Raw genomic sequence first — 114787 nt, forward strand, 5'->3', positions numbered from 1 at the left:
GGGTGGCGGGCGCGGTGTGGCCCCGGGGTGGCGGGTGGGGTGCGGACGGGGGGCGGGTGGGGTGGTGGTCACGGCGTGGGTGGGGTGGCGGGTGTCCGGCCCGGACTGCGGCCGGGTGGTGAGGGCGGCGGGTGCGGGGCGGGGCGGGCCGGGGCGGGAGGGGTGGTCGCCGGGGGCGGGGCGGGAGTACCGGGGGCCTCGGCGGGAGGGCGGGTGCGGTCTGAACTGCCTTCTGTGAGCTGGGGGTTCGCCCGGCGAGGGGGCTGCCGGGTTGCGTGGCCGGCACGGTGCGGTGGCCCGGTGACACGGTGCTGCGGTGGGGTGGGGCGGCGCGGTGGCGCAGTGCGGCGGTGGGGTGGAGCGGCGCGGCGGGGCTGCCCGGCGCGACGGTGCGCGGCGGTGGGGTGGCGCGGGGCGGTGGGGTGGCGCGGCAGCAGGGCAGTGGGGCGGGGTGGTGCCGCGGTGGGGCGGGGTGGGTGCGGTCGCGGGGTGTGCGGGTCGCGGTGTTCGGCGCGGGGCTGCTCGCGCACGCCCCGGGAGGGGTGGTCGCGATGGGCGGGCAGGGCTGGGGGTGCGGGCTTGCGGACGGCGGTCGCGGGGTGGGGAGTTCACCGCGTACGCGGGGGCTGTCGGGGTGGTCCGCCGGCGCGCCCCGCAGGGGGGTGCGGCGGGCTTGCAGTGATGGCGCGGCGGGCTTGCGGGGATGGCCGGAACCTGCCGGAACACCCCTGGCCGCACGGCAGGAAGGGGGCACTCCGGCGGCAGTGGGCGGGCGCCCGGGAGCAGAACCGGAGCGGGGCTGAGGCCCGGTCGGGGCGGGGCGGATCCGAGGGCGGGGGCGGGCCTTCCGTACGCCTGCCGCCGGGGGTGTCCGGCGGCAGGCGGGCACACATCCGCCGGGCGGGGAACGGCCGTTGGGCGAACGCGCGCCGAAGCCGTGCAAGAGGGCCGGGGCACGCCGGGGAAGGGCGGGGGCCGCCGGGGTGCGGGGAGGGTCAGCCCGCGGGGACCAGAGGGGTGTCGCCGCCGGGGCGGGGGGCCGGAAGCCGGGTGTCCGGTCCGGTGGTGAGGATGGAGTGCTGCAGGCGCCGCAGCCCCGCCGACGGCTCCAGGCCCAGGTCCTTGACCAGCGTTGACCGCAGGCGCTGGTAGACCTCCAGTGCCTCGCCGCGGCGTCCGGAGCGGTGCAGGGCCAGCATGAACTGCCCGTGCAGACTCTCATGCGTACGGTAACGGCTCACCAACACCGTGAGCTCCGCCAGCAGTTCACGGTGGCGCCCCAGCCTCAGATCCGCCTCGATCCGCTGGTCCAGCGCGCACAGCCGGCTCTCCTCCAGACGCCGGACCTCCATCTCCAGCAGCACCCCCGCCCGCACATCGGCCAGCACCGCCCCCGAGAACAGCCCCAGCGCCTGGCCCAACTGCCGCGCCGCACCGGCGAAGTCACCCGCGTCCATCGCCCGGTAGCCGCTACCCGCCAGACGCTCGAACTCCCGCACATCACTGCGCCCGCCCCCCGCACACAGCCGGTAACCATTCGGCGTCGTCACCAGCACCTCCTTCGCACAGCGCACCGCGGCACCGTGCGGCTGTGCGCCGCGGTGCGCCAACTGGCCGCCCGTTAACCGGTGTTGTGCCGCATCCCGCGCCGCACCGCTCTGCGCCGCGCCGCTCTGCGCCGTACCGCCGGGGGCGGGCGCGTCGGGGGCGGTGCTGTCGTGGGCCAGGGCGCGGGCGATGCGTTCGCGCAGCTGCAGGACGTAGGTCTGCAGGGTGGTGCGGGCGCTGCGCGGGGGGCTGTCGGCCCACAGTTCGCCGATGAGGGAGCCCACGGGCACCACCTGGTCGGCGTGCAGGGCCAGCAGGGCCAGGACCTGGCGGGGCTTGGGGGCCGTGGGCGTGATGGAGATCCCGTGTACGCGCACCTGAAGTGCACCCAGAACATCGATGTCCACGCCGTCTCCCCTGTCCGTGGTGATGCCGCGCGCGGGGCGCCGTCCCCGGGGTCGGTCCCCCGGTCACTCTTGCGATTGAAAAACAGGGCGCTCGGTTTGTCAATTCGCTCTCCGTGTCCGCCTTCACGCCCCCGCACCCGCCCGCGCGCCTGTCCGGCGCACCGCCTCCGGGGTGCCGGGACCGCTGCCTCCCGCGCCTGTCCGGGACGCTCAAATGGGCCTGACCATGGGAGTGTTGTCAGGCGGCGGGGGTGTGGCGGGCCGTGCGGGAGGCCGCCGGGCGGGGCGATGGGAGCCGGCCCGGCGGGATGGCCGCGTACGCCGCCGGGCCCGGCTAAAGGAGACCTCCCGCGCTGTTTTTCCGGGTGTTTCCCGCCCTGTCCCGCCGTGTTCTGCCGTGTCCCGCCGTGTTCTGCCGGGGGCTTTTCCCCGGGTCAGGGGGCGGGCCCGGGTCAGGGCCCGGGTCGGGGGGCGGGTCGGGGGGCGGGCGGGTGGAGGTGGACCGGGAGGCGGTGGTAGCCGTTGACGATGAAGGACTCCACGGGCCGCAGCTCGTCCGCGGGCACGGCCAGTGTCATGCGGGGGAAGCGTGTGAAGAGGGCGTCCAGGGCGATGGTGGTCTCCAGGCGGGCCATCGGTGCGCCCAGGCAGTAGTGGGCGCCGTGCCCGAAGCCGAGGTTGTCCCGGACACCGGTGCCCATCACGTCGAAGACGCCCGCGTCCTTTCCGTACGCCTGCGGGTCCAGGCAGGCGGCCGCGAAGGAGATGATGACGGCCTCGCCCTTTTTGATGACGGTGCCCTCATCCAGGACGATGTCATCGACCGCGTAGCGCAGCGGCATGAACGCGGCCGGGCCGCGGGTGCGCAGGGTCTCGGCGAACACCTCCTGCCAGCCCGCGCGCCCGGACCGCACGTGCTCAAGCTGTGCGGGGTGCAGCAGCAGCGCGGCGATCGCGTTGGTGATGAAGGTGGTCAGTGTCTCCAGGCCGGCGGCGAGCAGCAGCTGCAGGGTGTCCAGGAGTTCGGCCTCGCTCAGCGTCTCGCCCCGGTCGCGGGCGTTCAGCAGCGCGGAGGTCAGGTCGTCGCCCGGGGCGGCCCGTTTGCCGGCCACCAGGGCGGTCAGGACGCCGGTGACCTGCGCCATCGCCTCGTTCATCTGCGCGGCCGTCGCCGCGCTGCTGAAGCCGACATCCATCGCCGCGCACAGCACCTCCTCGGCGTCCTCGCCGACCCCGATCAGCCGGCAGATCGCCCTGATGGGCAGCAGCTGGGCGAAGTGCGCCCGCAGGTCCACCACGTCACCCGCCGGGCGGGCGGCCAGGGCCTCGACGAGACGGGCGCACTCCTGCTCGATCCCCGGGCGCAGGGCCTCGATACGGCGCGCGGTGAACGCGCCCTGCACCAGCCGGCGCAGCCGGGCGCGGCGCTCGCCATAGGTGGTGAGCATGTTCTCCAGCGCCACCCACGGATACAGCGGCCACTGCCGGGTGATCTCCCCGGCCGCGAACGCCGGCCAGTGCCGGCGCGCGTCCTTGGACACCCGCCCGTCCAGCAGCAGCTGCCTGACATATTTCTGCCGCACCACCGCCCAGGCCATCACCTTGCCCGGCAGCTGAACCCGCACCGCCGCCCCGCGCCCGCGCAGCACCGCAGCCTCACCCGCCTGATCCCGCCCCCGCACATCCAGCACATACGGACACACCCCCACACCCGCAGCCGCCGCAGCCTTCGCAGTCCCCGCCCCTGCCGCCGGCGTCGGCGCTGGTACTGGCGTCGGCGCTGCCTTCTCTGCCGCAGCCGGTGCCGGAGCTGATGCCGCCTGCGCTGCTGCTCCCGTCCCTGGCGCTGGCGTAGGTGCTGGGGGCGGCGTCGGTGTACGTGCCGCAGTCGTAGGCACCGGCGCCGGTGCGGGTGTCCCTGCCGCAGCCGCAATCGCTGTCGTTGGTGCTGGTGTTGGTGTCGTTGTCATGCCTGCACTCCCTCCGGTCGGCCGGGCCGCCTCGCGCGCCCGCGCACCTGCGTACACACGACAAAGCAGGGGGAACACACCCCGCCCCTCCCCCAGGGGGGCGGGCCGGTGGTGCGGTGCGGGGGCCGGACTGCCGGGCCCGGTGCGGGGGGGCGGACGGCGGGGCTCCTGGCACGCCCGCAGGCCTGCGGGTCCCGCCCGGTGGCGGGACCGGCAGGCCTGCGGGAGCGGCGGGGCCGGGAAGAAGCGGTGCGGGCGCGCTAGTCGGTGGCCGCGTACTCTCCCCCGCCGCGCAGTTCCATGGCCGCGGCATACACCTGTGCGCCGCGTTCGGGGCGGAAGTCCAGCTGGACCAGGACCCCGGGAACGGCGATGGAGGGCAGCAGGTGCCGGTAGAGGTCGATGACCCGCTCGGGCATGTCGCTGCGGCCGGTCATGATGTTCGACAAAACCTGCACCCCGGTGAAGGCGCCCACCAGCAGCCGCGCGGCCGCGGCCAGATCGACGTGCGGCAGCAGCTCACCGGCCGCCTTCGCCTTCTCCAGCATCGACACATTGCGCTCCACCCAGCCCTGCATCGGCGACAGCCGGTCCAGGCGGTCCGCCGGAGCCCCCTGATCCACCGTCAGGCGCACCGAGCCCCGCACGATCGCATCCCCTCCCTCGCGCTGCAGCAGATACGCCAGCAGCAGCGACTCATCCAGGGACTTCTGCAGCACCAGATCCCGCTCCGGCACCTCCGGCAGAGCACGGACCTGCTCCCCCAGCACATTCTGCGCCAGCTCCTCCTTGGAGGAGAAGTGGAAATACAGCGCCCCCTTGGTCACCCCGGAGCGCTTCAGGATCTCCGAAATCGTCGCCGCCTCGTATCCGACCTCGTCGAACACCTCACCCGCCGCGACCAGGATTGCCTGCCGCGTGCGCGTCGCACGTTCTTGGCGCGCCACCGTTCACCTCCGTACCCCCCGTCACGTCCGGACCATGACGGATGCCCCGCACCGCGGACGGACCAGCACGGGAACACATCACACACCGCCCAAAATAGAACCAGGCAGCCGGTTTTTCAACAGTGCACCCCACCCATCCCCCACCCGCCCCCGGCATCCCCCGCGGCATTCCCGGACACCCCGTCCGGCGCCCCCCGGACATCCCCTCACCCTCCCCCGGACATCCCCCGGGCATTCCCGGGCGCCCCACCCGTCCCCCGCCCCCGGCCTCCCGCACGCCCCCGGCACGGCCTGGACCGGGCGCCGAACCGACCTGGACCGGACAGGGACAGGCGCGGGGACGGGCGCGTCCGCCCGGTCCCCGCACGCCCCCGAACAGCCCTCAAACGCCTGCCGCCGCCCGCGCATCCGGGGCCCGGCACACAGGCCGCGAGGCCGCCCCACCTCCGCGAAAGCCGGGCCTGGTTCTTGCGAGGACCGGGGAAAACGGAGCCCGGGCCGCGCAAGAACCAGGCCCGGCGCCGGGCCGGAACAGGGCCCGGGCCCAGGGGAGAACGCGGGCCCCGGACCCGGGGCGGACGGGGGTGCGGCAGGCCCCCGAGGACGCCGCACGACCCCGCCCCGCACCGGTCGCGCACCGGACGGGGCGCGGGCCTGCGAGGGGTGGGTTGCGGGCCTGTGGAGGGGCGGGGTGCGGGCCCGCGGGGGGGGCGGGTTGCGGACGGGCCGGGTCCGGTGCGGGCGGGGTGCGGCGGGCGGGCAGGGGCCGTCTCACATCCCTTGCAAAAAACCGGTGGGTCCGTATCTTTATGGGCCTGAACTCCCGTCAACCATCAGCCCGATGACTTCGCGGAGAGGTTCCATGACCCTGCTGACGCTCCACAAGGACACCGATCAGCGTCCCGGGAAACCCAGGAACTGCTCGCCCCACCCCCTGCCCGGAAACCCGCCCCCCGGCCACACCGACAAGGCCGGCAAGAGCGGGCAGGCGGGCAGGGCCGGCAAGGCACCACGGCCCGAGACCGCAGGCCAGACCCCACCCGCCGGCACAGCCGCCCAGCCCCGGACGGCCGGAGCAGGCGCCAAGACCCCGCCGCACGCGGACACCGCACAGGCCCCGGCGGACGGGGAAACCGGCACAGCCCTGCCGGCCCCGGCCACCGCGCAAACCCTGCCGGACGGGGAAGCCGCAACGGCCCTGGCACCGACGGCAGTCGGGCAGGCCCCGCGGTCCGGAACGCACAGCAAGACCCCGCCGCCCGGGGAAAACCGGCAGACCTCACTGTCCGGCGACACCGCAACAGGCCCGCCGGCCACCGCGGCCAGAGCCGCCACGGCCCCCACGGCCCCCACGGCCGCCACGGCCGCCGGGGCGGCCGGGGCGGCCGGGACCGCCGCCCCGACCCTGCTGCCGCGGGCGGGCGGGGAAACCCTGCCGGCCGGAAATGCGGGAACGTTCCTGCAGGCCAAAACCGCCCAGCAGACGCAGACTCTGACAGCCGGCCAGACCAGGCAGGCCCCACCGCCCGCAGAAGCCGGGACCCCCGCGCAGGCCCCACCGCCCGGCGCGGACGGCAAGACCCTGCCGACCTCAGCCGAAGAAACCCGCGAGGCCGGGCAGGACGGGCAGGTGCCGCCGGGCGGGGCGGACGCGAGGGCGGACGTGGCCGGGGAACTGTCGGCCCTGCTCTTCACCAGCACCAGCGCCCGCACCGCCGGCACCGCCGCCGCACCCGACAGCGACAGCGACCGTGCGGACGGCGAGGGCGGGGAGGCGGGCAGCGAGGGCGACGGGCACGCCCGGTGGCGGGCCCTGATCTCCCGCCCGGAATTCCGCTACGTGCCCGACCTCTCCCACGCCGAGCGCACCGCGCTGTCCTACCGCAGGCTGCGCCTGGTCAACCAGGTGGCCGACCCCGCCCAACTGGCCCGCGACCCGGGCCGGCTGGCCGCCCTGCACGAATGGACCGGCTTCATCGACGGCGGCCTGTGCACCCTGACCAGCATCCACTACAACCTGTTTTTGGGCAGCCTGATCGACCACCAGGACCCCGACACACCCCGCGACCTGAGCGACTACACCGCCCTGCGCTCCACCGGCACCTTCCTGTGCACCGAACTCGACCACGGCAACGACGCCGCCGCCCTGAAGACCACCGCCCACCACGACCCCGAAACCGGCGGCTTCATCCTGAACACCCCCACCCCCGGCGCCGCGAAATTCATGCCCAACACCAGCACAACCGGCGGCCCCAAAACCGGCGTCGTGGCCGCCCGCCTCATCGCCGGCGGAAAAGACCACGGCATCTTCCTCTTCCTCACTCCCCTCAGCGACAGCCACGGCCACCTCCCCGGCATCACCGTCCGCCCCCTGCCCGCCAGCAACGGCCCCGCCGTCGACCACTGCCTGACCACCTTCGAGAACGTCCCCCTGCCCCGCACCGCCCTCCTCGAAGCCGACCACGGCCGCCTCACCCCCGAAGGCACCCTCACCAGCACCCTCGGCAACCCCCGCAAACGCTTCCTGCACTCCATCAACCGCGTCACCACCGGCAAACTCTGCATGAGCGCCGGCTGCCTGGGCATGGCCCGCGCCGCCCTGGCCATCGCCACCGCCCACGCCCACACCCGCCACACCAGCGGCCCCCGCCGCGGCCAGCGCATCCCCCTCGCACACCACCGCACCCACCACGGCCGCCTCCTGGAAAAAATCGCCACCGCCTACGCCCTCACCTTCCTCCACCGCAACGTCCTTGCCCAATGGAAAAACCACACCCCCCACAACCGCACCGAAACCGAACGCCTCATCGCCATCACCAAAGGCTGGATCACCTGGCAAGCCCGCGACATCACCACCGAATCCCGCGAACGCTGCGGCGCCCAAGGCCTCTTCCCCCACAACGGCATCACCGACCTCACCCACAACATCGAAGGCGGCATCACCGCCGAAGGCGACAACCTCGTCATCTGGACCAAAGCCGCCGCCGAAATGATCCTCAACCACCCCACCCCCACACCCCCACCACGCCCCACACCCCACCCAAACCAACCCCACCACCCCAACCACCCCAACCACCCCAACAACTACGAAACAAACCAACCCGCCAACCCCGGCCCCCCCACCCGCCCCCACCCAGCCGACACAAACCCAGCCGACACAGACCCGGCCCAACACTCCCTCACCGACCTCAACTTCCTCTACACCCTCCTCACCCACACCGAAACCCTCTGGCACACCCGCGCCCGCACCGCCCTCCGCCAAGGACCCACCCACAACCCCCTCGCCCGCTGGAACCACGCCGCCCCCCACGCCCTCAACATGATCACCGCCCACGCCCAACGCCAAACAGCCCACGCCTTCCTCACCACCCTCACCCACACCACCCACCAACCCACCAAAACACTCCTCACCCACCTCGCCCACCTCTACCTCCTCACCCAACTCACCCCCCACACCGGCGACCTCCTCGCCCTAGGCCACCTCACCCCCCACCACATCCACACCCTCCCCACCACCCACAACCACACCATCCAAACCCTCCAACCCCACATGCAAACCCTCACCCACGCCTTCAACCTCCCCCACCCCTACCTCACCCACAACCCCCTCACACACCCATAACCACCCACCCACCAGCCGACAGCAGCAGCCCAGCACGGCACGACGGCGGGCGGCGAACGGGCAACGGCGGCGACAGGCAGCAGCAGGCGAAAGGCAGCAGGCAGCAGGCGACGAACGGCGGACGGGCGACGGCCACAAGCCCCGGACGGCAGCGGATGAATGAGGGAGCCAACAGGACCACCCAACACCCCGGCAAGCTCCGCGCGCGGCCCGAAAGCCCCCGCCACCCCACACCGGGAGCAACCGCCCGACTCTCAAGGTGCGCCGTCCGCCTGGCCCTCGGACGAGGTCTGTGAGTAAGAACTGGGCAAGCACACGCAAAGCACGAAAAGCAGCGACGAGCCGACCATGGTCTTCCGCACCCACGGCCACCACGACGCAACCGGGCTCGGCACCCCGCAGCAAGACCGCGCTGAGGCAAGGACGGCTCCAGCCGCCCAAGGCCAGGACAATGGCCACGACCCGCCCGCAAGCGATGAGTTCGAGCTCATCCTCCAAGCCCTCCAACAGAGGACCCCCGGGAGCACGACTCCCGTCGGGACGACGGTCGATACGCCAGACGGCGTCACGGACAAGCTCGCTCGCCACGGATCAGCCCCCGTGCAACTACCCACCGCCACACGGCACGGCACGCCGGCCTTCGAGCGGAAACCAAGCAGACCTCAACCCGCCCCGGACACACTCAAAAGCACCAACCCCCGCACAACCACAGAGGCACCGCGCCACACCAGGCACACAGCAGCACACACCAAACCGGAACACCCGGCCATACCACCCCCGCTGCCGCCTCACCACGTTTCCCCAGCCCCCACCGCAACCCGGCCAAAGGCCGGGGAAACCACCCCACCCCATACCGGGCACACCAGTGGCAACAACCACATCAACGAGTAGTACGTGATCGCCATGGTCCTCAAGCTCATGCACCGGGCCCTGGGCGACCACAGCTACGTGTCCCCGTCCTGAGGAAGCCGATGGCCTCAGAGGCGTGGCGGGTATGGTGGGCGATTCCGGCGACGCGGACCATGAAGTCGCCGAATGGCGAGCGGCATGCTCCACCTCAAGCACCGGTCCCCCGAAATCCACCTGGCGCGCAAGTCGCCGTGCATGCTGCTCGCCCCTACCGCTGAAGCTCCACGGCGTCGGCGACCACGCAGCTGATGTTGTCGGGGCCGCCGGACGCGTTGGCCAGGGCGATGAGCTCGCGGACCGCCTGCTCGGGCTCCGCGATCTCGGAGAGCACTCGGCGGACTTCGTCGGTCGACACGACGGTCGACAGGCCGTCGGAGCAGAGCAGGTATCGGTCTTCGTATTGGGCGTCGTGGAGGCGCATGTCAGGGGTGGCATCGGCTCCTTGGCCCAGGGCCGTACCAGCAGCGACCGCTGCCGGCATAGGCGATGTCCTGGTTGCTCGCGCGGACCAGACCCGTATCGGACAGAGCGGCATAGCGGATTCCCAGGGGCTTTGCGGTCGCGGACATGGCGGGTTCCTTCCCGGACAGGCGGTCGATGAGGAAGGTGGCCAGGTCCCGCCGTGCAGCGGTGTCGGCTTCGACCTGCGCCCAGAACGCACGGATCTCCTGGGCCGCCGGGCCCGCCTCCAGCGTGCAGACGTGCCGGATACGAACCAGCGGCATCCCCAGGCGCCGGAGCCAGGCGACGAGCCGGGCCTGGTCCAGTTGCTCCGGTGCGTAGAGGCGGTAGCCGGTCACCGGGTCCACGCAAGCGGGGGTCAGCAGGCCGAGTTCGTCGTACAGACGCAGCGCCTTCGGCGACAGCCGGGACGCCTTCGCGAACGTCCCGATCGTCAGCAACCCCATACTCGCTCCCCTCCTCATACCGAGCACATCGCCCGGCCCCACCGATGCTGCGGGCTCCCCCAAGGTGAAGGTCAACCATGAGCCCTACGCAGGCCCACCCGGCAGTCCCCCTTCAGGGCGTACAGGCACGAAATCCGTCATCACGGCCCATGGCCCACGCACCGCCGCGGTCCACTCCTGAGCGCCTGAGTACCGCCTCGAGAAACATGGGTGCGACTACTCATGCCCTGGGTGCGGTCCACGGCCGACGATGAAGATCAACGTTGTCCAGCTCGGGAGACCGACCATGCTCAGCCGCCTCGCTGATGTTCTGGTGCCCACCGTCGGCCGCCTCACCGTCACCACCGACGCGGGCGCCGAACTCGCGCCCGGCAGCATCCTTGCCGCGAACCACACATCGCTCGCCGACCCCGCCATCGTGCTCGCCGCGCTGCATCGTCTGGGAGCCCGTCCCGTCGTCATGGCGGCTGCCGGGCTGTGGCGCGTCCCCATACTCGGCCGTGCACTCGCCCACGAAGGTCATGTCCCCGTCCATCGCCGCGGCCGCCGCGCAGCGGACGCCCTGGACGGTGCCGCCGAGGCGCTGCAGCGGGGGCATCTGGTCCTGATCTACGCCGAGGGCGGTCTTCCGCACCGGACGGACGTCGCAGAATCAGCGCCCGGCAACTTCCGGAGTGGCTTGTCCCGGCTCGCCCACAGAACCGGCGCTCCGATCATCCCCGTGGGCCAGGCAGGCGCCCGCCGGATCACATCGGGGAGCGTGACCAAGCAAATCGCGGGGCTCTTCACCGCACCGCTGCGCCGTCCGGAAGTCCACGTGCACGTGGGCAGACCACTTGAGCTGACAGGCGATGGACCCGCCCGGACGGTGCGGGCCCGCACCGCGGTCACGACCGCCTGGCGAACGGCCGCCGCACGGCTCGGAGAACCCGCCGCACTGGCCGCTTAGATCAACGCCCCCGGGACTGCGGGCGGGCCGCCCATTCCGCTTCAGGTGCGTCAACCACTCCAAGGATTAGCGCACACGACAACTCCTCCCGGTGGCCCGCGCGTCGGAACGTGCGCGAATACGAGGGCGAATATGAGGGCGACAGGAAAGCTGGTCCAGCCGGGGCTCCGCATCAGGCATCAGGTGGCCGCCCCCCTCGCCCGCCGCCGCATCTGACATGAGTCGCACGCTAGATAGCGCGAACCTGCTGGGCTTGCGGCCCCTTCTGCCCCTGGCCGATCTCGAACTCCACTCGCTGGCCCTCGTCCAAAGACTTGTACCCGTCGCCTTGAATCTCCGAGTAATGCACGAAGACGTCCGGTCCACCGCCATCCTGCTCGATGAAACCGAAGCCCTTCTCACCGTTGAACCACTTCACTGATCCCTGCGCCACTTTCGTGTCCTCCCTGACGTACAACAGATTCCGGCTCGCCTGACCAGCCCCGAGAACCATGGAAGGCCCCCTCGCAGCCGAGGTGTGGACCTTCGACCTCACCCTGACCAATGTTCTGCTGGTAAATCACCCATGGCGTGGATGGGTGGCGCCGAGTGGCCAAGTCGATCCCGGCGAAACACCACGCGAGGCCGCTCGCCGGGAATTGTTCGAGGAGACCGGGGTGCAGGCAGAACTCCTCGTGACCCCGGCTGCCGCCACCGTGCGCTCGTATCACCCCACCCGGTCGGCCACCGCAGGCATTTCCTACCTGGCAGTCGTCGACCAACGGGCGCAGCTGAAGCCTGAAAGCGGCCAGCCGGCTGCCTGGCATCGTCTGGATGAGCCCTGGCAAGGGTGGTTCGCCGACGATCGTCTCCGCATGAAACAGTGCGCCCTCTGGCTGGGAGACGGCCTGGAGCACACCGCCCGGGGTTCTGGAGATTAAGAAGGACCCGCAAGCGCTCAAGGTTCTGCTGGACACAGAGAGGGTCACCTACACCGAGGTTCAGCAATGGGTTCTCACCGCTTACGCAACCGCAGCGAAGTCCAACTGGCGTCGGCAGTCCATCCTCCGTCGACAGGCAGCGCAGCCCCGTTGATGAACCCACTGCGGGCAGCGTCCGCCAAGAAAGCGGTGGCCTGAGCGATGTCCCCGGGTGCGGCGAACCGCGCCATCGGCACCCGTTCGACGATGTCGGAGTCGGCGTACCCGCCGGACGCCTGGTCCGCGGCGTCCATCTCGGTCTTCACCCAGCCCGGGCACACCGCGTTGACCCGCACGCCCCGGCCGCCCCACTCCGCGGCAAGGGTCCGGGTCAGGCCGATCAGCCCATGCTTGCTGGCGTTGTACGCAGCCCGGTCGGCGACACCGTGGAGGCCCGCGATCGAGGCGACGTTGACGATCGAGCCGCCGCCCGCCTCCAGCATCAGTCGGCCGAAGGCCCGGCAGAGGAAGAACGGGCCGGTCAGGTTGACCTCCAGGACTCGGCGCCACTGCTCGGCGGTGGTGTCCTCGGCCGCGGAGAGCAACGAGACGCCCGCGTTGTTCACCAGGACGTCGACGCGGCCGAAGCGCTCCTGCGTCTGCTCGACGAGGCGGGCGACATGGCTCTCGGAGGTGATGTCACCGACCGTCGCGACCGCCTCCGCGCCCGCGTCCCGCACCGCGGCCAGGGTCTCGGTCGGCTCCTTGATGTCGGCCAGGACCAGCGCGTAGCCCTCGGCGGCCAGGACTTCGGCCACGTTCCGGCCTATCCCCTGCGCCACGCCCGTCACCACGGCCACGGGCCTGCGTACGTCCTGCTCTGAGTTGATGCCGCTGTTGTCCATGGGCTCAGCCTCACCCGGCTGAGGGCATCATGGAAAGCGATGATTGACGAAGTGAGTTTTCACGAATCATGAATGGTCGAATGTCATGGACGGTCTCGATCCTCGGCTCCTGACGACCCTGCTCGCCGTGGTGCGGCACGGGTCGATGAGTGGTGCGGCGGCCGCGTTGGGGTACGTTCCGTCGGCGGTCTCGCAGCACATCGCCCGGCTGGAGCGGCAGGTCGGGGTGGAGCTGCTGTCGCGTCGCCCGGGCGGTGGCGTCACCCCGACCGCCGCCTGCCGCACCTTGGCCGACCAGGCCACCCACGTCCTCGCCGCGCTGGCCGACTTCCGGCGCACGGCCGACGACATCGCCCAGGCCGGGGCGCCTGAGCTACGGATCGGCGTCTACGCCACGGCCGCCGGCCGACTGCTTCCCACCGCCCTGGCCGCGCTCCGCGAAGCCCATCCCCCACTCGCGCTGCACGTAACGGAGACAGAGCCCCTGCACGGCCTGCGCGCGCTGCGTACCGGCGAGATCGACCTGCTGCTCGCCTACCGCTACCTCCAGGAGGACCCACCCACCGCCGACGACGACCTGCGCGTCCGCAGTCTCGGACATGAACCGCTGTGGCTGATGACCGCCCAGGGCAACGGCCCCGCCGCCTTCGGCGAGTGCCTCGACGCCGACTGGGCCGCCGGACATCCCGGCACCCCCGATCGCCGCCTGCTGCGACGCTGGGCCCACCGCACCGGCGTCAACCCGGCCGTCCGCTACGAGACGGACGACTACCACACAGCGCTCGCGCTGATCGCCCAAGGCCTGGCCGTCGGCTTCGTACCGGCCTCGGTCGCCGGTGGTTGGCACGACCCGGCCCAGCCGCTCACCCGGATCGGGGGCGTCCCCACGGCCGACCACCCGCAACGCGAGGTACTCGCGGTGACCCGACCCCGGTCCCTGCATCCCGTCGCCGACGACCTCACCGGCCTCCTCAGCAACGCGGTCGCGCTGCTACGAGAGCCCTCAAAGGCGGGTGGCCCTCATGGCGTACGCTCCGCCGGCGGTCCGACGTACAGCCCTGCTCGGAATTTCACGATGGGGGTGTGAGTGCGGCCAGCGCAGCGGGCGGTACGGCGTCGGCCCCGGCCGAGCCAACGAGCAGCTCGCTCAGGTCACGGAGTCGCGCCCGTTCGCCGGTCGGAGCCGCCGCCGCGATCCGGTCAACGCGGAAGCCCCGCCCGGCCCGGCGCGTTCGGCACCAGGCGATGAGGTACCAGCGGCCGCCGGCGGTGAGCAGTCCGGCCGGTTCCACGACGCGGTTGCTTTCGTGTCCTGCCGCGTCGGTGTACGACAGCCGCAGCACCAGGTCGTCGGCGAGGGCCTGCTCGACCGCCGTACGGATCGCGGAGTCGCCGTGCGCTGGCAGGCTGACGATCTGTGCGGCGAGTTGTCGGGCCGCCGCCGAGGCAGGACCTGCCATCGAGGCCACGATCTTCTGCGCCGCCGTGCGGGCCGCGTCGGCGTAGGGGGTTGAGGTGTCGGCAGCGGCGAGCGCGGCGGTCAGGGCCGAGGCTTCGTCGGGGGTGAGGTGGATCGGGGGCAGGGTCGCCTCCGGGTCGATCGACCAGCCGCCGCCTCGCCCGGGGAGGGAGCGCACCGGGACGCCGGTCTCCATCAGTGTCTGCAAGTCACGCTGCATCGTGCGCGTGCTGACCTCGAACCGCGTGGCGAGCGCCGCGACCGTCCGCGGTCGCGGCGCCGCCGCGCGCAACTCCTCCACCAGCGCGTACAACCGGGCGGTGCGATTCATGCCGTCGACGCTACCTTCACGCGGAGGCCCGGAAGTGTCATGCCGACGCCAGGAAGTCTCGCTCGCGCTGCTGTTCCCGCTCGGTGATGGTCAGGGGGAACAAGGTGAAGCCGTGCATCGCGCCCGCGACGACGCCGAGTTGCACGGGCGCGCCCGCCGCCTGCCACCGGGCGGCCAGGAACAGAGAGTCGTCGAGGAGCGGATCCTCGGTGCCGACGACGATCCGGGCGGGCGGCAGTCCGGACAGGTCCGCGAACAGGGGCGAGACCTCCGGGTTACGCCGCTGCTCCTCCCCCATCCTCGGCGTGAACATCTCATAACTGCCGCGGATCGTTTCGGTGTTGCTCAGCGGGTGCCGGGGGCCGAACCTCCGCTGGCTCGGTGTCATCGACAGGTCGTAGGGGCCGAAGAGCAGGTGGGCGGCCCGGAACGCGCCGGTGCTGCCGTGCCGGTCGCGCAGGCGCAGCATCGTCACGACGCTGAGGTGGGCACCGGCCGATTCGCCGCCGATCAACAGCCGTTCGGTGCCGAACTCGGCGACAGCGTGTTTCACCAGCCATCGAGCGGCCGCCGCGCAGTCGTCGGGCCCGGCGGGAAACGGGTGTTCCGGCGCGAGGCGGTAGTCCACGCTCACCACGGCCAGTCGTGCCTGTTCGGCGAGCCGCCAGAGCCGCGCGTCCTGTCCGTCGGCGGACCCGAACGCCCAGCCGCCCCCGTGGAAGTGCAGGTACACGCCGTCGACGTGGTCCGGCACGAACACCCGCACCCTCACCCCGTCCTCGACGACGCGGTCCTGGCCGTGCGGCAGCCTCACCGGCGGCGTGTCGCCGCCGAGCCGGTTGCGTCGCAGGAGCGCCAGCCTGGCTGCGCTCGGTGCCTGCCCACGCGCTGGACGGTTCGCGGCGGCAGCCTCGAACTGCTCGTTGAACGCCAGGGTTTCGGGGAGGCAGTCCTCATCGGTGATCGTCATGCCGTCGACGGTCGCACCCGCCCGCGACAACACCCTGTCACCCTTTCCTTGTGAACCGCGTCACTCGGCGGTCGGTCGCCCTGGGGGCACCGAGGAGGGCACGGCGCCGGTCAATGCCGCCCAGCAGCCCTCCTCAACGGCCCCCTTCAACGGCCTCTTTCAATGACCGCCTCGACGATCCTCATCAGTCGATCCCCCACCTGATCAATGCTTCCGTTCTGCGTGCTGACCTGTGCGCCTTCGAGTACGAAGGTGATCTCGGCTGCGGCCTGTTCGGGGTCGGGCAGCCCGGCCTCGGCGCACATGGCGACCAGCCTGCGGGTCTGATGGGCCTTGTGTTCCTCGATCACCTGTCGTGCGGGATGTGAGCGGTCGGGCAGCTCGGCAAGGGAGTTGATGAACGGGCAGCCCCGGTGCGAGATCGCGGGCAGTCCCTCGGCGATGAAGCGGGCCAGGCCCAGGATCTGTTCCCGAGGCCGGCCGGGGTGTTCGGCCTCGACCCGGTCGAAGGCCGCCTGGTAGTCGACGGCGACGATGCGCAGCCACTCCGCGACCAGCGCGTCCTTGGTCTCGAAGTGCCGGTAGATCGCCATCTTGGTGGTCTCGGCTTTGTCTGCGATCGCCTGGACGCCCACCCGCCGGATCCCCTCGCTCTGGAAGAGCTCTTCCGCCGCGTCGAGGATGCGCTCACGAGGCGGCAGCTTCGCCACCCTGCTCGGCCTTCTGGCGGTCGATGCCATGACTGCTCCGTGACGTCCGGTCGGTTGTGAAGCTCTCAGCCCCTGCTACGGTACCAGTCCGTCTCGGACGATACCGTTAGGTATCGTCAGGGACTCGACGGTATCGTTCTTCCTGCTGGGAGTGACAGTGAGAGTTACCGAGTACGTACGCTTCGACGCGGTCGGCCTCGCGGAGCTGGTGGCCAAGGGCGAGGTGACCCCCGCCGAAGTGCAGGCAGCCGCACGGGAGGCCGCGCGGGCGGTCAATCCGCAGATCAACGCGATCGTGGAGACATGGCCCGCCGACGACGAGCCCGAGCCCGGCAGCGCGCCCCTGGCCGGGGTCCCGTTCCTCATCAAGGACCTCGGAGTCTCCATGGCCGGGAGGCGACTGGAGCTGGGCAGCCGTCTCGCGGCCGGCAACGTCGCCGCCGCAGATTCCGCCCTGATGCGACGCTTTCGTCGTGCGGGCCTCGTGACGTTCGGGCGTACATCGACACCGGAGTTGGCGTACAGCATCGCGACGGAGCCGGCGCTGTACGGCGCGACCCGCAACCCGTGGGACCTGGAGCGGAGCGCGGGCGGATCCAGCGGGGGCGCGGGCGCGGCCGTCGCCGCCGGGGTGGTCCCGATCGCACACGCCACCGACGCCGCCGGGTCGCTGCGCATCCCCGCCGCGTACAACGGCCTGTTCGGGTTGAAGCCCTCCCGCGGCCGGGTCTCCATGGGCCCCGACGCCGACGAGATATTCAGCGGCCTGGCCGTGCAGGCGAGCGTCAGCCGCACGGTGCGCGACAGCGCGGCACTGCTCGACGAGATCAGCGGACCGGAAGCGGGTGACCCCTACTTCGCCCCACAGCCGCCCCGGCCCTACGCGGAGGAAGTCACCCGCCACCCCGGCTCACTGCGGATCGGTGTCCTCACCCGCGCGTGGGGCGGCCGCCGCACCACCGCGCCCGTGGCCGACGCCCTCTCTCGTACCGTGCGTCTGCTCGAATCCCTCGGCCACCGGGTCGAGGAAGTCAAAGTTGACCTCGGGGTCGACTGGGAGGAGTTCGTCCTGGCCAACGCCCGTCTGATGACGGTGAATCTCACGGCCACGATCGACGGGCTCGCTGCCGCCTTCGGCCGGCCCATCGACTCCTCGACCCTCGAACCGGTGACCCTTGCCAGCTACCACTACGGGCAGCGGGTCAGTGGCGCCGAGTTCGTCAGCGCGTTCGCGATCCGCAACCGGGTCGCTCGAAGCCTGGCACGGTACTTCGACGCGTACGACATCCTGCTCACCCCGACCCTGCCGGAGCTTCCCATCTCCTTGGGCACCTACGGCGAGGGCGCGGAGGCGCTGGACGGTCTCGGCTGGATCGACCGCCTCAACGACCGCTCGCCGTTCACCATGGCGTTCAATGTGGCGGGCACACCGGCCATGTCCGTGCCCCTGACGGCAGACACCGAGACGGGGCTGCCGATCGGCATGCAGTTCGCCGCCGGTTACGGGCTCGAAGGCCTCCTCTTCCGCCTCGCGGGCCAACTCGAAGAGGCAAGCCCTTGGTCGGACCGGACCCCCACGGTGTGGGCGAGGAACCGTACGAACCACTGAGAAGTGCCTCTGGAGAACCGGGAGTCCACGGACACGGACGCGGATGAAGCACCGAGCGACGGTGATGGCGGAAGACTGCCAGCCCTCCCCGGCCGCCCCTGCCTAGGGTCGCGGCATGCGCAACGACAGCCGCACCATCGTCCAGAACGCCTGGAGGGCGTTCGCCAGTCATGACGCCGATCGGATCGCCGCGGTCTTCACCGAGGACGCCGAGTGGCTCGCGCCCGCGGGGAACGCCACGGCCGTCGCGCTGGAGGGCCCGAGCCACATCGTCGGCAGGGCGGCGATCGTGCGCTTCCTGTCCGTGGACTTCTCCCGCTTGTTCGTACGTGATGTCACGGTCACGTTCCACGGGTTCCACGCCGACGGAGAGCGCGTGATCGTGGAGGAAACGATGACGGCGACTCTGGCCGACGGCCGCCACTACGCCAACGATTACTGCTTTGTCTTCAAGCTCCGGAACGGCCTGATCCATCGGGTCCGCGAGTACGCGGACACAGCCCGCGGACACCGCATGATCTTCGGCGACGCCCTGGGTGCGTAGACGCCCGGGGCTTGCTAAGCGGACCGGCAGTCCATATGATCCCACTCATGCGGACTGTCGGTCCGCTTTTTGATCGGGTGCCCCTCGCGAACGCGGGGACGAGTGGCCGCACCCCGCCCGAGCAGAACGGAAACCTTGATCATGACAGTGCCCATGACAGCCGCTGAGCTGTACCGCCACGGACTGCGATTGCCTTTGGAGAAGGACGTCCCCGGCTGGGTGGACCTGTGGGACGCGGACGGCGTCCTGGAGTTCCCCTTCGCGCCCCAGGGCCACATGACCTCCTACCGCGACTATGGGAACCCGCTCGGCGTGCAGCAGCCCGGCGCCGACTTCGTGGGTGCGAACTGATGAGCACGATGAGCACGATCGATGCGCCGAGTGTCACCTTGGCCATCGGGGCCACCGGCACCACCGGCGGTCGCGTCGCCGCCGGGCTCATCGCCGGGGGCCACCGCGTGAAGGCCGCCAGCCGGCGCGCCTCCCCCGTGGCGGGCGCCGAGGGCGTCCGCTTCGACTGGAACGAACCCGCCTCCTGGGCCGGGGCGTTGGACGGCGTCGACCGCGTCTACCTCGTCCCGCCCATCGGCTCCTCCGACCCGGCCTCGGCCATGCTGCCCTTCCTCCGCCAGGCCCGCGCGGCAGGCGTGCGCCGCGCGGTGCTGCTCAGCTCCTCGGCGATCCCCGCGGGCGGTCCGGCGGTGGGCCAGGTCCACCAGGAACTGCCCGGACTGTTCGAGGAGTGGGCGGTGCTGCGGCCTTCCTGGTTCATGCAGAACTTCACCGGCTCAACCCCGCATGCGCGCAGCATCGTTGAGGAGGGCGCCATCCTGACGGCCTCGGGCGACGGCCGCGTCGGCTTCGTCGACGCGGACGACATCGCCGCCGTCGCCGTACGCGCCCTGACCGACCCACAGGCCCCGAATACCGACCTGATCCTCACCGGACCGCAAGCGCTGAGTTACGGCGACGTCGCCGCGATCATCACCGAGGTCAGCGGCCGTCCCGTGGTGCACCGGCAGCTGACGTTCGAGCAGCTGCGCGACCGCTGGGCGGCCGAGATCCCGCTGCAATTCGCCACCATGCTGGCCGACTTGGACCGCGCGATCGCCGAGGGCGCGGAGGACCGCACATCGGACACCGTCCAGCGCGTCACCGGTCGCCCGCCGGGCACGTTCCGCGCCTTCGCGGAGAGGGAGGTGGCATGAAGCAGCTCATGTTCCATGACGATCCACGGTCTCTGAGGTCCGCAGGCCCGCGAGCGTGGCATGAAATGTGTGCCGCACCGCGCCGTTCCCGCTGCTGTCGAGGATGCGCACAGGCTCGCTCCCGGTGAGAGACAGCGTCGCTGTGGCCGCAGGGAGGGTGAGCCTGGCTGGCTCCCCGTCTTGGCCAGCGACAGCCCGTGTACTTCACCACCCATCGCCGTGGCCAGCCTGGTGCACGACGTTCAACTCGCCTACACGCTCCATCCGTTCCAACGGACAGTCGGCCCCGCCCGGCTGGCTCTTGCGTGAATCGACAAGCCCACTGCGCGAACGGACAACGACACCTCGCGCGTGCTCACCCCATCTTGAACCTGTGCTGCCTGAAGGAAGTGCACTGGCTGCAGGAAGCAGAAGAAGGGGGACGAGGCGTGGAGGCACTGTACGAAGCATTTTGTGCGGCCGATCCGGACTTCTACGACCGCCGTGGCCACGACCTCACGGACGAGGCCCTGTTCCCGCCCGTGCGGGAGGCCGTGGCACCGGACGGCTGGCGGCGGATCGCCGAGCCCGCATGGGTGTACTACCAGCCACCCGGCGTCCACCTCCCGGCCCAAGGATGGAAGGTCCACGTCTCGGCCGCCGTCGACCGGTCCGCCGAAGTCGTCCAGGTGGTGTATGACTACTGCGTCGCCCGCTCGTTGACGTTCAAGGTGGTGCCCGGCGCCCGCGAGTACCAGCGACGCAACGCCAAGTACGCGGAGCGGGCAGGGAGCGGCAAGCTCGCCACGATCTACCCCCTGGACGAACAGCACCTGCACACCACTGTCACCGACCTCGGGGAACTGCTTGCCGGCACCCCGGGCCCATACATCCTCAGCGACCTGCGCTGGGCGGAGGGCCCGGTCTACGTGCGCTACGGCGCCTTCGCACCACGCACCCTCACCGGCCCGGACGGGCGCGAAACCGTGGCGGTCGAGGACGTCGACGGCAACCTGGTGCCCGACGCGCGGGGCCCGGTGTTCAGCGTCCCGGACTGGGTTCAGCTGCCCTCGTTCCTCAAGCCGGACCTCGACCGCCGCAACGCCACCCGTGTCGACCAGCTGCCCTTCGAGATCGTCAGCGCCCTGCACTACTCCAACGGCGGCGGTGTCTACGAGGGGCGAATGAGGACCGACGGCGAAAAGGTGGCCGTGAAAGAGGGGCGACCGTACGCCGGAGTGGACCGCGAAGGCCGAGACGCCGTGACCCGGGTACGGCGAGAGCGGGACATCCTGAGGCACCTCGCCGGACTGCCGGCCGTGGCCGAGCTGAAAGGCTGTCACAGCGCAGCAGGCCACGAGTTCCTGGTCGAGGAGTTCGTCGCGGGCGAGCCCCTTTTCACCGCGGCCGCCCGACGCAACCCTCTGGTGGACGACGTCCCGCCGAGCCCGGAGCGCCTCGCCGCGTTCCGCGACTGGGCGATGTCGGTATGGGAGCGCGTCGCCGAGGCCGTAGCAGACCTGCACCAGCGCGGTGTGGTCTTCGGCGACCTGCACCTCTACAACATCCTGTGCCCGACACAGGACGAGGAGGCGGCCGGGGCGCGGCAGGTCCGGCTCATCGACTTCGAGGCGGGCTGGTTCGTCGAGGAGGGCGGCCGTCAGGTGATGGCCAACCCGGGCTTCGGCGCGCCGCGCGACCGTACCGGCACGGACGTGGACCTGTATGCGCTCGCCGCGCTGAAGCTCGCGATCTTTGCGCCGCTGACCTCGCTGATCCCGCTGAACCCGGCCAAGGCGGCACAGCTCGCCGGGGTCATCGCCGACCGCTACGACGTGCCGCCGGGGTGGTTCGACGATGCCCTGGAGACACTCACCGGGCGCCCGTCCGTCTCCCCCCTGCCGTGCCGGGTCGACTTCGGCCCCGCCGCCTGGGCCGAAGTGAGGTCGTCCATCACGGCGGCCATCGCCGCCAGCCGCAGCCCCGAGCGCGACGACCGGGTGTTCCCCGGTGACATCGCCCAGTTCCTGCACTCCGACGCCGGGCTCGGACTGGCGCACGGTGCGGCCGGGGTGCTGTGGGCGCTGCGGACGGCGGGCGCGTGTGAGGTTCCGGCGGCGGAACGCTGGCTGCTCGACCGCGTCCACCGGGAGGAGCCGGACGGGCGGGCCGGCTTGTACAACGGCCGGCACGGCATCGCGTACGCCCTGTGGGAGCTCGGCCACCGGGACGCCGCTGTGGACCTTCTCGCCCGGCTTCCGCGGGCCGCAACCCCTGACACCGACCTCAGCCTGACCGAGGGGCTGGCCGGCATCGGGCTGAACTGGCTGCACTTCGCCCGCGCCTGCGACGACGACCAGTATCTGAAGCGGGCGCTGGACACCGCAGAGCGCGTGCACGCCCTCCTCGGCGATGTGGCGGACGTCGCCGAAACAAGCGGTGGCGCCCATCCGCACGCCGGCCTGATGCAGGGCTCGGCGGGCCCAGCACTCTTCCTGACCACGCTCTACGAAGAGACCGGCGACACGCGCCATCTCGACGCGGCCGCGACCGCGCTGCGGCAGGACCTGCGGCGCTGCGCCCACTCGGAGGGCGGCACACGTGCGGAGGGCCGCGCGCTCTTCGTCAACGAGGGATTCCGGCTGATGCCCTATCTCGCTGCGGGCAGCGCGGGCATCGGCATCGCCCTCGACCGGTACATGACGCACCGTCAGGATCCCGAGTTCATGGCCGCGCTGGCGGCGATCCGGCGCGCGGTCGTCCCGTCCTTCTGCCCCTTCCCCGGCCTCTTCGGGGGCGCGGCGGGACTGCTGCTCTTCAACGCCCACCACGCGGTCGCCCCAGGCACCGCAGCCCGTCAGGCCCACATCCTCGACTGGCACGTCCTCCACTGGCGGGGCCGCATGGCCTTCCCCGGCACGAACCTGCTGCGCATGTCGATGGACCTCGCGACGGGTGGGGCAGGCGTTCTGCTGGCCCTGGCCGCCGTCAACGAAGGGGAGCGGAAGACGACACTGCGCCCGTCCCTGCCGTTTCTGTTGCCTCCCGAGCCTCAGGTCGAGCCCTCAGGGCCGAGCCTGAGCCCAGCCACCGCGACGCCTGAGAGGAGGTGAAACGCATGGCCATCTACGACCTCCAGGGTCTGGGCGCCGAAACGAGCGCCGAGATGGATGATTTGAGCAACAGCAACGCCTCCAGCGTGTTCTGCTGCGTCCCGTCCCCGAACCTCAGCAGCTTGTCGATCACGTGCCGCGACTGCTGACCTGAACCAGGCACCGCGAAGGGCCGGCTGTTCCGGATCCCGTCCCGAGCAGCCGGTCCACCCTCCTCACCGGAAGGCGGACGTACATGCCGCAGCGGAGACTGCTCGGCGTCCTGCGACCCCATCGAGCCCGTGTCGCGCTCCTGGTCGTACTGATCGTGGCCCTGGCCGCGACCACCGTCGCCCCCGCCGTGGTCGCGCAACGCCTCATCGACGACGGTGTGTTGCGCCGCGACGAAGGCATGGTGTGGGCCATGACGGGCGCTCTGGCCGCCCTCGGTGCCGCCCAGGCCGCCCTGACCTACTTGGAGCGGCGGTTCGCCACTCGCCTCGCCGAAGACGTCGTCCTGCGCATGCGTACCAACGTCTTCGCGCATCTGCAACGGCAGTCGCTCGGATTCTTCTCCGTCGCCAGGACCGGCGCCCTCGTCTCCCGCCTGCACGGCGACGTGGCGGGCGTGCAACAAGTGATCGCGGGCACGCTGCCCGCCGCCGTCTCCGCGCTGTTCCTGCTCCTGACCACGGGCCTGACCGTCATGGCGATGGAGTGGCGGCTCGCCGGGCTCGTGCTGCTCCTGCTCCCGGTGCTCTACCTGCTCACGTCCCACTTCACGATCGCGCTGCGCAAGGTCAATCAACGCATGCTCGCGGCCTTCGCCGACCTCGACTCGCTGGTCGCCGAACGGCTCAGCTCCGGCGGTGCCGAGGTGATCCGCCACTATGGCCATTCCGACCGGGACACACCGCAGTTCCGGCTCCTGGCAGCCCGTGTCCGCGACGCCTCGGTACGCCGCGCCTCGCTCGCGGCCGCGCTCACCGGCTCGCTCATCCTGATGGTCACCCTGGTCACCGCGTTGATCTACCTCGTCGCCAGCCGCCTCGCGATCTCCGGCTCGCTCACGCTGGGCACGGTGATCGCCCTGCTGTCGTTGCTGGCCCGGCTGTTCGGGCCGCTGACCGCTCTGCCCGGGCTCCGCGTGGAACTGATCGCAGGCCGGGTCGCGTTCGACCGGATCCAGGAAGTGCTGGCGTTCGAGCCCCAGATCGTCGACGCCCCGGATGCCCGTCGCTTGCCCGCACGCGCGCACCAGGCGCCCTCTGTGGAGTTCCGGCAGGTCGACTTCGCCTATCCACCGCCCCACGACCTGGCCGTCTCCTCACTCACCGGGGACCAGGACGCCGACCTCGCCGACGAAGTCGCCCTGCGCCTCGACGCGGAACTCCTCGACAGCGGCCCGCTCACCGACGCCCTCCCCGCCAACACCCACGGACCACGACCCGCCCTCGCCGCCCTCAGCTTCGTCGCGGCACCCGGTACCACCGTCGGCATCGTCGGCCTCTCCGGAGCGGGCAAGTCCACCCTGGCTCGCCTGCTCACGCGCTCCTTCGACGTGGACTCGGGCCGCGTACTGATCGACGGCGTGGACGTCCGGCGCCTGCGTCTGGACGACCTGCGCTCGGCGATCGGTATCGTGCCGCAGGAGACATTCCTCTTCAACGACACCATCCGCGCCAATCTGCTCCTTGCCCGCCCGGACGCCACGACCGAGGAACTGGAGACCGCCTGTCACGACTCTCGTGTCTGGCCCGCCATCAAGGGACTCCCGGATGGTCTCGACACCGTCATCGGCGATCGCGGGCTCCGCCTCTCCGGCGGCGAACGCCAACGCCTGGCTCTCGCCCGGCTGCTCCTCAAAGGCCCGCCGATCGTCGTACTCGACGAGGCCACCTCGCACTCCGACACCGTCACCGAGCAGGAAATCCATGAATCCATGGGCGAGTTCCTGCGCTCCCGCACCTGTCTGGTCATAGCCCACCGCCTGAGCACCGTCCGTGACGCCGACCAGATCCTCGTGATGCGAGCGGGCCGCGTCGTCGAATGCGGACGCCACCAGGAACTCCTCGACGCCGGAGGCTGGTATGCACGGCTGCACCGGGCACAGCACGGGGTACCGGTCGCACGCTGAGGTCGTGTCTGATCAGGTCGACTCGTGATGCACGTCGAGGGAGCGCCATCGGTGACGGGGAGCTGTTCCTGCTCCCTCAGAGACGCTTCGGGAGCAGGAACGGCGTGCCAGCCGCCCGAGGTTGGCTTGTCGCGCGTGTTCACGGGAGTGCGTCATACCTCGGGGCACGCGCTAGAGGGTGCCTCTCGCGGTTCTGGGGCGCGCACTCAGCCCGGGCAGGAACCTGCACAGAGAGAGCCGATCGTGTAGGTCCCGGCGAGGTTGCCCCTGTTGCCGGCCGTGGTACTGCCGATGCGGTTCGTGTAGTTGGCGTTGTGGTAGTAGTGGAACCGGCTGTTGGTGCGGTTGTAGACGGAGCGGGTGTTCGTGCCGGCCGACATCCACGAACACTGGGGGCGCGTGTTCGTGTTACTCGTGGACCACTGGCACTTCTGCCCGTTGCCGTCCTTCTCGGAGTAGAAACAGATGTAGTTCGCCGGGCAGTTGCCGTAGCCGGTGGGTGACGCCACGTCCGCCTGCGCCGTGGGCGCGACCGCGAGCGTGGCACCGGCCAAGGCGGTGGTCATGGCCAGCGCGAATCCCGTACGACGATTCACTGATCCTCCTCTGGCGCCTGCCGCACCGTGCGACCCGTGGGCGCCATGGAGGAGTTTGGACGGCAGGGGGATTCGCCGACTACTAGCGATTCGGCCCAAGTTCGGCTCGTATCCGGCCCATTCGAGGCGTTTCCGGATGGACGTCCGGATTCCAATTGGATGTCCGCATTCCGTACGAGGTTCGCGCCCGGGCCCGAGGTGGCCCTCCTCGCACCGGAACCGCCGTCCACAGCCGCGAGGAATCGTGACCACCCCTCACTTACGTTCGATATCGGCCAACTTGCAACATCACCCCATCGGGTGACAACACCCTCGATCGCCCTCTGCGAGCCTGATCACGTGATCCAGCGGTGCCGCATGCGGGGTGACAACAAGGGGGTAGGCCGCCGTGGGGACTACGAGGACGCTGCACCAGATCATTCCCAGGCACGACCCCTCGTTCGAGCCATGGGCGGCGCGGCTGGGTGTCGGCCGGGACGGGAATGTGTATGTGGCGAGTTCGGCCTTCCCGGCCAGTGTCGTGCTGCGGCTTCCCCTGGACGGGGCGACCCAGCGCGTGGGCAAGGTGGGGAACGCCTTGCTGGCGGTGACGGCCAACAGGGCGGGCGTGATCGCGACGGCCGAGCATCACTTCCTGCACCGGGTGTCGTTCTGGGACGCGGAGTTCCGTCCGCTGGGGTCCTTCGACGAGTTCACCGTCAACGACACCGACGGCTACTTCGCGCCGCCCGCCGTGGAGGCGGGGCCCTCCGGTGACTTCTACGCGATGGACCAGCACGCGCTGCGGGTGCTGCGGCTGAACCCGGAGAAGCCGGACAAGGTCGTGGACACCATCGACCTCAGCCGGCTGAGCAGCGACCCCAAGGACCGCAGGCACACGGTCGGTCTGCGGGTGGCGGAGGAGCGGAAGCTGCTCGTCACCGCGTGGCAGTCCGGGGTGATCCGCATGTGCACGTTCGACGGGACGCCCGTGGGCAAGCCCGTGCAGGCCAAGCCCGTGGGCTTCGTTCTCAGCGGGTACGACGTGTCCGACGACGGGTATCTCTACGTCCTGTCCGGCGGGAGCGAGGTGAAGGTCTACGACCTGGAGGGGAACCCGGTCGGCACCCGCACCCTCGCCCTGCCCGACAGCGACCACGAGGTGACGGACCTCAGGGTCCGCGACCAGGAGTTCCTCGTCCGGCGGTCGGACCAGGTGACCCAGTCCGCGCGCAGGGACCACGTGACGCTGTTCGAGCGCTACCGCCGGGACGACGGGGCGCTGATCGGCCGGGTCTTCGCCGACGTCGAGCGGCTGACGGTGACGTACGACTCGGACGTGTGGACGGCCGGGGCGCGCGTGCCGCTGACCATCACCCACGATCCGGGGCGCTGGGCGAGCCGGCCTCGGCTGAGGGTGTGGCTGCGGCCCCTGGGCGTACCGGAGTTCACCGAACTCCCGCTGACGGCCGGTGGCGTCACCCCGCCCGCCGCCGCCCGGGGCCTGTATCAGGTGCGGGTGTCGGCCGACACCGACGGCCGGTACAGCGAGTACGTCGTCGACGGCATCGTCGAGGTACGACAGCCCAATTCGCGCGGCACGGTGTCGATCTGGACCCCGGCGAACCGCTTCCACTACGGCCGGGGCGAATCGCTCGGCGACCCCCAGGGCACACCCGCCGACAAGATCACCGTCCAGGCCCGCACGGCGACGGGGACTCAACTGCCCACGTCCGTGCACGTCCGGCTGCTGCGCGAAGGCAAGGAGGTCGCCGCGCGGGACGTGCCCCTGGGTGCGGACGGCACGGGCACGTCGGCCTTCGGCGCGGACGTCACGCGTGGGCTCGAACCGGGCCGTCATGTTCTGGACGCGGAGGTGCAGGGCTTCACCGTCGCGCCGCAGTACCTGGACATCGGTCCGGGGCTCGCCGAGCGGCCCGGCTACCACATCACGCAGTACGCCGACATCTACGCCAAGGGCTTCCCGGCGGACCCCCGGGCGAAGCAGCAGGCCCGGCAGAGCCTGGATCTGCCGGACTTCAAGGACATGCCGGAGGCGACCAAGGCGTACGTCGCCCGGGCGCGCGCCCTCGGCATCAACCTCTTCGTGGACCGCGCCGAGCCCGGCGCGTACGGCACGGTCGCCGCCGATCAGGGCATCGACCAGGGCCCCGGTCCCGACCTCAAGACACGCCTGACGCAGACACCCGACGGCGTCGCCCCCGGCAAGGGCATGGTCGAGGATCCCCAGCGCCGCGCCATCGCCGCGTATGGCGCGTACGGGATCGAAGCACAGGCCATCCTGCTGACGAACGACGCCTTCCTGCCCTTCCTCCCGCAGGGGACACCGAAGAACTTCGAGCGCCGGGACCTGGCGAAGCTCGACTCCGATCTGAAGGACGTCACCAGCAAGTTCCGGTCCTACGCCGCGTTCCGGGGCTGGACCTGGGGAGCGAACTGGTGGCTGTGGCCGGGCATCGTCGACGAGGCCGCGGCGAAGGACGAGGCCGAGCGGACGGCGTACCGGCAGGCCGTGGCGCAGGCGGAGACGGCGAACGGGGCCTGGCTGGCCGTGCTCGACACCGTCAGCGACCGGACCTTCGCCCACAAGCGCGATGTCGCGGACCACTTCCGCACGGTCCTGAAGTCGGTGCTGCCGAACGGCGTCGGCACGATGACCGCCCCGTACCGCGAGCGGCAGGTGCCGCCGCAGATCGTGTTCACGGGCGCCGACGAGGTCGACCTGCACTTCCAGGCCGAGCAGATCCAGCCGCCGCAGGTCACGCGGCACATGGTCGACTTCTATCGCAGGCCGGGCAAACCGGCCTGGGGCCACCCGGAGTTGGGGAACGACGACGGCACCGGCGGGATGATCATGCCGACGGTCCTTCAGCAGGTGATGCGCGGCACGAGCGGCACGGGCATGGTCACCGACATCGGGGCCGAGCACGTGGAGGGACTCCATGCCCTGGAGGAGCGCGGCGGCTCCAGCGGCGGCGTCCCCGGCCACGCGCGCAGCGGCAGCGCGGGCAAGACCTCGGTCCTGCGCGCCCTGTTCGACCTGTGCGCCCGCCTCGGTCCGGTGACGGCCGGGGCGCAGAGCGCCGACCCCGTCGCCATCGTCGTCTCCACGCGCATGCAGCGCATCGAGTTCAACGAGGGGCAGTACGCCGGCGTCTACACCCAGCGGCTGTACGAGGCGTACAACGCCTGTCTGTACGCGCAGCGCCCGGCGTCGTTCGTGTTCACCGAGGACGTGAGCGCCGAGGTGCTGCGCCGCTATCAGGCGGTGCTGGTGGTGGGCCAGACCGTGGAGTTGGACCCGCCGTTGACCGCGGCCCTTGCGGCGGCCGACGTTCCGGTGTTCGCCGACGCCACCTGCCACGCGGACCGGGTCACGGGCTTCACCAGGCTCGACATCGGCTTCGATCACGTGGAGAAGACCCAGCAGCAGAGCGTCCATGGCTATCAGCAGCCCATCCTGAACAACGATGCCGCGTACGCCTCACTGCGCACTCTTTTCCTGGAGCACGCCGCCAAGCTGCGTACCGCGCTGAGCGCCGTGACGCCCTACGCCGAGTGCGTCGACAACCCGGAGGTGCAGCTCAGCGAGTGGACCGCGGGCGGCGTCCGCTACATCTGGGCGGTCAACAACACGATGCTCGACTGGGAGCCGGGCCTGGCCTGGCGGGTGGGTCTGCTGTGCGGCCACCGGATCCCTGTCATGGCAAGGATCAAGGTCCGGCTTCCGCTGCTGCACCAGGTGGTCGACCTGCTCACCGGCAAACCCGTCACCACACTCCTTGGCAACGAGTTCACCGCCGACCTGCGCACCGTCCCCGGCAGGCTGTACGCCGTCGTACCGGTGGTGCACGGCCCGCTGCCGACGGCCTCCGAGGACGCGTTCGGCCCGCACGTCCGCGATGTCGTCGTCGCGGCGGACGGCAAGAGCGCGGCGCTCACGGCGTTCAACTGGGACCACAACGTCCACGGTCTGGATCTCGCCACCGGCCGCACCACGTGGCGGCAGCGGCTCGGGCATCACTTCGCGTACGCGCCCGTCGCCCACGCGGGCGGGTTCGCCGCGCAGGGCTTCGACGTGCTCAGTGCCGAGGGCTACCACCTGTACCTGCTCGACCCGGCCGGCGCGGCCCTGCGCCGGTTCGCGCTGTTCGGCGTGCCGAAACGGGCCACCGACTGGGCGCGCGGCGGCTTGGGCCACGACCTCGGCCTGAACAACTTCGCGGTGGCGCCCGACGGTTCCTGGGTCGCCACCTGCGGTGATCTCGGCCTTGCCGTCTGGGACAAGTCGGGAGCCGAGCGGTGGGCGCACCAGTGGTGGGCGGAGCACCAGCGGACACCGCTGCGGCTGCTCGCCGCCGACAACGCCACGCTCATCACGTACGCGGCGGGCCGGATCACCGGGCTCTCGGCGGCGAACGGGGCGACGCTGTGGTCGCTGCGCGTGGCCGACATCGGTATTTTCGGCGGTGGCGTGGTCAGCCGGGACAGAAGCACCGTCGTCATCTGGTCGGACACCGAGGGCGGCCGTCTCTTCGTCATCCGTGGCGGCGTGCTCCGCAATACGATCGCGGCCGCGGCCGACGAGGTGTCCGTCTCCGGCGACGGCTCCCTCATCGCGGTCACCAAGCACCGGCAGTTGAAGGTGTTCGGCGCCGACGGCGGGCTGCTGTGGACGTACACCGGCGACGATCTGCTGCGCCGCCCCCGCGTCTCGCCCGACGGGACCCGTATCGCCGTCGGCAGCGAGCTGGGCACCCTGGCCGTCCTGACGCGCGACGGCGCCGTCGTCGGCACGGTGGACCTCAAAGCGCTGCCGGTCCCGGCCTGGCTGCCCGACGGTGACCTGCTGGCCGCGACCTGGATGGGCGCCGTCGCCCGCTTCTCCCCCGAACTGCGGCCCCGCTGGCAGAGCAGGCTCACCCCGACCGAGCAGGACATCCGCACCAAGCTGCGCGCCCCGGACCCGACCCCGCTGGTGCGCCGTACATGGGGCAACGCCGACGCGACGCCGAAGCCCCTCACGGACAATCTGCTCAAGAAGACGGGGGTCGTGTTCCGGACGCGGCTGCTCGACCGGGATCAGGAGATCTATCTGTCGCAGCAGAACGACTACAACCTCCTGATCGACGGCAGCGCGCAGCCGCCCGCGAGGCCGTGGTTGCCCTGGTGGGTGGTCAACAACGTGGACAGCGGCTGGCACGGCAAGTTCGAGATGACCGTCGACACGTACCGCACCCTGGTGCGGTTGCGCGGTGTCACGATCGCCGAGGACCCCGCGCATCCGGAGTCGTGGCTGCGCGATGTCCGGCTCCAGTGGTGGGACACCGAAGCGGGACACTGGGTCGACGGCCCGATGCTGCTGTCCGACAAGGCCGTGCACACGCACATGTTCGCCACCCCGCTGGTCGCCTCCTGGTTCCGGTTCGTCACGACCGGCGGCGGCGCCTGGCCCGTGGGCAACCTCCGCATGGGTGAACTGGTCTTCCACGGCGACGTCCTGGGCAACTCCCACCGGGATGTCGTCAAGAAGCGGGACCGGGCGACCCTCTTCGAGGACCGGGCGAGCGATCTGCGTACGCTCACACACGGTGCGCTCTCCTTCCAGCGCGGCGACGCCCGCCCCGAGGGAGGCACCTGCGTCCGGCTGGACGTCACGGACGGCGTCTCCGCGGCCGACGCGCACCCCGCGTACTTCGCGCCCTTCGGCCACGTGCTCCCCGAGTGGGACTTCGAGATCGCGGAGCATCCCGAGCCGGGCCAGTACCGGTACTTCCAGTTCGCCTGGAAGGCGACCGGGACCGCCACCAACGCCATGGGCCTGCGCATCGGCCCCGCCTGGAACGCCCCCTCGGTGGTGGTCCTCGCCGGTGCCACCACCTGGCCGGGCGCCGCGATCCTGGCTCAGGTCGACATCCCCGCACCGCCGTCCACATGGACGACGGTCCGCCTCGACCTGTGGGAACTCACCCGTGCCCAGGCCGACTTCCGGGTGCGGGGGCTCAGTCTGCGGACCGTCGGCGGTGGGGCGTTGTACGACCAGATCGTGCTGGGCCGCACGGAGGCCGACCTCCCGGATCAGTCCCCTGAGTAGTGCCGGGCGCCGCGGCTAGCGGGGCGTGTTCTCGTCGGCCTTGAAGGCGCCGCCGTGGCCGGGCACGATCAGGTCCGCGGCGGCCAGCACCCGGAGCCGGGAGGCGCTCAGCACCGCGCGGTCCGGGGCCACCGGGTCGTCGTCCGGTCCTTCCGCGTGCCACCACAGGTCACCGGCGAAGGCGACGACGCCCGAGTCGGTACCCGCGAGCAGGGTGATGTCCTCGTGGCTGTGGCCCGGGGTGCGGATCAGGCGGAGCGACGGGGTGAGTTCGTAGCCCTCCGCGTCCCGGTTGCGCCACTTGTTGCCGAGGTACTCCACCTTGTGGTCGTGCACCCGGGCCTTGCCGAACAGGCCCACGTTCATGGTGTTGTCCGGGTGGTGGTGGCTGAGTACGACGTCGGTGATGTCGTCGGGGCCGAGGCCGAGCTCGGCGAGCGGGGCGAGGATGTCGTCGCGGGACGCCACCATGCCCGGGTCGAAGATCACGTGACGGCCGGCGTCGGATATGTAGGAGACGGTGGCGGCCACTCCGGGGCCCGTGGAGCCCACGTAGCCGGTGGTCAGGATCGTGTATGCGGCGCTGCGGCCGACCGGTGCGTCTGTCATGGCCTCAATATTTCCGGGAAGATCGACTGCTCACGAGTGGCACTGCTGCCACTGATCGCAGGTTTCGTGCCAACGTGGCACACTGCTCCGGTGCCGCCCTTCGTGAACGTCGCCGCGTATGTCCCGCCCGGAGTCGGCATGCTCGCCGTCGGTGTCGTCACCGAGGTGTTCGCCCCGCACGGGGCGGGGCTGCCCGTCTTCGACTTCGCCCTGTGCACGGACCGGCCGGGACCGGTCCCCACCGACGTCGGCGTGCCCGTCACCATCGAGCACGGCCTGGACCGCCTCGCCTCCGCCGATCTGCTGATCGCCCTCCCCTGGACGGAATTTCGTACGCCGCCCGCTCCCGCCGTGCTCGACGCGCTGAAGGCCGGGCACGAGCGCGGGGCGCTGGTCGCGGCCCACTGCGTCGGCGCGTTCGCGCTCGCCGCGGCCGGGCTGCTCGACGACCGGAGGGCGGCCACCCACTGGCGGTTCGCCGAACTCCTGGCCGGCCGCCACCCGGAGGTCACCGTCGAACCCGACGCCCTCTACGTCGACGAAGGGCCCATCATCACAGGCGCGGGCGCCGCCGCGGGCTTCGACATGTGCCTGCACCTGCTGCGGCGGGAGTACGGCGCCGCGGTCGCCAACGCCGTCGCCCGCGACATGGTGCTGCCCTCCCACCGCGAGGGCGGGCAGGCGCAGTTCCTGACGGCCCCCGTCCCCGAGGACTCCCGCGACGAGCGGCTCGCCGAGGTGCTCGCGTGGGCCCGCGAGAACCTCCACGAGCCGCTTCCCGTCGCGGAACTGGCCCGGCGCGCCCTGATGAGCAAACGCTCCTTCGCCCGCCGCTTCACCGCCGCGACCGGCACCACCCCGCACGCCTGGCTGCGGAGCCTGCGCCTGAGCAGCGCCGAGGAGCTCCTGGAGACCACGGACCTGCCGGTCGAGGAGATCGCCCGCCGCGTCGGGTACGGAAGCGCGGCCGTCCTGCGCGAACAGTTCACGCGCCGACGCGGGGTGCCACCGCGCTCCTATCGCCGGGCCTTCACCAACACTCCGTAGCTGAACTGGCCCGGTTTTCGCAGACGTTGGAACGCGCAGCCCTCGGCTCCGGGTACCCACGGCAGGGGCAGGCGCGGGCCGTCCGCCCGATGCCAGGGTGGCGGTGTCACGCCTGATCTGTGGGAAAGCCGCATGGATCCGGGAGAAGGCCGTATGGATCTGGGAGTGGATCGTATGGACAACGCTTTGACCGGCAAAACGGCTCTGGTCACGGGTGGTTCCCGCGGGGTCGGCGCAGCCATCGCCCGTAGGCTCGCGGAGGCCGGCGCGGACGTCGCCCTCACCTATGTGCACTCCGCCGCCAAGGCGACAGCGCTCGTCGACGACCTCAAACAGCGCGGGATACGCGCCGCCGCGTTCCAGGCCGATCAGGCGCGGCAGGACGAGGTGGCACGGCTGGTCGACGAGGTCGCCGCGCGCTTCGGGAGACTCGACGTCCTGGTCCACAACGCGGCTTCCTTCGTCACGGGCCCGCTCGAGGATCCCGACCGCGACGAGGCGGCGATGGCCCGCCAGTTCGCGGTGAACGTGACCTCCGTGGCGACGGCGACCCGGGCGGCCGCCAAGTACCTCGGGGACGGCGGCCGGATCATCCTCATCAGTTCGGCCGCCGCGGAGCGTACCAACTGGCCCGTGGGCGACTACGCCGCCGGCAAAGCCGCGCTGGAGGCCTACGGCCGGGTCTGGGCTCATGAGTTCGGGCCGCGGGGAATCACCGTCAACACCGTCCAACTCGGCGCCATCGACACCGACATGCTCAACAGGGACGCCGCCGAGGCAATACTGCCGTCGCTTCCGATGCGACGTCTGGGCAGGCCGGAGGAGGTAGCCGACGCCGTCGCCTACCTCGCGGGGCCCACGGCCGGCTACGTGACCGGAACGCGTCTGAGGATCGACGGCGGCTACAACGCCTGAGCGGAGCCGCCTGGTTCCTGGTTCCCCAGTGCGGGAACATCGTGGGATGTCCACTCTCGATGAGACGTCGGGGCAGCAGGGGGACGTGGCGGGGCCGGTGCTGAGGGTGAGTACCGACAGCATCCCGGCACTCGACCGGTTCGACTGGTGGGTCGAGATGGTCGGCAACGAAGTCATGCCCGTGACGGTGCGCAGCGCGCACGCGGCCGTGTTCCAGGGCCGGGCGGACGCCGTCGAACTGCCCGACAGCCAGGTGGCCTTCTTCAGCTTCTCCCCGATGACAGCCCACCGCTCCCCCGTGCAGATCCGCCGGTCCGACCCCGAGGCGTACTACCTCGTCCTGGTGCACGGCAGTCCGATCCGCCTCGAGCAGGAGCGTGGCGTCGCCTGCCTCGGACCGGGCGACATGGCCCTGTTCTCGACCTCGCACCCGCTGGCGTGCGACTTCCTCGACCACGGCCGGCAGGTCCGGCTCACCCTGATGAGGCTGGCTCGGTCCCTGCTGCCGCTGGCGAGCGGCAAGGCGGACCGCCTGCTGGCCGAGCCCCTGTCCACCCGGGCCGGTTCGGCGCGGCTCCTTGGCCCCTACCTCGCGGGGCTTCCCGAGGCCGCCCACGCCAGCGGCCCACGCGAGCGGGCCCGGCTCGGCCACATCGGCGTGGATCTGGCGGCCGCCGTGCTTGCGGGGCGGCTGGGCGCCCAGGACAGCCTCCCCGCCGAGAGCCGCAAGTCGGTGCTGCTGTCCCGCATCAACGCGTTCATCGACCAGCACCTCGGCGACCCCGAGTTACGCCCCGCCGCCATCGCCGCCCACCACCACATCTCCGTACGGACCCTCCACCTCCTCTTCCGCGACGAACCGGACACCGTGGCCACCACGATCCGACGCCGCCGCCTGGAGCGCTGCCACGCCGACTTGACCGACCCCCATCAGCGCCACCGCACGATCACCGAGATCGCCGCCCGCTGGGGCTTCCACCGCCCCGCCGACTTCAGCCGGCTGTTCCGCGGCGCCTATGGAGTTCCGCCGAACGAGGTTCGGGCGCTCGCGCTGGATGCGAACGCCGTGCGGGGCCTGCTCAACCCCTCTGCCCCTCTTCGCGGTCTTGCTGGGCAACCGACTGTGAGGAGTATGGGATGACGTTACGGAAGAGCGCACGAGTCAGCGTGGTGGGGATCGCGGCGGCAGCCGTCGCGGCCGCCGCCTTCGTGTCCCCCGCCCAGGCGGCGCCCGACACCGATTCCGCCGCGGGCGGCCATCGCGCGACGCAACGCGCGATGGACGCGGCCGTCAAGGCGGGCACCCCCGGCGTCACGGCTCAGGCGCGTGACGCCAACGGTGTCTGGAAGGCGGCTTCGGGTGTCGGCAACCTCAAGACGGGTGAGCCGCGCGGCAAGAACGACAGGTTCCGCGTCGGCAGCATCACCAAGACGTTCGTGTCGACCGTTCTCCTCCAGATGGAGGCCGAGGGGAGACTCAGCCTCGACGACACCGTGGAGCGTCATCTGCCGGGGCTGGTACGGGGCAACGGCAACGACGGCAGCAAAATCACCGTACGACGGCTCCTCAACCACACCAGCGGCCTCTTCGACTACCTGGCCGACGAGAAGTACCGCACGACGTACATGGAAGGCGACGGCTACCTCAAGCACCGCTACGACACCCTGCCGCCGCGCAAGCACGTGAAGGTGGCGCTCTCCCACGCGCCGCTGTTCGAGCCCGGCGCCAAGCAGTCGTACTCCAACACCAATTACGTTCTGGCCGGGTTGATCGTCGAGAAGGTCGGCGGGAGGGCGTACGAGGCCGAGGTCCGCGACCGCATCATCAAGCCGCTGGGGCTGAAGGCCACGGCCAATCCCGGCAACAGCATCCATCTGCCGCAGCCCAGCAGCCGCGGCTACTCGAAGCTGTTCCGGTCGGCGCCCGACCGGATCGACGACATCACCGAGATGAACGGGTCGCAGGGCTGGGCCGACGGCGACATCATCTCCGACGCGGGCGACCTCAACCGGTTCTACGGCGCCCTGCTGCGCGGGAAGCTGCTGCCGCCCAAGCAGCTCAAGGCGATGAAGACCACCGTCACCATTCCCGGCGCCGAGGACATGTCCTACGGGCTCGGCCTGCGGCGGTTCGACACGAGCTGCGGCAAGACTGTCTGGGGCCACGGGGGCGGGATGGTGGGCTGGCTGTCCCTGGCCACCAGCACCGCGGACGGCCGCCACCAGCTCTCCCTCAACTACAACGGGGACTGGGACGCGGCGTCCCTGCGCACCGTCATGGAAGCGGAGTACTGCCCCAAGTGATGCGGGTGGGCGGCGGGGTGGCGGCTCGCCCCGTCGGCCACGCTTCGTCGGCCGCGACAGGCTCGCTGCGACCGTCGGCCATGACTGCGCCGAAGCGGGCCGCCACCCGGTCCGGGGCTACGTCCGGTTCTGCTGGAACGCCCAGAACGCGTTGTCGGATCCGCGGTGCGCGACGAGGATCCGGTTGTCGTGGTGCTTGGCCGGGATGGGCAGGCCGGGCAAGTTGCCGCCGATGCGGTCGACTTGGGTGAAGGCGTCCTCGTTGGCCTTCTGCTGCTCGGTGGCGTAGAGGGCGCGGTCGTCGGCGACGACGAAGACCTCCAGGCGGCCGTCCATGGCGAGGATGGCCGTGGGCGTCTCCATGATCTTCCCGGTCAGCGCCTGGGGAGTCTTGAACCCGGTGTAGCCGGGCTGGTGGACGGCGTGGAAGCCGGTGTTGCCGGCCCGCCAGAAGACGCGGATGCGCTGGTCGGCGTCGGTGACCGCGAACGGGCTGCCGATCACGCCCGCGTCCTGGTCCGAGACCCGGAAGTAGCCGACCCAGCTGGTGGTGGCGTCGGCGACCTTCTGGGCGTTGCCCCAGACCTCGTCGGAGAGTCCGTGGACGAAGACTTCCAGGCGCCCCTCGCCGTTGCGCGCCACGGTGGGCGCCAGCTTGTGGTTGGCGCCGGTGTCACCGGCGAGGCTGTCGGGCCGGCCGAAGCCCGCGTAGTCGAGCTGGGTCTGGTCGACGTGCCACAGGGCGCGGTCGGTGCCGTTGTAGAACACCGAGATCCGCCCGTCCGCGTTCAGCGCGGCCGCCGGGTTGCTCGCCGCGCCCGAGGCGATCCGCTCGGGGCTGCCCCACCCGCCGTTGATGACCTGCTGGCACAGGTGCCAGATGCTGTTGTCGGGGCCGCGCCAGAAGACGTGTACGCGCCCACTGGGGTTGCGCAGGGCGATGGGGCTGCCGTCGACGGTGCCCGCGGTGTTGGGGAACTGGTGCCAGTCCTTGTACCAACTCCAGTCCGGGTTCTGCCACTTGGTGTAGAGGTCACTGCCGCCGCCCCGGACGAAGACCTGAAGGCGGTCGTCGGCGTTGGGCGCCACTGCCGGGTCGTCGACGATGCCTCCGCCGAGACCGAAGCCGTCCTTCCAGGCGTAGCCCGGTGTTGTCGCTGGTGCCACGGAAACCCCCCTGATCGATTCGAGCTGGAATGAAGGGATGGAGCGGGTTCGTGGAGCGGGTTCGTGCGCCCTGGACAGTAGTCACGACATCTGGTCCAGGGACCCCCACTCGTCCATGAATGTCTTGGAAGCACCATCAGTCCATAAAGGCCCCCTTGCGACCAAGCGCGGCTTGACATCGACGGCGGCGGCTGCCTTACCCGGTAAGGTCATCGCGGTCGAGGTCCGCCAGGGAAACGGTGGTGCGTCCGACAGATATTCGGCGCGGTGGACACCTTTACCGGAAATCGGCCTGCCGCCGTTGACGCAAAGCGCCCGTGGGGGTGCACGTGGGGCAGCCGGACCTCCTACGCGAGCGTCAAGGAGGTCGACCGGGAGTACTACCGCGCCGTCACGTGACGCGGACTACCCGAGGTACAGACAGGGCGACATCGGTACGAACTTGCTCAGGCGCCTCGTCCCGGCCATGGAGGGCTCACTGAGCTGACGCGACGCCCCGGGCCGGCCCAGGCAGCCCTATTGGTGCGCCGCGAGCCTCTCCACCAGCCCGATCCCCCGCGCCAGCAACTCCCGCTCCTCCCCCGTCAGTTCCGCCTCGATCGCCCGCGCCAGCCAATCCGCCCGGCGCTCCCGCTCCTCCTCAAGGAGCTCCCGCCCCGCCGAGGAGAGGTCGACCAGGCTCTTGCGGCCGTCGGTCGGATGCGCCCGGCGTGTGATCAGCCCCTGCTCCATGAGCAGTCCGACGGCTCGGGCCATGGACTGCGGGCGCACCCGCTGGTCGGCCGCCAGCTCGCTGGTCGTCATCGCACCGCTGCGGTCCAGCGCGCCGAGGACGGCCACCTGGCCGAACGGCATCTGGTCCTCGAGCTTCACGCGTCGCGTGAGCTTTCCCAGCGCGGTGCGCAGTTCGGCCGCGACGGCGGCGGATTCCGGAAGGGGCATACCGAATTTTAACGCAGCACACCTGCACAGCGGATCTGCGCAGCAGGACTGAGCAGCACAACTGAACAGCAGAACTGCACAGCACTGCTGTAGAGTTTCTCGCGCCGGGTCCCGCGCCACCGTCGCCGCAGCCGAACCCCGGCACTCATGCGACAACGGGAAGGACTCCCATGACCGCCATCACCTCCGTCACCGGCCGCCGCGTCCTCGACAGCAGGGGCAACCCCACCGTCGAGGTGGACGTGGAACTGGCCGACGGATCCCTGGGCCGGGCCGCAGTCCCCTCCGGCGCTTCGACCGGCGCCCGCGAGGCCGTCGAACTCCGCGACGGCGAGCAGGGCCGCTGGCACGGCAAGGGCGTCGACCAGGCGGTACGCCACGTCAACACGGAGCTCGCGGCCGCCGTCACCGGTCGCGAGGCCGAGGACCAGGCCGGGATCGACGCCACCCTGGTCGCCACGGACGGCACGCCCAGCAAGTCCAGGCTCGGCGCCAACGCGATCCTCGGGGTCTCCCTGGCCACCGCCAAGGCCGCGGCCGCCGCCCACCGCCTGCCGCTCTACCGCTACCTCGGCGGCTCCGACGCCCGCCTCCTTCCCGTACCGATGATGAACATCGTCAACGGGGGTGCGCACGCCGACAATCCCCTGGACTTCCAGGAGTTCATGATCGCCCCGATCGGCGCGGAGACCTTCGCCGAGGCCGTGCGGATGGGGTCCGAGATCTTCCACACGCTGCGCCGCGATCTGCTCGCCGCCGGGCACTCCACGGGCGTGGGCGACGAGGGCGGCTTCGCGCCTGCCCTGCGTACCGCCGAAGAAGCCCTCGACTTCGTCGTCGCCGCCGTCGAGCGCACGGGCTACCGGCCGGGCACGGACATCGGCCTGGTCATGGACCCGGCGTCGTCCGAGTTCTTCCGCGAAGGCGTCTACGACTACACCGGCGAAGGCGTACGGCGCACACCGGCCGAACACGCCGACTACCTGGTCAAGTTGATCGACGCCTACCCCGTCGTGTCGATCGAGGACCCGATGGCCGAGGACGACCTGGCGGGGTGGCAGGACCTGACCGCACGGGTCGGTGCGCGCTGCCAGCTCACCGGTGACGACGTGTTCTGCACGAACGAGACCATCCTGCGCGAGGGCATAGCGTCCGGCGTCGCCAACTCGGTCCTGGTGAAGGTCAATCAGATCGGCACCCTGACGGAGTCCCTGGCCACCGTCGACGCCGCCCACCGGGCCGGCTACACCATCGTCATGTCGCACCGCTCGGGAGAGACGGAGGACACGACGATCGCGGACCTGGCGGTGGCCACGGGCTGCGGCCAGATCAAGACCGGCTCACTGTCCCGCTCCGACCGCACCGCCAAGTACAACCAACTCATCCGCATCGAGGAGCAGTTGGGCGACAGTGCGCGGTACGCGGGCGCGGACGCCCTGCGCCGCTAGGGCCTGTCGGCGGACGATGCCCGAGGGCCCGCCGAACGTCCAGCTGCTGCCCCGGTGCACTCGGGGCAGCGGCTGTTCACGAGTTCTAGCACTGCTTCCAGGCGAGGTGGTAGACGCTGCTCGCCCTGGCGTCCGTCGAGTCCATGGCCATGAAGCTGGTCTTACTGCGGTCCGTGGACCCGAGCAGGACCCGCAACTCGGTGTTGACGTTGAGGTTCCGCTTGGCACCGCACGGCGCCCAGTCCAGGTCCTCCCACGGTTTGGAGTCGGTCGCCTGCCAGTTGTCGGCGTACGGGCCGCGCCAGCGGTGGCTCTCCGACGTGGTCTCGGGCGAGCCTTGGAAGTAGTACGAGGCCTTCTCCACGCCGTTGACGCCGGGCTGCAGCGAGGCGTATCCGCGGTAGTCGACGCTCGCGATCGCGTAGGTGTAGCCCTCCGGGGCATGCACGAGCAGGTTGAGCTGGCAGTTCTTGCGGAAGTCGACGGGATCGGACTGCTCTCCCGCGCTGGCGAGGTAGTGGCTGTAGGTGACGGTGAACGCCGAGTCGTCCGGGGCGGGGGCCACGGCGACCGTCCCTTCGGGGCAGCCCGATCCATTGACCGTGACGACCTCGACGCGGATCTTGTCGGTGGGCGGTTGGGGAGTCGTGGGGACGTCTTGGGACGTGCTGGGTGGAGCCAGAGCCATGGCGAACAACGCTGTCAGCGCGCCGCTCGCGAGAAGTCCACCGGCCATGGTTTTCCTATCGCGTTGATGGGGCCTGAATCCTGAAAGTCGGACTTGAGCGGTTTCAGGAGAGGGGGCGCACACCCACAAGAACCTGGTGGGTGCATGCCAAGCGGGCGGGTATGGGGACGAGCGGACCGCCCGCTGACTGAGGCCTCAGGCGTCACGAATGGTACGTACCAGCAACGCGGCCGCCTAGGGCAACTTCGGCCATGTATGGCACCGGGGCCCACTGCGGCCGAGCGATCCAGGCGAGGTAAGCGGAGCGCGGGGGTTCAGTTCAGGCGGCGCAGGAAGACATCGGCGGCGCTGTTGGTGTCGTCGGGGACCAGGTTTGCGGCCGGGGAGTCGAAGACCACCGCGTCGGCGTTGTCGCTGACGCCGGTGCGCGGGCCCGGCCGGGTGTCCTCGGACACCGGCTCGCTGTCGCGGCTGACGAGGCGTACCTCCCCGGTCAGCATGTCCCGTACGAAGACGTCCGCACTGCTGTCGCCGTCGTCGCCGGGGGCGAGGTTGGAAGCGGCGGACGTGAACGCGGCGTAGCGGCCGTCGCGGCTCAGGGAGACGCCTTCGCTGTCGCCGTTGGCCGGGGTGCCGTCCGCGGCGGCGCTGACCAGCCGCATGCGCTTGGTCTCGCGGTCGTAGACGAAGACGTTGCGCCGGCTGGTCGGGGCCGGTCCCTCGGGGCGCAGCACTCCGGAGGTGGAGGTGAAGGCCACGTAGCGGGCGTCGCCGCTGAGGGCGGCGCCCCCGGAGGGGGTCTTGCGGTTGTAGCCGTGGGGGACGGTGATGAGTTCCGTGGTGTTCTTCTCGCGGTCGCGCAGGAAGACGTCGGTGGCGGAGGAGTGGTCCTCCACGTCGGTCAGACCAGGGGCGTTGGAGGTGAAGGCGAGGTACCGGCCGCCGGCGTCGGCGGCGAAGGCGGGGGCGAACGCGTCGCCCTCGCCGTGCTGTCCGGTGCTGGTGAGCTGTGCCAACTCGGTGGTCTTCTTCTTGCGGTCGTGGAGGAGGACGTCGTCGCGCTGATTGGCGTCGTCGGGGACGAGGTCCGCGGCGCCCGACGCGTAGGCGATGTAGCGGCCGTCGCCGCTGACCGCCGGGTTGTAGGTCAGGGGGCCGCGCAGCCCGTCGTAGGAGGCGCCCGTGGGGCTGACGCGTTCCGTTCTGCCGGTGCGGCGGTCGTGCAGGAAGACGTCGTCGAGGTCGTTCGGGTCGCCGCCCACGAGGTCGTCGGCGGTGGAGGTGAAGGCCACGTAGCGGCCGTCGGCGCTGAGGGAGACCTCCCGTACGACGCCGTGGCTCGCCTTGCCGTTGCTCTTGACGCTGACGCGTTCCGTCGTCCCGGTGCGCAGGTCGCGTACGAAGGCGTCGGGGGTGCCGTTGGTGTCGTTCGCGACCAGGTTCCGGGACGCCGAGACGAACGCGACGTAGCGGCCGTCGGCGCTGATGGCGGGGCTCGTGGAGGCGGCGTTGCCCTGGGCTCCCTGCGGGCCGACGCTCACCCGCTCGGTACCGGGCGCGGAGGTACGGGCGGCGGAGGCGCCCGCGGGGGACAGGACGGTCACGGCGCAGAGGGCGGCGAGCAAAGTGCAGGCCGCCGCCGTCCGCTGATGGGCAGTCAGACGAACAGTCATCGGTTCCTCCTGTGTCGGCAACAGTCCGAGGGTGCCGTCGGGCATGGTCACGGGCAGGCGCACCGTGGGCGAGCGAACACCGCGGAGCCCTCGGGGGTCAATGCGTCGCGTGGCCTTCGCGGTGTGGATGCGCTTGTTGCATCAGTGGGTCGGGGCCCACCCGGGCTTGTGATTCCGCGCAAGAGGAGGAAGCGCATCTCCTTGACAGCGCTTTCTGCTGTGGCGACGGTGATTGGGGCTGGTCTGACCAGTGTGGCTCCGCGAACAGAGGTGGCGTTCATGACTCTCATGCGTCTCACGCTCAACACCGTCCACCTCTTCGAGGACGAGGAGGCGGGATCGACCCGCATGGGGCTGTACGTCAGGGTCCTGGACAACGCCGGGGGCCAAGTGGCGGAATTCCGCTGGAACAGGCGCAACGGCGAGGTCGAGGACAACTTCCAGTATCCGCTGGACGGCGACCAGGAATTCCCGAGCGTCCTGGTGTTCGACATCGGCGGTGAGCCGGGCGGCACCGGCCGGATCAACGTCAAGGCCTATACGGACAACGACGAGCGCTGGCCCGACGAAGGGCACCACGAGAACTTCCTCGGGGAGGCGCAGATCGTCTTCGACACCCGCGAGCCGAGCCAGCTCGGCCAGCTGCTGCTCGGCCCCACCACCACCGACAACGGCCACACCGGCTACGCCGTCACCGGCGTCCTCGAACCCGTGCCGCCGCGCGGGTTCCGCCATGTCCGGCTGGTGTTCCGGGACGTCGTGGTCTTCGACGACGAGAACAGCGACTTCCCCCACATGGGGCTCTACGTCCGGGCCTTCGCCCCGGCCCAGGGCGACGCCGCGGAGATCAACCAGGAACTCCTGCGCTGGAACAACGGCGGTGACCGCGTCTTCAAGGAGGCGCTCTTCCCGTTGGCGAGCGGCACCCCCTCCCCCGTCACCACACTGGCCGTGGGCGGGCCGACCCGGATCTGGGTCGAGGCGTACACCCACGACGACGAGTCCTGGCCGAGCCACCTCGCCTACGAGAACTACCTCGGCCGCGCGATGATCACCATCGATCCCGGCGAACCCGACACCCTGGGCCGCCACGTCCTCGGCCCCACCCAGACCGACCAGACCCACAACGGCTTCCTGGTCACCATGAGCAGCGAGCTGCTGCCGCCCGACGCCACCCCGAACCTGGAGATCACCGGCGTCGAAGTCACCCAGGCCACCCAGCACTTCACCCCGCCGACGGGCGGCACCCCGCACGCCCTTGCGGCTGCCAAGGCCACGCTGGTCCGCGTCTACCTGGACTCAGGCATCGATCCGCGCGAGGGCGGCGGGACCGTCGCCGGGGTGACCGGGACGCTGACCCTGACCCTGAACGGGGGCTCGTTCACCGTCCGTTCCCTCAACCCGATCACGGCCCGGCCCATCGCCCAAGTGGACCGGGCACAGATCCAGCACACCCTGAACTTCCTCGTCCCCGCCAATCAGGTCACCCCCGGCACCGCCAAGATCCTGGTCCAGGCCGAAGTCGCGGGCACCACCAGCAACCCCATGGAAGTCACCGCCGACTTCAGGGCGACGCGACCGGTGACCATCTGGATGGTGCGGGTCTCGACCCCGACCGTCCCCGCGATCAGCGCGGCCCGCTACCGTGCCGTCGCCGACGCCCTCCCCCTGCGCTACCCCGTCGCCGACACCGGCGGGATCGTCTACTACACCGTCCCTGGCCTGACGGAGATCCACACCACCCGCGACCTGACCAGCGAGGACGGCCAGGAAGACTTCATCGACGACCTGGAGGACATCCAGGAGGACCACGGCAACGACGACCAACTGCTGTACGCGATGGTCGACCCGGCGGTGCCCATGGGCGTCCGCGGCATGGCGCGGTACGACGACCACGTGGCATTCGGTTACGACTTCGAGACCACCTTCGCCCACGAGGTGGGCCACCTGCTCGGCCTGCGCCACGCTCCTTGCGGCGGCCCGGAGAACGTCGACGAGGACTTCACCCCGCCCGACGGCCGCACCGGTGAGGTCGGCGTGGAACCGCTGACCCGCACGATCCACCCGGCCGACTCCGGTGACCTGATGAGCTACTGCGGTCTCAACACCCGCTGGATGAGCGGCTACCACTGGCTGCGGCTGCTCAACACCCTGTCCGTGCGCGGCGAACAAGCCGACGCGGTGCCGCCCGAGCGCCCCGTGCACGGCACCGTCCCCGCCGTGCTCACCACCACCAGCCGACCGTTCCCGGGTGAGTACGTCCGGGTGCGCGGCAGGCTCACCCGCTCCGGCACCGTGCGCTGGCAGCCCTGCCTGCGCACCCACCGCAAGCCGTCCCCGGCCAGGACCTTCCCGGGACCCGCCTACACCCTCTCCGTGGAGGACGCGGGCGGCCGGGTGCTCGCCGGCACGCCGATCGCGGTGGCGTTCGACCGCCAGGAGCAGCAGGCGGCCCTTTTCGGCGCCCGCCTGCCTTATGCTCCCCGGGCCCACCGCGTCGTCCTGCGCCGCGACGGAACCGAGCTGGGCGCCATGGTGGTGCCGTCCGCCCCGCCCCAGTTCGTACTGAACGCGCCCCTGTCCACGCCGGAGATCGACACCGACGGCGTACTCCACCTGCGCTGGCAGCGCCTGGACATCGGCGAACCCGGACCACGCCCCGCCTTCACCTACTACGTGCGGTTCACCAACGCCGACGGAACGTTCGCGCCCCGCCCCGGAGTCAACCTCACCGGCACCTCCTTCGACCTCGACCTGCGCACCATGCCGGGGCACGAGCGCTGCGTGGCCCAGGTCATCGCGACCAACGGCTACCACACGTCGTACGTACAGACTCCGCCCTTCGCCCTGCCGCCCCGCCCACCGCTCCTGCTGCCCGGCGCCACCGAGGGCCCGCTGCTGCACGCACAGGGCAGTTCGCCGCAGCACGGCCCGCTCACCGCCGCCGCCGTGGAGTGGCTCGTCGACGGCCGTGCGGCGGCGACGGGCGGCTCGTTCGACGTCCGCTCCACCGGCTCCGGAACCTTCGCGATCGCGGTACGGGCCACCGACCCCGACGGCCTGACCACCACGACGCCTCTGGGGACGTACGACGGCACGAGCGGGCGGCGGCTGCCCGTCCCGTCGGAGCAGTAACCGCCGCGCCCCGGCGGCACACCCGTCGACACCACCACCCGCACGCCCGCCCTCGCCGGGGCGCTCAGCCCTCGGAGTTCTTCGACGACTTGGACGCCCCGGACGGCCCATGCGGCCTCGGCACCCGGGCGCCGCCGACGGTGTACGGAAGGATCGTCACCGCCACTGACGGCAGCTTGTCCAGTGCGCGGACGACGCGTTCGGCGGTGCCGCGGTGCAGGAGGCGACCGAGCACCGTGTAGTAGGTGCGGCGCGGGATCAGGAGGGTCAGCGCGGTCCGGCCGTCGGCGACGGCGGCGACGGCGAGTTCGGTGAGCGCCCGCTCCAGCCTGCGGTCGGGGCAGTCGACGACCTCGAGGGGCACGTCGGTGGCCCGGGACGCCTGCCAGTGCTCGGCCAGTCGGCGGGCGCGGACCGTGTCGACCGCGGCGTGCACGGCCCGTACCTCGTCGGGCCGCAGCTCGTGCGCGTACCGCAGGGCCTGGAAGACCGCCGGGTCGTAGGAGTCGATGAGGACGTACACCACGTGCCGCTGCCAGCGTGGCCGGTCGCTCTCGTCCGCGGGCGGCAGCATCGCAAGGGCGGCGGCCTCGGCGCGGTATTCACGGTTGATGCGGATCAGCACCCACACGCCGAGCGGGAAGACCACGACGACCAGCCAGGCGCCCTCGGTGAACTTGGTGACCGCGAAGATCAGCACCACGGCCGCCGAGACCACCGCGGCCGTCCCGTTGACGGCGAGCTTCCAGGCGCGGCCCGGCTCCCGGCGCCGGAAGTGGTACGCGGTGAGGCCCGCTCCGGCCATGGTGAACGCGGTGAACACCCCGATCGCGTACAGCGCCACCAGCTTGTCCACGTTCGCGTTGGTCACAAGGAGCAGCGCCAGCGCGACCACGGACAGGGTGATGATCCCGTTGGAGAACGCGAGGCGGTGTCCGCGCCGGGTGAGCCGCCGGGGCAGGAAGCGGTCCTCGGCGACGAAGCTGGCCAGGTAAGGGAAGCCGACGAAGGGGGTGTTGGCGCCGGTGTACAGGATCAGCGCGGTGGCGAGCTGCACGAAGACCAGGCCGGCCGTGCCCGCCCACGAGTCGCCGAACACGAGGTGGGCCTCCTGCGCGATGACGGTCGGGGTGCCGTCGGTGTACGGGATGGCGTGGGTGAGGTGCGCGAGGCCGGAGATGCCGAGCACCAAGGTGCCAAGGACGCAGCTCATGGTGATGAGGGTGCGGCGGGCGTTGCGGCCCTGCGGCTCGCGGAACACGGAGATGCCGTTGGAGATCGCCTCCAGGCCGGTGAGGGAGGAGCCGCCGTTGGCGAACGCGCGCAGCACCATGAACAGCGTCGCCCCGTACAGCCAGCCGCTCCCCTCCTCCCCCAGCGGCACCGCTCCGGCAGCGCGCACGTCCGCGTGCGGCAGGTCCCCGAACACCCACCGGGCCAGCCCGACGGCCAGCATCAGCCCGACCGCGCCCATGAACAGGAACGCGGGCACCGCGAACACCCGGCCCGCTTCCCGGAGGCCGCGCAGGTTGCCGTACGCCAGGAGCACCACCACCCCGACGCTCACCGGCACTTGGAGGTGGTCCAGGCCCGTCCAGTCGCCGCCGACCAGGTGGGCGAGCGAGATGAGCGCGTTCGTGCCGGCCGATACCTGCACGGCGACCGTGACGACGTAGTCGACGAGCAGCGCCACCGCGGCGATCTGCGCCACGTCGGGCCCGAAGTTCTCCCGGGCCACGACGTAACTGCCGCCCGCCCGTGTGTAGATCATGACGACGTCGCTGTAGCAGAGCGTCAACAGCACCAGGACGAACAGGATCGCCCCGGTCACGGGCATCAGGAGCGTGAACGCGGCGACTCCGACGACGGGCACCAGGACCCTGAGCATCTCCTCGCTGCCGTACGCCGACGAACTGACGCAGTCCGACGCAAGGACCCCCAGCGCCGTGCGATTGCCCAGCTTCTGCTGCTTGCTCTTCGCGGTGACCAGCGGAGGGCCGAGGAGTTGTCGCTTGAGGCGGTAGGAGAGCGGCTCGGGCAGGTCGGCGTCGTGATCGGTGGTGAGCATGGGCCCATCACAGCGGTGTTCACGTCCCGGGCCGAGCGGCCACTCCGGTCGGCGGCCGACCGGGGGACCTGGCCCTTGCCGAAGAATCCTTGTCGGAGAGCCCTTGTCGGAGATCGCGCCGTGTGGTCAGTCCCGCTGGCCCAGGTCCAGGCGGTCGAGGAGCCCGGCGGCGGTGAAGGCGGCGACCAGTTCGTCACGGCCCTCGGTGAAGTGCGCCCAGCTGTCGTAGTGGACGGGAACCACCCGGCGGGCGCCGAGGATCCGGGCGGCGTCGGCGGCCTGCGTGCTGTCGAGGACTATCAGCGCGCCGTCGAAGAGGTCGGGGAAGCGGGGAGCCCCGGCGAACAGGAGGGCGGTGTCGACAGGGCCGAACCGGTCGGCGATCTCCTGGACCAGGTCGAGCGAGGCGTTGTCGCCGCTGACGTAGACGGTGGGCAAGTCCTCCCCGGTCAGCACGAATCCGATGACCTGGCCCGTGACCGGTTCGACCTCCTCGCGCGCGCCGGGTCCGTGGAGGGCGGGCACGCCCGTGACGGTGACCGTGCCGCCGCCGGGACGGTCCAGCGTGATCGATTCCCAGTCCGCCAGCCCCCTGGCCCGCTCCCCCAGGCGCTGCCCGCCGCCGGGTGTGGTCAGGGTCAGCGGTACGTCGGCGAGCACCGCCCGGCCGGATTCGTCGAGGTTGTCGGGGTGCTCGTCGTGGGAGAGCAGGACGACGTCGACACGGCCGAGGCCGGCGGGCGAGGCGGAGGCGGGCGCGGTCTTGGTCAGTTGGCCACCCGGCACCTGGTAGTCACGGGGCGTGTCGAAGGTCGGGTCGGTCAGGAATCGCAGGCCGCCGTATGCGAAGAGGGCGGTCGGGCCGCCGAATACACGGATGGGGGTGGGGTTCTGGTCAGTGGTCGTGCCGGTGCCAGACATCAAGTCCTCACGGATCCTCACGGATTGAAGGTTAGTTATCCGTGAGACACGCTAGCGGCGCCTCATGGATGAAGGCAAGCCGTACCATGACAAGCGTGAGTGAGACCCCCACCGCCGAATCCGCGCCACCGCCCGCCCCGGGGGCGGAGGACTATGTCGCCCTCGACTTCGCCAACAGCGCCCTCGCCCTGCCGGGAGGCCACTTCATCGATCTCCTCGGCACCCCCGGGGCCGCGAACCGGTGGCTCACCGAACACGGCCTCGCGCCCGCCGACGCCGGGGTGCAGGAGATGTGCGCGGCACAACTGCGCTCCCTGCGCGAACACCTCAGGTCCTTGTTCGCCGCCCGCGTCGCCGGTCTGCCCGCCCTGCCAGGGGCGCTCTCCGCCGTCAACGACGCGCTGAGCAAAGCCCCCACGGCCGCCCTGCTGTACTGGGACGAGAAGAACGGCCCCTACCGCGCGGCGCCGTGCCCCACCAACGAGATCCTCGACCGCGCGCTCGCGACCCTCGCGGCCGACGCGGCCGACCTCCTCACGGGACCCGACGCCGACCGCCTCACCACCTGCGGTTCCACGCCCTGCAACCGCTACCTGCTGCGCCACGGCCGCCGCCACTGGTGCTCCACCCGCTGCGGCGACCGCGCCCGCGCGGCCCGCGCCTACGCCCGGCGCACCCAGGTGACGTGACGACGTCGGCAGTCCCGGCTCCGGCCTCCGCACAGGGGAGGGTGTGACGTCCGGGAATCCTGGTGGCTTCCCGGCGCGTTCGGCCAACAGCCACTCGTACGCCTCCGCTCAGTCCAGGAGACCTCGCTCATGTCACTGCCAGAGATCGATGCCGTCGTGTTCGACGTACTCGGCACGCTCGTCGACGAACCCGCCGGTATCCGCGCGGGCATTCGCGCACTCGACCCGTCGCCCGACGACGGCGAGGTCGAGCAACTGCTGTCGCTGTGGCAGCAGCACATCGAGCGCGAGCAGCGCCTCGTCCTCGACGGCGTGCGGCCCTACGTCGCCAGCGACCTCCTCGACCGGGAAGCCGCCCGGCTCGTCGCCGACGCCGCCGGAGCCGACGACCCGACCGCCGTGGCGGCGCTGGCCCTGTCGGGCCGCAGGCTCCCGCCGTGGCCCGACACCGTCGCAGGGCTCGCCCGGCTCGCCGAACGCTTCCCGCTGATCGGGCTCTCCAACGCGAGCCGGACCGCACTGCTCGGACTCAACGCCCACGCGGGACTGCGCTGGCACCAGGCCCTGTCCGCCGAGGACGCCCGTACCTACAAGCCGGACCCGGCGGTCTACCAACTGGCCGTCACCGTCTCCGGCCGACCTCCGGAGCGCCTGCTGATGGTCGCCGCCCACGCCTGGGACCTGCGCGGAGCACAGCGACTCGGCCTGCGCACCGCCTACGTCGCCCGCCCCGTCGGCGACCCGCCCACCGCATCGGACCGCTTCGACCTGCATGTCGAAGACCTGGCCGACCTGGCCGACCAACTCGGCGACGCCTAGGGGCACCTCCGGCGGACCATGTGGCCGACACCTGTACGGCCGTCCTTGACAGCCCACTCCCGGACTGCCCACACCCGGCGGCCCACACCCGCGAAAGAGCCGACGTGAACAACGATCAACTCCCCTCCGTGCTCCCGGAGACGGACCGCACCCGCCATCGCCGCCTGCGCGAGCAGGGAAGCCTCGACCGCGCACAGCTCGACGCCGTTCTGGAGGCGGGATTCGTCTGCCACCTGGGAGTCGTCGTCGACGGAGTCCCCATGGTCGTACCGACCGTCTATGGCAGCGACGGCAGGCACCTCTACTTCCACGGCTCCGTCGCCAGCCGCAGCCTGGTCGCCTCGCCCGGGGCGGCGGTGTGTGTGACGGTCACGCACGTGGACGGCCTGGTGCTCGCCCGCTCGGTGTTCGAGCACGGCGTCAACTACCGCAGCGCGATGGTCTACGGCGTCCCGCGCCTCGTCACGGACCCGGAGGAGAAACTGGCGGGCCTGCGCCGCCTGACCGAGCAGGCGACACCCGGCCAGTGGGACTACGCGCGGCAGCCGAACCGCAAGGAGCTGGCGGCTACCGCGCTGCTCGCGCTCTCCCTGGAGGAGGCGTCGGTCAAGATACGCACCGGCGCGCCCGACGACGGAGACGGGCCCGACGCCGCACTCGGCATCTGGGCGGGCGTCCTGCCGCTCAAGCCCACCTGGGGCGCGCCCGAAGCCGACCCTCTCCTGCCCGCCGGCATCGCACCGCCCCCGCACATCACCGCTCGCGGCGGCGCCTGAGCGCGTGGCGCACCACCTTGGCGACCACCGACGGACGCAGCAGCAGCGAGGGCGGCGCCATCATGTTCAGCACCCGCACGAACCGGGCCCACACACCCGGGTCGTGCACGGCGAGGGCGAACACGTGCTGGTTGTACCAGTGGGCGAAGCGCGCGGAGCGTGGCTGGCCCTCCGGTGACCACATGAGGTCGGAGCTGGTGGCAAGGGTCCACGGGACCTGGATGACGCGGGCAGCCTCGCGGTGGTAGACGCGGCTGAGGCCGTCGAGTGCGGACGCGTCGTCGGCTCGGCGGTCCGCTCCTCGACGGTCTGCTGCTCGGCGGCGCAGCAGATGGCCGAGCAGTTCCGCTTCGAGTGCCGCAACCGTGAGCCCCTGGCCGTACACCGGGTTGAACACGCAGAGCGAGTCGCCGACGGCGATCAGGCGTTCCGGCCAGCGGGCGTTCTTGTGGTGCAGGCGCCACTCGTTGCCGGGGTTGGTGTACCGGTGGATCTCCCCCTGCCGGGTGCCGCGCTTGATCTGTTCGGCGATGCGCGGGTTGCCCAGGGTGTGCGCGAAGTCGAGATAGCCCTCGTCGTCGGTGGGCGGCACCTGCTGGTCGAAGCCGAACAGCGAGCACATCCAGCGGTGGTGCTCCACGGCGAGCACCACTCCGCCGCGCGCGACGTCGGGTGCGAACGTCATCTGGTACGCGACGTCGAAGTCCTGCTCGTCCTCCGGCGGGCGTTCGTAGCACGCCGAGGTGTAGGTGATCTTCGCCTTGATGACGGTCTTGCCGGACTCCGGCAGCTTCGCGTCGGCGAGCCAGTTGTCGATGGGCGTGGAGCGGCCGGAGGCGTCGACGACCAGGTCGGCGGTGACCTCGGCGGACTCGTCGGCGCCGTCGGTGCGGTAGCGGACCCGGTCCAGGCGGCCGGGGGCGCTCGCCGTCACCGTCTCGCAGCGGGTGGCCGCGAGCAGTCGTACCGAGGGCAGGGCCAACACCCTTTGCCGCAGCCGCCGTTCGAGCTCGTCGCGGGTGAACGTCTGGATGTGCACGCCGACCGGGTCGCGTGGCGCGTAGCCGGACGGGAGCAGGAAGCTGATCCGCTCGCCGTAGTCGAAGACCGGCGCGCCCAGCTCCGCGAGCTCCGCCCGCAGCCCCGGGAAGAGCGCCTCCAGCGCGTCGCCGCCCCGGGCGAGCAGCGCGTGCGCGTGGTAGCCCTGCGGGACATGGGGGTGCACGCCGGTGTCCGTGCGCACCGGATCGCGCTCCAGGACGAGCACTTCGGCGAAGTGGTCGGCCAGGACCCGCGCGGTCACGAGCCCGGCGTACCCGCCGCCGACGACGACGGCCCGCTCCCAGCGTGAGCCGGGCGGAAAGCTGTGCTGGTTCTCGGCCATGGCCAACCCCGTTCCTCCGCGCAACTGCCCGCCGTTTCGACCCTCTCAGCGCAACTGCCCGCCGTTTCGACGCCGTCCGCCACTTCACCCTGTACGGCCGCGGTTCTCAAGACCGCCTGGGGAGCGCACCGAAGCACGCGCCGTGTTCCCACCCGGACTGAGCCGTTGCCCCGTACGCCTCAGTCCCCGCCGCCTCCACCGCCACCGTCGCCGCCGCCTCCTCCGTCCCCGCCACCGCCGCCGTCGCCCCCGTCGCCGCCGTCCGAGCCCCAGCCGTCCCCGCCGCCGGACTCGTTGTCGTCGCTGCCCCAGCCGAGGTTGCTGAACCAGGCGCTGTCCCATTGGATGTCGATCGCCACCGGATCCCCGTCGTGCGCGGGCCGTCGCGTGGGCTGGGTCCGGAAGCGGTGGGCGCCGGTGGTGTCGCCGATGCCGAAGGTGACGGCGAAGGCGTGTGCCATGACGGCGTCCAGCGGGTCGGGGCTGTCGTGGCGGATGTCGGAGAGGGGCAGCAGCACGGTGCCCGGTACGGGACGGCGACGGCGCGGCGGGCGGGTGAGGAGGGCGACCTGCTGATCGTCGCGCAGCAGCCGCGAGGAGGTGCTGTTCTCGCGCTGCAGCTCCCAGTGGTGCCGCGGCGTCCGCGCGGTGATGAAGCTGCGGGACTTGCGCCAGTTCTTGGTCAGGGTCAGCGACGCGGCATCCGTGCCGACGGTCAGGGCCAGGCCGCGGTTCGGTGTCCTGTCGGAGCTGTGCAGTCCGTGAGGCGCGCGGACGCGTACGACGGGTGCCATCGGGCCCCATACGTCCACGCGGACGAGGCGGCGGTCGACCGCCACCGATATCGCTCCGGTGGGCCCGGGGGCGTACCGCCGTGCGAGCCACAGCGGTACGCCCTCGGTCTGCGCCTGCGCGGCCAGGGCCGCCACTTGCCCGGGTCCTCCGCACTGGCGGACGGCCAGTTCCCCGAGGCGGTGGGCGAACTCGGCGGCCCTGCGCACCTTCACGGGTTTCGTGGTGCCGGTGACGCGGGTGACGGGCACGAGGGCCGGTCCGTCGGGCAGCTCGTGCAGGCTGCGTTCGGTGCCGCCGCCCCCGAGCCAGTGGCCGCGCTGGTACGCGTCCGCCATCGCCGCCCAGTGCAGCACGTTCAAGGGCATCGTGCGCCCCCTGACCCGCAGCCCCTGCCCGGTCAACTCCACTGTCTGAGCCAGCGGATTCCAGGAATTCTCGGCATACAACACCTCAACCATGTGTCCCCCCGTGATCTGGCCGTGCCGCTGTTCCGCCGACGCTACGAATCACTCATTTTCCCACGCCAGTGATGGTGTCCGGCGTCGTATTACGAGGCCGTCGCCGTATCCGGACACTTGTCTCCCGGACCGCGGCTCCGGGGATTGTCAGTACGTCAGCAGTGCCTGAGCGGCGCGTGCTGCCTGGGCTGCCACGCCGGGGATGCTCGAGGTGATGAACGAGCCGTCGGCGGACAGGTCTCCGACCACCTGGACGCGCGGGTCGGCGGAGGTCAGCCCGCCTTGCCGGTGGAGCGTGGCGAGGCCGGTGTCCGCCAGGGAGTGGACCAGGCGGCGGGCCGCGGCGGGGACTGTGTGCGGGGGTGGGTTGACGGCGTTGACGATGAATTCCGCGGTGTGTGCGCCGCCGTCATGACGTATGCGGAACCGCCCGTTCGCGGGTGCGATCGCCTGTAGGCCAGGCGTGATGGTGAGCCGGCCGGAGTCCAGCAGGCGCATCAGGACGGACGCGTTCACCGGGACCATGGGCGAGGCGACGCTGGTGGCCGTGCGCAGGTGGCGCCGCAGCCGTACGCGGTCGGCTTCGGGCAGCAGCCGCCAGGCGTACGGGCCGACGGTGTGCGCCGTCTCCTGTAGCACGCGGCGGCCGATCCGGGGGCTGTCGATCGCGGCGAGCTGCCGCGCGAGCCACTGGACCGGATCCTGGGCCGGGGTGGCCAGCAGTTCGGTGGCGAATTCGTCGAAGTCCTCCGCGGCTTCCGCCAGTTCCGTACGTAGCAGCTCGCCGAGATCGTCGAGCGTGATCCTCCCCCGAGCTGTGTGCAGGGCAGCCACCCGTTCGACGGTGAGGTGTTGCGGGCGTCGTCCGTCGGGGCGCTGCCAGACGTGCGGCAGCACTCCGCTGCGTGAGAAGAGGGTGATGTGTCCTCGGTGTCCGTGGGCGGCGAGCGAGGTGACTATGTCGACTGCGGTCAGGCCGCTGCCGATGATCGCCACTTCTCCCTCGGCCGGGATGTCGGTGAGGGTGTTGGCCAGCGGGTAGGGGTCCGGCGTGAAGCGGGGGGTTCCGGAGAGGCTGTACAGGTCTGGGGGTGTTCCCTGGCCCACGCACAGCGCTACGTGAGTTGCCTCGTACTCCTGTGTGTCCTGCGTTGCCTGTTCTTCTTCTGCGTCTTGTGTCGCTTGTGCTTCTTGTGCGTCCTGCGTACGTAGTACGAGGTGACGCGCGCCGGAGCGTACGACTTCGCGTACGGCGGCAGCCACGACGCGCACAACCCAGCCCTGTTCGCTCAGCGCGGCCATGGCTTTCTCGGCGGACTCCGCGAGGTAGTCGCCGTAGACGGAGCGCGGGACCAGTGGCTCGCCCAGGAGCTCGTCGGTGTGGTCACCGCCCCGTTCTCCCAGCCAGGCTTTGTAGTGGCCGAAGTCGCCGTGCCGGGCCGACATGATGGCGGGCGGCGCGTTCACGAGGACCGAGTCCAGGTCCGGGCCGTAGGGCCGCCCCCGCCACAGATGGGGCGACGGCTCGAAGACGGTGATCGTGCCGGGTGCGCCCTGCGTGGCGGGGCTGTCCTGCGTGGCTGCCAGAGCGTCTAGCAGGCACACAGCCGCAGCACCCCCTCCGACGATCGCGATATCCATGGTCTTCCCCTCTGTAGGTCGCGTCAGCGACCCGTTGCCCGTGTCAGCGACCGACTGGTCGCGTCACCGACCCTCGCCCGCGCAGTCGGCGGGCCCCATCCCCTCGGTGCGGGGAACGGGCAGGCGGGACCCCCTCACTTGAGGGGTGGTCCCGGGCGCTGGCGACGTGCACGCTGGTCACGGCAACGGGGAGGCACACGTATGACAGATCCACGCCGGTCGGTACTGCCGACGGCTGAACGGGCCGCGGACGCACTGGAGTTGTTCAGCCGGGCATCGGCCGGGCTTCGGCGACTCGTGCCCTTCGACTCGGCGGTGTGGACCGCCGCCGACCCGGAAACGGGGCTGATCACAGCGCCGATGCTGGTGGAGAACGCCGGTCTGGGCGAGGGCTGCGCCGCCTATTGGGAGAGCGAGCTCCTTGAGGAGAACGTGCTGCCGTTCAGCGAGCTGGCCCGCGCGGTGGTTCCGGCGGCCGGGCTGCGGGCGGCCACCGGCGATCTGCCCGCGCGCAGCGCCCGCTTCCGGCGCCTGCTCCTTGGCGAGGGCGTGCACGACGAGCTGCGCGCCGTCCTGCGGGTCGACGGGCGGCCGTGGGGGCTGGTCAGCCTGTTCCGCACCGTCGACTCCGGCACCGGGGCCTTCCGCCCGGACGAGGTCGCCCTGCTCGCCGACCAGTCCCGCCCCCTGGCGAGTCGGCTCCGCGCCTTCGCCCGCCCGTCCAGGACCACACCTGACACCGGCTCACCCGCACCCGGACTGATCCTCTTCGACGCCTCCGGCCAGGCCACCTCGATCAACGACCAGGCGCGGCAGCACCTGTCGCTGCTGCCCGAAGGGCCGTCCTTCCCCTCGGCGTTGGGGCTGGCGCTGCCCATCTGGCTGATCGGTACGGCATTGCAGGCACGGGCCATCGCCGACGGCCGCGACCACGGCGACGCCCGCATGCGCATCCAGACCACCCAGGGCCGCTGGCTGATCTGCCACGCCTCCTGCCTGACCGGTCCCGGCGGCCGGCCCGGCCCGGTTGCCCTGGTCATCGAGCCCGCGACCGCCGCCGACCTGGCCGTCCTCATCGCCCAGGCCTACGGCCTCACCTCGCGGGAACTCCAGATCACCCAACTCATCGCACGCGGCGTCAGCACCGCCGAGACGGCCGCCACCCTGTTCATCTCCCCGCACACGGTCCGCGACCACCTGAAGACCATCTTCACCAAGACGCAGGTCTCCAGCCGAGGCGAACTCGTGGCCCGCCTGTTCACCGAGCACTACTGGCCCGCCCTGCCCGAGCCCACACGGATCCAGCACCTCTGCGGGCCGAGTCGGTGATTTCCCTGAGGCATCTCCGGGTCGTCCCCGATACTGCACGGCCGACCATCCTGGTGAGCTTGTGTCATGCCTCACTTTCACCTTCACTCACCTCTCCGGCTCCTGGCCGCCCTGAGCACGATCGGCGCGCTCTCCCTCGCAGCGCTTGTCCCCACTGCGGGCACCACTCCCGCCCTTGCTGACACGCCCCAACCCTCCTCGACCGAACCCGCCCGACTCCAGCCGGCGTTGGACCGCGTCGTCGAGCAAGGCACGCCGGGCGTCATCGTCCAGGTCAGAGAGGGGCACAGAACGTGGAACGGCCGTTCCGGCGTCAGCGACCTCGCCGTCGGACAACAGCGCAGCACCCATGAGAAGTTCCGTATCGCCAGCGTCACCAAGTCCTTCACCGCCGTTGTGCTCCTCAAGCTCGAGGCCCTGGGGCGGCTTTCGCTGGACGACAGCGTCGAGAAGTGGCTCCCCGGCGTGGTGCACGGCAAGGGTTACAGGCCGGACCGCATCACGGTGCGCCACCTGCTCAACCACACCAGCGGGATCTTCGACTACAACATGGACGAGGGCTTCCGCGCCAAGTACGCGGGCGACGAGTTCGACAAGCATCGCCTCAAGCAATGGGCGCCAGCCCAATTGGTGGACATCGCCCTCGCGCACCGTCCCAACTTCCAGCCGGAACAAGGCAGTAGGCCCGGCGAGCCCGGTGAATGGGATTACTCGGACACCAACTACATCCTCGCCGGCATGGTCATAGAGAAGGCCGGCGGCAGCACATACAAGGAGGCGGTGGAGCAGCTCATCATCAATCCGCTCGGACTGCGGGGCACCAGTGCGCCCGGCGCTTCCCCCGAACTGCCCGCTCCGCATGCCACGCATTACTCGACCCTCTTCGAGGAGGGACCCGAGGCAAGAGTGCGTGACGTCACGGAGTTCAGCCCTACGGTGGCGTTCTCGGCCGGACAGTTGATATCGACCGTCGGCGACGTCAACACCTTCATGTCGAAGCTGCTCGGCGGCGAGCTACTGCCGGCCACCCAGCAAAGGCAGTTGCTCGACGCGGTCCCCGTCGACGGGGACAAGGGGCACGGCGGCCCGGAGGACGTCTACGGCCTCGGCATACGTCACTTCAAGCTGGCGAAGGGCTGCTGGGCCTGGGGCCACGGCGGAATGATCCCGGGTTCGGCCACCCGGACGGTCGCGTCGGCGGACGGACAGCATGTGATGACGATGAACCGGAACGGGGACTGGGGCGAGCAGGCCCTCGAGGACGCGGTGGTGAACACGGAATTCTGCGAGCGCTGACGTCCGTCTCCGTGCACGTTGCCCTTGCTTTGCTCACCCTCCGCCGAGTCGCTCGTTCAGGAACGCGAGGATCTCGTCGCGAGCCTGCACAGTCGGGTGACCGTCCTGGTCGACGAGGTGGGCGGTGACGACGCTGTGGGCGCATCCGACGATGTCACGGAAGAAGGGAGGAGGGTTGGTGTTCGCTGCGTCGTCGGGCAGGACGCGACCGTCGAACGCGTCGCCGAGCAGCGCCCGGTAGGCCGCGAACCGCTGGCCGGTGCACCACTTGTCGTTCTCGAAGCGGTAGCCGAGGACCTTCAATCCGTCGCGCTGTACGCGTTCGGCCAGGGCAGTCGCGTCGTCGGCGCCGATTTCCAGGCCGCCGGGGTCGTCGAGCGGCAGTGAGGGATGGTTGACCACCGGTGCGACGACCGCTGGTTCGAGCGCCATGGTCAGGGCGAAGTTGCCGGTGAAGCACAGCCCGACGGTGCCGACGCCGGGTCCGCCGCACTCGGCGTGCGCGATGCGGGCGAGGCCTCGCAGCCAGGCGACGACGGGACTGGTGCCGCCGCCGGCGAACGCCCGGAACTCGGCGCTGACGCAGGCACGTCGGACAACGGTCTCGTACGCCTCGGCCAGCGGATAGGCGCCGTCGACTCCGAAGAGGGAAGGCAGGTAGACGGTGAACCCGGCATCGCGCACCCACCGTGCGAAGCGTGCGACGTCGGGGCTGATGCCCGGCATCTCTGGCATGAGGATGACCGCCGGTCCGGACCCGGTCACGTACACGGTCTTGTCGACGTCATCGACGCGGACGGTTCTGTGTGTGAAGTCCGTCAGTGGGTCGCGCTGCCCTCGCGTGGTTGTCATGAGCGAAAGGATGGCGAGAGGCTGACGTCACTGAGAAGCGGCGACATCGCCATATGGTGTGGCGATGTCGCCACCTGTCGCCACCTGTCGGCGCCAAAGGAACGGAAGGAATCAGATGAGTCCGCTACGCGTGAGTGTGCTGGCCTATCCCGGCTGCTTCGCGTCGGAGGTGTTCGGGATCCTCGACCTGCTCACCATGGCCACGCATGTCGCCGCGGCGCAGGGGGCGGTCGGGCCGTCGTACGAAGTGTCAGTCGTCTCGCCCAGGCGGCGGGTGACCGCGTCGGGTGGGGCGGGCATCGACGTCTCGGCGATGCGGCCGGCGGACGTGCTCGTCGTGCCCGGGTTCGAGATCTCGCCCGCGCTCGACCCCGAGGCGGCACTCGCGGACCTGGGGCCGGAAGTGGCCGCCGTTCGGTCGCAGGCGGCTGCGGGGGCCGCGGTCGTGTCGATCTGCGTCGGGGCATTCCTCGTCGCCGAAGCCGGTCTGCTCGGCGGGCGGGAGGCGACGACGTCGTGGTTGTACGCGGATCGGTTCGCGAAGCGGTACGCCGACGTGTGCGTGCGCGCGGAGGAGTTGGTCGTGACCGACCGGGGGGTGACGACCACCGCGGCCTTCAGCGCGATGTACGACTTCGCGCTGCGGTTCATCCGCGAGCACGACGGGGCTCGCGTCGCCCGCAGCACCGCGCGCATCGCGCTGCTCGACGACGCGCGGTCCACGCAGGCCGTGTACGTCGACGTCGCGCTCCTGCCCACGGTGGGCAAAGGCTTCTCCCGCGGCGTGAAGCGGTGGCTCGACCAGAACCTCGGGGCGCGGTACGACCTGCCCGCCCTCGCCAAGGAGTTCGGTGTCAGCACTAGGACCATGCTGCGCCGCTTCGGCGACGAAGCCGGTGAGACGCCGCTCGCCTACCTGCACGCCGCCCGGGTGCGCCGGGCCCGACACCTCCTGGAGACCACCGACAGGACCGTCGCGAGCATCGCCGCCGACGTGGGGTATCGCGATCCGGGGTCGTTCGGCGGAGTCTTCGCCAGACATACGGGTCAGCAGCCGAGCGTGTACCGGGCGACGTTCCGGCGGCGCGACGGCCCTCGCGGGCGGGCGCCGGAGGCCGCGCGCGTGCTCACTTCAGGAAGTCCGAGCAGACGTTGGACTTCGACCGGCCGCTCTGCGGACGCAGGGTGACGCGGATGTCGTCGGCCCGTGTCGTGCCCTTGTCGTCGGCGACGGCGCGGGCCCGCGCGATGCTGCACACGAGCTGGCCCATCAGGTTCCGGTCGTCCACGGCCGAGTGGGAGAGATCAGCCATCGGTACGTGGACGGTGACCGCGTTCCCGGCGACCGTGGCCCTGTACTGGGCGCCGGTCCCCAGCATGGTGGTGAGCCCGGAAGCGCGTTCCGCGTCCGTCGGGCCGGAGCCGAGGAGTTTGATGACGCCGTTGGGGTCGGTGACCTTGTACGCCGGGATCTCGGGGCGCGAGACCCCTTCCAGGCGTCCCGTCTGGGACACGAAGTACAGGCGCAGCCCCTTGGTGAGCCCTCCGGCGGCCTCGCCTCCGTCCAGGACACCGGTGGGGCGCACCCCGCAGCCGGCGAGCAGCACGACGGCCACACCGGAGAGCGCGGCGGTGATGGCCATGCGGGCGGCCTTCATCTGTCCTCCTCCTCACGGACGCGTCGCCACGGCAGACGCAGCGTGAACACCGCTCCGCCGTCAGGCCTGTTGGCCGCGTCGATGGCGCCGCCGTGCAGGCGGGCGTTCTCCAGCGCGATGGCGGTGCCGAGGCCGCTTCCCTCGGAGCGGGTGCGCGCGGTGTCGGCCTTGTAGAAGCGGTCGAAGACGTGGGTGAGGGTCTCGGGCGGCAGTCCGGGGCCGCGGTCGGCGACCTCGACGGTGAGCCAGTCGCCCGCCGGATCGGTGGCCAGGGTGACCGTCACGGGTTCGGCTCCGTGGCGCAGCGCGTTGCCTACGAGATTGGCGACGATCACGTCGACGCGCCGCCGGTCGACCAACGCCCTTATGCCCTGCGGCAGTTCGGCCTGGACCCGGTCGGTCAGGGCACGCAGGGACAGCGTCGCGCGGACGGCTTCGGCGAGGTCGGTGCCGGTCAGGTTGAGGCGGGCCGCTCCCGAGTCGAAGCGCGACATCTCCATCAGGTCGTCCACGAGACGGGTGAGTCTTGCGGTCTCCTCGCTGACCGTGCGGGCGGCGTGGGCGGCGTCCGGCGGCAGCGTCTCCGCGTCCTCGTCGAGGACGGTGGCGACCATCGTCATCGCGGCGAGCGGGGTGCGCAGTTCGTGCGAGACGTCGGCGACGAAGCGCTTGGCCCGCAGGTCCTGTTCGCGCAGCTCGGCGACGGAGGACTCCAGGGCGCCGGCCGTCTTGTTGAAGTCCCGTGCGAGGTCGGCGAGTTCGTCGCGTCCCCGTACCCGCACCCGGGACGTGAGGTCACCGGCGGCGTGCCGTCGGGTGGCCCGCCCCAGTTCGCGTACGGGACGCAGCACCGTACCGGCGGCGAGGAGCGCGAGGACGGCGGCGAGCAGCACCACCGGCACGATGCCGTCGCGCACGGCGTCGAGGACGCCCGCCGTGTCGTCGCGCTCCGCCCGCAGTGAGGTGATGGCGAAGACGTCGAGGCCGGACAGCGTCGTGGAGTCGAAGGTGACGGGGGTGCCCACGACCAGGTAGGGGCTGCCGTGCCAGTCGACGCGCTGGAAGCTCATGCGGTTGCGGGTGCGGACCGCCTCGCGCAGGGAGGGTGTGATGCGCGTGCGGTCGGCGGAGGCGTCGGACGACGCCTTGAGGGAGCGGTACTGGGTGACGACGACGGCGTCGTCGCCGAGCCCGTCGGCGATGCCGGCCGCGAAGCGGGTGAGGGACACCTCGTCGGCCGGGACGTCGAAGTCGGCGGCGGCCTGTTCGACGCGGTTGCGTACGTCGGTGAGGACCGCGTCCTGTTTGCGTTCCAGGACGGCGGTGCGCGATTCGCGGTAGGCGAGCGCGGTCGCGGTGACCGCGCTGACCAGGGCGACGAGCACGAAGGCGACGACGAGCCGGGTGCGCAGGCCGCCGAGCCGTCGCAGGGCGCGCATGCGGGGGCGGCGCTCGTGCGGACGATCCGGACGCCCCGGACGGGCCCGGCGCAGCCGGGGACGGCGCACGCTCACACCGGCCCGAAGCGGTAGCCGAAGCCCCGCACCGTCTGTATGTAGCGCGGCCGCGCGGGTATGTCCTCGATCTTGGCGCGGAGCCTGCCGACCGCCGCGTCCACCAGGCGCGAGTCCCCGAGGAAGCCGTGTTCCCACACGGACTGCAGCAGTTGCTCGCGGCTGAAGACGTGCGCGGGCGAGGCCGAGAGTTCGAGCAGGAGGCGCAGTTCGGTGGGCGGCAGCGCGATCTGCGTGCCGCGTTTGGCGACGGTGAGTCCGGCGCGGTCGATGACCAGGCCCGCGTGGTCCTCGCCCCGGGCCGACTGGGCGGGTTCGGCCCGCCGCAGCGCCGCCCGGATCCTGGCTTCCAGGACGGGGGCGGTCACCGGCTTGACCACGTAGTCGTCGGCGCCCGCCTCCAGGCCCCGCACGATGTCGCTGTCGTCGCCGCGCGCGGTGAGCATGATGACGGGCACGGTGGAGCCGGTGGCGCGCAGGCGGCGGCAGACGTCGAAGCCGTCGATGCCGGGCAGCATCAGGTCGAGCACGGCGATTTCGACGGCCGAGTCCGGGTCGGACAGGAGAGCGAGGGCGTGCTCACCGGTGCCGGCCGTGTCGACGTCGTAGCCGTGCCTGCGCAGCACCAGCTCCATGCCGTCGCGCACGGACACGTCGTCCTCGATCAGCAGTACATGGGCCATGGGGCCGATTATGCGCGACGGTTTGCCCTGCTCAGGCCGGGTGAAGGCGGCCGCTACCACGTTCTCGCGCATTGTTACGTGCTCATCATGCGGCCATGCAGCGGTCACCATGTACGGGCCCCACGGTGATCGCATGAACATCCACACCACTTCCCGCGGCACCGCCCGGCTCCGCCTCACCGCGGCCGTCGCCGCTCCCCTGCTCCTCCTCTGCGTCGCCTGCGGCGGCGGGGACGACAACGCCTCGGACGGCAAGGGCGAGGTCGCCTCCGCGCCCGACGAGCCGACCACGGGCGAGGGGTCCGGCAAGGACAAGGGCGAGGACAAGGACTCCTCGAAGCCCGCCGCCGAGGGCAAGAGCGCGTTCTACGACGCGCAGGTGAAGTACGTCCGCTGCATGCGGACCAAGGCCGGAGTGAAGGACTTCCCCGACCCCAAGCTGAGCGGCTATCTGAACTGGCCGGAGATCGACAAGGTCGTCGACCCGAAGAACGGCGGCGTCGAGTACAAGGGCGGCAAGGACGGCGTCTGCGTCCCGGAGCTGCAGCGGGCGATGAACCTGGAGCCGAAGCGCGACGCACAGAAGGACTACGAGTCGATGCTCGCGCACGCCAAGTGCATGCGCGACAAAGGCGTTTCCAAATTCACCAACCCCACCATGTCCGGCGGCAAAGTCCTGCCCGGCGGCGACCCCAGCCCCGGGAACCCGGCGCTCGACCCGAACTCACCCGCGTACAAGCAGGCCCGCGAGGCCTGCAAGGGCAAGCTGCTCGAGGGCCTGGACGGGATGCAGTAGATGAGGCGGCGTACATGTTTCCTCGTCGGCGGTGCCGCGGCGGCCGTCACCGCGCTGGGCGCGGGGGCGCTGACGTACGGCGGTGGCGGCGAGGACGAGGGCGGCCGCGGTGACCTGCCGCCCGCGACCGTCGCGATCACCCGGGCCGATCTCGCGCAGTCCAAGACGGTCGACGGGAAGCTCGATTTCGCGCAGCGCCGCGCGGTGAAGTCGGCGGTCGCGGGCACGGTGACGGTCGCGGCCCGCAAGGGCGCCACCGTCACGCGCGGTCAGGCGCTGTACGAGCTGGACGACAAGCCGGTCACGCTGCTGTACGGGCCGGTGCCCGCGTTCCGCGAGATGAAGGTGGGCGCCCGCGGCAGCGACGTACTGGAGCTGGAGCGCAATCTCGTCGCGCTCGGCTACGGCAGAGCGCTGTACGTCGACCCGCGCTTCGACAAGGCGACGGAGGCCGCCGTCAAGCAGTGGCAGAGGTCCCTGAACCGCACGCCGACCGGCAGGGTCGGCCAGGGGCACGTCGTCTTCCAGCCCGAGCAGATCACCGTCGTACGCGCGGACGCCACGCTCGCCGATCAAGTGGGCCCGGACACGGCCGTCCTCACCATCGCCTCGACCAGGCCCGTCGTACGCGCGGAGCTCGACCAGAGCGATGTGTCGCTCGTCGCGAAGGGCACCAGGGTCGAGGTGACCCTGGCGGGCGGCACGACCAGGCGGGGCCGGGTCACGGGAACGGTCCAGCCGGAGGGCTCGGACGGCAAGGACGCGGCGTCGGACGGCATCACGGTCGAAGTGACCCTGGACGGCGGCGCCTCGGCGGTGTCCGGCAAGGACGCCACGGCCACGGCGAGCGTGAAGTTCGTCAGCGAGAGCCGCAAGGACGTCCTCACGGTCCCGGTGGAGGCGGTCGTCGCGCTGCGCGGCGCGGACGGCGGCTACGGCCTCCAGGTCGTCGAGGGCACCGGGTCCCGGATGGTGCGGGTGGAGACGGGGATGACGGCCGACGGCCGCATCGAGGTCAGCGGCTCGCAGATCAAGGAGGGGCTGAAGGTCGGGGTGGCGACGGAATGACGCTCTCCACATCCGCGCCGCCGGTGCCCGCCGTCGTCCGCCCCGCGCCCGTCGTCGAGCTTCGGGACGTCACGAAGTCGTACGCGGGTGGCGTGCACGCCCTGCGCGGTGTGAGCCTCACCGTGGAGGCGGGCGAACTCCTCGCGATCGTCGGCCCGTCGGGGTCCGGCAAGTCGACGATGCTGCATGTCATCGGCACGCTCGACGCACCCACGGCGGGCACGGTCCGGGTGGCCGGGTACGACGTCGGCCGGCTCTCGGACGCGCAGTTGTCCGCGCTGCGGTCCCGCCACATCGGCTTCGTGTTCCAGCACTTCCAGTTGGCGGCGGGCCGCGACGCCGTCGACAACGTCGCGGACGGGCTTCTGTACGCGGGCGTCGCCCGCAAGGAGCGCCGGGACCGCGCCCGCGCGGCTCTGGAGCGCGTCCGTCTCGGCCACCGTCTCGACCATCGGCCCGCGGAGCTGTCCGGTGGTGAGAAGCAGCGCGTCGCGATCGCCCGCGCGCTGGCGGGCGAGCCGGACCTGCTGCTCGCCGACGAGCCGACGGGAGCCCTGGACACGGCGTCCGGCGAGGTCGTCATGGAGCTGCTGCACGAGCTGAACGCGGCGGGCACCACGGTGTGTGTCATCACCCACGACAACGAGATCGCGGACTCGCTGCCGCGCCGGGTCCGCTTCCGGGACGGCGAGATCGTGTCCGACTTCCCCGCCCAGCAAGCGAGTCCACGATGAACCTCCCAGACCCTCAGAGCCAGTTGGCTCCCCCGGACCCGCAGCCCCACATGGCTCCCCCGGACCGGCGGCCGACGCCCACCGGCCGCCTTCCCCGCCTCAAGCCCGCCCGACTCTCCCCCGGCGACATCCTCCGCCTTGGCGCGGTCGGCCTGCGCGCCCGCCGCGCCCGCGTCGTCCTGTCCGCGCTCGGCATCGCCATCGGGATCGCCACGATGGTCGCGGTGGTGGGCCTGTCCCAGTCCAGCAAGTCGGATCTGATGGCGCAGCTCGACCGCCTCGGCACCAACCTCCTCACGGTCGAGGCGGGCACGGACGCGATGGGCAACGAGATCAAGCTGCCGAAGTCGGCGGAGGCGATGGTCGAACGCATCGGCCCGGTCAAGGACGCGACGGCGACCGCGAACGTGGACGCCAGGATCCGCCGCAGCGACGTGGTCCCCGAGGAACGGTCGGCGGGCGTCACCACCCAGGCGGCCCGCACGGACCTCCTCGCGACCCTCAACGCCCGCGTGGCAAGAGGGACCTGGCTGAACAGGGCCAGCCAGCACCTGCCGGTGACGGTCCTCGGCTCGGTCGCCGCGCAGCGCCTGGGTGTCACCGAGCCGGGCCAGAAGATCATGATGGACGACGAGTACGTCGTCGTGGTCGGCATCCTCAAGCCCGTGGAACTGGTCCCGACCCTGGACCGCGTGGCGATGATCGGATTCCCCGCGGCCGAGAAGTACTTCCGCTTCGACGGCCACCCCTCGATGATCTTCGAGCGTTCGCCGGACGCGACGGTCGAGGACGTACGCGCCGTCCTGGCCCGCACGGTCAGCCCGGGCAACGAGGGCAGTCCCAAGGTCTCCCGCCCCTCGGACGCGCTCGCGGCGAAGGCGGCGACCGACAAGGGCCTGACCACGCTGATGCTCGGCCTGGGCGCGGTAGCGCTCCTGGTCGGCGGGGTCGGCGTGGCCAACACCATGGTCATCTCGGTCCTCGAACGCCGCCAGGAGATCGGCCTGCGCCGGGCGATCGGCGCCACCAGGAACGCGATCCGCCTCCAATTCCTCACGGAATCCCTGCTGTTGTCGGCGCTCGGCGGCGCGACGGGCGCCGTTCTCGGTACGGCGGCGACGTTCGGCTTCGCTTTCGCGCAGGGCTGGACCGCCGTGGTCCCGCCGTGGTCGGTGGCGGGCGGCTTGGCGGCGACGCTGCTCATCGGGGTGCTTGCGGGCCTCTATCCGGCGGTGCGGGCGTCGCGCCTGCACCCGACGGTCGCCTTGAACGCCACATGACGTACCAACGCCGATGCGTCCTCAGTCCAGGAACGCCGCGGTGGACGCCACGAACCGGTCGGCGTCGTCGAGCCACGGGTAGTGACCTGCTCCCGGCTGGATGACGAGTGCGGCATCGGGGAACAGCTCCGCGAACTCCGCCGTCGACCGAGGCGGGCTGTTCAGGTCGAACTCTCCGCCGAGCAGCAGGACAGGCACCTCGCAGGCGGCGAGCGCCTCCCGGGTGACCTCCGGCGAGAAGGCGCCCTCGGCCCCGAAGAGGCGGGCGGCCTCCTCGTTGTCGGGCCGGCTGTCGGCGTGGTGCTGCCGCGCGGCGGCGTCCCATCGGCCGTAGAAGAAGGGGGCGATGGCGTCCCAGTCGCCGCCCGTGCCCGCAGCGATCGCCTCGAAGGCGCCGAACGCCTCCGGGAACCAGGGTTCGTTCGTACGAAGCCGAGCCAGCTCGAGTCGTGTCGCGCCGGTGATCTCGATGCCGACGGCTCGGGTGCCCGGGCCGATCAGGGCGAGCTTGCTGACCCGCTTCGGGTACTGGGCGACGTACTGAGTCACGAGGTTCGCGCCGCCCGAGTGACCGAGCAGATCGATCCGCGGAAGTCCGAGGTGTTCGCGCAGCGCCTCGATGTCGTCGACCTGGCGGTCGCAGCGGTAGGAGGAGGTGTCCGCGGGGACGGCCGACCGGCCGGTGCCACGGAGGTCCAGGACGATCAGCTTGCGGTGCGCGGACAGGCCGCCGAGGTCGCCGAGGTAGGTGGAGTCCGCGGGCCCTCCGGGGACGCAGACGACCGGGGGGCCGTCTCCGATCACGCGGTAGGCGAGCTGTGTTCCGTCAGGTGCGGTGAAGGTGGGCATGGTCGGATCCTGCCAGCCATAACCAGGTTATACAACTGGGTTATGGCGACGAGCGGACTTCGGCTCACGGAATGTATAACCGGGTTGTGACACGCGATGAGAGCGAGCAGCCCAGCCGAGCACCGGCACCGGCACCGGCACCGGCACCGGCACCGGCACCACTGACCGAGCAGCAGGCCGAGCGGATGCTCGCCCACATGAACGAGGTCATCCGCGCGGGCGAGGAGATGCGGAAGCTGCGCGCCGAAATGATCAAAGCGCTCGTTCATCTCGGCTGGACCCAGGACAGAATCGCCCGGCTCACCGACATGACGCAGCCCGCCGTGTCCAAGCAGATGGCGAAGTACAAGAAGGGCGACCCGCCGCCCCCGATGGACCTCTCCCTGGACCAGCCCGACATCCCGTGGCTCGAAGGGCGCCTGTGGGGTCTCGCCGAGGAGATCGCAGAGGCCTTCGACGAGCCCGCCCACTGCGCCGGATACGTCAACGCCCTCACCCGGGGCAAGAAGCGCTTCACGCCCCAGAACGTCGACGAGCTGCGACGCCTCGTCGAGGAGGACCTGCGTCAGCGCCAGTCGGAGCTGCCCGGCAGCTACCGGGCCGCGTACGACAAGATCAGCCGAGGCCTCGACGTGCCCACGGGAGCGACCATCGCCACTTCGGCTTCCGCACGCCGCGCCCTAGCTCGCCAGCTCCAGCGCGCCCACCTCCAGGACGGCCACTGACATCGCCGCGACCTCCGGGGAAATGGGGCGCCACGTCCAACAGGGGCTACGACCGCTGCGCCGCGGGCGCGCGCTCGACCGAGGCAGCGCGGGCGACGACTGGGACGGCGGGATGGACAGCCAGGACAACGGGGTCGGCGCCGACCGGGGCGGCGGCCCGGCCTCGTCCCGCCAAGCGACAGCCGAGGCAGTGCGGATGACCCCGCCGCGCCGCCACGTCCCGCACCCGCCACGGCTGCCGCTCGACCGGCCGCGGCCCACTGGCCTTGCCCCACCCGGCGAGGTGGAGAACCCAGGTGACGAGCGCGGCGAGGACTACGATGCCGCCGCCCGCCACCAGCCCCCCGGTCGAGTCGGCGGCGAGCGCGACGCCCATCACCGTGCTGCCGAGGACGGCCGTTCCGGTCCCCGTCCAGCCTGCGACCGTGTGGCCCAGGTCGTGGTCTCCGTGCATGCTCATGGCCGCCTCCTCGGAAAATGGGATGCTGGAGCAGCCGGCCGGGGCTGACCCGCTCAGCAATGTCTTATCTCGCGAGATAATTCACTTAGATGCTAAGGGGATCTGTGGTGCAGGGCAAGGAGCGTCCGGCGGCGACGGCCGAGCAGGCGCTGTACGCGATGGACCGGATGATCGCGACGGCGCACTTCGGGCAACAGGACATCGCCCGGCGACTCGGCCTCAATGTCACGGACCTGACCTGCCTCGGCTTCCTCATGGAGGCCGCCATGGCGGGCGAGTCCCTGGTGGCGGGCGACCTCGCCGAGCGGGCCCGGCTGACCACCGGCGCGGTGACCGGCGTCCTCAACCGCCTGGAGAAGGCCCGCTATGTACGCCGCCAGGCCGACCCGCGGGACCGCCGGCGGGTCCACGTGGTCGTGGAGGAGTCCGCACAGAGCCGCATCCTTGAGGTCTACGGCCCCTTCTACGAACGGCTGGGCGTTCTCTTCGCCGACTACGGCCCGGACGAGATCGCCGTCCTGGCGGACTGGTTCACGCGGGCCAGAGGCTTGCTCGACGACTCGCTCGACGAGATCCGATCACCTGACGCCAACCACTCGCCTACCGAGCAGCACTGAGCCAGTCCTCGTAGCGAGTGGGAGCCAGACGCGCGCCCGGTCGCGCGACAAGAACGTCACCCTCGACCGCGGCGAACATCCCGGCCTGCTCGTCGATGACGACCGCGCGTTCGTCCTTTCGGGCCGCCAGCGTGCGGCGGCCGAGTTCGTCCAGGGAGAAGACGTCGGGGCCCGCGACGTTGAGCGTGCCGTTGAGGGGCGGGGCGGTGGCGACGCCGGCGAGGGCCGCGACCACGTCGGCGGTCGCGATGGGCTGGACGGGGGTGGACGGCAGCCGGACGGCGTTCTCGTCTGCGGTCCAGGACAGGACCGCGTCCATGAACTCGAAGAACTGGGTGGCGCGCACGATCGAGTACGGCGTGGGGCCGCTGCGCACCAGTTCCTCCTGGAGCGTCTTCGCACGGTAGTAGTCGAGCTGCGGCACCTGGTCGACGCCGACGATGGAGAGGGCGACCTGGTGGCGTACGCCCGCGCGCTCCCCCGCGGCCAGGAGGTTCCCCACGGTGGTGCGGAAGAAGTCCGGGGAGGCCGCGTCGAACGTCGGCGAGTTCGAGACGTTGACGACCGTCTCCGCGCCGTCGAGCGCCTGGTCGAGCCCCTCGCCGGTGAGCAGGTCGACGCCGGTCGACAGGGATGAGGCGACCACCTCGTGCCCGGCCTTGCCGAGCCGGGAGACCAGCTGAGAACCGATCAGTCCGGTGCCGCCGATGACCGTGATCTTCATGATCGTGCCTTTCTGTGTCCCTGCGTGGGCCGAGTGCCACTGTCGCGCGGCGCGGTGCGGCGGGGTTGGCATCCCGCATTCCGATCCCACATCCGCCGCAAACTCGGATATTCGATGTCCGAGATAATACTCGGATACCCTGTGTCCGAGTCAAACGGGGAGAGCGAGAGCACATGAAACTGTCCGGCGGCGTCGAATGGGCGCTGCACTGCTGTGTGGTGCTGACCGCGGCAACCGATCCGGTCCCGGCCGCCCGCCTTGCGCAGCTGCACGACGTCTCGCCCAGCTATCTGGCCAAGCAGATGCAGGCCCTGTCGCGGGCGGGCCTCGTGAAGTCGATCCAGGGCAAGACGGGCGGGTACGTACTGACCCGGGCGGCGGCCGACATCACGGTCCTGGACGTGGTCCAGGCGGTCGACGGGGCGAGCCCGGCGTTCGTGTGCACCGAGATCCGCCAGCGGGGCCCCTTCGGGACGCCGCCCCAGGACTGCACGAAGCAGTGCCCCATCGCCCGCACGATGGGCGCGGCGGATGCTGCCTGGCGGGCGTCGCTTCAGGGCGTCTCGATCGCCGATCTCGTCGGCGACGTGGACCGGGACAGCGGACCCGAGGCCCTCCCGAGCATCGGCGCGTGGCTCAACGCGGCGAGCAGCCCCACCTAGGGGTGCGTCGGGTGGGTCATGGGCCGGCAAGCCCTGCACGATCTGGCGACTACCGTGACCCCATGAACGCCACGGTCACCGCGATGATCATTGCTGTCGTCGGCGTGCTCGGCACGCTGTTCGCCCCGATGGTCAGCCATCGTTTGACGACGAGGGAACGGGCCCAGGAGGCTCAAGCGGCCCAGGACCAGCAGAAGTTCGAAGAACTGCGGGCCCACTACACCGCGATGAACCGAGCCGCCCGGCAGTTCCACACGCTGCTCAAGGACGCGTTGCACCGGATTCGCGACGGGGTGTTCGGCGAGCACGAGCGCAGTCAGCTGGAGGCCGCCCGTCTCGACTACCGCGACCGCTACGCCGAGGCCCAGATGATCGTCCCTCAGCGGATCATGCAGGCGTCCCGGGATGTGAACTCGGTGCTCGCCCATGGCGACGCCACGACCAAGCGGCTCGACCGTGGCGTGGCCCGGCCCGACGAGAACGTCGAAGCGGCTCTCCATGCCCTCAAGGCGGCCGAACCGCTCCTCGCTCACATGCGTGCCCTCATGCGCGCCGACCTCGGCCTCAACGACTGAATTCCAAGGGCGGCCCGGTCAGTTGCCGATGCCGCTGTCGTTGCCGATGCCGTTGCCGATGCCGATGCCGATGCCGTTGCCGTTGCCGTTGCCGGGAGAGGCAGTCAGCGCGTCGACCAGTTGCCTGGCGCGCGTCTCCTCTCCCAGGAGGGCCTCGACGAGAGGGCCCGTGCCCGGATCGGCTGCCGCTTCCCCGCCGGAACGGGAGTTGGGGCCGGAATCTGGCGTTCTCGTCGGGTCCGGGCCCTTGGTCTCGTCGATGTACTGCTCGACAGGCCGGGCGTCGGACGTCAGGCGAAGACCCTCACCAGCGGTCAGGGCGCCGTGAACCGAGGCGTAGTCGAGGCCCAGACTCACCAGTCGCTCACCGCCCGCGTACCGGGAGCCGAGACCCGGGGTGCTCTCCTCCGCCAGGTGCGGGTACCGCAGCGCGACCTCGTGGGTGGCCAGGACCGCGAGCAGCACGTGCTCGGTGCCCACCGCGTCGCTGCCGAGACGGCGTGCCTGCTCGTAGGTCTCCATTCTGACCCACCAGGCGGGCCGCGCCGCCCAGTTGACGCCACTGGCCTTGAGCAGCCACCGCATCCAGAAGGGCGCCCGGCGGTAGTGGCTGTGGCCGAGGAGAACGTCACGGGTGGGGTGCAGCAGGGGGTCGAGGCTGTCGTCCCCCTGGCTTCCGTTGCCGCCGTCGAGGCGGGCGAGCACGGCCTGCGGCGAGACGCCGCACGCGCCGAGCACCTCCACAGCGCGGTTGTCCCCCTCCAGCAGTCCCCGCAGCAGATGCTCGCCACCGAACTTCTTGGCGTCTTCTCGCCGGGCCTGTTCCATCGCGGCGGTCAGTGCCCTGGCGGCGGCGCCCGTGTAGCGGGTGCGCTCCTCGCCCTCCTCCCCCAGGACGTCCTTCTCGCTTACGACCCCCTCCGCGTCGTCATCGGCGCTCCACACGCCGTCCCGATCCATCCGGTCCCGCAGCGCCGCGAGCAGCGCGACCTTGGTCGCCCCTTCAGCCGCGAGTGCTTCGCGCGCCGCCCCCTTGGCCGTGGTGATGCCGGCCAGCAGGTGCTCGCTGCCGATGGGTCCCCCGGCGCCCGACCGCGCACCGCGCGCGGCCCCCAGCGCGGTACCTATTAGGTACCATCAAAGACATGCCCTCACTGAACATCACCTTCACCGACGAGGAGCTGGAGGAGGTCCGCGCCGCGGCGGCCGCCGAAGGCAAGTCGCTCAAGCAGTACGTCCACGACCTGTCGCTGCGGGAGCGTCAGCGCAAGCAGTTCGTGCACACCGCCGTGACCTGGGGCGAGCAGCATGCCGGGGAGTTCGACGAGGCGTTCCCCGACGAGGCCCCGCCCGCGGGCCGCCGCCAGGGAGCCGCGGCCGCCTGATGGTCCTCCACATCGATGTGTCCTGGCTGCTCGACGCCCAGGAACAGGCCGTCCCCGAGGACGTCAGCGTCGCGGACTACTCCGCGCTGGTCGCCGCCGTCGCCCGGCACAAGACCCGCATCCCCCGCCCCGGCATCGCCCCGCCCGACGCCGCCTGGCGTGCCGCTTCCCTGCTGCACACGGTGGTCCGGCTCGAACCCCTGCCGTACCGGAATTCGCTGTACGCCTGCCAGGTCGCCGTCGCGTACATGCACGCCTCCGGCGAGGGCATCGACCCTCCGTACGGAGCGCTGGTGGAGCTGGTCCGGGACGTGCAGGGCCGCAAGGCCACGGTGTATCAGGTGGCGGACCGCATCCGCGCCTGGCGGATCTGATCGGTGCCCGGGGCGCAGCTCTCCCTCAGTTCGTCGAGTTGAGCGGCGGTCAGGCTCCGGGCGGAGCCGCGTCGACTGTCGTCCAGGAGTGCGCTCGCGGTGTCCAGCCACTGCGGCAGGGGCTCGACGCCGATGAATGCGGCAAGTCGGGCCAGCTCCTCGCGGGGGCTGTCGAGGAGGTCCTCGTACGCGAGCGTGGCGCCCTGGCCCGTGGGCAGTTCATCGATGAACTGCGTTCCTTGGATGACGAGTTCGGACCACAGAGCGCCGAACCGACGTAGCGGGAGCTCCCTGTCTCGTACGAGCGCCGGATCGAAGCGCTCGCCGAGCAGCGGCGCCAGGTCCGGCGGCAGGGACCGCACATGCTCCTCCGTCAGCTCGCTGAGGTTCTCGACGCCGGCTCGTTCCCTGATCTCACGCATCAGGGTGATGACGCGGTATCCGGTGTGGCGGCTCATCGACAGGGCGCAGTCCGGGCCGTCCCTGAGCAGGTGCACGAACTTGGCGTGCGGGAAGGCGGTCCGCAGGCCTGGCGCCCAGCCGGCCGAGTAGCCGGAGCGCTCGACGACGGCGGTGCGCCCGAAGCGCGTACACAGCAGGTCGAAGAGCGCGAGGTGCTGTTCGGGGGCGGTGCGTTCGGGCCAGCGGACGACCGCCGCGCGGAGTTCGTCGAGGAGGGCGTCCGGGTCGTCGGTGAGGTGGGGCAGCACCATGAGGGAGAGCGCGGGGATGCCGTCGGGCGCCGGCGTGTACCGCCCGGGGCGGCGCGTGTAGAGGAATTCCGGCATCAGCAGCCCGCTGCGGATCATTCCCTCGAAGTGCGGTGTGGGCCGGAAGAGCGGCTCCCAGAACTCGCCGCCGGTCAGCTTGCCCTCGGGGAACGCGGTGTCGCCGACGGAGGCCATGTACTCGTTGAGGCTGAGGACGTCCGGGTGCGTGTTGAGGATGCGGGACAGCGCGGTGGAGCCACTGCGGCCCGTACCGATGACGAAGATCAAGGGGTGCACGGTCAACTCCGGGAACTGAGGGTGCGTACAGAGAGTGCGCACGGATGGGTCCGGCCCGCGGTGTCCCGCGGGCCGGTAGGAGACTTCCCCGGAGATCGGGACCGGGCACATGGGCTTCGCCCGCTTCGCTCGCTTCGCGCGCGCTGTGGCGCTTGTCACCCGGAATGCGCCGTCATTGACGGAAAATGTTCGAAATGAAGATCACCGCCTTCATATACTTCGCTTTGTTCGAAGGGGTGGGGGCTCTGCCTTCGTGACATCTGTGCGCCTGGCGTCCCTCGCCCCTGCCGTTTTTCTTGCTGAAGAGGAACCCACATGTCGCGCAAGAGTCTGGCCACCGCCGGTCTGCTCGCCACCGCTCTCACCGCCACTCTGGCCCCGTCCGCGCAGGCGGCCACGGCCACCCTCTCGCGTGCCGAGTACGACAAGGTCAAGATCGGCGCGAGCATCGCCAAGCTGCACTCGGTCGCCGGCAACGGCGCCTGCAAGAAGACGGCGAGCCAGAGCGGGCCCGGCTACTCCAGCAAGGTCTACACCTGCAAGGGCAACAAGCGGTACAGCACCGCCATGTTCACGTTCGGCAACGGCAAGCTCAGCATCAAGTCGCAGGCCGGCCTGGACGGCAAGAAGTCCAACGGCAAGATGACGAAGGCGAAGTACAAGAAGATCACCAAGGGCAAGACCATCGCCCAGATGCACTCCGCCGCGGGCAAGGGCGTCTGCGTGCGCTCCGCCGACTCCCAGGGCCAGGGCGGCATCAAGACGGCGATCTACCTGTGCGAGCAGTCCCGCACCTACGGCTCGGCTTCGTTCGGCTTCACCAACGGCAAGCTGGACGTCCGCAGCCAGTACGGCCTGCGCTAGTTCGTACGCTGATCCACAGTCCGTACGCTGATCCGTGCCGACCCGCTGAAGAGCGCGTCGGCGCGGCTTCACTTGCTTGTCCTCGACCCGGTAGCGCCACATCGCAGGCGTACGGGGATCGTCCGGGCCGAGGCCCAGCGTCCTGAAGTCGCTATAAGACGTTCTCCTGTCAGCGGCGTCGCAGTGACGCGTCGAGCAGCGCGGGCGGGGTGTCGGACTTCTCGTGTGCGGCGAGGTCGGTGCCGGGGGCGACGATCGTGTCGATCGCGTCGAGCACGTCGGCGGAGAGCACGGTGTCCGCGGCGGCGAGCTGGGCGCGCAGGTGGTCCACCGTGCGGGGACCGATGAGCGCGCTGGTCACGCCGGGGTGCGCGGTCACGAAGCCGAGCGCGAGCTGGATCATCGTCAGGCCCGCCTCGTCGGCGACCTTGGCCAGCCGCTCGACCGCGTCGAGCCTGGCCCGGTTGAACGGGATGGTGGTGTCGAAGCGCTGGGGCATGAACGTCGAGCGGTTGGTGGTGATGTCCCGCCCCTCGCGGACGGCGCCGGAGAGCCAGCCCGAGGCCAGCGGGCTCCACACCAGCACGCCGAGTCCGTACTCCTCGGTGACGGGCAGGACGTGGCTCTCGATGCCGCGCTGCAGGATCGAATAGCTGGGCTGTTCGGTGACGTAGCGGCTCAGGTGATGCTCGCGGGCGGCCCACTGCGCCTGCACGATCCGGTACGCCGGGAAGGTCGAGGAGCCGAAGTAGCGGATCTTGCCCGCGCGTTGGAGGTCGGTCAGGGCCGACAGCGTCTCCTCGTCGCTGGTGTTCGGGTCCCAGCGGTGGATCTGGTAGAGATCGACGTGGTCGACGCCCAGGCGGCGCAGGCTGTTGTCCAGCTCGGTGACCAGCCAGCGGCGCGAGCTGCCCTGATGGTTGCGCTCGTCGCCCATCGGCATGCTGACCTTCGTGGCAAGGACGATGTCGTCGCGGCGGCCCGCGATGGCCTTGCCGACCATCTCCTCGGACTCGCCGTCGCTGTATCTGTCGGCGGTGTCGATGAGGTTGACGCCGCCCTCGAGAGCGGCGTCGACGATGGCGGTGGCCTCGTCCTGCGTGGTGCGGCCGATCTTGCCGAAGTTCATCGCGCCGAGCGCGAGCGAGCTGACTTGAACACCGGTGCGGCCCAAGGTGCGGTACTGCATGGCTGGTTCCTCCAGTGCGGGTGTACGTGTACGGGGGCGACGCCGGGCGACGCGTCAAGGCATGACGGATCGCCTCACGGCATGACGGGGTGACGTGGCGATGCGGTGGCAAGGCGGGACTGGCCGCCCGCCTCCTGCTCTGCCATCATGAGCAAGCGGAACGTTGTTCCGGTAATGACGATACGGAACCGTGTTCCGTTTAGCAAGGCGCGAGGTGCTACGGCAGCGGCCGTACAGCAGAGGGAGCGGCGCGGTGAAGGACAGCGACGAGAGCGCGGGGACCGCGGCCCGGTCCAAGCGGGCGGACGCCCGGCGCAACAAGGAGACCCTGCTCGAAGCGGCCGCCTCGGTGTTCGTCACCTCGGGCGTGGAAGCGCCGGTACGCGACATCGCGGCCAAGGCCGGGGTCGGGACGGGCACGATCTACCGGCACTTCCCGACCCGGGCGGACCTGATCGTCGCCGTCTACCGACACCAGGTCGAGGCCTGCGCCGAAGCCGGTCCTGCCCTGCTGGCGAGCAGCGAGACCCCGCACGCCGCGCTCGGGCGGTGGATCGATCTCTTCGTCGACTTCCTGGTCACCAAGCACGGACTCGCCGCCGTGCTGCAGTCCGACAACGCCGGTTTCGACACGCTGCACACGTACTTCATCGACCGGCTCGTGCCCGTGTGCGCCCAGTTGCTCGAAGCCGCGGCCGACGCGGGCGAGATCCGCTCGGACATGGAGGCCCTCGTCCTCATGCGCGGCGTCGGGAACCTCTGCATCGGCGCGGACAGCGATCCCCGCTACGACGCGCGGCGACTGGTCGAACTCCTCATCACGGGGCTGCGCCTGCCGCAGTAGCCGGCAGGTGCGGCAGGGCAAAGCCCCGTACGAGGTGTAAGAGGTGTAAGAGGTGTAAGAGGTGCAAGAGGTTCTTACTCAGGCGACCTGCTTGGCCTTGCGCATCAGCAGACGGCCGTGGCCGAACCGCTCCCCCTCGCGGGGCGCACGCATCATCCGGCCGACCTCGGTGAATCCGGCGTCGGCGGCCAGCTCCGCGAGGTCGTCCATCGGCCATCGGTAGGCCGTCACCACTTTGTGGTCGAACGGCGTGACGGGATCGCCCTCCGACTCGAAGAAGCCGAGCAGGAGGTGGCCGTCGGGCGCGAGTATCCGGTTGAACTCGGCGAAGTACGAAGGCAGTTCCTGGGGTGGCGTGTGAATGACCGAGTACCAGGACACGACACCGTGCAAGCTGCCGTCGGCCAGGTCCAGGGCGTCCATGGAGCCGACCTCGAACCGCAGATCCGGGTACGACTCGCGGGCCAGATCGATCATCACCGGCGACAGGTCGACGCCGAAGACGTCGAGCCCCAGGTCCCGCAGGTGCGCGGTCAGATACCCGGGTCCGCACCCCAGCTCGGCGACAGATCCGTGGTCGCCGGTCCGCGCGAGCTCGGCGAACGCGGCGAGCATCGCGCGGTCCAGCGGCGCGTCATCGAGGGCGGTGCGGGCGAGTTCGGCGTAGCGGACGGCGATGGCGCCGTAGGCGTCCGCCGTCGCATCGAGGTACGAGGAAGGTTCGGTCACAAGCGAGGACACTAGAGCCTGCTCCCGGCCGCGCGGCCGGGGGGTCAGCGCTCCGCGCAGGCGTCCCCGATCGCCTCGTCCAGAATCGTCAGGCCGAGCGACAGCTCCTCCTCCGTGGCGGTCAGGGGCGGCGCGATCCGGAAGACTCCGCCCATGCCGGGAAGCTGCACGATGTTCATGTGCAGGCCGAGTTCGAGGCAGCGGCGGGTGACGCGGGCGCCCAGTTCGTCGGAGCTGTGCTTCGTCTCGCGGTCGGTGACGAGTTCGAGTCCGGCGAGGAGGCCCCGGCCGCGGATGTCGCCGACGACCGCGTGCCGCCCGGCGATGTCCTCCAGTCCGGCGCGCAGGAACGTGCCGAGCGACCGCGCTCGTTCGTCGAGCTTGTCGGCGGTCAGGACGTCGAGGACGGTGTTGCCGACGGCGGCCACCAGCGGGTCGGCGACGTGCGTGGTGAAGAACAGGAACCCGCGGTCGTACGCTTCCTGCTCGATCTCGGCGCTGGTGAGCACGGCGGCGAGAGGCAGCCCGGCGCCGAGTGTCTTGGACAGCGTGAGGATGTCGGGGACGACGCCGTCGCGCTCGAAGGCGTACCAGGTCCCGGTACGGCACAGGCCGGTCTGCGCCTCGTCGAGGATCAACAGCATGCCGCGCTCACGGCACTTGGCCTGCAGGGCCGCGAAATATCCCACCGGCGGCTCGATGATTCCGCCCGAGCTGAGAATCGGCTCGACCAGGCATGCGGCCAGGCTGCCGGTCGACTGGGCGTCGATCAGGTCGAAGGCGAAGTCGAGCTGGCGGCGCCAGTCCAGCGCGCCGTCGGCCGTGGTGAAGTCGGGCCGGTAGGTGTTCGGCACGGGGATGGCGAAGTTGCCGGGCGCGCCGGGGCCGTAGCCCTTGCGGCCCGCGCTGTACGTGGCGGACGCGGCGGCCTGCGTCATGCCGTGCCAGGACCGCGCGAACGAGACGATCTCGTGCTTGCCGGTGACGAGCTTGGCCATCCGGATGGCGGCCTCGTTGGACTCGGCGCCGGTCGTGAGCAGCAGGGCCTTCTCCAGCGGCGCGGGCAGCGTCTCGGCGAGGCGCCTGGCCAGGTCGACCACAGGGCGGCTGAGCATGCCGCTGTAGAGGTGGTCGAGGGTGGCGACCTGCCGCTGGACGGTCGCGACGATCTCCGGGTGCGAGTGGCCGAGGATCGCGCTCATCTGGCCGGAGGTGAAGTCGAGGATCTTCCGGCCGTCCGCGGTGAACAGGAAACTCCCGGCGGCGCGGTCGATGATCTCGCGGGTGAAGTCGCCGCCGTAGCGGACGAGGTGCCGGTCGGCGTCGGCCCAGAAGGCGGCGGCCGAGCGCGAGGCGGTGGACGCCGCGGCGGGGTACGACGGGGTGGCGGACGGCAGGTCGGCGGACACGGGGGCGGGGGTCGAAGCAGCCATGCCCCCGACGGTAGGGCGCGCCCGAGCGACACGTCCATCAAACAATTCCGGCTTTCCTGTTCGGCGGAACCGCACAAGAATGAGCGCGTGATGAATCCCTGGAGACTGCGGCTGCTGAGCCAGCTCGACACGCTGGGTACGGTCCGGGCGGTCGCCCAGGCCGCCAATCTGAGCCCGTCGAGCGTGTCGCAGCAGCTCGCCGTGCTCGAATCCGAGACGCGCACCCAGCTCATCGAACGGACGGGACGCCGCGTGCGGCTGACCTCGGCCGGGCTGATCCTGGCCCGGAGGGCGCGGGCGATCCTCGATCACATGGACAGCGTCGAGGCGGAGCTGCGCGGATTCGGCGAGGAACCGGCGGGACTCGTGCGGCTCGGCGCGTTCCAGAGCGCGATCCACACCATGGCAGTGCCGGCGGTGACCCGGCTCGCGCGCGAGCATCCGCACCTCGACGTCGAGCTCCTGGAGCTGGAGCCGCACGCGAGCCTGCCCGCGCTGCGGGGCGGTGACGCGGACGTCATCATCACGACCACGGACTTCGACGAGCTGCCGCTGGGCCCGGACCTGGATCTCGTACCGCTGGCCACGGACCCGGTCGTCCTTGTGGTGCCGCCCGACCATCCCGCGGCCGGGCGTGGTGCCGTGGACCTCGCGGCGTACGCGGACGAGCCGTGGGCGTTCGACATTCCGCAGTCGTACATGGCGAATCTCGCGCTGCGACTGTGCCGTCAGTCGGGGTTCGAGCCGCGGGTGGTGTGCCGGTTCAGCAACTACATGATGACGCTGCAGCACGTCGAGGCCGGTCTTTCGATCGCGCTGCTGCCGGACCTGGCGGTCGACCGCCGCTATCGCGTCGCCACCAGGGAGCTGGCGACTCCGGTCACGCGCACCATCACGGCGGCGATCCGCCGTGGCGCGCCGCCTCGCGCGGCGGTGCGCGTCGTCCTGGACGCGCTGCGCCACCAGCCGGACCTGCCGCCGCCGGGTCCGGAGTGAGCCGTCGAGTCCGTGCGAACGCGGCTTGTCCCACCCCTTGATCTCTTCGTTTCGCAGGTGCACGCTCGGTGACCGCGTCGACGGCTTAGAGTTCTTGTTGATCTTCCCCGCGCGAGCCGCGCAACCCGCCGAGATTGGACGATGGATGAACGTACGCCGGAATGGAACGTTCGGCGCGACGACGGGAGTTGACCGTTCGCCCGGGTCCGAACCGGGTGCGAAGTCGGATGTGAAGTCGGATGCTAAGTCGGATGCGCCCGGTCTCGGGCGGCGTCGGTTCCTCGGTTACGTCCTCGCCGCTCCGACCCTGGTGACCGCCGCCGAAATCGGACCGGCGGCGCCGACGGCGGACGCGGCGGAGATTCCGTCGGTGGAGATCACCGAACTGGTCGACCTCAACGACGTGATGACCCTCGCGGCGCTGCCCACCTCGAACCTGATCACGATCGAGGTCCACAAGGACGGCACCGTCTCGTTCGCCCTGCCACGGGCCGAGGTGGGGCAAGGCATCACGACGTCGACGGCCATGCTGATCGCCGAGGAGCTGGACGTACCGCTCGACCGGGTGCGGGTCACGTTGGCCGACGCGCGGCCGGAGTTGCTGTTCAACCAGCTCACCGGCGCGTCCAACACCACGATCTCGACGTATACGCCGATCCGGGTCGCCGCCGCCGTCGCCCGGGGCCGGCTCCTGCGGGCCGCGGCGATCGCGCTCGACGCCGCCATCACCGATCTCACGCTCAAGGCCGGGGTCATCACCGACCTCGTGGGCGGCAGCATCGGCATCGGTGAACTCGCCGAGAAGGCCGCGAGCGGCAAGGCGCAGCGGGTGTCCGTGGACCTCAAGGAACGCGAGCAGTTCAAGGTCATCGGTCGGCCGCAGAACCGTATCGACGCGCTCGCGGCCGTCACCGGGCGCAAGAAGTTCGCGATGGACCTCGATGTCCCGGACGCCAGGCCGACCATGGTGTGCCGTCCGCCGACCATCAACGGCAAGGTGGGCTCCGTGGCCAACCTCGACGAGGTCCGCGCCATGCCGGGCGTCAGCGATGTCGGGGTGATCTCCACCGGAGTCGCGGTGCGTGCGCGGACGTTCGGCCAGTGCATCGACGCCGTACGCGCCCTGCGGGTGTCGTGGAAGCCCGGGGCCGCGGCGGGCAAGTCCGACGAGTCCGTGCTCAAGAAGCTGCGGGCCGCCGAGCTGCCGATCGGCCTGCTGCCGCCGCTGACCCCGTCGGTGGAGGAGACGTTCACCTTCCACTTCCGCAGCAACAGCGCGCTCGAGCCCAACTGCGCGATAGCCGACGTGCGTTCGGACCGGGCGGAGATCTGGTCGGGCCTCAAGGCGCCGATCGTCGCCAAGCAGGCCATCGCCGCGCGGCTCGGGCTTCCGCAGAGCGCGGTCACGGTGCATGTCACCGAGGGCGGCGGCTCGTTCGGGCGCAAGCTGTTCTTCGACGCCGCACTGGAGGCCGCCGAGATCTCCAAGGAGTTCGGCAAGCCCGTCAAGCTCATGTGGCACCGGGCCGACGACTCCCGCCAGGGCCGCGCCCACCCCATGGCCACCTCGCGCGTACGCGCCGCGTATCTCGGCAACACCGTGCTCGGCTTCAGGCAGCGGCACACCAGCGTCTCCACCGACCTCAGCCATGGGCTCGGCGAGGTCTTCACCGCCCTGGCCGCGAAGCTCCCGGTGGGCGACATCGGCTTCTCCCAGACCTTCTTCCACCTGTCCCAGTCGATGCCCTACAACTTCGGCACCCACAGCCGCCTGCTCAGCGAGACCGACAAGAGCTTCAACACCGGCAGCATGCGCGGCGTCTACTCCCCCGATGTCGTGTGCGCCCGGGAGCTGATCGTCGACCGGCTCGCCGCGAAGATGGGCAAGGATCCCTTCCGGTTCCGGCGGGACTTCCTCCGCGGGGAGCGGGCGCGGGCGGTGCTTGAGAAGGTCGCCGAGGTCGGGGACTGGGGCCGTACGATGCCTGCCGGCACCGCGCAGGCAGTCGCCTTCCACTCCGAGTACCACTCGGTCAGCGCCGTCCTCGTGGAGATCGACTGCCGCCCGGAGACCGTCGACCGCCCGATCCGTGACGGCGTGACCGGACCACGCGTCACCAAGGTCGTCTTCGCCGTGGACGTCGGCCTCACCGTCAACCCGCGCGGTCTGGAGGCGCAGATGATGGGCGGCGTCATGGACGGGATCGCCCAGACCCTGACCTCCAGCCTGCACCTGCGCGACGGGCACTTCCTGGAGGCGAGCTGGGACAACTACTTCTACACCCGGCAGTGGAACACACCGCCCGAGCTGAAGATCATCGTCATGCCGTCCACCACGGACGAGCCCGGCGGTGCCGGAGAGCTCGCCGTCGCCGCGTCGATGGCCGCGGTCGCGTGCGCCTACGGACGCGCGACGGGCACCATGCCGACCAGCTTCCCGATCAACCACGGCACGCTCTCCTTCGTACCGAAGCCGACCGTCCCGCCCGTCCCCGCGTCCCCCACCGACGGCCTGGACCACGTCCGTTGAGCCACCCGCCGAAACAAGCCGAACACACCGAACAAGCCGAAACCAGGAGTTCCCGTGCCTGAGCACACGTTCCGCCTCAACGGCGAGCAGGTCACCGTCGAGGCCGCCGACGACGAGCGGCTGCTGTGGGTGCTGCGCGACATCCTCGGCGTGACCGGGCCGAAGTACGGCTGCGGCATCAACGTCTGCAAGGCCTGCACCAGCCATGTCAACGGCAAGGCGGCCAACCCGTGCGCCATACCCGTCAAGGACCTGCGGCCCACCGACGAGGTCACCACCATCGAGGGGCTCCCCGCCACCGTGGGCGCGGATCTGCACCCGATGCAGCAGGCCTGGCTCGACCAGGACGTGGTGCAGTGCGGCTACTGCCAGCCCGGCCAGATCATGGCCGCCGTCGCACTGGTCCGCCGCGTCGCGGAGGAGGGCCGCCCGATCACCGACGCCGACCTGGACGGCCTGCGCAACATCTGCCGCTGCGGCACGTACTTCCGCATCCGTGAGGCGGTCAGGGCGGGCGCCGAGAAGATGTGAGAGGGCATCGCCGGGTGAGGGCTCATGGCCGGGTGAGGACCGCGGCCGCCACGTGGTCGCGGAACCAACGGTGGCCGGGGTCCGCCGAGTTGCGCGGGTGCCAGGCCATCCCGATGTCGAGCGGTGCCAGGTCGAGGGGGATCGGGAAGGTGCGAAGACCCATGGCCTCGGTGGTGTCGGGGAGCCAGTCGGCCAGGGTGAGCGAGACGAGGTCGGTGTTGCGGGCGAGCATCATCGCGCTCGTGTGACTCGGTACGACGACGGCGACCCGGCGCCGCAGCCCGAGTTCCGCGAGCTCGTCGTCGATGAGCCCGAGCCGCTTGCCGTGCCGGGAGATGCCGATGTGGTCGGCCGCGGCGAAGCGGCGGGCGTCGATCCGCTTCCCGAAGAGCGGGTGACCCCTGCGGGCGACGCCGACCAGCGTCATGCGGGTGAGCCGGCGGGTGTGGATCTCGGGGTCCAGGTGCCCCAGGACGCCCAGTTCGACGTCGACGCGGCCCTGCCGCAGGGCGGGCCCGCCCTCCACCGACTCCGGCAGGAAGACCACGTCCACGTGCGGGGCTTCCTTGTGGATCCGCTCGGTGAGGGGCCCGGCAAGGCCCGCGAGGACCAGGTCGGCGGCCTGCACGGTGAAGGTGCGCTGGAGATGCACGGCGTCGAATCCGGCTCCGGGCCGCAGGACGTTGTCGCAGCCGCGCAGCAACGCGGCGACCTCTTCCCGGAGTTCCAGGGCGCGCGGGGTCGGGACCATCTCCTGGCCCGCGCGCACCAGCAGCGGGTCACCGACGGCTCGGCGGAGCCGGGCCAGCGTGCGGCTGGCCGCCGCGGGGGACGTGCCGAGCCGCTCCGCGGCACGGGTCACGCTGTTCTCCCGGAGCAACGCGTCAAGGGCACGCAGCAAGTTGAGATCCATCAACGCTCCTGACCTGCGTTATTACGTATGCGGCAAGGATTGTGTGCTCATCTTTGCATTGTGGCGGAATCCTTCGGCGCGGAGGGTGGAGGTGTCCGCGAAGAACGCCTCGTCCACCGTCGATGTCGTCGACCTCCCGACGCTGGGGAGCCTGACCCGGCTGCACAGCTCCGAGTTCGGCGAGTCCGGCGCCCACGGCCTGGCGTACGTCCCGCGCCCCGCCTGACCTCCACGCCCCACTTCACACAGGAGAAGAGCACAACCATGATCGTCATCACCGCACCGACCAGCGCCATCGGCCGCCTCCTCGTGGACGACCTGCTCGACCGCGGGGAGCCGCTGCGTCTCGTCGCCCGCGACCCCGCGCGGCTCGAGCCGAGGGTTCGCGAGCGGGCCGAGATCGTCGAGGGCTCGCACGGCGACGCCGCCGTCATCGACCGTGCGTGTGCCGGTGCCGATGCCGTCTTCTGGCTCGCCCCGGCCGACCCCGCCGCACCCAGCGGCGAAGCGGCCTTCGTGGACTTCACTCGCCCCGCGTGCGAGGCGTTCACCCGTCACGGCGTCAAGCGCGTCGTGGGCATCTCGGCGCTCGGCCGCGGCACGCCGATGGCCGAGCGTGCGGGCCTGGTGACGGCGTCGCTGGCGATGGACGACCTGATCGGCGCCTCGGGCGTCCCCTACCGGGCCGTGGTCTGCCCGTCGTTCATGCACAACCTGCTCCACCAGGTCGACGCCATCAAGGGCCAGGGCCTGTTCTTCACGATGGCCGACCCGGACCTGAAGAGCCCCACCGTCGCCACCCGTGACATCGCCGCCACCGCCGCACGGCTGCTGCTCGACGCAGGGTGGGGCGGGTCCGGCGAGGTCGCCTGTCTCGGGCCCGAGGACCTGTCCCCCACCGCGATAGCGCAGATCATCTCCGAGGTCCTCGGCATCGAGGTCGGCTTCCGTCAGATAACGGGAGCGGCGCTCAAGCAGCGCATGACCGGTTTCGGGATGACCGGAACGATGGCGCAGGGCATGGTCGACATGTTCGACGCCAAGAACCAGGGCCTCGACAACGCCGCTCCGCGCACCGCGGAGTCGACGACTCCGACGACGTTCCGGCAGTGGTGCGAGGAAGTCCTCAAGCCGGCCGTGACGGGCTGAGTCATTTCCGCGCCGATGTCATTCGTCGGCGCGGAATTGTGTGCGGCACGCGAAAGCACCGGAATTCGAGGAAATCCACTTCATGGAGTGCGACCGAATTCACCGCCGACCGTCCGTCAGGCGGCGAACCCCACATTGGTGACGTACTCGTACTGCCCCCACTGGGAACCCAGATCCACGATCTGCTCCACCCACGCCTCGTCGAGGGCCTGGTCGTCGTCGGCCGCCCAGGCCTCGACCAGTCGGTCCCAGTGGCGCACGTTCAGGCTCCGGTACTCCACGACCCGCTGGCGCGGCCTGGACACCTGGGACTGGTTGAGCGGGTGGATCTCGACCCGCGTGCCGCGGCCCTGGGCGTTCAGGCGGCCGAGGAGGTAGCGGGCCACGTTCTGGCGGCGCACCGCGCGGTAGGCGACCTCGACGCGCTCGAGGTTCTTCCTGGACGGCTTGCGCCCGCCGTCGAGCCACGCCTTGAGGGTGCGGGGGGTGACGGTGAGGCCCGCGGCGCGGGCGGCGGCGCGGGCGTGGTCCGTGCGGGTCAGGTAGTGCAGCCGGGCGAGCAGGCCTCGGGGGGCGGTGACCGGGGTGGTGAAGTAACCGGCGAGGGAGTCCAGCCGACGGGCGACGGCCTCATGGCCTTTGACGCCACGGGCGCCGTACTTCCCGAAGTCGCGATTCCGCTCCGACACCTGTACCCACCCTCCGCGGTTGACGGGACTTCATGGACCTGTGCTGCAGCGCGGCTCAAGGCTACCGGATTGCCGGGTGGAGAGAATCAGCGATTCATTTCGGTTCTGCCAAAGTGAGCGCCTGGAGCCTTTTCCGGAACCGCGACGGCCACCGCGACCGCGACGGCCATGACTGCGAGCGCGACCAAGGAGACCAGGACAGCCATGAGCGACCCCCGCCGCATCGACATCCACCACCACCTCATCCCGCCCGACCGCGGCCGCGCCATCGCCGAGCGCGCCGTGGCCCTCGGCTGGCCCGCGCCCGCCTGGGACAAGGACAGCGCCTTGGCGATGATGGACCATCAGGCCATCGCCGTCGCCGTGCTGTCGTACGCCGCTCCCCTCACCGCCCCCGACGACACCTCCGCGGCGCCCGCCTCGGCCCGGAGCGTCAACGAGTACACCGCCGAGCTCGTGAAGGACCGGCCGGAGCGTTTCGGCCACTTCGCCGCCCTGCCGCTGCCGGATGTCGACGCCGCCGTCGCCGAGGCCGCGTACGCCTTGGACGAACTGGGCGCCGACGGCGTCATCCTCATGTCCAACATCGGCGGCCACTACCTCGGCGAGGACGTCTTCGAGCCGCTGTGGGCCGAGTTGGACGCCCGCGGTGCCGTCGTCCTCGTCCACCCCACCGCGCCGCCGGGACCGATGGTCCCCGGCCTGCCGTCCCCGCTGGTCGACTTCCCCCACGACACGACCCGCACCGCCCTGCACATGGCCGTCAACGGCGTACTCGCCCGGCACCGCGAGGTGAAGGTGATCCTGCCGCACGCGGGTGGCTTCCTGCCGTACGCCGCCCAGCGCTTCGCCGCGGCCGCGCGGCTGAGCCCCGACACCACGCCGGAGAACCTCCTGGAGGACCTGCGCCGCTTCTACTTCGACACCGCGTTCAGCGCCGCACCGGCCACCCTGCCCTCGCTGCTCGCCTTCGCCGCCCCCGGGCACATCCTCTACGGCAGCGACTTCCCGATGATCCCCACGGAGTGGGCCGCCGTGCACGACACCGCTCTGGAGGAGTTCCCCCACTGGGATCCCGGGCAGCTCCACGCCATCCACCGCGCCAACGCCGAGGCCCTCATCCCGCGGCTTGCGTCCGTCGGCTCCTGAGGTCGTTCGTCTCCCGAGGTCGTTCCTCGTTCTGTCCGGTGGGCGACGTGCCGTCGAACGTGTCGTGTACGGCACATGCATGCTCTGTCGCGCCTACAACCCCGGGTGCCGTACCGCGTGTCGAATCCTGCGTCGACGTCCTCGCCGCCGTCGGCAGGACCGATCACGACCTCAACGGATCACGACACCAACGGAGTTCACGTGCAGATGCGTCTACGTATTCCGGCTGCCCGGCTGACCGCGACCGCGGCACTCGCCCTGGCCACCATCGCCGTCGGCACGGCACCCGCCCACGGGGCGGACACCCCGGGCACGCCGAGCGACCCGCCGCCCGGCGACTTCACGGTGACCCTCTCCACCACGCCCACGGCCACCGACTACGCCCACCGCACGGTCGACCTCACCGGCACCGTGACCCGCGCCGACGGCACGCCCGTGGCGGAAGCGCCGGTCAAGCTCGGCAAGGACGTCCTCTACAACACCTGGAACCCCTGGGGCGACCCCATCGACCCGACCGAGCGGGAGCACCTCGACCTGGGCACCGTACGCACGGACGACAAGGGGCAGTTCACGCTGCCGAGCGTCCGGGCGGACCGGTGGCAGGACAAGGGCAGCCTCTTCCTGGCCCCCCGCCATCAGGTGGAGTTCCAGGCTTCGTACGACCCGGGCGACCCCGACGACAACTACTTCTTCTACGCCTCCACCAGGGTCCGTGTGCAGCCCGTCGCAAGCGCCCTCACCTACAAGGTCAACAAGACCAAGGTGCGCGCCGGCGACACCCTCGTCGTGAAGGGCAAGGTCACCTGGCCCACCGGGCACGGCCCGGTCGCCGGAACCCGCGTCCTGCTGCGTACGTACTTCGAGTCCGAGTACAACGCGCAGACCACCACCGACGCCCGCGGCAACTTCACCGTGCGCGCCAAGATCCGCGGCTACGACAAGGAGTTCGTGCTCTTCTCCGCGCCCAAGGACTATTACGTCGCGGGCGCGAGCAAAGATCTTCCGGTCAAGAACGTCACCACTCCCTGACGGGCCCGGCTCCCCGGCCGGCCACGCCCACTGGCCGGCCGGGGCGGGCTCTCACACCTTCCGCCAGCGCGCACTGGCCCAGGAGAAGACGCCGAACGCCACGAGCGCCAGCGCCACCGCGACGAGCAGCCACGGTCCCGCCGGGGTGTCGCGGAAGGAGCGCAGGACGTCGTCCATGCCCTTGGCCTCGCCGGGTTCGTGGCGTACGGCGGCCACGAGGACGAAGGCACCGGCCGCCGCGAAGACACAGCCGCGGCCGAGGCCGCCCACCATCCCGAGCACGTCCACGGTGTGGCGCAGCGGGGCGGGCATCTCGCTCATCCGCAGGTGCTTGCGGTACTTGCGCAGCATCGCCCGCCCGGCGATCCACAATCCGGCCGCGATGATGCCCGCGCCCGCCGCGCCGACGATCCACTGTCCCGAGGGCCAGTCGAGCGCGGTCGCCGTGACGTCGTCGCTCTGCCGGTCCGACGAGCCGCTGCCGCTTCCCTTGTCCCCCGCCACGTACGCCAGGACGGTGTAGCTGACCACGCCGTAGAAGACGAACCGGCCCGCCGACGCCAGGCGCTTGCGAGCCTTGCGGCCGTCCTGGCCCGCCTGGCCGAACAGCGCCTCGGAGAGCCGCCACAGGGCCATCCCCGCGAGGGCGAGACCGAGGAGCCACAGCAGGGCGTTCCCGAACGGCTTGTCCGCGATCTCCGTCAACGCGCCGCCACGGTCCGCCTGTTGTCCGCTGCCGTCCTGTTGTCCACTGCCATCACGCTGCCCGCTGTCGTCGGTCAACGCGATGCGCATCGCGAGGAGCCCGACGAGCGCGTACAGAACGCCTCGGGCGACGAAGCCCGCCCGTGCCGCCGTCTCGACGACCCGCCCCTTGGCCAGCCGCCGCACCTGGTTCGTCCCGTTCTGCACCGCACCATCTAAGCCCATGGGTCGGCGAGTGCCCCTATGGCCCTCGGCGATGCGCGTGGCGGTCGCCTTGAAGGGGCCGGGACGGGGTACCCGGAGGGGACGGCAGGTTTCGCCATCCAACGGCAGATCACGCAAACCATGTGAGGGTGCGTCATGTCGGATGCTTCCGTACGAGCTGTCGGGTGGGCCCAGTCCTTTCCCGTCTCCCGAGGCGTCAGAGCGGGGCGGGAGTGGGCCCGTGCCCACATGGAGAACCTCGGGTGGACGAAGGCCGACCCGGATGCCGTCGACTCCGTCGTCCTCGCGGTCTCCGAGCTGGTCACCAACGCCCATCACCACGCGCACACCAGCGCCCAGGTCGTGCTGACCTGGGACGGGCAGGGGCTGCACCTGAGCGTGCACGACTCGGGGCCGGGGGCACCGACGCCGCGGGACGCGGACGACAGCAGCGTCGGCGGCCGCGGCCTCGCCATCGTGGAGGCCCTCGCGGACACCTGGAGCGTCCACCCGACGGCGGACGGCAAGACCATCACGGCCTGCTTCAAGGCGCCCGGTGCGGGGCGGTGTTCGCAGAGCACGCGGTGAGTCGGGCGCGTTTCAGCCTTCAGCCGACGGCCAGGGCGTACGTGGTCTCAGTTGACGACGTTGACGACGTTGACGACCAGGGCGTACGTCCCGATCCCGATGAGGCGCTCCCCCGCGAGCTGCTCGCCCCGGCTGGACGTCAGCCTCTCGACGCGGCCCGTCCCGGTGTCGAACGTCAGGTCGTCCAGAGTGCCTATGTCGTGGCCGAGGTCGGTCAGCAGTCGCTTGCCCAGCAGGCTCTGGCTCTCCGACGCGGCGGGCGAGTCGGCCGTGCCCAGCGATACCGGCCGGTCCGCCGTCACGATCACGGCGTCCGGCCCCACCGCGTGGATGTCGGCCCACGCGATCACCTCGTCCTCGGTCTTGGCGTCCCGCAGGCACAGGGCGGCGATCCGGCTGTGGGAACGGCCGGGGTCGTGGGACGCGTCCAGCACGAGCCCGTCGACCGTCCCGAGGCGGGCGGCGCCGGCGGCGTCGACGACCGAGCGCCCGAGGAGCTGGGTGAGCACCATCATCACGCCCTGTTCTCCGTCGCCTGCCCCTTCCGCTTCCTCGCCCTTCCGCATGTCGTGCTGTGACTCGATTCCGCGCCGCGCCGACCCCTCGGCTCCGCGCTCCGCCGCCCCCTCAGCTCCACGCCCCGCCGTCTCCACTGCCCGCAGCCGTGCGACGACATGGTCGAGTTGGACCCGGTCGGCGGCCAGGTTCTCGGTGTCCTCGGCGGGCACCAGAACCGTGTCGCCCGTCATCGCCACCGGGCCGGGCAGCGCGAGGTAGACATCGCGCTCGTGGTGGCCCAAGGCCTCGTTCGACGCGATCTTGACGCCGACGACCTCACCGCTGCGGCCGGAGACGACCACGACGTCCAGCACGGTGCCGACGGCCACACCGCGGTCGGTCAGCACCTTGGTGCCGTGCACGAGGCCCGCGGCGGCCTCGGCGCCGGAGGCGACCGCCGCCCTGTCGGCCAGTACGTCCGCGTCCGGGATCATCAGCGCGTCCGGGCCGAGCGCGTGCACTCCCGTCCACGGCAGACCGCGGTGCAGCGGACCGGAGAAGATGCCGCGCCCGGCCAGCGTGAATCCGGCGACGCGCGCGCTGCCGCCGTCGAACACCGTGTCCTTGATCTGGGCGACGGCCTCGCCGCCCAGCGTCACGACCGGCCGCTTGGCCAACTCCGAGACGAGATACAGCTCCCTCATGACATCCTCCTGCGCCCGCGGCCACCGCGCCGCACCACGATCACACGCCCCCTGCGGCGACGCGCCTGCACCCCCGCGATCAGCCCCGTCACCACGACCACGCCGACCACGCCGAGCACCGCCCACATCCACAACTCCATGACCCACCTCCCGGATCCGTCCCACCGACCGGCGCCCCGTCCCATCGACCGGGCCCGGTCGAGCAGCAGGACCCCCGAGTACCCCGCTTCGCGCGCCTTAGTGAAAGTCGCGGACGACGGGGGCGGGCGGCGCCGCAGGTCTGGACTTGACCGCACGCCCTCTCTACGCTCTGCCGCACCACGATTGAGAGCGCTCTCATCCACTCAACTCCGCTCCACCACCCCCCTGTTGGAACGACGAGAGGTCCCCCTGTGAGACGCAAAACCACCGCACGTCTCGGCCTTTCCGCCATGCTCCTGATGGCCACCGGCGCCGGAACCGGCCTCGCCTCCACCGCTGCCGCTGCTCCCGTCCCCGCCCCCAAGTCCCAAGCCCCCGCTTCCGCAGGCCTGTTGGACGCCATGCGGCGCGACCTCGGCCTGAGTCCCGCCGCGGCGCGCGAGCGGCTCGCCGACGAGCGGCGGGCCGTCAAGACCGAGCGCGCGGCCAAGAAGGCGGCGGGTTCCTCGTACGGAGGCGCCTGGTTCGACGCCGAGCGCGGGCGGCTCACCGTCGCCGTCACCGGTCGGCAGGCCGCCGAAGACGTACGCGAGACCGGCGCCGACGTCCGGCTCGTCCGGCACAGCGCCGCCGAGCTCAACGCCGCGAAGACACGCGTCGACAAGCTCAAGGCGCCTGCGGATGTGGCCAGTTGGCGTGTGGACGCCAAGGCCAATCGTGTCGTCGTCGACGTCGTCGCCGGACATCGCGCCGACAACGATGTCAAGGCCTTCCTGCGGAGCGCGCGGGCCACGGCGCCGGTCGAGGTGGGAACGGTTCCCGAGGGGCCGCGGACGTTCGCCGCCGGGACCGTGGGCGGCGACCCGTACTACACCGGCAACGTCCGCTGTTCCATCGGCTTCTCGGTGCACGGCGGCTTCGTCACGGCCGGGCACTGCGGGCGCGCGGGCGCGGGCGTGCGCGGCTGGGACGGCTCCGACATCGGCACGTTCCAGGGCTCCTCGTTCCCCGACAACGACTACGCGTGGGTGTCCGTCGGCAACGGCTGGTGGACCGTTCCGGTCGTGCTGGGCTGGGGCGCCATCCCCGACCGGCTGGTGCGCGGCTCGGCCGAGGCGCCGGTCGGCTCGTCGATCTGCCGCTCCGGCTCCACCACGAAGTGGCACTGCGGGCAGCTCCTGGCCAAGAACGAGACCGTCAACTACTCCGACGGCACTGTCGTGCACCAGCTGACCAAGACCAGCGTGTGCGCCGAAGGCGGTGACTCGGGCGGCTCGTTCATCAGCGGCGACCAGGCCCAGGGCGTCACCTCCGGCGGCTGGGGCAACTGCGGCAGCGGCGGGGAGACGTGGTACCAGCCGGTGAACGAGATCCTCAACCGCTACGGGCTGACCCTGCACACCGCCTGACCCCGCACACTGCCTGATCCGCGCCGCGTCGGTGACTCCGAAGTCCTGAGGCCGGAGTCACCGACACGGTCCCGTTCAGCTCATCAGCCCGTTCAGTCCTTCACGGCGTCCATGACGTCGTCGAGGCGTACGAACTTGAAGCCCGTGGCCTCCCGGCCAGACTCCTGCGGGGTCTCGTCGCCGTCCTGGACGACGAGCAGGCCGTGCGGATACTCCGCGCCGAGCGGGGCGTTGAGCGCGGCGGCGCCGTCACACTCCTGCGCGCCGTCGAGCGTCCCGGAGGCCGCGGTGACGCGGAAGCCGCCCTCGTACTCGTTGTCGTCACCGCGTTCGCGGTCGTACGCGGCGAACGTGTCGTCGCCCTGGCTGGAGGCCAGCACATACCCGTCGCCGTCGGGCTCGGTGACCAGCGTGAGCCCTTCGACGTCGGCGGCGAGCCGCTTGCCGCCGAAGCCGGGGTCGGCGCCCGGGGCGCACTCCTCCGTCTCCTCGTCGTACGTCCCCGGCACGCCGTACTCACGCACCTTGTCGATCAGAGCGGGCGTTCCGGTGAGGTCGGCGTCGAGCCGCCAGAGGCCGACGTCCTCCTGGCCCGCGTACAGCGTGCCGTTGGCCGGGTCCACCACCATGCCCTCGACCTGGGGCAGTTGGCCCGGTTCGCCGCACGGCGTCCACGAGGAGCCGTCGGGCAGCCGGAAGGACGACGGCAGGTCGAGGGTGCGGAGCTTGCGGTAGCCGACGGTGCCGGAGCGGCCGGGGAGCAGTTCGAGGAGGGCTATCCGGGTGCGCTCGCGCTGACTGACCACGGCGTACGAACGCCCGGTCTTGCGGTCGGTCCAGGTGGCCAGACCGTAGGCGGTGCGCTGGTCGTTGATCTCGTCCTGGCCCGCGGAGAAGACGGGCGCCGCGGCCGGGTCGGTGACGTCGGTGAGCGGGCCGCCGGGACGGTCGCGGTCGACGCGGTAGAAGCGAAGGCGGTCGTTCCCGCGGTCGCTGGTCACGGCGAGGTCGGCGCGGCCGGTGGACAGCTTGAGTCCGTGCACCAGGTCGACGTTGTTGAAGCGGCCCGGGGCGTCGCCGGGCGCCGGTCCCGCGGGCGCGGGCACGGACTGGACCTGGCGTGCGTCGAGGTCGTACGCCCGCAGGCCGCCCTCCTTGGCGGTGGCGACGACCAGGCTGCGGCCCGGCTCCGCGGTGTCGCGCCAGATCGCCGGGTCGTCGGCGTCCGCGTTGCCGCCCGCCTCGTCGTCGTACAGCGGCGGCGTCTCGGCCCTGGGCGTGAGCGCGGGGAGTGCGCTTGGCGTGTGCGCCTGTGCGGGCGCCGTCGCGGCGAGCGCGGCAAGCGCGGCCGCGACGGTGAGGACGCTCGGTCGCCGGATACGGGACTGGGGCACGGATGGGCTCCTTCGGTTCATGGCAGCGCAGCTCTTTGCGGGCACGCAGGGTCTTACGTGCTCATGGAGAGTTACGCGCGGGCGTACGCGCCCGGAAGGAGTGATGGCATGCGCATTACATACGCGTGTGGGACGCCTCGACCTGCGCCAGCGACCACAGCTCCAGATACGCCCGCTGGATGAACGTGCCGGTCACGGCGGGCGTCGTGTTGGCCAGGGCGGTGAGGGCCACGCCCGTCTGCGAACTGAAGCCCGCGAAGGTGGTGAAGCCCCGGGTGCCGCCGGAGTGGTGGTAGAGGTCGCGGCCGGGGCGGGGCCTGATGTTCCAGATCAGGGCGATGCGTCGGCCGGTGCGGGGCAGGGCGACGCGGGGTGTGGTGACGTCGGCGAGCGCGGTGCGCAGGGTGCCGGGGACGGTGGGGGGCGCGGCGGCGGGGTCGATGAGGGCGTCGAGGGTCGTGAGGAGGTCGCGGGCGCTGGACCGGCCGGCGCCCGCGCCCGGCATGGCGGGCATCTGCCAGAGCGGGCGCGCCCGGCCGTGCCAGTAGCCGGTGGCCTGCGGCTGGTCGGCGGCGCAGCTGGTGCGGGTCAGGCCGAGCGGGTCCAGTACGCGGGCGGCGAGCAGCGGGGCGAAGGTGCCGCCGGGGCCGTGGGCGGCGCGGGTGAGCAGGTTGCCGAGCAGGCCGACGCCGAAGTTGGAGTAGCGCACGCGGCTGCCGGGGGCGGCGCGCGGCCGAACGCGGGCGAGCGCCCGGTGTAAATCGGCGGCGGAGAAGTCGGCGTACGGATTGCTGAACCAGGCGGGCGCGCCCCTGCGCAGGAGGCCGGGCGGCAGCGAGGGCAGGCCGGAGGTGTGCGTGGCCAGGTGGATCAGGGCGATGGGGGCGTCGCGGAGGTGCGGGGCGGCGGTGCGCGGCAGGAAGCGCGTGATCGGGTCGTCGTACGCGACCTCGCCGCGCGCGACCATCTCGGCCAGGAGCAGCGCGGTGAACGTCTTGGTGAGGGAGCCGATCTCGAAGCGTGTGTCGGGGTCGGCCGGGATGTCGCCGCGCAGGGTGGTGGCGCCGGTGGCGAGGAGGGCGTGTTCGGGGCCGCGCCGGACCGCGAGGGCGACCGCGCTGGCCCCGGGGGCGGTGCTGCGCAGGGCGGCGAGCAGGTCCGCGGCCCAGGCGGGCGCCCCCGCGCTCACCGCGGGTCCGCCGCTCCGCCCAGCGTGCGGGAGACCGCGAGGGTGCCGGCGATCGCGGCGACGACGGCGGTGTGCTGGTGGTCGTTGAACCGCTGTGCGGGGTCGTCGGGGACGGGGTCGCCGTCGCGGGGCACGAGGCCGTCCGGGTGCTGGGCGCGGGCGAGGCGCTCCCAGTCGGCGGGCGCGCAGTACGGCTCCTTCAGGCAGCAGCCGACGATCATGAGTTCGGCGACCAGATCCCACTGCTCGATCTCGGCCCAGATGTCGATCCACACGGGCAGCCAGGTGGTGACGTACTCGGTGAGGTCGTCGGGCAGGCCGGTGGGGTTGGCGCCCCAGTCGGTGAGGTGGAAGACCGTGTGGGTGACGCAGTAGCCGGTCATCCAGTCGACGAGCCAGGGCTCGGGGGTGGCGCCGAGCCAGGTGGCGCGCGCCAAGGTCGGCCAGTCGTAGGCATGTCCGCCCTGGTCGAGGCCCACGACGCGGGCGGCGTTGGCGACGGCGAGCCTGCGGTTGGGGACGACCTCGACGGCCCGCACCGAGCGCAGGGCGCTGGTGTGGGCGAGCAGCCGCTCCAGGGGTTCGTGGCGGAATCCGCAGCGGGCAAAGGGGGCGTACGTCTCCAGCGGGTCGGTCATCATCGAGTACCGCAGCAGCCGTTCGTAGAGCATGTCGCCCTCGCCGAACTGCCGCCAGCAGAACTCCATCAGTTCGTGAGCCTGGCTCAGCTCGACGCTGCCGGCCGCGGATTCGCGCAGGACGAGGGAGGCGGCGAGCGCGGTCTCGCCGAGGGGTTTGTAGACGCTGTCCGGGTCGCCGAGGTCGGCGGTGGTGTCGGCGGGCAGCACGCCGCACTCCCGCTGGGCGTGCAGCCAGGCCAGGGCCTGTGCGCTCACCTGGTGGGCGGTCTGCGTCACGGACGCCGTCATGGGGCCTCCAGTCCGAGCAGCCGCCGGGCGATGGCGGCGTCGAGCGCGAGCCGTGGGCCGCCGCCGTGCAGACGGAGGTGCTCGACGAGCGGTACGGGGTCGAGCGGCAGGCGTACGCCCTCGGCGTGCAGCAGCGCGAGCCAGCGAACGATGCGGGTGGCGGTGGGGAAGTCGCGGCGCAGCACGGCGCGGGTGGCTCCGCGTGCGAGGGCTAGCGGGGCGGCGCGGGCCGCGGCGTGCACCGGGCCGTCGAGTGCGGGGAGGGCGAGCGGGGAGAGCTGGCTCATGCGGACGGACCAGCGCTGCCAGTCGGTGTGGTCCGTGGGCGCGCCTTCCGGGCGCGGCGCCAGGGTTCCGTCCCCTTGCGTCCCGGTGAGGCGGGCGAGGAGTGCGGCGGTGGCCCAGTCCCGCCAGGCGACGATCCAGGGCTCGGCGGGCCCTGACGGCGGCGGGTCGGGTGTGCTCACCGCGGGCGGGAACACGGCGAAGGACTGGCTCACCGCGGCCGCGTCATCGGGATGGAAGACTGCTTCCGCCAGCAGGTACGGGGCGAAGGCGTCGGCTCCGACGACCCGGATCGCGGCCAGCGCCGCCTTGGGGTCGTCCGCACGCTCGACGTGCTCGGCCAGCAAGGCCGTGCCCTCGACACCGCGCAAGGCATCAAGGGCACGAAGAGCCAGGTCAGCCGCCGAAGCGGCGTACACCGTCTGCGACCGATCAGGACTCACTTGCCCTTCGGCTCCTTCGGCTCCTTCGGCGAGATGAGCAGCCCCAGGAGGAGCGCTCCCGTGGCCTCCGGCGCGTACGTCGGCGCGTCGCTCAGGACCGCCTCAGGCTCCACCATGGCCGTGCCGAGCGCCGTGGCGTCCGTCGGAGTGACGAGAAGCGGTGTGTGCTGAGCAAGCATCAGTGCCTCCTCATGTAGACGTCGCCACCATGACCAGTGACGCCCGCCCTCGCACCATTTTAGGGTAATTCCTCATTATTGTCTGTTTAGTTCGCGTGGCGGCGAGGTGGGGCGGCGGAACGCCGGCACCTCACCCTGCCAACTGCGTCAGCGCCCCCGTGAAGCCGTCCCACGCCGACTGCGTGTCGGACGTCCGCCCGTGCGGACCGCGGAACCACCGCACGAACTCGGCCACGTCCAACAGGCTCCACCGCAGCCGGTAGAGCTCGAGGGCCTCGGCGTCGAGGGCGCGGCCGGTCAGCTCGGTGTAGTGGGTCAGGGCCGCCGGGTCGTCCGCGAGCAGGGACAAGTCCCGCTCGGGGACGGCGAGTCCCACCGTGTCCCAGTCCACGAGCAGGTAACCGTCGTCGGCCTGGACGAGGTTGCCGGGGTGCGGTTCGCCGTGGGTGACGACGAGGGGCGCGGCGCGGCGGCGTACGTGTGCGGCGAGCGCGTCGAAGTCGGCCAGGCGGGTGCGGAGTGCCGTGGCGTGGTCGGCGAGGAGGTGGCGGGCGGGTTCGGCGAAGGGGCCGCCCGACCAGGGGGTGGCGAGGTCGCGCAGTGCAGTGTGCACGGCGGTCAGTCCGGCGGGTTCCAGCGGGGTCGTCGGTGTGCTGTCCGGGGGCGTGCGGCTGTGGAGTTGGGCGAGCAGGGCGAGGACGCGGTCGCGGTCTGCGTCGTCGAGCTTCTGGCCGAACTCGCCTGTGTGGCCGTCGATGTGAGGGAAGACGGTGAGTGCGTACCGTGCGCCCAGGGGGACGACTGGGCTGTCGTGGGTCACGTCGATGACGTCGGCGACGTCTGCGGTGGCAATGGGAGTGACGGGTGTGATGAGGGCGGTGGGCGCGATGGGCGCGACCACGAACCGCAGGCCGTCGCGCTCCCGCAGTGCCACCGCCGTGTCCATGGCCTGCCGCAGCCCCTTGAGCGCGGCCTCCGCACCCGCCCCGCAGTGTTCCTTGTGCTCCAGGTCGGAGACGGTGACGAACCAGTGTCGGTCGTCGTCGCCGGTGACCTTCCAGTGGTAATCACCGAAGCCGACGGGGGCGTACGTCACGTCGGTTGGCGTGATGCCGTATGCCGCCAGGCCTCGAAGCAGGGTCGCGTCGTGCAGATCGTCGGGAAGTGCCTTCATGCGCGCACGCTAACAACTGCCTTGGGACGGCGGGCAGTTGTTTTCCTGGGGGGCATCCAGGGCGCCGGTCAGGCGTCCACCGTCCGCCGGAGCACCGCGTCCACCGGGCCCACGGCGTCCTCGGTGGCGAGCCGGGCCGCGAGCGTACCGGCGCGTTCCCGGTACGACGGGTCGCGCGTGGCGCGCACGAGCGCGTCGGCGAGGCGGGCGGCGGTGAGCTTGGGCAGGGGCAGCGCGCACGGTGCCGTACCCAGTGCGGTGAGGCGCGCCGCCCAGAAGATCTCGTCGAACTGGACCGGGACCGGCACGGCGGGCACTCCGGCGCGCAGGCCCGCGGCAGCGGTGCCCGCTCCGGCGTGGTGGACCACCGCGGCCATGCGGGGGAACAGCCGGCTGTGCGGCACCTCGCCGATGGTGAGGATGTCGTCGCCGGTGGCCGTCAGACCGGCCCAGCCCTGCTGGATCACTCCGCGCAGGCCCGCGGTGCGCAGGGCGCGGACGATCTGGTCGGTGAACCGCACGGGATCCGGGACGGTGGCGCTGCCCAGGCCGATGTAGACCGGCGGAGGCCCGGCGTCGAGGAAGTCCTCGAGCTCCGCGGGCAGTTGACCCATGTCGTACGGCCACCAGTATCCGACGACGTCGAGTCCGGGCCGCCAGTCGGCGGGCCGGGGCACGATGTGCGGGCTGAAGCCGTGCAGGACCGGCCACCCTTGGCGTTCGCGGGCGCGACGGGTTGCCGCGACACTGCCGGGCGGAAGGCCGAGCTGCGCTCGTACCCCACGCGCGGCGTCGGTGAAGATCCGCTCGATGACCGCGTTGACGGCGTGCCCGGCCAGCCGGTTGCCGGTGGGCCCGAGGGAACGCAGTCCGGCCATGGGAGGTGCGAACTCCCGTGTCGGGTGCATGGGTTGAAGGTTGACGCCGACACTCGGCAGCCCGAGGCCCTCGGCGATGGAGCATCCCAGCGGGGCGACCGCGCCCGACAGCACGAGCACGTCGCTGCCCTTCGCCGCCTCGACGAGGCCGGGGGTCAGCTCCCCCGCCACCGACTTGGCCATTGCCATGACACGCAGCAGCTTGCCCGTGCCGGTGCCGCTGCGGTGCAGCCCGCGGCCCCGGTCCGAGTGCAGCTCCGCCCTCGGGTCGATCGGCAGGGCGTGGAAGCGGACGCCGGAGCCCTCGGTCAGGTCCGCGAACAGCCCGTGGGTCACCAGCGTCACGTCGTGCCCCGCACCCACGAGCGCGGCACCGAGCCCGGTGAAGGGAGCCACGTCGCCCCGTGAACCTGCCGTCATGATCGCAACACGCACAGACAGCAGTATGGCCAGCTCATGGTGCCGCACGGGCGGCAAACGCGCGGGTCGGCCGGTATCCGCTCCTGTGCCTGGACGTCCCCCGGGCGAGGGTGCGCTCAGTGGCTGCCCAGCGGCTTGCCGTACTTCTGAGCCGTGGAGAGGTAAGGGAGGCCGAGCGTGCGGGGTGAGAAGGCCGTCGAGCTGTCGGCCGAGCCGCCGGGGAGGAGCCATGCGGCGCCCAGGGAGGCGTTCTCGCCAGGGGATCCGGCCGTGACATCCGGTACGCGGTCGGCGTTGTAGTCGCCCGTGGCGACCGCCGCGCCGAAGGCGTCGCCCGCTTCGGCGACGCCCGAGACGCGGGGTGTGTCCTGGTTCCAGGAAACGGACCTGGCAGCGCCTGCCGCGTCGAGCAGGCCCTTCGCGCCGCCGCGGAGCAGCCAGGCGGCGCCCGCCCGCGCTTTGCTTCCGATGGCCTCGCCGGGGGCGCCCGCGATCAGGTCGTCGCGGCCGTCGCGGTTGACGTCGGCGACGGCGAGGGCGGCGCCGAAGCGGTCGCCGTCCTCGGCCACGCCGGGGACGCCCACGGTGTCCTGGTTGAGGGTCTGGGCGCGGGTGCCGAACGAGCCGCTCGCGGGGCTTCCGTAGTGGACGTGGACGCCGCCGCCCTTGGCGAGTTCCTCCGGGCCGCACGGGTCGTCGATGTTCTCGTCCGCGATCTCACGGCACTCGCCGAGCGCCAGGTCGTCGTGGCCGTCGCCGTCGAAGTCGCCGGCGGCCAGGGCGGTCACGCCCGCGTTGTCCGTGTTCCAGAAGTTGGCCATCTCGGACCGGTCGGCGTCCCACCTCCACAGGCGCACGTGGGACTGCGTGTGGGGGACGCCCGCGGTCCAGTACGCCACGGCCAGGTCCGCCGTGCCGTCGCTGTCGAAGTCGCCGGTGGCGAGGACGGGGGCGCGGCCGCCCATCGGAGCGGCGACGACGGTGGTGACCATGCTGTCCTCGCCCACGATGACCCGAGCGACGACCTTGTCCGTGCCGCCGACCACGATCGCCTTGTTGCCGCCACCTGTCAGGTCGGCCGCCACGACCGATTTGCCGTACGCAGCCGACGGCGACGGCCCGGTCAGGACCGTCGACCCCGGCCCCGGCCCGCCCGTCGAGCCGCCCACGACGATGACCATGCCCGCGTCCGTACCGCGGTCGGTGACGTCCTCGCCGGGAACACCGGCGAGCAGTTCCGCGATGCCGTCACCGTTGAGGTCCGTCAAAGCCACTGACGCACCGAAGCGGTCGCCCGCCTCCGGGGTCCCGGGAACCTCGGGAGTGGCCTGGGTGACACGGATGCTTCCGTGGGCACCGACGCCCTTCGGACCACCCCGGACGACGTTCACGTACCCGGCCTTGGCCTTGCCGCCGACGGTTCCCTCCGGGACGCCGACGGCGAGGTCCGCGTAGCCGTCGCCGTTGAAGTCGCTCGTGGTGACACGGGGTGCGGCAGCGGTGGCACCCACCGGGATCACGAACCCGGCGGTGACCGCGGCGGCGACTGCGATGGCGTACGTCAGGGTGCGGCAGCTGTGCGACACGGAGGCTCCCACTCGGTCGACGGTGTACGGCTTATCGGGTGTGACCGTCGAAGGGCGGAGCTGGTTGTACGGAGTTCACCGGCGCGGCCGCCGGAACGGCACTCGCCCTACTCCGCCGGGAACAGCCGCAGCTTCGCGGTGTCCCCCGCGATGGCGAGGACGGCGATCGACAGCTCGTTGACGGTGGAGGGGCCGCCCTGGTCGGGGCGTTGCCCGAGCAGGCTGGAGGTGAAGCCGGTCGCGTCTACCGAGGTCAGGTCCACGCCCTTGGCGCCGACGGCGCTCACCGTGAACAGTCCCGCCCGAAGGCCGGTGGCGGGTGGGATCTGGGTGCCCTTCTTCACGACGACCGTGCAGGTTCCGTCCGCGCACGCCCGCAGTTCGGCCGGTGTTGACGGCTTCATCGGCTTCAGCTCGGTCGGTGACGGCGATGAGGAGGGCTTCGTGGGCGTTGGCGAGGCGGGCGACTGTTCGGGCGAACGCGAGGGTGTGGTCGGCGCCGGCGCCCCCTCATCGTCGCCCGAGTCGGAGCCGCAGCCGGTCAGCGCGGCGGCGAGAGCCAGGAGGGCGCAGACGGTCCCCGCCGCGCCGCGCGCCGCGGACAGCCCGGCCGTACGGCGGCGGGCCGATGTTTCCGATGTGGTCATGGGGTCGTCGCTCGTGGTCATGGGGCCGTTCTATGCGTGGGTTGCCGGGAGGGGTCCCGCGCGCCCTCACCTGCCTGTCACCCCTGTGTCGGCCGAGCCTTCTTCCGCCCGAACGAACCTCACCCCGGCCCCGTCGGCGTATGCCGCAAGTACGCGAGTACCGCGCTCACCCGCCGGTGCAATTGCGGTATTTCGGCGAGGCCCAGCTTGGCGAACGTCGAGTTGACGTGCTTTTCGATCGTCGACTCGGACAGTCGGAGGGCTTCGGCGATGGCCCGGTTGGTCTTGCCCTCTGCCATGTGGCGCAGGACGTCGAGTTCCCTGCGGGTGAGGCGGGACAGGGGTGCGTCGGCCGTGCGGGCGTGGCTGCCCATGAGGACCTCGACGATGCGGGGGTCGACCACGGAGCGCCCGGCGACCACCTCGTGCAGGGCGCGCAGGAGTTCGTCGACCTCGCCGATGCGTTCCTTGAGGAGGTAGGCGAGGCCGTCGGTGCCGCGCCGGAAGAGGTCGAAGGCGTAGTTCTCGTTGGCGTGCTGGGAGAGGACGACGACGCCGATGCCGGGGTGGGCCGCGCGGATGGCGTGGGCCGCGGTGATGCCCTCGGTGTGGTGGCCGGGCGGCATGCGGATGTCGGCGACGACGACGTCGGGGCGGAAGCGTTCGACGGCGTCGAGGAGTTCGTCGGCCGTGCCGACGGCCGCGAGGACCACAGCCTCGCCGGTGTCCTCCAGGAGCCGTCGGGTGCCCTCGCGCACCAGGTAGTGGTCCTCGGCGATGACGACGCGCAGTGGGGCGGCGATGCTCGGTGGATCAGGCATGGGTCTCCTCGGGTCGGACACAGCACTCCTCGGGTCGGGCGGCGCAACGCTTCTCGGGTCGGGTGCAGCACTTCTCGGTCGGGCGCGGGATTCCTCAGGGCCGCCGTCACGGAGTTCCTCGGTTCAGGCCCGGGACTCCTCCCTCACTTGTTCCGGGAGCCGGGCGCGGATCACTGTGCCGGTGGTGGTCCGGAGGCCGTTCCCGGCGCCGTTCACAGTGCCGGTGCCACTCCCGTTTCCGGTGTCGCTCCCGGTGCGGCTCGTGATCGTGAGCTCCCCGCCCACCGCCTCGGTGCGGTCCCTCATCCCGGTGAGGCCCGAGCCGTGGGTGGTCGCCGTGGGGAAGCCCACGCCGTCGTCGGCCACCTCGACCTGGAGCCGGCCGCCGTCACGGGTGATGCGTACGGCGACGTGCTTGGCGTCGGCGTGCTTGAGGACGTTGGTCAGCGCCTCGGAGACCAGGTAGAAGGCGGATTCCTCGATGTCGAGGGCGAAGCGCACGCCGCTCAGCGACGACTGGCTCTGGACGGTGACGGGAATGGGCATCCGGCGGGCGCAGGACGTCACCGCGGCGACGAGGCCCTGGTCGGTGAGGACGGGCGGGTGGATGCCGTGGGCGAGTTCGCGGAGCTCGTCGATGACGCGGTAGGCGTCGTCCTGCATGTCGGTCAGCGCGGTGTCGATGTCGCCGCCGCGGTTCAGCCGGTTGCGCGCGAGGGCCAACTTGGCGACGAGGGCGACCAGTTCCTGCTGGATGCCGTCGTGCAGGCGGCGTTCGATGCGGCGGCGCTCGGTGTCCTGGGCGTGCACGATCCGGGCCCGTGAGGCGGTCAGTTCGGCGGCCTGCCGCTGCACCTCCTCCACGCGCGCGCTCAGCTCGGCGGCAAGGCGGACGTTGTGCACGGCGAGGGCGGCGGACCGGGCGAGGGTGCCGCCGATGTCGTGGTCCTCCTCGATGCGACGGCCGTCGGCCTTGGGACCGTACTCGATGAGGCCGAGGGCGTCCTGGCCGTAGAGCAGCGGGAACTCTTCGCAGGGCCGCGCTCCCGGGGGCGGTTCGCCCGCCTCGGCGACGTACAGAGGAAGACCGTCACCGCCGAGCCGGACCCGCACCCAGCTCAGCCGGAGGCCCTCGCGCAGGGCGGTGGCGAGCTGCGGGGCGAGCCGGTCGAGGTCGTAGGCGTGCTCCAGGGTGGTGCCGAACTGCACGAGGAGCTCGAACCTGCTCAGGCGCTTGCCGAAGACACGCTGCTCGACCAGGGCGTTGAGCCGGTCGCGCAGCGGCCGGAACAGCGCGGTGGCGACGACGGCGATCAGCAGGGACAGGCCGACGGGGAGGTACAGGCCCGCGGTGAGCCCGAGGGTCAGGGCCATGCCGAGGTACCAGCTGTTGATGATGAGCCACAGGGAGCCGTAGACCGCGGAGCGGCGCAGCTCGATGTCGACGCCGAGCAGGCGGTGCCGGAAGGCGGCGTAGACGAGGGTGACGGCGATCGACACGTAGGGCAGGGCGCCGAGAAGAGCCCCGATGAAGTAGAGGATGCCGTCGTCGCCCTGCCAAGAGCGGAACAGCCGGGAGGATGCGCGGGCCAGCAGGACGGCGGCGGCGAGGGAGGCGAAGGGCAGCAGCGCCGCGATGTCGGGCCGGCCGACGGATCTGGCGCGCAGGCAGCGCAGTACCAGAAGGGCGGCCCCGAGACCGGGCAGCCAGGCCTCGGGGTAGTAGAAGACGACGAGGTTGACCGTGACCATCTGCATGCCGGCCACGGGAAGCAGCAGCGGCAGGGCGACCAGACCCCACAGGGCTCCCAGGACAAGGCGTTCGTGGCGGAAGACGTAGCGGCCGTCGGGCAGCAGCGCGAGCAGCCGGACGACGAGGATGCTCACCGTCAGATCGCACAGCCTGCTCAGTATCTGCAGGCCGAAGTCGAGCGCCAACGGCACGCCCGCGACCTCGACGCGCAGGTCCCATCCCCAGCCGCGGATCATCAGCGCGGAGGTGTGCCGGACGGCGACGGCGATCGACAGCCAGGTGCCGGTCAGGAGAAGGCGGCGGGCGACGGGGCTCGACGGGGCGTGCCACCAGGTGAACAACCCGGCGAAATAGCACGGGAGTACGGAACCGAGGATCCACGGAAGAATGTACCGGTTCCGCAGCTGCGTTGTTCCGATAAGCGTTGCCCAAAGCATGCACACTCCGCCGCACACGGCGACGAGGCGCATCCCCCTGCTTCTGGCTGCCACGGGCGACATTATCGGCGGCCACCACGACCAGCGTCCACAGAGATAATCCACCGTCGTGCATGGAGGAAAACCTCTATGCGGTTTGGGGGGTGCCCGGGTGCCCCCGGAATGTCGCGGCGGACAAGACTCTGAACGCAATCGCAAGGGCGGATTCTTCGAGAACGGGTGGCCGTCATGAGTCGTTGCTCCGGTCCGGAAGTGGTCGTGTGGGACACCACGTACGCCTGTCCCCTGCGCTGTTCGCACTGCTACTCGGAATCGGGCAGGCGGCCGTCGCGGCAACTCGCCCCGGAGGACATGCTGCGGGTCGCGGACGCGCTGATCTCGCTGGGGCCGCGGGTCGTCGCGCTGTCGGGGGGCGAACCGCTCGTCGTCCGGGGCGTGTTCGAGGTGGCGGAGCGGCTGCGCGCGGCCGGCGTCAAGCTGTCGATCAACACCAGCGGCTGGGTGATGAACCGGGCCCTCGCCGAGCGGCTCGGGGACCACTTCGACGAGGTCATCGTCAGCCTCGACGGGACGACGCCCGAGGTGCACGACCGGATCCGCGGCCGCAAGGGCTCCTTCGACCGGGTCCTCGCGGCCCTCGCACTCCTGGACCGGATGGCGGGTGACCGAGGCGCGGCCGGGCGGGGGCGGCCGCGCCTCGGCATCGACTGCGTCGTCATCCGCAGCAACTTCCCGCAGTTGGAGGACTTCGCGGCCGACATCGTCCACCGCTTCCCGCACCTCAACACCCTGGGGTTCAACGCGGCCGTGCCGGAAGGGCTCGCCAGCCGCCCGGAGTTCGGCGTGCACGAGCTCATCGACGACGATCAGGTCGCCCGGCTGACCAGTGCGGAGCTGCGCTCCCGGCTGCGCGAGCTCGCGCCGCCGTCGGTGTCCGTCCACGCCACGGACAACCTCAACCTGGTGATGCACCCCGAGCGGGTGGCCAGCGGCGTCGACACCCCGGTGATGCAGGTGGAGCCCGACGGCCGGGTCCGGGGGATCCCGGTGTACGAGGGGACGGTCGGCAGCCTCCTGGAGGTGCCCGCCGCCGAGTTGTGGGAGCGCACGCTCGACCGCCTTGAGGACCCCTTCGTCGTCGAGACGCTGTCGTCCGTGAACTCCATGCAGACCTGGGCGGAGGCCGTGCGGCGCATGGACCGCCGCTTCGGCTCACCTGAGGACATCGCGCGCATCGACCGGCGGTCGGTCCGCACGAATCCTCCAGAATTCGTGATTCCGGTGGGGGCGGCCTCGGCGGACGCTCCCCGGCCGCCGGAGCAGCGCTCCGCGTGACGGCTCGGGCATTCCACGGCTTTGCCACCAAGGCCCGCTCGTAAGTCTGTTCGCCTTCCCGCGACTTCCCTCCACTTCCTTCGAGCTGCTCCCCTCCACTTTCCGGCCGATCACCGCCTCAAGCGTGGCTGGATCCCGCCCGACGCCCGTCCGTATTCCGCCCGGGTTCTCCCCTGATTTCCCGTCATCTCTTTCCGGCCGAAGGGACCGTACCGTGATGAAACTTCAGGACTACGACCGCTTCTACCGCGCGGATCCGATCTTCTTCGAATTCCCGGAGCGGCTCGCCGACACCCCGGAAAGGCTGACGGCCGTCGTACGTGAACTCCCTCGGGGATGGGAGCGCGTGGACGCCGGATGGTGGGTGCGGCTGCGGCCGCCCGGGGCGCGTACGCCCGGCCAGGGCTGGCGGATCCACGTCTCCGTGACGCCGGCGCGTCTGGAGCGGGCGGCGGAGATCGTGCGCGAGTACTGCGTGCGCCGGAGCATCCCCTGCGAACTGGTCCGCAGCACGGCCGCGGCCCGCGCCCTGGCCGACGTCCGCGCGGACCGCCTCACCAGCGCCGACCTGATGGTCCTTCACCCGGCGGACGAGGACCTGCTCGCCACCGCCCTCGGTGATCTGTCCGCGCTCCTCGAACCCCTGCCGGGTCCGTATGTGCCCGGCGCCCTGCGCCACCGCTCGGGACCTCTGTACGTACGTTATGCGGCGGCCGAGGGCCGTCGATGTCCCGCCCCCGGCCACGAGGCCGCTCCGGGCGACGAGTACGACATGGTGCCCGCCCTTGAGCGGCCCGACGGCTCCCTCGTGCCCGAGGACCGGCGTCCCGTCTTCCGCTGTCCGGACTGGGTCGCCCTGCCCGGCGTCCTGCGGGCCGACCTCGACGCCCTGCACGCCCCGCCGGACACCCCCTTCCCGTACCGGGGCGTGCGCGCCCTGCGCCTGACCACCGGCGGCGGCACCTACCTCGCCGCGGACGCCGCATCCGGGCAGCCGGTCGTCCTGCACGAGGCACGGCCGCACGCCGGGCTCGACGCGCGCGGCGAGGACGCCGTCACCCGCCTCGCGAAGGAACACGCCGTCCTCGAACGCCTCGCGGGCCTGGACTGCGTACCGCACGTCGTCGGCCAACACGTCCGCGCGGGGCACCACTTCCTCGCCGTCGCCCACGCCGAGGGCCGGAGCCTGGCCGAGGCCGCGGCCGCCGCGTTCCCCCTGACCTCGGACGACCGCGCGGAGCAGGAGGCCGAGGGCTACGCGAAGTGGGCGCTCGACGTCGCCGCCCGCGTCGCCGACGCGCTGGATCTGCTGCGCGAACACGGCGTACGCCTCGGCGAACTCAACCCCGACCACATCGTCCTGCGCGCCGACGGCGATGTCGTCCTCACCCGCCTGGGCACGGCCACCGACCTCGACGACGACCGGGCTCCCGCCGTGGGCGAGGAAGGCTTCACCGCCCCGGCCGGGCTGCGCGGCGCGGCCGCGCACGCCCATCTGCTCGACGCGCTGCTGCTGTGGCTGCTGCTTCCGGTGCCCCATCGCGACACGGCGACTCTGCGGGTGCTCGCCGGGGCCGTGGAGGAGATGTATCCGGTGCCTTCGGGGTTCGGTGACGGGCTGCTGAAGCGGCTGGGGCGGCGGGCGGGCCAGGAAGCGGCGGCCCGCGTGGGGCACCGAGGTCACGCGGATCACCCAGTCACCCCAGAAGACCTCCCCGCCACCCGAAGCAATGACGACCACGCCGAAGCCCTCGCCGCAGGCCGCCCCGACTGGCCCGCCCTCCGCGGCTCCCTCGTCGCCGGCCTGCACGCCATGGCCACCCCCGAGCGCGCGGACCGCCTGTTCCCCGGCACCCCCTTCGGCCCGACCTCACTCGGCGGGGCGTCGTTCGGCTACGGCGCCGCGGGCGTCCTCTACGCGCTGCACCAAGTGGGCGCGCCCGTCCCGGCGGAGTACGCGGCGTGGCTGGCGGACACGGCCGAGCGCGACCCCGACCCGCGACCCGGCCTGTACGACGGGCTGCACGGCGTCGCCCTCACCCTGGACCTGCTCGGCCACCGGGACCGGGCGCTTGCCGTCCTCGACCGCTCCCGGCCGCTCGACGCCCGCGTGGTCCGCCCGGACCTGGCGGGCGGCCGGGCCGGGATCGCGCTGAACCTGCTGCGGTTCGCGCGGGCCACGGGCGACACCGCGCTGCACGACGCCGCCCTGCGCACGGCCGACCAACTCGCGGCGCTCGTCGAGGACGGCCCGCCCGTCCTGCGGCCCGGCACTCCGCCGCCGTACGGACTCCTCCACGGCGCGGCCGGCATCGCCCTGCTCTTCCTCCATCTGTACGAGGACACCGGCGCGCCCCGCTTCCTGGATCTCGCCGACCACGCCCTCGGCCACGACCTGGCCCGTTGCCACACGGGTGCGGACGGCGCCCTCACGCTCTTCGACGGCACGCATCACCTGCCGTACCTGCACGGCGGCAGCGGTGGACTCGCGTTCCCCCTGCGGGCGTTGCTGCGGCACCGGCCCGACGAGGGCAGGGCCGCCGTGCTCGACGCCGTCCGGCACACCTGCCGCGCGCTGTACGTCCGCAACGCCGGGCTGCTGCGCGGCCGGGCCGGCGGGATCGCGGTGCTCACCGCCCTGGACGGCCCCGGCGACCGCGAGGCGGTGCGCAAGCAGGTGCGCCGCATGGCCTGGTACGCGCACTCCTACCGCGGGCACCTCGCGTTCCCCGGGTTCCGGATGCTGCGCCTGTCCGCGGACCTCGCCACCGGCGCGGCGGGCGTGCTGCTCGCCCTGGACTCCGCGTTCGGGGGAGGCGGGCAGGTCCTGCCCTTCCTCGACCCGCGGGCAACTCCGCCACCAGCGGAGGAGAGGAGGTGATCGAGATGTCGGAGATCTTGGACCTGCAGGAGCTTGAGGAGGAGACCACCTCCCTGTGGCCCTGCGCCAACAGCTACCACAGCACCGTCGGCATGTCCTGACGTGCCCGACGCCCGAACCGCCCCGAGGGAGGTGATCCAGATGGCGGAGATCCTGGAACTGCAGGAGCTCGAGGAGGAGACCACCTCCCTGTGGCCCTGCGCCAACAGCTTCGAAAGCGCACGCGGCGTCGCCTGACGCGCCGCACACCGCCCTGACGTCTGCCGGCCGTGGTGCTCCACGGCCGGCAGGCCGGCGCCACCACCACTACCGGCCCTCCACGGCAACGTACGACCGGCATGTCGCCACCACGTACGACAGACATGTCGCAACGACCCACGACCCGCACGGCACTCCGGGAGGAGAACTCACCATGCTCGCTCAGGGCCATCTCGTCGCGGACCCGTTCTTCGTGGACGCCCTCGACCGCGTCGACGACTCCGGACAGCGCTTCTCCCGCGCGGGCAGCCCACCGCCTCCCGGATGGCGGCGCACGGAGCGCGGCGGCTGGGTCAACCTGCACCGCGCCGGCGCCCAACTGCCCCGCCAGGGCTGGAAGATCCACGCCTCCGCCACGGCCGACAGCGCCGAGCACGTCGTCGACACCGTCTGGGAGCACTGCGTCCGGCACGGCATCTGCTTCAAGTTCCTGCGCAGCTCCCTCCTCTTCCACCAGGTCAACAGCAAGCAGGCGCCGCGCCCGGCCGGGGGCAAGCTGGTCACCGTCTACCCCGCCGACGACGCCGAGCTGGAACGCACCCTGACCGACCTCACCGAACTGCTGCGCGGAGTCGAGGGCCCGTACGTCCTCAGCGACCTGCGCTGGGAGGACGGCGGCCCGCTGTACGTGCGCTACGGAGGGTTCGACCTGGCCTACTGCCATGCGCCGGACGGCAGTTACGTCCCGGCCGTGGAGGGCCCCGGCGGTGCCCTCGTGCCCGATGTGCGGGGCACGTCCTTCCGGGTGCCCCCGTGGGTGGAGCCGCCCGCCTTTCTCGCCGCGCGCATCGAGGCGTCACGGGCGGCCGCTCCGGGCGGCTTCCCCTACCGGGTGGAGAAGGCGCTGCACTTCTCCAACGGCGGCGGGGTCTACCGCGCCGTGGAGAAGGACACCGGCCGCCGCGTGGTGCTCCGCGAGGCGCGCCCGCACGCGGGCCTCGACGACCGGGGCGCGGACGCCGTGACCCGCCTGGACCACGAGCAGACGATGCTGGAGCGCCTCGCCGGGCTCGCCTGCGTGCCCCGGCTGCACGCCCGCACCCGCCACTGGGAACACCACTTCCTCGTGGAGGAGTTGATCGAGGGGGGGACCCTGGCCGAGGCGATCGGCCGCCGCCACCCGCTGTTCCGGGACGCCACGGACGAGCGCGAGGTCGCCGCGTACACGGAATGGGCCCTCGACGTACTCGGCCGGATCGAGCGGGCGATCGCCGAACTGCACGCGCAGGGCGTCGTGTTCGGGGACCTGCAACCGGGCAACGTCATGGTGCGCCCGGACGGCAGCGTGTGCCTGGTCGACTTCGAGACCGCCTTCGAGGCGGCCCCCTCGGAGGGCGGCGAGGACCGTGGGCCCGCGCTCGGCACGCCCGGGTTCACCGCCCGGTGGGCCCGGTCGGGCCGTGCCGTGGACACGTACGGCCTCGCGGCCCTGACCCTGGCGCTGTTCTGCCCGCTGACTCCGCTGCTGCGCTTCGACGCAGGAAAGCTCGCCCAGTTGACGGCCTGGACGGAGCGGCGCTTCCCGGTGCCGGCGGGGTTCGCCGTACGGCTGCGGGAGCGCCTCGCGCCGCCGCCCGACTGGCCCCGGACCGGCGGCGACACCCCGGCGGACGACTCCCCCTGGCCGGAGGAGGCCGGGGCCGACGCCGACACGGCCCTCGACTCACTGGCCGAGGCGATCCGGCTCAGCGCGACACCGGAGCGCGAGGACCGGCTCTTCCCGGGCGACGTGCGGCAGTTCGACAACCAGGGCGCGTCGCTGGCGTTCGGCGCGGCGGGCGTCCTGCACGCCCTGCACGTCACCGGCCGCTCCGGCCACCCCGCGTTCGCGGAGCACTTCGAGGAGTACGTCGACTGGCTGGTGCGGGCCGCCGAACGCACGCGCTGGCCGCGGCCGGGCCTGTACGACGGACTCGCGGGCGTCGCGTACGTCCTGGACGAACTGGGGCGCACCGAGGCCGCGCAGGAGACGCTCGCACGCCTCGGCGGGCTCGCTCTCGACGGCTGCGGCGGCGGCCTGTTCGACGGGCTCGCGGGCGTCGGCCTGACCCGGCTGCACTTCGGTGCGACGGACGCGGCGGAAGCGCTGGGCGAGCGGCTCACGCGCGTGCTCACCGGCGGCGGGCGGCTGCCGGGCCCGCCGGACGCCGTGGGGCTCACCCACGGCTGGTCAGGACCGGCCCTGCTCTTCACGCGGCTGCACGCGGCGACGGCCGACGAGCGGTGGCTTCCCCTCGCCCAGACCGCGCTCGCCCGCGACCTCGGCCGCTGCGGAGCGCCACGGAAGGGCCGCATCCTCGTCCGGGACGGCAAACGCTGGCTCTCGACGCTGGACCGCGGCAGCGCCGGCATCGCCCTCGCCCTCGACGCCTACCTCCGGTGCGCCGACGACCCGCACTACGCGGCGGTACGCGACCGCATCCGCGACGGCCTGGGGACGGAACTGCTCCTCTCCCCCGGCCTCCTCGACGGTCAGGCCGGGCTTCTCCACGCCAGCGCCCACCTGACCGGCCCAGGCTCCGCACTGGCTGCCCACCTGCGGAGCCTGGGCCTCCACTGCGTACGTTTCCGGGGCCGCCGTGCGTTCGCGATGGACGGGCTGCTCCGGCTCTCGATGGACCTGGCCACCGGCACGTCCGGCGTGCTCCTCGCCGTGCACACGGCGCTCGCGGGCCCTCAGGGCAGCGGCACACCCCTGCCCTTCCTGGAGGCAGGCGTACCGGCACGGCCGCCCCTGCCGCACAGCGCGGGAGCGCCGGCGTGAGGCGCACTCCCCCGCCGCCCGACAGCCTCCGCCGCAACCGGGACTTCCAACTCCTGTGCACCGGGCAGGGGTTGTCCCTGCTCGGCTCGGGCGCCTCCGCCATCGCCCTGCCGCTGCTTGTCCTTCAGGCCACCGGTTCGGCCCTGCACGTCGGCCTGGTCGAGGCGGTGTGGACGGGTTCGCTGGCGCTCGCGTGCCTGCCCGCGGGCCCGCTCGCCGACCGCTTCGACCGCCGCACGGTGCTGCTGGTGTGCGAGGCGGGCCGGGCCGTCGCGAGCACGGCGCTCGCGGCGGCCGTCCTGGCCGGACTCACGTCCCTGCCGGTGCTGCTCGCGGCGGGGGCGGTCCTGGGGTTCCTCACGGCGCCGTTCAACGCCGCGCTCCTGCCCCTGGTGCGGGAGGTGGTGCCGGAGAGCAAGCTGGCCACGGCGCTGGCCGTCAACCAGGTGCGCGGACAGGCGGCCTATCTGCTGGGGCCGGTCGTCGGGGGCGCCCTGTTCAGCGCGGGGGCGAGCTGGCCGTTCTGGCTCGACAGCGCGTCGTACACGACGTCGACGTGCTGCCTGCTCGCCCTGCGGGTGCGGCCGGGCGCTCCGGGCGGAGCGCGTGAGGGCTGGTGGTCGTCGTTCACCAGCGGGCTCCGATTCCTGTGGCGGCAGCGGTTGCTGCGCAGGCTGACGCTGGTCGCGTCGGCGCAGAACTTCGCCTTCGACGGGGTGTATCTGGCAATCGTGGTGACCAGCGCGCGCCAAGGCGCGTCGGCGCTGTCGGTCGGCATGATCACGGCGGCGTCGGCGGCCGGGGCGATGACGGGGGTCGTGCTGGCGCCGCTCGCGGGCCGCCGCCTGAGCCCGTCCCGGCTCCTGCTCCTCACCGGCGTCGCGTGCGCGGCCCTGGTCGGCGCGATGGCCCTGGCTCCGGAGGCGGCGACGCTCGCCGTGCTGCTTTCGGGGTGCGCCCTTGCGGTCGCCGTCTCGGGTTCGGTCATGACGCTGGCCCGACTCCTCCACACCCCGGCAGGGCTGCAGGGCCGCGTGAACAGCGCGATCGGGCTGATGTTCATGGCCACGCCCCCGCTGGGCGCGGCCCTCGCCGGGGTGCTCCTGGAGGAACTGCCGGGCCCGGCGGTGTTCCTGCTCTTCGCGGGGCTGCTGGCGGGGCTCGCGGTGGTGTCGCCGGGTGAGGGGACGTTTCGGGGGACCGAGAGCGAGGAGGCCGGTCCGTCCGACGGGGTGGAAGCGGGTTCGTACGACGCAGTGGGAGCGGCTTCGTACGAGGGAGTGGAAGCGGGTCGGCGGGACGCTCAGGAGACCTCGGATCCCCCGGCCGCACGGGGTCGGTGAGGTGACGGCCGAGGCTGTCGGCCGGGTCGGGTGTGCGCCGTCGCAGCGGCGGTCGTACGGTCGTCATGAGCGTGGTCGTGGTCGTCCATGGCCCCGACGCCCGTGCCCGGCCCCCGCACGCGGCCCCAACTCGCCCCCGCGGAAGGGATTTCGACGACGTGACCGCCCACGCAGCACCCGGCCCTGCCGAAGGCCCGGGGGCCGCGGCCGCCCGCCTGACCGGACACGCGGCCGCCGAGGAGCGCCCCCTGTCCGCCGCCCTCACCGAAGTGGCCCTCGACACCGGGCAGTTGGTCATGGTCAAGCGTGCCGACGCCCCGGACGCGGCGCGGGCCGAGGCGGCCGGGCTGCGCTGGCTGGCCGACTCCGGCGCGGTGCGCGTACCGGCCGTACGTGGGCAGGACGGGTGCTGGCTGGTGAGCGACCGCGTCCCTCAGGGGTCGCCGAGCGCCGGGGCCGCCGTGCGGTTCGGCCGCGAGCTGGCCGCCCTGCACGCGTCCGGCGCCCCCGCGTTCGGCGCTCCGCCGCCCGGCGGCACCGAGGACGCGTACATCGGGCTCGCCCCCATGCGCAACGTCCCCGGCGAGGACTGGCCCCGCTGGTACGCCGAGCACCGCGTGCTCCCTTATCTGCGGCGGGCCGTCGACGGCCGGACGGTGCGTGCCGACGAGGCGACCGTGATCGAGCGCGTCTGCGAGGGGCTGCCCGAGCTCTCCGGGCCCGCGGAGCCGCCCGCCCGGCTGCACGGCGACCTGTGGAACGGCAATGTGCTGTGGGGCGCCGACGGGTACGTCTGGCTCATCGACCCGGCCGCGCACGGCGGCCACCGGGAGACCGACCTGGCCATGCTGCGGCTGTTCGGCTGCCCGCACCTCGACGACGTACTGGACGGATACCGGCAGGCGGCCCCGCTCGCCGACGGCTGGCGGGACCGCGTCGGCGTGCACCAGTTGTTCCCACTGCTGGTGCACGCCGTGCTGTTCGGCCGGGGTTACGGCGAGCAGGCCGTCGCGGCGGCGCGGGCGGCGCTCACGCGGTGACCTCGCTCGCCGGGTGCCCCCACCCGCCCTATCGGGCGCCCGCCTCGACGGGGATGCGCCCAGGGACGGCGACACGCTCAACAGCCGTGGCCCGCTCGGCAGCAGCACGCTCGGTGGCAGAGGTGATCGGCACGACCGCCCGCACCGCGCCGAACGCCGCCGCGGTCGCCCTCCGTGCGATCTCCTGGGTGCTGCCGTCCGCCTCGGTCCACTGACAGGTGAGTTCGCGGTAGTCGTCGACCGCGGCCTCGACGGCCTTGGTCATGCGCCGGTGGAGCGCGATCTCGCGGTCGGCTGCGGGGCGGGCGTACAACGCGCGTATCGCGGCGCGGAGTTCGGCGGCTTCCTCGGGACGTATCGCGGCGTGCTCGCTGCGGTCGACGAGGTGCAGAAGCTGGTGGAGAGCGTAGTGCTCGTTCATGGGTCGCCTCCTGGTTGGTGGGGCCGCCGAGACAAGTGCCCGCCGCCGTGGTGCGCGGGGAGCATGATCCCCGCCTACCCGCTGATCGCGCTCTCGCACCCCGATCAGGGAAAACTTCTGACCGTTTCGGCGAGCGGTGCCACGCGTTGGTGGGGTGACACCGTCCACGCGCCCAGTACGCACCCACCTCCGCGTGTCCCCGTACGCGGACGAGATCGGAGCACGATGCTTCCTCATCGCCGTATGCGCCGCACGCGCCGTAGCCATCGCCTGGTAAGGCGGGCCCTGGTCCTCCTCACCGCCCTGGCCCTGCCCCTGACCCTCGATCAGGCCCCGGCGCCGGCGTCCGCCCCGGCGCCCCCGATCGCCCCCGTCCTCGACCAGGACTTCCCCGACCCGGACCTCGTCAAGGTGGGCCGCACCTACCACGCGTACGCCACCCACGGCGCAACCCAG

Annotated in this window: 100 protein-coding genes and 1 pseudogene (1 of these 101 cut by a window edge); 52 read left to right on the forward strand and 49 right to left on the reverse strand. The window is 71.4% G+C overall.

Annotation, left to right across the window (positions count from 1 at the left end):
• Positions 1–995: 995 nt before the first annotated feature.
• From IEY91_RS21860 to IEY91_RS21870, 3 genes are all read right to left on the reverse strand, one after another.
• Positions 996–1955 (reverse strand): AfsR/SARP family transcriptional regulator, encoded by a 960-nt coding sequence (locus tag IEY91_RS21860; protein ID WP_189175342.1) that lies wholly within the window; start codon positions 1953–1955, stop codon positions 996–998.
• A 452-nt stretch (positions 1956–2407) separates the two neighbouring features.
• Positions 2408–3646: a cytochrome P450 family protein gene (locus IEY91_RS21865; protein ID WP_189175343.1), complete on the reverse strand. Its 1239-nt coding sequence runs from the start codon at positions 3644–3646 to the stop codon at positions 2408–2410.
• 539 nt (positions 3647–4185) lie between these two features.
• Positions 4186–4872, reverse strand: coding sequence for a ScbR family autoregulator-binding transcription factor (locus tag IEY91_RS21870; RefSeq protein ID WP_164316836.1), 687 nt, complete (start codon positions 4870–4872; stop codon positions 4186–4188).
• Between the two features lie 862 nt (positions 4873–5734).
• Between IEY91_RS21870 and IEY91_RS21875 the strand changes: the two genes are divergently transcribed.
• Complete coding sequence (locus IEY91_RS21875) at positions 5735–8494, forward strand: acyl-CoA dehydrogenase family protein (protein WP_189175344.1); 2760 nt, start codon at positions 5735–5737, stop codon at positions 8492–8494.
• 1117 nt (positions 8495–9611) lie between these two features.
• Here the strand turns inward: IEY91_RS21875 and IEY91_RS21880 are convergent.
• Positions 9612–10311: pseudogene (locus tag IEY91_RS21880) on the reverse strand (MerR family transcriptional regulator).
• Between the two features lie 286 nt (positions 10312–10597).
• Here IEY91_RS21880 and IEY91_RS21885 point away from each other — a divergent pair.
• Positions 10598–11260, forward strand: coding sequence for a lysophospholipid acyltransferase family protein (locus tag IEY91_RS21885; protein WP_189175345.1), 663 nt, complete (start codon positions 10598–10600; stop codon positions 11258–11260).
• Between the two features lie 229 nt (positions 11261–11489).
• Here the strand turns inward: IEY91_RS21885 and IEY91_RS21890 are convergent, their stop codons facing one another.
• Entirely contained in the window at positions 11490–11693 is a 204-nt protein-coding gene (locus IEY91_RS21890) for a cold-shock protein (RefSeq protein WP_164327899.1), read from the reverse strand.
• A gap of 58 nt (positions 11694–11751) precedes the next feature.
• On the opposite strand from IEY91_RS21890, the gene IEY91_RS21895 reads away from it, so the two are divergent.
• Complete coding sequence (locus IEY91_RS21895) at positions 11752–12180, forward strand: NUDIX domain-containing protein (protein ID WP_189175346.1); 429 nt, start codon at positions 11752–11754, stop codon at positions 12178–12180.
• Positions 12181–12254: 74 nt separating this feature from the next.
• On the opposite strand, the gene IEY91_RS21900 is transcribed toward IEY91_RS21895, so the two are convergent.
• A complete protein-coding gene (locus tag IEY91_RS21900; RefSeq protein WP_189175347.1) occupies positions 12255–13064 on the reverse strand; it encodes an SDR family NAD(P)-dependent oxidoreductase in 810 nt (269 codons plus the stop codon).
• Between the two features lie 85 nt (positions 13065–13149).
• Between IEY91_RS21900 and IEY91_RS21905 the strand changes: the two genes are divergently transcribed.
• Positions 13150–14151 (forward strand): LysR family transcriptional regulator, encoded by a 1002-nt coding sequence (locus IEY91_RS21905; RefSeq protein ID WP_189175348.1) that lies wholly within the window; start codon positions 13150–13152, stop codon positions 14149–14151.
• Here the strand turns inward: IEY91_RS21905 and IEY91_RS21910 are convergent.
• The 3 genes from IEY91_RS21910 to IEY91_RS21920 form a co-directional block, all read right to left on the reverse strand.
• The gene (locus IEY91_RS21910) at positions 14135–14854 is read right to left on the reverse strand and encodes a helix-turn-helix transcriptional regulator (RefSeq protein WP_189175349.1); all 720 of its coding nucleotides are present in this window, start codon (positions 14852–14854) and stop codon (positions 14135–14137) included. The two genes, IEY91_RS21905 and IEY91_RS21910, sit on opposite strands and share 17 nt — an antisense overlap.
• Before the next feature lie 37 nt (positions 14855–14891).
• Complete coding sequence (locus tag IEY91_RS21915) at positions 14892–15824, reverse strand: alpha/beta hydrolase (protein WP_189175350.1); 933 nt, start codon at positions 15822–15824, stop codon at positions 14892–14894.
• A 146-nt stretch (positions 15825–15970) separates the two neighbouring features.
• Positions 15971–16564 (reverse strand): TetR/AcrR family transcriptional regulator, encoded by a 594-nt coding sequence (locus IEY91_RS21920; protein ID WP_189175351.1) that lies wholly within the window; start codon positions 16562–16564, stop codon positions 15971–15973.
• A 127-nt stretch (positions 16565–16691) separates the two neighbouring features.
• Here IEY91_RS21920 and IEY91_RS21925 point away from each other — a divergent pair, with 127 nt between their 5' ends.
• From IEY91_RS21925 to IEY91_RS21955, 7 genes are all read left to right on the forward strand, one after another.
• A complete protein-coding gene (locus tag IEY91_RS21925; RefSeq protein ID WP_189175352.1) occupies positions 16692–18143 on the forward strand; it encodes an amidase in 1452 nt (483 codons plus the stop codon).
• Positions 18144–18258: 115 nt separating this feature from the next.
• Complete coding sequence (locus tag IEY91_RS21930) at positions 18259–18687, forward strand: nuclear transport factor 2 family protein (RefSeq protein ID WP_189175353.1); 429 nt, start codon at positions 18259–18261, stop codon at positions 18685–18687.
• A gap of 141 nt (positions 18688–18828) precedes the next feature.
• Entirely contained in the window at positions 18829–19038 is a 210-nt protein-coding gene (locus IEY91_RS21935; protein ID WP_189175354.1) for a hypothetical protein, read from the forward strand.
• An 8-nt stretch (positions 19039–19046) separates the two neighbouring features.
• Positions 19047–19895 (forward strand): NmrA family NAD(P)-binding protein, encoded by an 849-nt coding sequence (locus tag IEY91_RS21940; RefSeq protein ID WP_189175355.1) that lies wholly within the window; start codon positions 19047–19049, stop codon positions 19893–19895.
• 428 nt (positions 19896–20323) lie between these two features.
• Positions 20324–22987, forward strand: a complete 2664-nt coding sequence (gene lanKC / locus IEY91_RS21945) for a class III lanthionine synthetase LanKC (RefSeq protein WP_189175356.1) — start codon at positions 20324–20326, stop codon at positions 22985–22987.
• 5 nt (positions 22988–22992) lie between these two features.
• The gene (locus IEY91_RS21950) at positions 22993–23136 is read left to right on the forward strand and encodes a SapB/AmfS family lanthipeptide (RefSeq protein WP_189175357.1); all 144 of its coding nucleotides are present in this window, start codon (positions 22993–22995) and stop codon (positions 23134–23136) included.
• A gap of 86 nt (positions 23137–23222) precedes the next feature.
• The gene (locus IEY91_RS21955) at positions 23223–25103 is read left to right on the forward strand and encodes an ABC transporter ATP-binding protein (RefSeq protein ID WP_189175358.1); all 1881 of its coding nucleotides are present in this window, start codon (positions 23223–23225) and stop codon (positions 25101–25103) included.
• Positions 25104–25309: 206 nt separating this feature from the next.
• On the opposite strand, the gene IEY91_RS21960 is transcribed toward IEY91_RS21955, so the two are convergent.
• Positions 25310–25699 (reverse strand): peptidase inhibitor family I36 protein, encoded by a 390-nt coding sequence (locus IEY91_RS21960; RefSeq protein ID WP_189175359.1) that lies wholly within the window; start codon positions 25697–25699, stop codon positions 25310–25312.
• A 388-nt stretch (positions 25700–26087) separates the two neighbouring features.
• Here IEY91_RS21960 and IEY91_RS21965 point away from each other — a divergent pair, with 388 nt between their 5' ends.
• Positions 26088–31793, forward strand: a complete 5706-nt coding sequence (locus IEY91_RS21965) for a WD40 repeat domain-containing protein (RefSeq protein ID WP_189175360.1) — start codon at positions 26088–26090, stop codon at positions 31791–31793.
• Positions 31794–31808: 15 nt separating this feature from the next.
• Here IEY91_RS21965 and IEY91_RS21970 read toward each other — a convergent pair whose 3' ends face one another.
• Positions 31809–32402 carry an MBL fold metallo-hydrolase gene (locus IEY91_RS21970; protein ID WP_164316886.1) on the reverse strand — a complete coding sequence of 198 codons (594 nt, stop codon included), beginning with the start codon at positions 32400–32402 and terminating at the stop codon, positions 31809–31811.
• 138 nt (positions 32403–32540) lie between these two features.
• On the opposite strand from IEY91_RS21970, the gene IEY91_RS21975 reads away from it, so the two are divergent.
• From IEY91_RS21975 to IEY91_RS21990, 4 genes are all read left to right on the forward strand, one after another.
• Positions 32541–33449: a GlxA family transcriptional regulator gene (locus IEY91_RS21975; RefSeq protein ID WP_164327900.1), complete on the forward strand. Its 909-nt coding sequence runs from the start codon at positions 32541–32543 to the stop codon at positions 33447–33449.
• A gap of 174 nt (positions 33450–33623) precedes the next feature.
• Positions 33624–34364: an SDR family NAD(P)-dependent oxidoreductase gene (locus IEY91_RS21980; RefSeq protein WP_189175361.1), complete on the forward strand. Its 741-nt coding sequence runs from the start codon at positions 33624–33626 to the stop codon at positions 34362–34364.
• 46 nt (positions 34365–34410) lie between these two features.
• Positions 34411–35505, forward strand: coding sequence for an AraC-like ligand-binding domain-containing protein (locus tag IEY91_RS21985; RefSeq protein ID WP_189175362.1), 1095 nt, complete (start codon positions 34411–34413; stop codon positions 35503–35505).
• A complete protein-coding gene (locus IEY91_RS21990) occupies positions 35502–36668 on the forward strand; it encodes a serine hydrolase domain-containing protein (RefSeq protein ID WP_189175363.1) in 1167 nt (388 codons plus the stop codon). The genes IEY91_RS21985 and IEY91_RS21990 overlap by 4 nt, the downstream gene beginning before the upstream one ends.
• A gap of 117 nt (positions 36669–36785) precedes the next feature.
• Here IEY91_RS21990 and IEY91_RS21995 read toward each other — a convergent pair whose 3' ends face one another.
• A complete protein-coding gene (locus IEY91_RS21995; RefSeq protein WP_189175364.1) occupies positions 36786–37835 on the reverse strand; it encodes a PLL family lectin in 1050 nt (349 codons plus the stop codon).
• Between the two features lie 516 nt (positions 37836–38351).
• On the reverse strand, positions 38352–38777 hold the full coding sequence (locus IEY91_RS22000; RefSeq protein WP_164316898.1) for a MarR family winged helix-turn-helix transcriptional regulator: 426 nt from the start codon (positions 38775–38777) through the stop codon (positions 38352–38354).
• A gap of 170 nt (positions 38778–38947) precedes the next feature.
• Between IEY91_RS22000 and eno the strand changes: the two genes are divergently transcribed.
• Entirely contained in the window at positions 38948–40225 is a 1278-nt protein-coding gene (gene eno / locus IEY91_RS22005) for a phosphopyruvate hydratase (RefSeq protein WP_189175365.1), read from the forward strand.
• An 85-nt stretch (positions 40226–40310) separates the two neighbouring features.
• On the opposite strand, the gene IEY91_RS22010 is transcribed toward eno, so the two are convergent.
• Positions 40311–40961, reverse strand: coding sequence for a DUF4360 domain-containing protein (locus IEY91_RS22010; protein WP_164316902.1), 651 nt, complete (start codon positions 40959–40961; stop codon positions 40311–40313).
• A gap of 266 nt (positions 40962–41227) precedes the next feature.
• On the reverse strand, positions 41228–42586 hold the full coding sequence (locus tag IEY91_RS22015; RefSeq protein WP_189175366.1) for a TolB-like translocation protein: 1359 nt from the start codon (positions 42584–42586) through the stop codon (positions 41228–41230).
• A 279-nt stretch (positions 42587–42865) separates the two neighbouring features.
• Between IEY91_RS22015 and IEY91_RS22020 the strand changes: the two genes are divergently transcribed.
• Entirely contained in the window at positions 42866–45721 is a 2856-nt protein-coding gene (locus IEY91_RS22020) for a zinc metalloprotease (protein WP_189175367.1), read from the forward strand.
• 64 nt (positions 45722–45785) lie between these two features.
• Here the strand turns inward: IEY91_RS22020 and IEY91_RS22025 are convergent, their stop codons facing one another.
• Both IEY91_RS22025 and IEY91_RS22030 read right to left on the reverse strand, forming a co-directional pair.
• Positions 45786–47789, reverse strand: coding sequence for an APC family permease (locus IEY91_RS22025; RefSeq protein ID WP_189175368.1), 2004 nt, complete (start codon positions 47787–47789; stop codon positions 45786–45788).
• A 126-nt stretch (positions 47790–47915) separates the two neighbouring features.
• A complete protein-coding gene (locus IEY91_RS22030; RefSeq protein ID WP_189175574.1) occupies positions 47916–48710 on the reverse strand; it encodes an MBL fold metallo-hydrolase in 795 nt (264 codons plus the stop codon).
• A gap of 86 nt (positions 48711–48796) precedes the next feature.
• Here IEY91_RS22030 and IEY91_RS22035 point away from each other — a divergent pair, with 86 nt between their 5' ends.
• From IEY91_RS22035 to IEY91_RS22045, 3 genes are all read left to right on the forward strand, one after another.
• A complete protein-coding gene (locus IEY91_RS22035; protein ID WP_189175369.1) occupies positions 48797–49399 on the forward strand; it encodes a CGNR zinc finger domain-containing protein in 603 nt (200 codons plus the stop codon).
• A 129-nt stretch (positions 49400–49528) separates the two neighbouring features.
• Entirely contained in the window at positions 49529–50218 is a 690-nt protein-coding gene (locus tag IEY91_RS22040) for a haloacid dehalogenase type II (protein ID WP_189175370.1), read from the forward strand.
• Between the two features lie 104 nt (positions 50219–50322).
• Complete coding sequence (locus IEY91_RS22045) at positions 50323–50994, forward strand: pyridoxamine 5'-phosphate oxidase family protein (protein WP_189175371.1); 672 nt, start codon at positions 50323–50325, stop codon at positions 50992–50994.
• On the opposite strand, the gene IEY91_RS22050 is transcribed toward IEY91_RS22045, so the two are convergent.
• From IEY91_RS22050 to IEY91_RS22060, 3 genes are all read right to left on the reverse strand, one after another.
• Positions 50972–52378: an NAD(P)/FAD-dependent oxidoreductase gene (locus IEY91_RS22050; RefSeq protein ID WP_189175372.1), complete on the reverse strand. Its 1407-nt coding sequence runs from the start codon at positions 52376–52378 to the stop codon at positions 50972–50974. The two genes, IEY91_RS22045 and IEY91_RS22050, sit on opposite strands and share 23 nt — an antisense overlap.
• Positions 52379–52557: 179 nt before the next feature.
• The gene (locus IEY91_RS22055) at positions 52558–53538 is read right to left on the reverse strand and encodes a hypothetical protein (RefSeq protein ID WP_229697145.1); all 981 of its coding nucleotides are present in this window, start codon (positions 53536–53538) and stop codon (positions 52558–52560) included.
• Between the two features lie 240 nt (positions 53539–53778).
• Entirely contained in the window at positions 53779–55272 is a 1494-nt protein-coding gene (locus IEY91_RS22060) for an FAD/NAD(P)-binding protein (protein WP_189175374.1), read from the reverse strand.
• Between the two features lie 201 nt (positions 55273–55473).
• Between IEY91_RS22060 and IEY91_RS22065 the strand changes: the two genes are divergently transcribed.
• Positions 55474–56601 carry a helix-turn-helix domain-containing protein gene (locus IEY91_RS22065; RefSeq protein WP_189175375.1) on the forward strand — a complete coding sequence of 376 codons (1128 nt, stop codon included), beginning with the start codon at positions 55474–55476 and terminating at the stop codon, positions 56599–56601.
• A 66-nt stretch (positions 56602–56667) separates the two neighbouring features.
• Positions 56668–57897, forward strand: a complete 1230-nt coding sequence (locus tag IEY91_RS22070; protein ID WP_229697146.1) for a serine hydrolase domain-containing protein — start codon at positions 56668–56670, stop codon at positions 57895–57897.
• Between the two features lie 33 nt (positions 57898–57930).
• Here the strand turns inward: IEY91_RS22070 and IEY91_RS22075 are convergent, their stop codons facing one another.
• Complete coding sequence (locus tag IEY91_RS22075; RefSeq protein WP_189175376.1) at positions 57931–58749, reverse strand: dienelactone hydrolase family protein; 819 nt, start codon at positions 58747–58749, stop codon at positions 57931–57933.
• A gap of 115 nt (positions 58750–58864) precedes the next feature.
• Here IEY91_RS22075 and IEY91_RS22080 point away from each other — a divergent pair, with 115 nt between their 5' ends.
• On the forward strand, positions 58865–59938 hold the full coding sequence (locus IEY91_RS22080; RefSeq protein WP_189175377.1) for a GlxA family transcriptional regulator: 1074 nt from the start codon (positions 58865–58867) through the stop codon (positions 59936–59938).
• Here the strand turns inward: IEY91_RS22080 and IEY91_RS22085 are convergent.
• The 3 genes from IEY91_RS22085 to IEY91_RS22095 form a co-directional block, all read right to left on the reverse strand.
• Positions 59877–60407, reverse strand: a complete 531-nt coding sequence (locus IEY91_RS22085) for a hypothetical protein (RefSeq protein WP_189175378.1) — start codon at positions 60405–60407, stop codon at positions 59877–59879. The two genes, IEY91_RS22080 and IEY91_RS22085, sit on opposite strands and share 62 nt — an antisense overlap.
• Positions 60404–61846, reverse strand: coding sequence for an ATP-binding protein (locus IEY91_RS22090; protein ID WP_189175379.1), 1443 nt, complete (start codon positions 61844–61846; stop codon positions 60404–60406). Before IEY91_RS22090 ends, IEY91_RS22085 begins: the two co-directional genes overlap by 4 nt.
• 71 nt (positions 61847–61917) lie before the next feature.
• Positions 61918–62604: a response regulator gene (locus IEY91_RS22095; RefSeq protein ID WP_189175380.1), complete on the reverse strand. Its 687-nt coding sequence runs from the start codon at positions 62602–62604 to the stop codon at positions 61918–61920.
• 133 nt (positions 62605–62737) lie between these two features.
• Here IEY91_RS22095 and IEY91_RS22100 point away from each other — a divergent pair, with 133 nt between their 5' ends.
• Genes IEY91_RS22100 through IEY91_RS22115 form a run of 4 tightly spaced genes read left to right on the forward strand, consistent with a single transcriptional unit; the run spans position 62738 to position 66482 of the window.
• Complete coding sequence (locus IEY91_RS22100; protein ID WP_189175381.1) at positions 62738–63400, forward strand: hypothetical protein; 663 nt, start codon at positions 62738–62740, stop codon at positions 63398–63400.
• Positions 63401–64468, forward strand: coding sequence for an efflux RND transporter periplasmic adaptor subunit (locus tag IEY91_RS22105; RefSeq protein WP_189175382.1), 1068 nt, complete (start codon positions 63401–63403; stop codon positions 64466–64468). It begins immediately after the preceding gene.
• Positions 64465–65202 carry an ABC transporter ATP-binding protein gene (locus IEY91_RS22110; protein WP_189175383.1) on the forward strand — a complete coding sequence of 246 codons (738 nt, stop codon included), beginning with the start codon at positions 64465–64467 and terminating at the stop codon, positions 65200–65202. The genes IEY91_RS22105 and IEY91_RS22110 overlap by 4 nt, the downstream gene beginning before the upstream one ends.
• A 50-nt stretch (positions 65203–65252) precedes the next feature.
• Positions 65253–66482: an ABC transporter permease gene (locus IEY91_RS22115; protein ID WP_164327903.1), complete on the forward strand. Its 1230-nt coding sequence runs from the start codon at positions 65253–65255 to the stop codon at positions 66480–66482.
• A gap of 21 nt (positions 66483–66503) precedes the next feature.
• On the opposite strand, the gene IEY91_RS22120 is transcribed toward IEY91_RS22115, so the two are convergent.
• A complete protein-coding gene (locus tag IEY91_RS22120) occupies positions 66504–67331 on the reverse strand; it encodes an alpha/beta fold hydrolase (RefSeq protein ID WP_189175384.1) in 828 nt (275 codons plus the stop codon).
• Between the two features lie 86 nt (positions 67332–67417).
• Here IEY91_RS22120 and IEY91_RS22125 point away from each other — a divergent pair, with 86 nt between their 5' ends.
• Positions 67418–68056, forward strand: a complete 639-nt coding sequence (locus IEY91_RS22125; RefSeq protein WP_229697147.1) for a sigma-70 family RNA polymerase sigma factor — start codon at positions 67418–67420, stop codon at positions 68054–68056.
• A gap of 46 nt (positions 68057–68102) precedes the next feature.
• On the opposite strand, the gene IEY91_RS22130 is transcribed toward IEY91_RS22125, so the two are convergent.
• Positions 68103–68516, reverse strand: a complete 414-nt coding sequence (locus IEY91_RS22130; protein WP_229697148.1) for an HGxxPAAW family protein — start codon at positions 68514–68516, stop codon at positions 68103–68105.
• A gap of 89 nt (positions 68517–68605) precedes the next feature.
• On the opposite strand from IEY91_RS22130, the gene IEY91_RS22135 reads away from it, so the two are divergent.
• Positions 68606–69133, forward strand: a complete 528-nt coding sequence (locus IEY91_RS22135; RefSeq protein ID WP_229697149.1) for a MarR family transcriptional regulator — start codon at positions 68606–68608, stop codon at positions 69131–69133.
• Here the strand turns inward: IEY91_RS22135 and IEY91_RS22140 are convergent.
• The gene (locus IEY91_RS22140) at positions 69117–69857 is read right to left on the reverse strand and encodes an SDR family oxidoreductase (RefSeq protein WP_189175385.1); all 741 of its coding nucleotides are present in this window, start codon (positions 69855–69857) and stop codon (positions 69117–69119) included. The two genes, IEY91_RS22135 and IEY91_RS22140, sit on opposite strands and share 17 nt — an antisense overlap.
• A 173-nt stretch (positions 69858–70030) precedes the next feature.
• On the opposite strand from IEY91_RS22140, the gene IEY91_RS22145 reads away from it, so the two are divergent.
• Both IEY91_RS22145 and IEY91_RS22150 read left to right on the forward strand, forming a co-directional pair.
• A complete protein-coding gene (locus IEY91_RS22145; protein ID WP_164316949.1) occupies positions 70031–70519 on the forward strand; it encodes an RrF2 family transcriptional regulator in 489 nt (162 codons plus the stop codon).
• A 62-nt stretch (positions 70520–70581) separates the two neighbouring features.
• A complete protein-coding gene (locus IEY91_RS22150; RefSeq protein WP_164316951.1) occupies positions 70582–71094 on the forward strand; it encodes a hypothetical protein in 513 nt (170 codons plus the stop codon).
• Positions 71095–71112: 18 nt separating this feature from the next.
• On the opposite strand, the gene IEY91_RS22155 is transcribed toward IEY91_RS22150, so the two are convergent.
• On the reverse strand, positions 71113–72039 hold the full coding sequence (locus tag IEY91_RS22155; RefSeq protein ID WP_506005027.1) for a Clp protease N-terminal domain-containing protein: 927 nt from the start codon (positions 72037–72039) through the stop codon (positions 71113–71115).
• A gap of 200 nt (positions 72040–72239) precedes the next feature.
• Here IEY91_RS22155 and IEY91_RS22160 point away from each other — a divergent pair, with 200 nt between their 5' ends.
• Both IEY91_RS22160 and IEY91_RS22165 read left to right on the forward strand, forming a co-directional pair.
• On the forward strand, positions 72240–72479 hold the full coding sequence (locus IEY91_RS22160; RefSeq protein ID WP_164316953.1) for a type II TA system antitoxin, ParD family: 240 nt from the start codon (positions 72240–72242) through the stop codon (positions 72477–72479).
• A complete protein-coding gene (locus IEY91_RS22165; protein ID WP_164316956.1) occupies positions 72479–72853 on the forward strand; it encodes a toxin Doc in 375 nt (124 codons plus the stop codon). Before IEY91_RS22160 ends, IEY91_RS22165 begins: the two co-directional genes overlap by 1 nt.
• On the opposite strand, the gene IEY91_RS22170 is transcribed toward IEY91_RS22165, so the two are convergent.
• Complete coding sequence (locus tag IEY91_RS22170; protein ID WP_189175386.1) at positions 72817–73860, reverse strand: sulfotransferase family protein; 1044 nt, start codon at positions 73858–73860, stop codon at positions 72817–72819. The genes IEY91_RS22165 and IEY91_RS22170 overlap by 37 nt on opposite strands.
• Before the next feature lie 315 nt (positions 73861–74175).
• On the opposite strand from IEY91_RS22170, the gene IEY91_RS22175 reads away from it, so the two are divergent.
• Entirely contained in the window at positions 74176–74724 is a 549-nt protein-coding gene (locus IEY91_RS22175) for a hypothetical protein (RefSeq protein ID WP_189175387.1), read from the forward strand.
• A 169-nt stretch (positions 74725–74893) separates the two neighbouring features.
• Here the strand turns inward: IEY91_RS22175 and IEY91_RS22180 are convergent, their stop codons facing one another.
• Positions 74894–75913 carry an aldo/keto reductase gene (locus tag IEY91_RS22180; RefSeq protein WP_189175388.1) on the reverse strand — a complete coding sequence of 340 codons (1020 nt, stop codon included), beginning with the start codon at positions 75911–75913 and terminating at the stop codon, positions 74894–74896.
• A 253-nt stretch (positions 75914–76166) separates the two neighbouring features.
• Between IEY91_RS22180 and IEY91_RS22185 the strand changes: the two genes are divergently transcribed.
• Positions 76167–76757, forward strand: coding sequence for a TetR/AcrR family transcriptional regulator (locus IEY91_RS22185; protein ID WP_189175389.1), 591 nt, complete (start codon positions 76167–76169; stop codon positions 76755–76757).
• Between the two features lie 78 nt (positions 76758–76835).
• On the opposite strand, the gene IEY91_RS22190 is transcribed toward IEY91_RS22185, so the two are convergent.
• A complete protein-coding gene (locus IEY91_RS22190; RefSeq protein ID WP_164316966.1) occupies positions 76836–77486 on the reverse strand; it encodes a class I SAM-dependent methyltransferase in 651 nt (216 codons plus the stop codon).
• 44 nt (positions 77487–77530) lie between these two features.
• Complete coding sequence (locus IEY91_RS22195) at positions 77531–78919, reverse strand: aspartate aminotransferase family protein (RefSeq protein ID WP_229697150.1); 1389 nt, start codon at positions 78917–78919, stop codon at positions 77531–77533.
• Positions 78920–79009: 90 nt separating this feature from the next.
• On the opposite strand from IEY91_RS22195, the gene IEY91_RS22200 reads away from it, so the two are divergent.
• The 3 genes from IEY91_RS22200 (at position 79010) to IEY91_RS22210 (ending at position 82976) form a co-directional block, all read left to right on the forward strand.
• Complete coding sequence (locus IEY91_RS22200) at positions 79010–79915, forward strand: LysR family transcriptional regulator (RefSeq protein WP_204327941.1); 906 nt, start codon at positions 79010–79012, stop codon at positions 79913–79915.
• Between the two features lie 145 nt (positions 79916–80060).
• Positions 80061–82445, forward strand: coding sequence for a molybdopterin cofactor-binding domain-containing protein (locus IEY91_RS22205; protein WP_189175390.1), 2385 nt, complete (start codon positions 80061–80063; stop codon positions 82443–82445).
• 54 nt (positions 82446–82499) lie between these two features.
• Positions 82500–82976, forward strand: coding sequence for a (2Fe-2S)-binding protein (locus IEY91_RS22210; RefSeq protein ID WP_164316972.1), 477 nt, complete (start codon positions 82500–82502; stop codon positions 82974–82976).
• Between the two features lie 22 nt (positions 82977–82998).
• Here IEY91_RS22210 and IEY91_RS22215 read toward each other — a convergent pair whose 3' ends face one another.
• Complete coding sequence (locus IEY91_RS22215; RefSeq protein WP_189175391.1) at positions 82999–83889, reverse strand: LysR family transcriptional regulator; 891 nt, start codon at positions 83887–83889, stop codon at positions 82999–83001.
• A gap of 91 nt (positions 83890–83980) precedes the next feature.
• Between IEY91_RS22215 and IEY91_RS42370 the strand changes: the two genes are divergently transcribed.
• Positions 83981–84115, forward strand: coding sequence for a hypothetical protein (locus IEY91_RS42370; protein ID WP_268240897.1), 135 nt, complete (start codon positions 83981–83983; stop codon positions 84113–84115).
• Between the two features lie 38 nt (positions 84116–84153).
• Complete coding sequence (locus tag IEY91_RS22220) at positions 84154–85038, forward strand: NAD(P)H-binding protein (protein WP_189175392.1); 885 nt, start codon at positions 84154–84156, stop codon at positions 85036–85038.
• A gap of 116 nt (positions 85039–85154) precedes the next feature.
• Here IEY91_RS22220 and IEY91_RS22225 read toward each other — a convergent pair whose 3' ends face one another.
• Positions 85155–85727 (reverse strand): transcriptional regulator, encoded by a 573-nt coding sequence (locus IEY91_RS22225; RefSeq protein WP_189175393.1) that lies wholly within the window; start codon positions 85725–85727, stop codon positions 85155–85157.
• A 204-nt stretch (positions 85728–85931) separates the two neighbouring features.
• Between IEY91_RS22225 and IEY91_RS22230 the strand changes: the two genes are divergently transcribed.
• Positions 85932–86876, forward strand: a complete 945-nt coding sequence (locus IEY91_RS22230) for an amidohydrolase family protein (RefSeq protein ID WP_189175394.1) — start codon at positions 85932–85934, stop codon at positions 86874–86876.
• A 207-nt stretch (positions 86877–87083) separates the two neighbouring features.
• Positions 87084–87905, forward strand: a complete 822-nt coding sequence (locus tag IEY91_RS22235; RefSeq protein WP_189175395.1) for an acyl carrier protein — start codon at positions 87084–87086, stop codon at positions 87903–87905.
• A 51-nt stretch (positions 87906–87956) separates the two neighbouring features.
• Here the strand turns inward: IEY91_RS22235 and IEY91_RS22240 are convergent, their stop codons facing one another.
• Positions 87957–88835, reverse strand: coding sequence for a DUF1206 domain-containing protein (locus IEY91_RS22240; protein WP_189175396.1), 879 nt, complete (start codon positions 88833–88835; stop codon positions 87957–87959).
• A gap of 135 nt (positions 88836–88970) precedes the next feature.
• Here IEY91_RS22240 and IEY91_RS22245 point away from each other — a divergent pair, with 135 nt between their 5' ends.
• Positions 88971–89402, forward strand: a complete 432-nt coding sequence (locus IEY91_RS22245; RefSeq protein ID WP_189175397.1) for an ATP-binding protein — start codon at positions 88971–88973, stop codon at positions 89400–89402.
• Positions 89403–89449: 47 nt separating this feature from the next.
• On the opposite strand, the gene IEY91_RS22250 is transcribed toward IEY91_RS22245, so the two are convergent.
• Positions 89450–90604: a PRC-barrel domain-containing protein gene (locus tag IEY91_RS22250; protein WP_189175398.1), complete on the reverse strand. Its 1155-nt coding sequence runs from the start codon at positions 90602–90604 to the stop codon at positions 89450–89452.
• Positions 90601–90744 (reverse strand): hypothetical protein, encoded by a 144-nt coding sequence (locus IEY91_RS22255; protein ID WP_189175399.1) that lies wholly within the window; start codon positions 90742–90744, stop codon positions 90601–90603. The genes IEY91_RS22250 and IEY91_RS22255 overlap by 4 nt, the downstream gene beginning before the upstream one ends.
• A 252-nt stretch (positions 90745–90996) precedes the next feature.
• Between IEY91_RS22255 and IEY91_RS22260 the strand changes: the two genes are divergently transcribed.
• Entirely contained in the window at positions 90997–92154 is a 1158-nt protein-coding gene (locus IEY91_RS22260) for a S1 family peptidase (protein WP_373287998.1), read from the forward strand.
• A 92-nt stretch (positions 92155–92246) separates the two neighbouring features.
• On the opposite strand, the gene IEY91_RS22265 is transcribed toward IEY91_RS22260, so the two are convergent.
• From IEY91_RS22265 to IEY91_RS22315, 11 genes are all read right to left on the reverse strand, one after another.
• Positions 92247–93569 carry a phytase gene (locus tag IEY91_RS22265; RefSeq protein WP_189175400.1) on the reverse strand — a complete coding sequence of 441 codons (1323 nt, stop codon included), beginning with the start codon at positions 93567–93569 and terminating at the stop codon, positions 92247–92249.
• A 94-nt stretch (positions 93570–93663) separates the two neighbouring features.
• Positions 93664–94737, reverse strand: a complete 1074-nt coding sequence (locus IEY91_RS22270) for a serine hydrolase domain-containing protein (RefSeq protein ID WP_189175401.1) — start codon at positions 94735–94737, stop codon at positions 93664–93666.
• On the reverse strand, positions 94734–95666 hold the full coding sequence (locus IEY91_RS22275) for a DUF6895 family protein (protein ID WP_189175402.1): 933 nt from the start codon (positions 95664–95666) through the stop codon (positions 94734–94736). Before IEY91_RS22275 ends, IEY91_RS22270 begins: the two co-directional genes overlap by 4 nt.
• A complete protein-coding gene (locus tag IEY91_RS22280; RefSeq protein WP_229697154.1) occupies positions 95663–96322 on the reverse strand; it encodes a hypothetical protein in 660 nt (219 codons plus the stop codon). The genes IEY91_RS22275 and IEY91_RS22280 overlap by 4 nt, the downstream gene beginning before the upstream one ends.
• A gap of 68 nt (positions 96323–96390) precedes the next feature.
• Positions 96391–96573 carry a hypothetical protein gene (locus IEY91_RS22285; protein WP_164316995.1) on the reverse strand — a complete coding sequence of 61 codons (183 nt, stop codon included), beginning with the start codon at positions 96571–96573 and terminating at the stop codon, positions 96391–96393.
• Positions 96574–96703: 130 nt separating this feature from the next.
• Positions 96704–97747, reverse strand: coding sequence for a phosphotransferase family protein (locus tag IEY91_RS22290; protein ID WP_189175404.1), 1044 nt, complete (start codon positions 97745–97747; stop codon positions 96704–96706).
• Between the two features lie 68 nt (positions 97748–97815).
• On the reverse strand, positions 97816–99045 hold the full coding sequence (locus IEY91_RS22295; RefSeq protein ID WP_189175405.1) for a glycosyltransferase: 1230 nt from the start codon (positions 99043–99045) through the stop codon (positions 97816–97818).
• A 116-nt stretch (positions 99046–99161) separates the two neighbouring features.
• Positions 99162–100631 carry an FG-GAP-like repeat-containing protein gene (locus IEY91_RS22300; protein WP_229697155.1) on the reverse strand — a complete coding sequence of 490 codons (1470 nt, stop codon included), beginning with the start codon at positions 100629–100631 and terminating at the stop codon, positions 99162–99164.
• A gap of 107 nt (positions 100632–100738) precedes the next feature.
• Complete coding sequence (locus tag IEY91_RS22305) at positions 100739–101299, reverse strand: hypothetical protein (protein WP_189175406.1); 561 nt, start codon at positions 101297–101299, stop codon at positions 100739–100741.
• 98 nt (positions 101300–101397) lie between these two features.
• Positions 101398–102099 (reverse strand): response regulator, encoded by a 702-nt coding sequence (locus tag IEY91_RS22310; RefSeq protein WP_189175407.1) that lies wholly within the window; start codon positions 102097–102099, stop codon positions 101398–101400.
• 123 nt (positions 102100–102222) lie between these two features.
• Positions 102223–104193: a sensor histidine kinase gene (locus IEY91_RS22315; protein WP_189175408.1), complete on the reverse strand. Its 1971-nt coding sequence runs from the start codon at positions 104191–104193 to the stop codon at positions 102223–102225.
• Positions 104194–104517: 324 nt separating this feature from the next.
• On the opposite strand from IEY91_RS22315, the gene IEY91_RS22320 reads away from it, so the two are divergent.
• The 6 genes from IEY91_RS22320 (at position 104518) to IEY91_RS22340 (ending at position 113910) form a co-directional block, all read left to right on the forward strand.
• Positions 104518–105624, forward strand: coding sequence for a radical SAM protein (locus IEY91_RS22320; RefSeq protein WP_189175409.1), 1107 nt, complete (start codon positions 104518–104520; stop codon positions 105622–105624).
• 217 nt (positions 105625–105841) lie between these two features.
• The gene (gene lanKC / locus IEY91_RS22325) at positions 105842–108505 is read left to right on the forward strand and encodes a class III lanthionine synthetase LanKC (protein ID WP_189175410.1); all 2664 of its coding nucleotides are present in this window, start codon (positions 105842–105844) and stop codon (positions 108503–108505) included.
• A 102-nt stretch (positions 108506–108607) separates the two neighbouring features.
• Positions 108608–108742, forward strand: coding sequence for a hypothetical protein (locus tag IEY91_RS42375; protein WP_268240898.1), 135 nt, complete (start codon positions 108608–108610; stop codon positions 108740–108742).
• 175 nt (positions 108743–108917) lie between these two features.
• Positions 108918–111527: a class III lanthionine synthetase LanKC gene (gene lanKC, locus IEY91_RS22330; protein ID WP_189175411.1), complete on the forward strand. Its 2610-nt coding sequence runs from the start codon at positions 108918–108920 to the stop codon at positions 111525–111527.
• Positions 111524–112870 carry an MFS transporter gene (locus tag IEY91_RS22335; protein WP_189175412.1) on the forward strand — a complete coding sequence of 449 codons (1347 nt, stop codon included), beginning with the start codon at positions 111524–111526 and terminating at the stop codon, positions 112868–112870. The genes lanKC (IEY91_RS22330) and IEY91_RS22335 overlap by 4 nt, the downstream gene beginning before the upstream one ends.
• Positions 112871–113028: 158 nt before the next feature.
• The gene (locus IEY91_RS22340) at positions 113029–113910 is read left to right on the forward strand and encodes a fructosamine kinase family protein (RefSeq protein ID WP_229697156.1); all 882 of its coding nucleotides are present in this window, start codon (positions 113029–113031) and stop codon (positions 113908–113910) included.
• Positions 113911–113938: 28 nt separating this feature from the next.
• On the opposite strand, the gene IEY91_RS22345 is transcribed toward IEY91_RS22340, so the two are convergent.
• Entirely contained in the window at positions 113939–114331 is a 393-nt protein-coding gene (locus tag IEY91_RS22345) for a hypothetical protein (RefSeq protein ID WP_164317015.1), read from the reverse strand.
• A gap of 243 nt (positions 114332–114574) precedes the next feature.
• Here IEY91_RS22345 and IEY91_RS22350 point away from each other — a divergent pair, with 243 nt between their 5' ends.
• A protein-coding gene (locus tag IEY91_RS22350) for a glycoside hydrolase family 43 protein (protein ID WP_189175414.1) crosses the window boundary here: on the forward strand, positions 114575–114787 show its beginning. The gene runs 780 nt beyond the window's last position; only the first 213 of its 993 coding nucleotides appear in the window; its start codon is at positions 114575–114577; the stop codon falls past the right edge of the window.

Source organism: Streptomyces lasiicapitis (assembly GCF_014646335.1).
GTDB lineage: Bacteria > Actinomycetota > Actinomycetes > Streptomycetales > Streptomycetaceae > Streptomyces > Streptomyces lasiicapitis.

Coding starts and splice junctions, on each gene's coding strand:
- IEY91_RS22290 (WP_189175404.1), bottom strand. CDS start 97,747: ATGAAGGCACTTCCCGACGATCTGCACGACGCGACCCTGCTTCGAGGC.
- IEY91_RS22075 (WP_189175376.1), bottom strand. CDS start 58,749: ATGACAACCACGCGAGGGCAGCGCGACCCACTGACGGACTTCACACAC.
- IEY91_RS22305 (WP_189175406.1), bottom strand. CDS start 101,299: ATGACCACGAGCGACGACCCCATGACCACATCGGAAACATCGGCCCGC.
- IEY91_RS22310 (WP_189175407.1), bottom strand. CDS start 102,099: ATGCCTGATCCACCGAGCATCGCCGCCCCACTGCGCGTCGTCATCGCC.
- IEY91_RS22165 (WP_164316956.1), top strand. CDS start 72,479: ATGGTCCTCCACATCGATGTGTCCTGGCTGCTCGACGCCCAGGAACAG.
- IEY91_RS22105 (WP_189175382.1), top strand. CDS start 63,401: ATGAGGCGGCGTACATGTTTCCTCGTCGGCGGTGCCGCGGCGGCCGTC.
- IEY91_RS22035 (WP_189175369.1), top strand. CDS start 48,797: ATGACAAGCGTGAGTGAGACCCCCACCGCCGAATCCGCGCCACCGCCC.
- IEY91_RS21915 (WP_189175350.1), bottom strand. CDS start 15,824: ATGACGATCACCGATGAGGACTGCCTCCCCGAAACCCTGGCGTTCAAC.
- IEY91_RS22180 (WP_189175388.1), bottom strand. CDS start 75,913: ATGCAGTACCGCACCTTGGGCCGCACCGGTGTTCAAGTCAGCTCGCTC.
- IEY91_RS22115 (WP_164327903.1), top strand. CDS start 65,253: ATGGCTCCCCCGGACCGGCGGCCGACGCCCACCGGCCGCCTTCCCCGC.
- IEY91_RS21895 (WP_189175346.1), top strand. CDS start 11,752: ATGGAAGGCCCCCTCGCAGCCGAGGTGTGGACCTTCGACCTCACCCTG.
- IEY91_RS22235 (WP_189175395.1), top strand. CDS start 87,084: ATGCGTCTACGTATTCCGGCTGCCCGGCTGACCGCGACCGCGGCACTC.
- IEY91_RS22240 (WP_189175396.1), bottom strand. CDS start 88,835: ATGGGCTTAGATGGTGCGGTGCAGAACGGGACGAACCAGGTGCGGCGG.
- IEY91_RS22015 (WP_189175366.1), bottom strand. CDS start 42,586: ATGACTGTTCGTCTGACTGCCCATCAGCGGACGGCGGCGGCCTGCACT.
- IEY91_RS21930 (WP_189175353.1), top strand. CDS start 18,259: ATGCGCAACGACAGCCGCACCATCGTCCAGAACGCCTGGAGGGCGTTC.
- IEY91_RS22080 (WP_189175377.1), top strand. CDS start 58,865: ATGAGTCCGCTACGCGTGAGTGTGCTGGCCTATCCCGGCTGCTTCGCG.
- IEY91_RS22090 (WP_189175379.1), bottom strand. CDS start 61,846: ATGCGCGCCCTGCGACGGCTCGGCGGCCTGCGCACCCGGCTCGTCGTC.
- IEY91_RS22230 (WP_189175394.1), top strand. CDS start 85,932: ATGAGCGACCCCCGCCGCATCGACATCCACCACCACCTCATCCCGCCC.
- IEY91_RS22220 (WP_189175392.1), top strand. CDS start 84,154: ATGATCGTCATCACCGCACCGACCAGCGCCATCGGCCGCCTCCTCGTG.
- IEY91_RS22200 (WP_204327941.1), top strand. CDS start 79,010: ATGAATCCCTGGAGACTGCGGCTGCTGAGCCAGCTCGACACGCTGGGT.
- IEY91_RS22150 (WP_164316951.1), top strand. CDS start 70,582: ATGAACGCCACGGTCACCGCGATGATCATTGCTGTCGTCGGCGTGCTC.
- lanKC (WP_189175411.1), top strand. CDS start 108,918: ATGCTCGCTCAGGGCCATCTCGTCGCGGACCCGTTCTTCGTGGACGCC.
- IEY91_RS22160 (WP_164316953.1), top strand. CDS start 72,240: ATGCCCTCACTGAACATCACCTTCACCGACGAGGAGCTGGAGGAGGTC.
- IEY91_RS21955 (WP_189175358.1), top strand. CDS start 23,223: ATGCCGCAGCGGAGACTGCTCGGCGTCCTGCGACCCCATCGAGCCCGT.
- IEY91_RS22100 (WP_189175381.1), top strand. CDS start 62,738: ATGAACATCCACACCACTTCCCGCGGCACCGCCCGGCTCCGCCTCACC.
- IEY91_RS22205 (WP_189175390.1), top strand. CDS start 80,061: ATGAACGTACGCCGGAATGGAACGTTCGGCGCGACGACGGGAGTTGAC.
- IEY91_RS21910 (WP_189175349.1), bottom strand. CDS start 14,854: ATGAATCGCACCGCCCGGTTGTACGCGCTGGTGGAGGAGTTGCGCGCG.
- IEY91_RS22040 (WP_189175370.1), top strand. CDS start 49,529: ATGTCACTGCCAGAGATCGATGCCGTCGTGTTCGACGTACTCGGCACG.
- IEY91_RS22050 (WP_189175372.1), bottom strand. CDS start 52,378: ATGGCCGAGAACCAGCACAGCTTTCCGCCCGGCTCACGCTGGGAGCGG.
- IEY91_RS21900 (WP_189175347.1), bottom strand. CDS start 13,064: ATGGACAACAGCGGCATCAACTCAGAGCAGGACGTACGCAGGCCCGTG.
- IEY91_RS22135 (WP_229697149.1), top strand. CDS start 68,606: ATGCTAAGGGGATCTGTGGTGCAGGGCAAGGAGCGTCCGGCGGCGACG.
- IEY91_RS22175 (WP_189175387.1), top strand. CDS start 74,176: ATGTCGCGCAAGAGTCTGGCCACCGCCGGTCTGCTCGCCACCGCTCTC.
- IEY91_RS22255 (WP_189175399.1), bottom strand. CDS start 90,744: ATGGAGTTGTGGATGTGGGCGGTGCTCGGCGTGGTCGGCGTGGTCGTG.
- IEY91_RS21970 (WP_164316886.1), bottom strand. CDS start 32,402: ATGACAGACGCACCGGTCGGCCGCAGCGCCGCATACACGATCCTGACC.
- lanKC (WP_189175410.1), top strand. CDS start 105,842: ATGAAACTTCAGGACTACGACCGCTTCTACCGCGCGGATCCGATCTTC.
- IEY91_RS22250 (WP_189175398.1), bottom strand. CDS start 90,604: ATGAGGGAGCTGTATCTCGTCTCGGAGTTGGCCAAGCGGCCGGTCGTG.
- IEY91_RS22020 (WP_189175367.1), top strand. CDS start 42,866: ATGACTCTCATGCGTCTCACGCTCAACACCGTCCACCTCTTCGAGGAC.
- IEY91_RS21940 (WP_189175355.1), top strand. CDS start 19,047: ATGAGCACGATCGATGCGCCGAGTGTCACCTTGGCCATCGGGGCCACC.
- IEY91_RS22320 (WP_189175409.1), top strand. CDS start 104,518: ATGAGTCGTTGCTCCGGTCCGGAAGTGGTCGTGTGGGACACCACGTAC.
- IEY91_RS21980 (WP_189175361.1), top strand. CDS start 33,624: ATGGACAACGCTTTGACCGGCAAAACGGCTCTGGTCACGGGTGGTTCC.
- IEY91_RS22345 (WP_164317015.1), bottom strand. CDS start 114,331: ATGAACGAGCACTACGCTCTCCACCAGCTTCTGCACCTCGTCGACCGC.
- IEY91_RS22065 (WP_189175375.1), top strand. CDS start 55,474: ATGACAGATCCACGCCGGTCGGTACTGCCGACGGCTGAACGGGCCGCG.
- IEY91_RS22110 (WP_189175383.1), top strand. CDS start 64,465: ATGACGCTCTCCACATCCGCGCCGCCGGTGCCCGCCGTCGTCCGCCCC.
- IEY91_RS22000 (WP_164316898.1), bottom strand. CDS start 38,777: ATGCCCCTTCCGGAATCCGCCGCCGTCGCGGCCGAACTGCGCACCGCG.
- IEY91_RS22195 (WP_229697150.1), bottom strand. CDS start 78,919: ATGGCTGCTTCGACCCCCGCCCCCGTGTCCGCCGACCTGCCGTCCGCC.
- IEY91_RS22030 (WP_189175574.1), bottom strand. CDS start 48,710: ATGTCTGGCACCGGCACGACCACTGACCAGAACCCCACCCCCATCCGT.
- IEY91_RS22245 (WP_189175397.1), top strand. CDS start 88,971: ATGTCGGATGCTTCCGTACGAGCTGTCGGGTGGGCCCAGTCCTTTCCC.
- IEY91_RS22295 (WP_189175405.1), bottom strand. CDS start 99,045: ATGACGGCAGGTTCACGGGGCGACGTGGCTCCCTTCACCGGGCTCGGT.
- IEY91_RS22025 (WP_189175368.1), bottom strand. CDS start 47,789: ATGCTCACCACCGATCACGACGCCGACCTGCCCGAGCCGCTCTCCTAC.
- eno (WP_189175365.1), top strand. CDS start 38,948: ATGACCGCCATCACCTCCGTCACCGGCCGCCGCGTCCTCGACAGCAGG.
- IEY91_RS22070 (WP_229697146.1), top strand. CDS start 56,668: ATGCCTCACTTTCACCTTCACTCACCTCTCCGGCTCCTGGCCGCCCTG.
- IEY91_RS22060 (WP_189175374.1), bottom strand. CDS start 55,272: ATGGATATCGCGATCGTCGGAGGGGGTGCTGCGGCTGTGTGCCTGCTA.
- IEY91_RS21975 (WP_164327900.1), top strand. CDS start 32,541: ATGCTCGCCGTCGGTGTCGTCACCGAGGTGTTCGCCCCGCACGGGGCG.
- IEY91_RS22140 (WP_189175385.1), bottom strand. CDS start 69,857: ATGAAGATCACGGTCATCGGCGGCACCGGACTGATCGGTTCTCAGCTG.
- IEY91_RS22265 (WP_189175400.1), bottom strand. CDS start 93,569: ATGAACCGAAGGAGCCCATCCGTGCCCCAGTCCCGTATCCGGCGACCG.
- IEY91_RS22130 (WP_229697148.1), bottom strand. CDS start 68,516: ATGAGCATGCACGGAGACCACGACCTGGGCCACACGGTCGCAGGCTGG.
- IEY91_RS21935 (WP_189175354.1), top strand. CDS start 18,829: ATGACAGTGCCCATGACAGCCGCTGAGCTGTACCGCCACGGACTGCGA.
- IEY91_RS21920 (WP_189175351.1), bottom strand. CDS start 16,564: ATGGCATCGACCGCCAGAAGGCCGAGCAGGGTGGCGAAGCTGCCGCCT.
- IEY91_RS22275 (WP_189175402.1), bottom strand. CDS start 95,666: ATGACGGCGTCCGTGACGCAGACCGCCCACCAGGTGAGCGCACAGGCC.
- IEY91_RS21985 (WP_189175362.1), top strand. CDS start 34,411: ATGTCCACTCTCGATGAGACGTCGGGGCAGCAGGGGGACGTGGCGGGG.
- IEY91_RS21990 (WP_189175363.1), top strand. CDS start 35,502: ATGACGTTACGGAAGAGCGCACGAGTCAGCGTGGTGGGGATCGCGGCG.
- IEY91_RS22215 (WP_189175391.1), bottom strand. CDS start 83,889: ATGGATCTCAACTTGCTGCGTGCCCTTGACGCGTTGCTCCGGGAGAAC.
- IEY91_RS21885 (WP_189175345.1), top strand. CDS start 10,598: ATGCTCAGCCGCCTCGCTGATGTTCTGGTGCCCACCGTCGGCCGCCTC.
- IEY91_RS22145 (WP_164316949.1), top strand. CDS start 70,031: ATGAAACTGTCCGGCGGCGTCGAATGGGCGCTGCACTGCTGTGTGGTG.
- IEY91_RS22055 (WP_229697145.1), bottom strand. CDS start 53,538: ATGCCCTTGAACGTGCTGCACTGGGCGGCGATGGCGGACGCGTACCAG.
- IEY91_RS22120 (WP_189175384.1), bottom strand. CDS start 67,331: ATGCCCACCTTCACCGCACCTGACGGAACACAGCTCGCCTACCGCGTG.
- IEY91_RS21875 (WP_189175344.1), top strand. CDS start 5,735: ATGACCCTGCTGACGCTCCACAAGGACACCGATCAGCGTCCCGGGAAA.
- IEY91_RS21950 (WP_189175357.1), top strand. CDS start 22,993: ATGGCCATCTACGACCTCCAGGGTCTGGGCGCCGAAACGAGCGCCGAG.
- IEY91_RS22010 (WP_164316902.1), bottom strand. CDS start 40,961: ATGGCCGGTGGACTTCTCGCGAGCGGCGCGCTGACAGCGTTGTTCGCC.
- IEY91_RS22095 (WP_189175380.1), bottom strand. CDS start 62,604: ATGGCCCATGTACTGCTGATCGAGGACGACGTGTCCGTGCGCGACGGC.
- IEY91_RS21905 (WP_189175348.1), top strand. CDS start 13,150: ATGGACGGTCTCGATCCTCGGCTCCTGACGACCCTGCTCGCCGTGGTG.
- IEY91_RS22285 (WP_164316995.1), bottom strand. CDS start 96,573: ATGCTTGCTCAGCACACACCGCTTCTCGTCACTCCGACGGACGCCACG.
- IEY91_RS22085 (WP_189175378.1), bottom strand. CDS start 60,407: ATGAAGGCCGCCCGCATGGCCATCACCGCCGCGCTCTCCGGTGTGGCC.